Annotated in this window: 109 protein-coding genes and 1 pseudogene (1 of these 110 only partly in view); 57 read left to right on the top strand and 53 right to left on the bottom strand. The window is 71.4% G+C overall.

The genetic code is table 11. The features are described from left to right. Positions 1-38: the 5' portion of a TerC family protein gene (locus ACZ7CD_RS32910; RefSeq protein ID WP_470380441.1), read on the bottom strand. The gene continues 967 nt to the left of window position 1, outside the view; 38 of the gene's 1005 nt are visible here — the first part of the coding sequence; it begins with the start codon at positions 36-38; its stop codon lies off the left edge, out of view. A gap of 69 nt (positions 39-107) precedes the next feature. On the opposite strand from ACZ7CD_RS32910, the gene mmuM reads away from it, so the two are divergent. Both mmuM and ACZ7CD_RS32900 read left to right on the top strand, forming a co-directional pair. Continuing rightward, complete coding sequence (gene mmuM / locus ACZ7CD_RS32905; protein WP_470370483.1) at positions 108-989, top strand: homocysteine S-methyltransferase; 882 nt, start codon at positions 108-110, stop codon at positions 987-989. Between the two features lie 198 nt (positions 990-1187). Continuing rightward, a complete protein-coding gene (locus ACZ7CD_RS32900) occupies positions 1188-2300 on the top strand; it encodes a hypothetical protein (protein ID WP_360389209.1) in 1113 nt (370 codons plus the stop codon). Positions 2301-2367: 67 nt separating this feature from the next. On the opposite strand, the gene ACZ7CD_RS32895 is transcribed toward ACZ7CD_RS32900, so the two are convergent. The 3 genes from ACZ7CD_RS32895 to ACZ7CD_RS32885 form a co-directional block, all read right to left on the bottom strand. Continuing rightward, complete coding sequence (locus ACZ7CD_RS32895) at positions 2368-3210, bottom strand: peptidoglycan DD-metalloendopeptidase family protein (RefSeq protein ID WP_360389206.1); 843 nt, start codon at positions 3208-3210, stop codon at positions 2368-2370. 61 nt (positions 3211-3271) lie between these two features. Beyond that, positions 3272-4105 carry a peptidoglycan-binding protein gene (locus ACZ7CD_RS32890; protein ID WP_360389203.1) on the bottom strand — a complete coding sequence of 278 codons (834 nt, stop codon included), beginning with the start codon at positions 4103-4105 and terminating at the stop codon, positions 3272-3274. 336 nt (positions 4106-4441) lie between these two features. Then, positions 4442-5029 carry a cysteine hydrolase family protein gene (locus ACZ7CD_RS32885; RefSeq protein WP_360389200.1) on the bottom strand — a complete coding sequence of 196 codons (588 nt, stop codon included), beginning with the start codon at positions 5027-5029 and terminating at the stop codon, positions 4442-4444. Between the two features lie 158 nt (positions 5030-5187). Between ACZ7CD_RS32885 and ACZ7CD_RS32880 the strand changes: the two genes are divergently transcribed. Then, positions 5188-7065 (top strand): FAD/NAD(P)-binding protein, encoded by a 1878-nt coding sequence (locus ACZ7CD_RS32880; RefSeq protein ID WP_470373705.1) that lies wholly within the window; start codon positions 5188-5190, stop codon positions 7063-7065. Between the two features lie 14 nt (positions 7066-7079). Beyond that, positions 7080-7457 (top strand): cupin domain-containing protein, encoded by a 378-nt coding sequence (locus ACZ7CD_RS32875; RefSeq protein ID WP_470370485.1) that lies wholly within the window; start codon positions 7080-7082, stop codon positions 7455-7457. A 32-nt stretch (positions 7458-7489) separates the two neighbouring features. On the opposite strand, the gene ACZ7CD_RS32870 is transcribed toward ACZ7CD_RS32875, so the two are convergent. The 3 genes from ACZ7CD_RS32870 to leuC are packed head-to-tail and all read right to left on the bottom strand — an operon-like array spanning position 7490 to position 10398. Continuing rightward, the gene (locus tag ACZ7CD_RS32870; protein WP_360389193.1) at positions 7490-8380 is read right to left on the bottom strand and encodes a LysR family transcriptional regulator; all 891 of its coding nucleotides are present in this window, start codon (positions 8378-8380) and stop codon (positions 7490-7492) included. Then, positions 8377-8973, bottom strand: a complete 597-nt coding sequence (gene leuD / locus ACZ7CD_RS32865) for a 3-isopropylmalate dehydratase small subunit (RefSeq protein WP_360389191.1) — start codon at positions 8971-8973, stop codon at positions 8377-8379. The genes ACZ7CD_RS32870 and leuD overlap by 4 nt, the downstream gene beginning before the upstream one ends. Positions 8974-9003: 30 nt before the next feature. Then, complete coding sequence (leuC, locus tag ACZ7CD_RS32860; RefSeq protein WP_470380440.1) at positions 9004-10398, bottom strand: 3-isopropylmalate dehydratase large subunit; 1395 nt, start codon at positions 10396-10398, stop codon at positions 9004-9006. Between the two features lie 256 nt (positions 10399-10654). On the opposite strand from leuC, the gene ACZ7CD_RS32855 reads away from it, so the two are divergent. The 3 genes from ACZ7CD_RS32855 to leuA all read left to right on the top strand — a co-directional run bounded on the left by ACZ7CD_RS32855 (position 10655) and on the right by leuA (position 14642). After that, positions 10655-11659, top strand: coding sequence for a TauD/TfdA family dioxygenase (locus ACZ7CD_RS32855; protein ID WP_360389186.1), 1005 nt, complete (start codon positions 10655-10657; stop codon positions 11657-11659). A gap of 146 nt (positions 11660-11805) precedes the next feature. Beyond that, positions 11806-12984: a pyridoxal phosphate-dependent aminotransferase gene (locus tag ACZ7CD_RS32850; protein WP_470380439.1), complete on the top strand. Its 1179-nt coding sequence runs from the start codon at positions 11806-11808 to the stop codon at positions 12982-12984. Further along, the gene (gene leuA / locus ACZ7CD_RS32845; RefSeq protein WP_458431873.1) at positions 12981-14642 is read left to right on the top strand and encodes a 2-isopropylmalate synthase; all 1662 of its coding nucleotides are present in this window, start codon (positions 12981-12983) and stop codon (positions 14640-14642) included. The genes ACZ7CD_RS32850 and leuA overlap by 4 nt, the downstream gene beginning before the upstream one ends. Positions 14643-14667: 25 nt before the next feature. On the opposite strand, the gene ACZ7CD_RS32840 is transcribed toward leuA, so the two are convergent. Further along, the gene (locus ACZ7CD_RS32840) at positions 14668-15318 is read right to left on the bottom strand and encodes a response regulator transcription factor (protein WP_360389178.1); all 651 of its coding nucleotides are present in this window, start codon (positions 15316-15318) and stop codon (positions 14668-14670) included. A 155-nt stretch (positions 15319-15473) separates the two neighbouring features. Continuing rightward, entirely contained in the window at positions 15474-16289 is an 816-nt protein-coding gene (locus ACZ7CD_RS32835) for an ArsR/SmtB family transcription factor (RefSeq protein ID WP_458431874.1), read from the bottom strand. Between the two features lie 64 nt (positions 16290-16353). Here ACZ7CD_RS32835 and ACZ7CD_RS32830 point away from each other — a divergent pair, with 64 nt between their 5' ends. The 6 genes from ACZ7CD_RS32830 (at position 16354) to ACZ7CD_RS32805 (ending at position 22816) form a co-directional block, all read left to right on the top strand. Beyond that, a complete protein-coding gene (locus ACZ7CD_RS32830; RefSeq protein WP_470380438.1) occupies positions 16354-17781 on the top strand; it encodes an MFS transporter in 1428 nt (475 codons plus the stop codon). A gap of 37 nt (positions 17782-17818) precedes the next feature. Continuing rightward, positions 17819-18817: a type I glyceraldehyde-3-phosphate dehydrogenase gene (gene gap / locus ACZ7CD_RS32825; RefSeq protein ID WP_360389169.1), complete on the top strand. Its 999-nt coding sequence runs from the start codon at positions 17819-17821 to the stop codon at positions 18815-18817. 102 nt (positions 18818-18919) lie between these two features. Then, a complete protein-coding gene (locus ACZ7CD_RS32820; RefSeq protein ID WP_470370490.1) occupies positions 18920-19681 on the top strand; it encodes a putative protein N(5)-glutamine methyltransferase in 762 nt (253 codons plus the stop codon). A gap of 27 nt (positions 19682-19708) precedes the next feature. Continuing rightward, a complete protein-coding gene (locus tag ACZ7CD_RS32815; RefSeq protein WP_470380437.1) occupies positions 19709-20983 on the top strand; it encodes a lanthionine synthetase LanC family protein in 1275 nt (424 codons plus the stop codon). An 88-nt stretch (positions 20984-21071) separates the two neighbouring features. Continuing rightward, the gene (locus ACZ7CD_RS32810) at positions 21072-22046 is read left to right on the top strand and encodes an ATP-binding cassette domain-containing protein (RefSeq protein WP_360389160.1); all 975 of its coding nucleotides are present in this window, start codon (positions 21072-21074) and stop codon (positions 22044-22046) included. Then, positions 22043-22816, top strand: a complete 774-nt coding sequence (locus ACZ7CD_RS32805; RefSeq protein WP_360389157.1) for an ABC transporter permease — start codon at positions 22043-22045, stop codon at positions 22814-22816. The genes ACZ7CD_RS32810 and ACZ7CD_RS32805 overlap by 4 nt, the downstream gene beginning before the upstream one ends. Before the next feature lie 20 nt (positions 22817-22836). Here ACZ7CD_RS32805 and ACZ7CD_RS32800 read toward each other — a convergent pair whose 3' ends face one another. From ACZ7CD_RS32800 to ACZ7CD_RS32780, 5 genes are all read right to left on the bottom strand, one after another. Next, on the bottom strand, positions 22837-25863 hold the full coding sequence (locus ACZ7CD_RS32800; protein ID WP_470380436.1) for an AfsR/SARP family transcriptional regulator: 3027 nt from the start codon (positions 25861-25863) through the stop codon (positions 22837-22839). A gap of 61 nt (positions 25864-25924) precedes the next feature. Then, entirely contained in the window at positions 25925-26788 is an 864-nt protein-coding gene (locus ACZ7CD_RS32795) for a phosphotransferase family protein (protein ID WP_470380435.1), read from the bottom strand. Positions 26789-26798: 10 nt separating this feature from the next. Continuing rightward, entirely contained in the window at positions 26799-27191 is a 393-nt protein-coding gene (locus tag ACZ7CD_RS32790; protein WP_360389149.1) for an MmpS family transport accessory protein, read from the bottom strand. Between the two features lie 103 nt (positions 27192-27294). Beyond that, positions 27295-29112, bottom strand: coding sequence for a ricin-type beta-trefoil lectin domain protein (locus tag ACZ7CD_RS32785; protein WP_470380434.1), 1818 nt, complete (start codon positions 29110-29112; stop codon positions 27295-27297). A 36-nt stretch (positions 29113-29148) separates the two neighbouring features. Next, positions 29149-31020, bottom strand: a complete 1872-nt coding sequence (locus ACZ7CD_RS32780) for a discoidin domain-containing protein (protein ID WP_470380433.1) — start codon at positions 31018-31020, stop codon at positions 29149-29151. Between the two features lie 110 nt (positions 31021-31130). On the opposite strand from ACZ7CD_RS32780, the gene ACZ7CD_RS32775 reads away from it, so the two are divergent. After that, the gene (locus tag ACZ7CD_RS32775; protein ID WP_470380432.1) at positions 31131-32147 is read left to right on the top strand and encodes a LacI family DNA-binding transcriptional regulator; all 1017 of its coding nucleotides are present in this window, start codon (positions 31131-31133) and stop codon (positions 32145-32147) included. Here ACZ7CD_RS32775 and ACZ7CD_RS32770 read toward each other — a convergent pair. Continuing rightward, positions 32119-32559 carry a hypothetical protein gene (locus ACZ7CD_RS32770; RefSeq protein WP_360389138.1) on the bottom strand — a complete coding sequence of 147 codons (441 nt, stop codon included), beginning with the start codon at positions 32557-32559 and terminating at the stop codon, positions 32119-32121. The two genes, ACZ7CD_RS32775 and ACZ7CD_RS32770, sit on opposite strands and share 29 nt — an antisense overlap. A gap of 66 nt (positions 32560-32625) precedes the next feature. Further along, positions 32626-33201: a cholesterol catabolism transcriptional regulator KstR gene (gene kstR / locus ACZ7CD_RS32765; RefSeq protein ID WP_360389854.1), complete on the bottom strand. Its 576-nt coding sequence runs from the start codon at positions 33199-33201 to the stop codon at positions 32626-32628. A gap of 160 nt (positions 33202-33361) precedes the next feature. On the opposite strand from kstR, the gene ACZ7CD_RS32760 reads away from it, so the two are divergent. From ACZ7CD_RS32760 to ACZ7CD_RS32735, 6 genes are read left to right on the top strand one after another with little or no spacing between them, the layout of a single operon-like run. Continuing rightward, complete coding sequence (locus ACZ7CD_RS32760; protein ID WP_470380431.1) at positions 33362-35257, top strand: acyl-CoA dehydrogenase family protein; 1896 nt, start codon at positions 33362-33364, stop codon at positions 35255-35257. Continuing rightward, positions 35257-36228 carry an acyl-CoA dehydrogenase family protein gene (locus ACZ7CD_RS32755; protein WP_470380430.1) on the top strand — a complete coding sequence of 324 codons (972 nt, stop codon included), beginning with the start codon at positions 35257-35259 and terminating at the stop codon, positions 36226-36228. Before ACZ7CD_RS32760 ends, ACZ7CD_RS32755 begins: the two co-directional genes overlap by 1 nt. Beyond that, positions 36218-37360: an acyl-CoA dehydrogenase family protein gene (locus ACZ7CD_RS32750; RefSeq protein WP_470380429.1), complete on the top strand. Its 1143-nt coding sequence runs from the start codon at positions 36218-36220 to the stop codon at positions 37358-37360. The genes ACZ7CD_RS32755 and ACZ7CD_RS32750 overlap by 11 nt, the downstream gene beginning before the upstream one ends. Continuing rightward, positions 37357-38244, top strand: coding sequence for a bifunctional MaoC family dehydratase N-terminal/OB-fold nucleic acid binding domain-containing protein (locus ACZ7CD_RS32745; RefSeq protein ID WP_470380428.1), 888 nt, complete (start codon positions 37357-37359; stop codon positions 38242-38244). Before ACZ7CD_RS32750 ends, ACZ7CD_RS32745 begins: the two co-directional genes overlap by 4 nt. Then, positions 38231-38614, top strand: a complete 384-nt coding sequence (locus ACZ7CD_RS32740; protein ID WP_458431887.1) for a hotdog family protein — start codon at positions 38231-38233, stop codon at positions 38612-38614. The genes ACZ7CD_RS32745 and ACZ7CD_RS32740 overlap by 14 nt, the downstream gene beginning before the upstream one ends. Continuing rightward, complete coding sequence (locus tag ACZ7CD_RS32735) at positions 38611-39750, top strand: lipid-transfer protein (protein WP_470380427.1); 1140 nt, start codon at positions 38611-38613, stop codon at positions 39748-39750. Before ACZ7CD_RS32740 ends, ACZ7CD_RS32735 begins: the two co-directional genes overlap by 4 nt. Positions 39751-39770: 20 nt before the next feature. Here the strand turns inward: ACZ7CD_RS32735 and ACZ7CD_RS32730 are convergent, their stop codons facing one another. Genes ACZ7CD_RS32730 through ACZ7CD_RS32710 form a run of 5 tightly spaced genes read right to left on the bottom strand, consistent with a single transcriptional unit; the run spans position 39771 to position 44504 of the window. Next, positions 39771-40598 (bottom strand): MaoC/PaaZ C-terminal domain-containing protein, encoded by an 828-nt coding sequence (locus ACZ7CD_RS32730; RefSeq protein WP_470370499.1) that lies wholly within the window; start codon positions 40596-40598, stop codon positions 39771-39773. A gap of 10 nt (positions 40599-40608) precedes the next feature. Next, positions 40609-41571 (bottom strand): 2Fe-2S iron-sulfur cluster-binding protein, encoded by a 963-nt coding sequence (locus ACZ7CD_RS32725; RefSeq protein ID WP_470370500.1) that lies wholly within the window; start codon positions 41569-41571, stop codon positions 40609-40611. Continuing rightward, positions 41564-41800: a hypothetical protein gene (locus ACZ7CD_RS32720; RefSeq protein WP_470370501.1), complete on the bottom strand. Its 237-nt coding sequence runs from the start codon at positions 41798-41800 to the stop codon at positions 41564-41566. Before ACZ7CD_RS32720 ends, ACZ7CD_RS32725 begins: the two co-directional genes overlap by 8 nt. After that, positions 41797-42927 carry a Rieske 2Fe-2S domain-containing protein gene (locus ACZ7CD_RS32715; RefSeq protein WP_470380426.1) on the bottom strand — a complete coding sequence of 377 codons (1131 nt, stop codon included), beginning with the start codon at positions 42925-42927 and terminating at the stop codon, positions 41797-41799. Before ACZ7CD_RS32715 ends, ACZ7CD_RS32720 begins: the two co-directional genes overlap by 4 nt. Then, positions 42927-44504, bottom strand: a complete 1578-nt coding sequence (locus ACZ7CD_RS32710; RefSeq protein ID WP_470370503.1) for an FAD-dependent oxidoreductase — start codon at positions 44502-44504, stop codon at positions 42927-42929. The genes ACZ7CD_RS32715 and ACZ7CD_RS32710 overlap by 1 nt, the downstream gene beginning before the upstream one ends. Positions 44505-44617: 113 nt before the next feature. Between ACZ7CD_RS32710 and ACZ7CD_RS32705 the strand changes: the two genes are divergently transcribed. The 8 genes and pseudogenes from ACZ7CD_RS32705 to hsaB all read left to right on the top strand — a co-directional run bounded on the left by ACZ7CD_RS32705 (position 44618) and on the right by hsaB (position 52157). Beyond that, positions 44618-46096 (top strand): FAD-binding protein, encoded by a 1479-nt coding sequence (locus ACZ7CD_RS32705; protein WP_470380425.1) that lies wholly within the window; start codon positions 44618-44620, stop codon positions 46094-46096. Between the two features lie 2 nt (positions 46097-46098). Then, positions 46099-46860: a 2-keto-4-pentenoate hydratase gene (locus ACZ7CD_RS32700; protein ID WP_458434386.1), complete on the top strand. Its 762-nt coding sequence runs from the start codon at positions 46099-46101 to the stop codon at positions 46858-46860. Positions 46861-46869: 9 nt separating this feature from the next. Continuing rightward, complete coding sequence (locus ACZ7CD_RS32695; RefSeq protein ID WP_470380424.1) at positions 46870-47748, top strand: acetaldehyde dehydrogenase (acetylating); 879 nt, start codon at positions 46870-46872, stop codon at positions 47746-47748. After that, complete coding sequence (gene dmpG, locus ACZ7CD_RS32690) at positions 47714-48724, top strand: 4-hydroxy-2-oxovalerate aldolase (RefSeq protein WP_470380423.1); 1011 nt, start codon at positions 47714-47716, stop codon at positions 48722-48724. The genes ACZ7CD_RS32695 and dmpG overlap by 35 nt, the downstream gene beginning before the upstream one ends. Continuing rightward, positions 48721-49887: a 3-hydroxy-9,10-secoandrosta-1,3,5(10)-triene-9,17-dione monooxygenase oxygenase subunit gene (gene hsaA / locus ACZ7CD_RS32685; protein ID WP_360389099.1), complete on the top strand. Its 1167-nt coding sequence runs from the start codon at positions 48721-48723 to the stop codon at positions 49885-49887. Before dmpG ends, hsaA begins: the two co-directional genes overlap by 4 nt. A gap of 1 nt (position 49888) precedes the next feature. After that, positions 49889-50722 (top strand): annotated as a pseudogene (gene hsaD, locus ACZ7CD_RS32680) (4,5:9,10-diseco-3-hydroxy-5,9,17-trioxoandrosta-1(10),2-diene-4-oate hydrolase); the annotation flags it as partial. After that, the gene (gene hsaC, locus ACZ7CD_RS32675; protein ID WP_458431896.1) at positions 50722-51624 is read left to right on the top strand and encodes an iron-dependent extradiol dioxygenase HsaC; all 903 of its coding nucleotides are present in this window, start codon (positions 50722-50724) and stop codon (positions 51622-51624) included. The pseudogene hsaD and the gene hsaC, both read left to right, overlap by 1 nt. Next, complete coding sequence (gene hsaB, locus ACZ7CD_RS32670) at positions 51588-52157, top strand: 3-hydroxy-9,10-secoandrosta-1,3,5(10)-triene-9,17-dione monooxygenase reductase subunit (protein ID WP_360389093.1); 570 nt, start codon at positions 51588-51590, stop codon at positions 52155-52157. Before hsaC ends, hsaB begins: the two co-directional genes overlap by 37 nt. Here hsaB and ACZ7CD_RS32665 read toward each other — a convergent pair. Continuing rightward, positions 52143-52949 carry a class I SAM-dependent methyltransferase gene (locus tag ACZ7CD_RS32665; RefSeq protein ID WP_470380422.1) on the bottom strand — a complete coding sequence of 269 codons (807 nt, stop codon included), beginning with the start codon at positions 52947-52949 and terminating at the stop codon, positions 52143-52145. The genes hsaB and ACZ7CD_RS32665 overlap by 15 nt on opposite strands. A gap of 42 nt (positions 52950-52991) precedes the next feature. On the opposite strand from ACZ7CD_RS32665, the gene ACZ7CD_RS32660 reads away from it, so the two are divergent. Continuing rightward, positions 52992-53384, top strand: coding sequence for a helix-turn-helix domain-containing protein (locus tag ACZ7CD_RS32660; protein WP_360389086.1), 393 nt, complete (start codon positions 52992-52994; stop codon positions 53382-53384). On the opposite strand, the gene ACZ7CD_RS32655 is transcribed toward ACZ7CD_RS32660, so the two are convergent. The 5 genes from ACZ7CD_RS32655 to ACZ7CD_RS32635 are packed head-to-tail and all read right to left on the bottom strand — an operon-like array spanning position 53266 to position 58517. Continuing rightward, positions 53266-54336, bottom strand: a complete 1071-nt coding sequence (locus ACZ7CD_RS32655) for an acyl-CoA dehydrogenase family protein (RefSeq protein WP_470373731.1) — start codon at positions 54334-54336, stop codon at positions 53266-53268. The genes ACZ7CD_RS32660 and ACZ7CD_RS32655 overlap by 119 nt on opposite strands. After that, complete coding sequence (locus ACZ7CD_RS32650; protein WP_470380421.1) at positions 54333-55133, bottom strand: acyl-CoA dehydrogenase family protein; 801 nt, start codon at positions 55131-55133, stop codon at positions 54333-54335. Before ACZ7CD_RS32650 ends, ACZ7CD_RS32655 begins: the two co-directional genes overlap by 4 nt. Continuing rightward, positions 55130-56221: an acyl-CoA dehydrogenase family protein gene (locus ACZ7CD_RS32645; RefSeq protein WP_470370511.1), complete on the bottom strand. Its 1092-nt coding sequence runs from the start codon at positions 56219-56221 to the stop codon at positions 55130-55132. The genes ACZ7CD_RS32650 and ACZ7CD_RS32645 overlap by 4 nt, the downstream gene beginning before the upstream one ends. Continuing rightward, positions 56221-57051 carry an enoyl-CoA hydratase gene (locus tag ACZ7CD_RS32640; protein WP_470380420.1) on the bottom strand — a complete coding sequence of 277 codons (831 nt, stop codon included), beginning with the start codon at positions 57049-57051 and terminating at the stop codon, positions 56221-56223. The genes ACZ7CD_RS32645 and ACZ7CD_RS32640 overlap by 1 nt, the downstream gene beginning before the upstream one ends. Next, positions 57048-58517 (bottom strand): FadD3 family acyl-CoA ligase, encoded by a 1470-nt coding sequence (locus ACZ7CD_RS32635; RefSeq protein ID WP_470380419.1) that lies wholly within the window; start codon positions 58515-58517, stop codon positions 57048-57050. The genes ACZ7CD_RS32640 and ACZ7CD_RS32635 overlap by 4 nt, the downstream gene beginning before the upstream one ends. A 42-nt stretch (positions 58518-58559) precedes the next feature. Here ACZ7CD_RS32635 and ACZ7CD_RS32630 point away from each other — a divergent pair, with 42 nt between their 5' ends. Genes ACZ7CD_RS32630 through ACZ7CD_RS32615 form a run of 4 tightly spaced genes read left to right on the top strand, consistent with a single transcriptional unit; the run spans position 58560 to position 62139 of the window. After that, positions 58560-59645, top strand: a complete 1086-nt coding sequence (locus ACZ7CD_RS32630) for an acyl-CoA dehydrogenase family protein (RefSeq protein ID WP_470380418.1) — start codon at positions 58560-58562, stop codon at positions 59643-59645. After that, the gene (locus ACZ7CD_RS32625; protein ID WP_470380417.1) at positions 59642-60385 is read left to right on the top strand and encodes an SDR family oxidoreductase; all 744 of its coding nucleotides are present in this window, start codon (positions 59642-59644) and stop codon (positions 60383-60385) included. Before ACZ7CD_RS32630 ends, ACZ7CD_RS32625 begins: the two co-directional genes overlap by 4 nt. 14 nt (positions 60386-60399) lie before the next feature. Beyond that, positions 60400-60993, top strand: a complete 594-nt coding sequence (locus ACZ7CD_RS32620; RefSeq protein WP_360389064.1) for a TetR/AcrR family transcriptional regulator — start codon at positions 60400-60402, stop codon at positions 60991-60993. A 12-nt stretch (positions 60994-61005) separates the two neighbouring features. Further along, the gene (locus tag ACZ7CD_RS32615) at positions 61006-62139 is read left to right on the top strand and encodes an acetyl-CoA C-acetyltransferase (protein WP_470380416.1); all 1134 of its coding nucleotides are present in this window, start codon (positions 61006-61008) and stop codon (positions 62137-62139) included. Here the strand turns inward: ACZ7CD_RS32615 and ACZ7CD_RS32610 are convergent. The 4 genes from ACZ7CD_RS32610 to ACZ7CD_RS32595 are packed head-to-tail and all read right to left on the bottom strand — an operon-like array spanning position 62120 to position 65415. Then, positions 62120-63172: an NAD(P)H-dependent flavin oxidoreductase gene (locus tag ACZ7CD_RS32610; protein ID WP_470380415.1), complete on the bottom strand. Its 1053-nt coding sequence runs from the start codon at positions 63170-63172 to the stop codon at positions 62120-62122. The two genes, ACZ7CD_RS32615 and ACZ7CD_RS32610, sit on opposite strands and share 20 nt — an antisense overlap. Next, positions 63169-63879, bottom strand: coding sequence for a CoA-transferase subunit beta (locus ACZ7CD_RS32605; RefSeq protein WP_470380414.1), 711 nt, complete (start codon positions 63877-63879; stop codon positions 63169-63171). The genes ACZ7CD_RS32610 and ACZ7CD_RS32605 overlap by 4 nt, the downstream gene beginning before the upstream one ends. Further along, positions 63876-64673: a CoA transferase subunit A gene (locus tag ACZ7CD_RS32600; RefSeq protein ID WP_470380413.1), complete on the bottom strand. Its 798-nt coding sequence runs from the start codon at positions 64671-64673 to the stop codon at positions 63876-63878. The genes ACZ7CD_RS32605 and ACZ7CD_RS32600 overlap by 4 nt, the downstream gene beginning before the upstream one ends. After that, positions 64648-65415: an enoyl-CoA hydratase family protein gene (locus tag ACZ7CD_RS32595; protein WP_458431908.1), complete on the bottom strand. Its 768-nt coding sequence runs from the start codon at positions 65413-65415 to the stop codon at positions 64648-64650. The genes ACZ7CD_RS32600 and ACZ7CD_RS32595 overlap by 26 nt, the downstream gene beginning before the upstream one ends. 70 nt (positions 65416-65485) lie before the next feature. On the opposite strand from ACZ7CD_RS32595, the gene ACZ7CD_RS32590 reads away from it, so the two are divergent. From ACZ7CD_RS32590 to ACZ7CD_RS32570, 5 genes are read left to right on the top strand one after another with little or no spacing between them, the layout of a single operon-like run. After that, the gene (locus tag ACZ7CD_RS32590; protein ID WP_470380412.1) at positions 65486-66247 is read left to right on the top strand and encodes an SDR family oxidoreductase; all 762 of its coding nucleotides are present in this window, start codon (positions 65486-65488) and stop codon (positions 66245-66247) included. Next, complete coding sequence (locus ACZ7CD_RS32585; RefSeq protein ID WP_470380411.1) at positions 66244-67107, top strand: SDR family oxidoreductase; 864 nt, start codon at positions 66244-66246, stop codon at positions 67105-67107. Before ACZ7CD_RS32590 ends, ACZ7CD_RS32585 begins: the two co-directional genes overlap by 4 nt. 44 nt (positions 67108-67151) lie before the next feature. Beyond that, entirely contained in the window at positions 67152-67655 is a 504-nt protein-coding gene (locus ACZ7CD_RS32580; RefSeq protein WP_470370520.1) for a hypothetical protein, read from the top strand. Continuing rightward, entirely contained in the window at positions 67634-67837 is a 204-nt protein-coding gene (locus tag ACZ7CD_RS32575) for a DddA-like double-stranded DNA deaminase toxin (protein WP_470370521.1), read from the top strand. Before ACZ7CD_RS32580 ends, ACZ7CD_RS32575 begins: the two co-directional genes overlap by 22 nt. Then, positions 67834-68319 (top strand): Imm1 family immunity protein, encoded by a 486-nt coding sequence (locus tag ACZ7CD_RS32570; protein WP_470370522.1) that lies wholly within the window; start codon positions 67834-67836, stop codon positions 68317-68319. The genes ACZ7CD_RS32575 and ACZ7CD_RS32570 overlap by 4 nt, the downstream gene beginning before the upstream one ends. A 15-nt stretch (positions 68320-68334) precedes the next feature. Here the strand turns inward: ACZ7CD_RS32570 and ACZ7CD_RS32565 are convergent, their stop codons facing one another. Beyond that, on the bottom strand, positions 68335-69561 hold the full coding sequence (locus ACZ7CD_RS32565; protein WP_470370523.1) for a cytochrome P450: 1227 nt from the start codon (positions 69559-69561) through the stop codon (positions 68335-68337). A 128-nt stretch (positions 69562-69689) separates the two neighbouring features. Between ACZ7CD_RS32565 and ACZ7CD_RS32560 the strand changes: the two genes are divergently transcribed. From ACZ7CD_RS32560 to ACZ7CD_RS32550, 3 genes are read left to right on the top strand one after another with little or no spacing between them, the layout of a single operon-like run. Further along, positions 69690-70817, top strand: coding sequence for a steroid 3-ketoacyl-CoA thiolase (locus ACZ7CD_RS32560; RefSeq protein WP_470380410.1), 1128 nt, complete (start codon positions 69690-69692; stop codon positions 70815-70817). A 10-nt stretch (positions 70818-70827) separates the two neighbouring features. Beyond that, a complete protein-coding gene (locus tag ACZ7CD_RS32555; protein ID WP_470380409.1) occupies positions 70828-71649 on the top strand; it encodes an SCO6745 family protein in 822 nt (273 codons plus the stop codon). After that, positions 71646-72518, top strand: coding sequence for a fructosamine kinase family protein (locus tag ACZ7CD_RS32550; protein ID WP_470380408.1), 873 nt, complete (start codon positions 71646-71648; stop codon positions 72516-72518). The genes ACZ7CD_RS32555 and ACZ7CD_RS32550 overlap by 4 nt, the downstream gene beginning before the upstream one ends. Here the strand turns inward: ACZ7CD_RS32550 and ACZ7CD_RS32545 are convergent. Genes ACZ7CD_RS32545 through ACZ7CD_RS32525 form a run of 5 tightly spaced genes read right to left on the bottom strand, consistent with a single transcriptional unit; the run spans position 72496 to position 76948 of the window. Beyond that, positions 72496-72942 carry a nuclear transport factor 2 family protein gene (locus ACZ7CD_RS32545; RefSeq protein ID WP_470380407.1) on the bottom strand — a complete coding sequence of 149 codons (447 nt, stop codon included), beginning with the start codon at positions 72940-72942 and terminating at the stop codon, positions 72496-72498. The two genes, ACZ7CD_RS32550 and ACZ7CD_RS32545, sit on opposite strands and share 23 nt — an antisense overlap. Beyond that, positions 72939-73799 carry a TIGR03619 family F420-dependent LLM class oxidoreductase gene (locus ACZ7CD_RS32540; protein ID WP_470380406.1) on the bottom strand — a complete coding sequence of 287 codons (861 nt, stop codon included), beginning with the start codon at positions 73797-73799 and terminating at the stop codon, positions 72939-72941. The genes ACZ7CD_RS32545 and ACZ7CD_RS32540 overlap by 4 nt, the downstream gene beginning before the upstream one ends. After that, complete coding sequence (locus ACZ7CD_RS32535) at positions 73796-74941, bottom strand: thiolase domain-containing protein (RefSeq protein WP_360389024.1); 1146 nt, start codon at positions 74939-74941, stop codon at positions 73796-73798. The genes ACZ7CD_RS32540 and ACZ7CD_RS32535 overlap by 4 nt, the downstream gene beginning before the upstream one ends. After that, on the bottom strand, positions 74942-75994 hold the full coding sequence (locus tag ACZ7CD_RS32530) for a thiolase domain-containing protein (protein WP_470380405.1): 1053 nt from the start codon (positions 75992-75994) through the stop codon (positions 74942-74944). Positions 75995-76003: 9 nt separating this feature from the next. Continuing rightward, complete coding sequence (locus ACZ7CD_RS32525) at positions 76004-76948, bottom strand: Zn-ribbon domain-containing OB-fold protein (RefSeq protein WP_470380404.1); 945 nt, start codon at positions 76946-76948, stop codon at positions 76004-76006. Between the two features lie 45 nt (positions 76949-76993). Between ACZ7CD_RS32525 and ACZ7CD_RS32520 the strand changes: the two genes are divergently transcribed. Genes ACZ7CD_RS32520 through kstD form a run of 4 tightly spaced genes read left to right on the top strand, consistent with a single transcriptional unit; the run spans position 76994 to position 81707 of the window. Continuing rightward, entirely contained in the window at positions 76994-78022 is a 1029-nt protein-coding gene (locus ACZ7CD_RS32520; RefSeq protein ID WP_360389015.1) for an LLM class F420-dependent oxidoreductase, read from the top strand. Positions 78023-78047: 25 nt separating this feature from the next. Further along, complete coding sequence (locus ACZ7CD_RS32515; protein WP_470380403.1) at positions 78048-79556, top strand: acyl-CoA synthetase; 1509 nt, start codon at positions 78048-78050, stop codon at positions 79554-79556. Next, positions 79549-80004, top strand: coding sequence for a pyridoxamine 5'-phosphate oxidase family protein (locus tag ACZ7CD_RS32510; RefSeq protein ID WP_470370529.1), 456 nt, complete (start codon positions 79549-79551; stop codon positions 80002-80004). The genes ACZ7CD_RS32515 and ACZ7CD_RS32510 overlap by 8 nt, the downstream gene beginning before the upstream one ends. Then, entirely contained in the window at positions 80001-81707 is a 1707-nt protein-coding gene (gene kstD, locus ACZ7CD_RS32505) for a 3-oxosteroid 1-dehydrogenase (RefSeq protein WP_470380402.1), read from the top strand. The genes ACZ7CD_RS32510 and kstD overlap by 4 nt, the downstream gene beginning before the upstream one ends. A gap of 82 nt (positions 81708-81789) precedes the next feature. Here the strand turns inward: kstD and ACZ7CD_RS32500 are convergent, their stop codons facing one another. Beyond that, entirely contained in the window at positions 81790-82578 is a 789-nt protein-coding gene (locus ACZ7CD_RS32500; protein ID WP_470380401.1) for a crotonase/enoyl-CoA hydratase family protein, read from the bottom strand. Positions 82579-82653: 75 nt separating this feature from the next. On the opposite strand from ACZ7CD_RS32500, the gene ACZ7CD_RS32495 reads away from it, so the two are divergent. Both ACZ7CD_RS32495 and ACZ7CD_RS32490 read left to right on the top strand, forming a co-directional pair. After that, positions 82654-84240, top strand: a complete 1587-nt coding sequence (locus tag ACZ7CD_RS32495) for an acyl-CoA synthetase (protein ID WP_470380400.1) — start codon at positions 82654-82656, stop codon at positions 84238-84240. Beyond that, entirely contained in the window at positions 84221-85312 is a 1092-nt protein-coding gene (locus ACZ7CD_RS32490) for an NAD(P)H-dependent flavin oxidoreductase (protein ID WP_458431928.1), read from the top strand. The genes ACZ7CD_RS32495 and ACZ7CD_RS32490 overlap by 20 nt, the downstream gene beginning before the upstream one ends. Positions 85313-85331: 19 nt before the next feature. Here ACZ7CD_RS32490 and ACZ7CD_RS32485 read toward each other — a convergent pair whose 3' ends face one another. Continuing rightward, a complete protein-coding gene (locus ACZ7CD_RS32485) occupies positions 85332-86231 on the bottom strand; it encodes an acyl-CoA dehydrogenase family protein (protein WP_470380399.1) in 900 nt (299 codons plus the stop codon). Beyond that, positions 86216-87400: an acyl-CoA dehydrogenase family protein gene (locus ACZ7CD_RS32480; RefSeq protein ID WP_470380398.1), complete on the bottom strand. Its 1185-nt coding sequence runs from the start codon at positions 87398-87400 to the stop codon at positions 86216-86218. The genes ACZ7CD_RS32485 and ACZ7CD_RS32480 overlap by 16 nt, the downstream gene beginning before the upstream one ends. Before the next feature lie 45 nt (positions 87401-87445). Here ACZ7CD_RS32480 and ACZ7CD_RS32475 point away from each other — a divergent pair, with 45 nt between their 5' ends. From ACZ7CD_RS32475 to ACZ7CD_RS32455, 5 genes are all read left to right on the top strand, one after another. Next, positions 87446-87637: a ferredoxin gene (locus tag ACZ7CD_RS32475; protein ID WP_458431930.1), complete on the top strand. Its 192-nt coding sequence runs from the start codon at positions 87446-87448 to the stop codon at positions 87635-87637. Between the two features lie 78 nt (positions 87638-87715). After that, the gene (locus tag ACZ7CD_RS32470) at positions 87716-88801 is read left to right on the top strand and encodes a Zn-dependent alcohol dehydrogenase (RefSeq protein WP_360388988.1); all 1086 of its coding nucleotides are present in this window, start codon (positions 87716-87718) and stop codon (positions 88799-88801) included. A 9-nt stretch (positions 88802-88810) separates the two neighbouring features. Further along, positions 88811-89656, top strand: a complete 846-nt coding sequence (locus tag ACZ7CD_RS32465) for an SDR family NAD(P)-dependent oxidoreductase (RefSeq protein WP_470380397.1) — start codon at positions 88811-88813, stop codon at positions 89654-89656. An 8-nt stretch (positions 89657-89664) separates the two neighbouring features. Continuing rightward, the gene (locus ACZ7CD_RS32460; RefSeq protein WP_458431933.1) at positions 89665-91170 is read left to right on the top strand and encodes an aldehyde dehydrogenase family protein; all 1506 of its coding nucleotides are present in this window, start codon (positions 89665-89667) and stop codon (positions 91168-91170) included. Beyond that, positions 91170-91916 (top strand): glucose 1-dehydrogenase, encoded by a 747-nt coding sequence (locus ACZ7CD_RS32455; protein WP_470380396.1) that lies wholly within the window; start codon positions 91170-91172, stop codon positions 91914-91916. Before ACZ7CD_RS32460 ends, ACZ7CD_RS32455 begins: the two co-directional genes overlap by 1 nt. A gap of 178 nt (positions 91917-92094) precedes the next feature. Here ACZ7CD_RS32455 and ACZ7CD_RS32450 read toward each other — a convergent pair whose 3' ends face one another. From ACZ7CD_RS32450 to ACZ7CD_RS32415, 8 genes are all read right to left on the bottom strand, one after another. After that, positions 92095-93921 carry a cation:proton antiporter gene (locus tag ACZ7CD_RS32450; RefSeq protein WP_470380395.1) on the bottom strand — a complete coding sequence of 609 codons (1827 nt, stop codon included), beginning with the start codon at positions 93919-93921 and terminating at the stop codon, positions 92095-92097. A gap of 627 nt (positions 93922-94548) precedes the next feature. After that, positions 94549-94980 carry a universal stress protein gene (locus tag ACZ7CD_RS32445; protein ID WP_470380394.1) on the bottom strand — a complete coding sequence of 144 codons (432 nt, stop codon included), beginning with the start codon at positions 94978-94980 and terminating at the stop codon, positions 94549-94551. Beyond that, positions 94981-96234, bottom strand: coding sequence for an SLC13 family permease (locus ACZ7CD_RS32440; protein WP_470380443.1), 1254 nt, complete (start codon positions 96232-96234; stop codon positions 94981-94983). 106 nt (positions 96235-96340) lie between these two features. Next, positions 96341-99175 carry a glycoside hydrolase family 2 TIM barrel-domain containing protein gene (locus ACZ7CD_RS32435; RefSeq protein WP_470380393.1) on the bottom strand — a complete coding sequence of 945 codons (2835 nt, stop codon included), beginning with the start codon at positions 99173-99175 and terminating at the stop codon, positions 96341-96343. Positions 99176-99325: 150 nt separating this feature from the next. Beyond that, the gene (locus ACZ7CD_RS32430) at positions 99326-99712 is read right to left on the bottom strand and encodes a substrate-binding domain-containing protein (protein ID WP_470380392.1); all 387 of its coding nucleotides are present in this window, start codon (positions 99710-99712) and stop codon (positions 99326-99328) included. Beyond that, positions 99678-99881, bottom strand: coding sequence for a LacI family DNA-binding transcriptional regulator (locus tag ACZ7CD_RS32425; RefSeq protein WP_470373761.1), 204 nt, complete (start codon positions 99879-99881; stop codon positions 99678-99680). The genes ACZ7CD_RS32430 and ACZ7CD_RS32425 overlap by 35 nt, the downstream gene beginning before the upstream one ends. 23 nt (positions 99882-99904) lie before the next feature. Then, on the bottom strand, positions 99905-100822 hold the full coding sequence (locus ACZ7CD_RS32420) for a DUF6891 domain-containing protein (RefSeq protein ID WP_360388959.1): 918 nt from the start codon (positions 100820-100822) through the stop codon (positions 99905-99907). Positions 100823-100845: 23 nt separating this feature from the next. Further along, positions 100846-101703, bottom strand: coding sequence for a LysR family transcriptional regulator (locus tag ACZ7CD_RS32415; RefSeq protein WP_360388956.1), 858 nt, complete (start codon positions 101701-101703; stop codon positions 100846-100848). Positions 101704-101781: 78 nt separating this feature from the next. On the opposite strand from ACZ7CD_RS32415, the gene ACZ7CD_RS32410 reads away from it, so the two are divergent. Genes ACZ7CD_RS32410 through ACZ7CD_RS32400 form a run of 3 tightly spaced genes read left to right on the top strand, consistent with a single transcriptional unit; the run spans position 101782 to position 104928 of the window. Beyond that, complete coding sequence (locus tag ACZ7CD_RS32410) at positions 101782-103011, top strand: aspartate aminotransferase family protein (RefSeq protein ID WP_360388953.1); 1230 nt, start codon at positions 101782-101784, stop codon at positions 103009-103011. Positions 103012-103021: 10 nt separating this feature from the next. Further along, on the top strand, positions 103022-104167 hold the full coding sequence (locus tag ACZ7CD_RS32405; RefSeq protein ID WP_360388950.1) for an acyl-CoA dehydrogenase family protein: 1146 nt from the start codon (positions 103022-103024) through the stop codon (positions 104165-104167). Next, entirely contained in the window at positions 104164-104928 is a 765-nt protein-coding gene (locus tag ACZ7CD_RS32400) for an HTD2 family dehydratase (protein WP_360388948.1), read from the top strand. The genes ACZ7CD_RS32405 and ACZ7CD_RS32400 overlap by 4 nt, the downstream gene beginning before the upstream one ends. Before the next feature lie 12 nt (positions 104929-104940). Here ACZ7CD_RS32400 and ACZ7CD_RS32395 read toward each other — a convergent pair whose 3' ends face one another. From ACZ7CD_RS32395 to ACZ7CD_RS32385, 3 genes are read right to left on the bottom strand one after another with little or no spacing between them, the layout of a single operon-like run. Next, positions 104941-106443 (bottom strand): tripartite tricarboxylate transporter permease, encoded by a 1503-nt coding sequence (locus tag ACZ7CD_RS32395; protein ID WP_470380391.1) that lies wholly within the window; start codon positions 106441-106443, stop codon positions 104941-104943. Beyond that, entirely contained in the window at positions 106436-106930 is a 495-nt protein-coding gene (locus ACZ7CD_RS32390) for a tripartite tricarboxylate transporter TctB family protein (RefSeq protein ID WP_360388943.1), read from the bottom strand. Before ACZ7CD_RS32390 ends, ACZ7CD_RS32395 begins: the two co-directional genes overlap by 8 nt. Continuing rightward, a complete protein-coding gene (locus ACZ7CD_RS32385) occupies positions 106927-107901 on the bottom strand; it encodes a Bug family tripartite tricarboxylate transporter substrate binding protein (protein WP_360388941.1) in 975 nt (324 codons plus the stop codon). The genes ACZ7CD_RS32390 and ACZ7CD_RS32385 overlap by 4 nt, the downstream gene beginning before the upstream one ends. Before the next feature lie 143 nt (positions 107902-108044). Between ACZ7CD_RS32385 and ACZ7CD_RS32380 the strand changes: the two genes are divergently transcribed. Together ACZ7CD_RS32380 and ACZ7CD_RS32375 are read left to right on the top strand one after the other, a co-directional pair. Next, positions 108045-109616: a sensor histidine kinase gene (locus ACZ7CD_RS32380; RefSeq protein WP_360388938.1), complete on the top strand. Its 1572-nt coding sequence runs from the start codon at positions 108045-108047 to the stop codon at positions 109614-109616. Further along, on the top strand, positions 109613-110284 hold the full coding sequence (locus ACZ7CD_RS32375; protein ID WP_458431945.1) for a response regulator: 672 nt from the start codon (positions 109613-109615) through the stop codon (positions 110282-110284). The genes ACZ7CD_RS32380 and ACZ7CD_RS32375 overlap by 4 nt, the downstream gene beginning before the upstream one ends. A 37-nt stretch (positions 110285-110321) precedes the next feature. Here the strand turns inward: ACZ7CD_RS32375 and ACZ7CD_RS32370 are convergent, their stop codons facing one another. Both ACZ7CD_RS32370 and ACZ7CD_RS32365 read right to left on the bottom strand, forming a co-directional pair. Continuing rightward, positions 110322-111425: an RES family NAD+ phosphorylase gene (locus tag ACZ7CD_RS32370; protein ID WP_360388932.1), complete on the bottom strand. Its 1104-nt coding sequence runs from the start codon at positions 111423-111425 to the stop codon at positions 110322-110324. Positions 111426-111428: 3 nt separating this feature from the next. Next, positions 111429-112061, bottom strand: a complete 633-nt coding sequence (locus ACZ7CD_RS32365) for a hypothetical protein (protein WP_360388930.1) — start codon at positions 112059-112061, stop codon at positions 111429-111431. Positions 112062-112132: the final 71 nt, after the last annotated feature.

Raw genomic sequence — 112132 nt, 5'->3', positions numbered from 1 at the left:
ATCGTGACCGCCCACGTCAGTCCGCTGATCTCAAGCACAGGTGCCCTCTCCTCTGGTGGTCGATTTGTCTGAATTGGACGTTACCGGATCGTGCGTATCCTCGGCTGGTGGACTTGGTGAACGTGCTCACGAACAGGGTCGTCGTGCTCGACGGCGGGCTGTCGACCGCGCTGGAGCAGGCCGGTCACGACCTGTCCGACGAGCTCTGGACGGCCCGTCTGCTGCTCTCCGACCCCGACGCGGTCAGGGCGGCGCACGCCGGCTACCTCCGCGCGGGCGCGGACGTCGTGATCACCTCCAGCTACCAGGCCTCGTTCGAGGGGTTCGCCCGCCGCAGTCTGACCGATGAGCAGACCGTCGGCTTGATGAAGGCCAGCGTGTCGATCGCCCGATCCGCCGCGTCCGAAGTGGACGGCCCCCGCTGGGTCGCCGCGTCGGTGGGCCCGTACGGCGCGGTGCTGGCCGACGGCTCGGAGTACCGCGGCCGCTACGGCAGGACCACCGACGAGCTGGAACGGTTCCACCGCCGCCGCATCGAGGTGCTCGCCGACGCCGGACCCGACCTGCTCGCGGTCGAGACGATCCCGGACGCGCAGGAGGCGGAGGCGGTCCTGCGGGTGGTCGCGGGCAGCGGCGTGCCGGCGTGGCTGTCCTACAGCGTGCGCGACGGGAAGACGTGCGCGGGCCAGTCGCTGGAGGAAGCGTTCGGCCTGGTCAAGGGCATCGACGAGGTCGTGGCCGTGGGCCTCAACTGCTCAGCGCCCGAGGAGGTCGCCGGAGCCGTCGCCACCGCCCGCGCGGTGACCGGGCTGCCGGTCGTGGTCTACCCGAACACCGGCGAGCAGTGGAACTCCGCCGCACGCGCGTGGTCCGGCGGCGTGGAGTCGTTCGCGGTGACGGAGTGGGCCGAACGGGGCGCACGCCTCATCGGCGGCTGCTGCCGCGTCGGCCCGGCGGGCATCGCCGAGATCGCCCGCGCTCTCCGCTGAAACCGCATCAACGGGCATGGGCGGTCGTGTAGGGAAAATGTAGACCTGCTCGGAAAGCTGATGAGCGTTGTGCGAGCAAATCAGTGAAGTGACCTTCGGTATCTGGTTGCGGGAAACGGAATGGCAATGCGTTCTCCTGTTGTCTCATTCTGTTGCCCGCGGTGACACGAACACCAGAGATGGGATGGTTCAGCCGTCATGCAGAAGGACCAACGAAAAGGCCTGCTCCGCAGGACGTGGCGCATCACGGGCGGGACCGCGAAATCTTCGCCGCGGTTCGTCCAGCGGGTTTTCTCCCTCCTCGTGATCGCGCTGCTGGCCGCCGCGACCCCCGCCGCGGTCCCCGCCGCCGCGGCCGGTGAGCTTCCCGGCGGGCGGGCCAACTTCGTGGTGTCAACCGGAAGCCTCACCACCGGCTCGACCGCCAACTGGTTCCGGCTGGGCACCTACGCGTTCGACGCGGCCACCGGGAAGGTGTCAGCGAGCATGTACGTGTGGGAGCAGACGAAGCCCACTCAGCGGACCGGTATCGGGGTCACACCGGACTCGTCGTGCTCGTCCACCGATCCGAAGGCGACCGACAAGGTCCGCCCGTGCGAGATCATGACGGCGGGTGGGTTCACCGGCGCTCCTGACGACGTCCGGCAGGGCACCTACGTGCTGGGCACCCAAGATGGCAAGCAGACCGTCACGATCACCTGGTCGCCGACCTGGACGGACAAGTGGTCAGTGGACACCCAGCAGGCGCTGGCGCGGTTGAACTTCGTGAGTTCCACGCGGGTCAACAGCGGTTATGGCTACGGCAGCAACGCGGCGCTGACCGACCGTCGTGCGATGTCGAGCGTGCAATCGCACCAGGGTGGTCTCCGTTATGTCGGAAAGGGCTGGACGGCTGGTACGGCGAGCGATGTGACCAGTTCGTTCGCGGTCGGCTCCTTCACCGCCTGCACGACGGTGACCTGGTGCCTGACCTATTTCCAGCCTTCGTCGACGAAGGTGTGCCAGGCGGCCGGTGGCTGCCCGCATTACGGCGGCGGCACCCCGGCGAACGTCAGCTCCCTGCAGTACTACCTCGGCCGGGTGAACTCAGGCGACCGCCGCGACGCGCTGTGGCACTGGTGCACTTGCCTGGCGATGGAACGCGACGAGCCGTGCTACACCGGTAATTCGCACGTGAAGCCGTTGTTGCAGATCCTCGACGACAGCGGCACGTTCCGCGGCTGGGTGGGCGTCGAGGGCTCCTTCTCGACCAACGGCGTGCGCAACAGCGACATGCTCGCCGTCTTCGTCCAAGCCGACTGGGTCGCTTGACCGGTGCCCGGGGGGTCTCGGACGAGTGCCCCGACCGCAGCGGCCGGGGCACTCGGTCATCCGTTCGTCACGGGCAGTTCGTGCTGCGCGCGAGGTCGCGCGTGCCCCAGTAGGTCGGGTTGCCGTCCCGGAACGTCACCCGCTGCACGGAGCCGTTGAGCTTCTGCTCGTAGTGCAGGTGCGGGCCGGTGGAACCACCGGTGTTGCCGACCCGGCCGATCATCGTCTTCTCGGACACCGACTGGCCGACGGACACGTCCTGCGAGCTGAGGTGCGCGTACAGGGTCTGCCAGCCGCCCGCGTGGTCGATCACGATGTAGCGCCCGTAGGAGGTGCTGCCCAGGTTCGCGACCTTCGACACCGTGCCCGGCGCGGACGAGTAGACCTTGTAGCCGTTGTCCTCGGGGTAGTGGTTGAAGTCGACGGCGTTGGCCGGGCTGTGGCCGGAGCGGGTGCTCGCCGCCCAGGTCTCCCCGCAGGGGAACGGCAGCCAGAAGCGGCCGGTCGTGCCGGGGTTGAACTGGTGCGAGGCGTTGTTGTTCTTCAGCGTCGAGTTCAGGTTGGTCTTCGCGCCGGACGCGAAGTCCTGGGTGGCGCCGGCGTAGCCGGAGTTGAAGTACACCCGGACCGTGCCGCCGGTGCGGTTCCACACCGACGCGGCGTTGTTCTTGACGCACAGCCCCTGCCCGGCGCCCGCGCTCTTGAAGTCGTAGCAGGAGGGCTGGGTGGAGCCGTAGTCGGAGATCGACCCCGCGAAGTCGGAGACCGAGCCCGCGTGGTCGCTGTTGTAGAAGTAGCAGAACTCGCCGCTGTCGCAGACGCCGTCCCTGGCCGCCGCGGCCGCCGGGGTCACCGTCAACGCGGTGAGGCTCGCGGCGGCGAGCACCGCGGCAGCCGCGGCGAGGGCCATTCGTGTCCATGTCCGTGGTCTGGGCATGTGCTTCCTCACTGGTGCGGGGATTCTCGAGCGGTCAGGCGGCGCGGAGGTACTGCTCCCACGTCACCTTCGTCACCTGGGGCCCGTCGTCCTGGCCGTTGCCGGCCAGCCCGTCGCGCCCGAGGTAGTACTGGCCGACCTGTTTCTGCGCGGGTGTCGACAGGTCGGTGTCGTTCACCGCGATGCCGTGGACGTGCAGCGGCCAGTTGCCCTGGCTCGGTCGCCGCAGCCACGCCGCGAACCCCACCCGCCGCAGCGCCGTCACGAGCGCGGTGCGCTGCGCCGAGGTCAACGCCTCGGCGTCCAGGTCGACGGCGCCACCTCCGTCGTGCGTGCCGGCGGAGGTGGGGTCCTCGCCGGGGGAGTAGGAGCCCTGTTCCACGACGAGCGGAACTCCGCAGAGCCGCTGCGCCTCCCGCAGCATCGCGACCGTGCGCGCGTTGAACGGGAAGCCCTGGAACGTGGTGCGCGCGCCCGGCGTGAGGGTGCGGGTGAGGGTGAACCGCCCGTTGGCGAGCGCGGTGAGCGATGCCCGGCCGGGAAACCCGTTGGCGGCGGCGCCCGCGTACCCGAGCGACTCCTGCCACCGCCCGTAGGCGGTGCGGGTGACCGTGCCGAAGTGCCCGTCGACGTACTGCGCGGCGAGCAGCCCCTCGGCGACGAGCGCCTGCTCGACGAGCCGCACGCTCGCCCCGGCACCCGGCGTGAGCCCGGTGTCGGGCTTGACGGGGTCGCACTGCGCGGCCAGGACCACGAGCTCCATGTCCGCGGTCCCCGCGGCGGCCGCCACCCCGGGGACCAGCACACCCCCTGCGGCGATCCCGCCCAGAACGGCCAGGAACCCACGACGTCCAAGACGATCCGACATGCCGGACATCCTCGGCCAGGCACATATAAAACCGATATATTTTCGACCGGCCCCCGGTTCGATCAAGCCGTTCACCTGGAACGATGCCGGTCGCGCGGGGTTGGCAGACCGCTCGTGCGGGGACCGGGGACGTCTGCGGACTTGTGCACGGCGAACCGACAGCGGCCGTCGGATCGGTGGTGCCAGACCTCGCCCTCACCGGAGCCTTCCGGCCAGATGAACATCCGGCCGCCGAGCCCAGGCAGGGTGCGGTCGGCGAGGCCACCGGCGTGGGTCACTCCCGAAGTCGGTCACGGGGTGTGCGAACCGGGGGCACCCACGCCGTCTGCGACCCGTTCACCTGGGCGGCAGTGCCTCGTCCACCGTGGTCACGGTGCCGGTTCGGGCGATCAGTCGCAGCGCCGCCTCGTGCAGGTCGGAGGTGGCGGAGGCGGTGGCGTCCGCCAGCACCTGCACGGCGTAGTCGCGGTCGTGGGCATCTCGTGCTGTGGCCAGCACGACCAGATCGGTGGAGACGCCGGTGAGCAGCAACGTGTTCACGCCTCGCGTGCGCAGCACCAGGTCCAGCTCCGTGCCGAAGAAAGGGCTGATGCGCCTTTTGACGACCACGGCGTCGCCTTCGGCGGGTTTCACGGCGTCGTGCACTTCGGTCGCCCAGGTACCGATGACCAGCTTTCCCGCGTCCTTCGCTTCGGCGAAGACCGGGGAGTTCGACGGCCATTCCGAGAAGTCGGGGGAGAATCCCACCACCACGTAGATGACCGGGATGTTCTCCGCTCGTGCGCGGGCTATCGCGGTGGCGGCCCGTTCGAGCACGCCCCGGCTGGCGACCTGCTGCTCGTAGCCGTGGGAGGCGTACTGGCCGTCGGGGTGCACGATGTCGTTCAGCAGATCGAGCACGAGAAGTGCCGGTGAACTGGTCATGCCGCTCAACTTATTCGCGTGCCGGACACCGGCGGGAAATCTGTCGGCGCATCTTGCATGAGCGAACCAGATGGCTGCATGAACGAGTTCTTCTTCCCGGTGCCCGCCTGCCGGTCATAGCTTTCTCGGCGGTTGCAGGACTCGGGGAAGGTGTGTCCATGGAGGCGTTCGGACCGCTTCGGATCGCCGTGGTCGGCAGCGGGCCCCGCGGGCTCGCGGTGCTGGAACGGCTCGTCGCCAGGATGAACGAGCAGGCGCCGGCGGTGCCGGTCACGGTGTACCTGGTGGACGCGGTCGAGGTCGGCTGCGGCCGCATCTGGCAGTCGGGACAGCCCGAGTGGTTCCTCATGAACACCCCCTGCGGTGAGGTGACCATGTTCTCCGGGCCTCCGGACGAGGGGCGTGCGCGGCCGGGTGCGGGGCCGTCGCTCGCCGAGTGGTGGAGTGCGCATGCCCCGGGGTTCGAGGGACGTACGGGCTATGCGCCGAGGGCCTTGCACGGCAAGTACATGCGGTGGGTCACGGACGTGATCGAGGCTTCGCTGCCGCCCACGGTGCGCTTGCACCGGGTGACGGCGGCGGTCGAGGACCTGGAGCCCACGTCGCTCGGGTACCGCCTCGACCTGTCCACCGGCGATCACCTGCTGGTCGACAAGGTCGTGCTGACGACCGGGCACCCGAGGCTCCACCAGGTGGGGATGTTCCGCGAGTTCGAGGAGTTCGCCGCCACACGACCGGACCTGCGCTACTTCGCCGCCGACTCCGCGGTCACGATGCCGCTCGACACCATCCCCGACGGCTCCGCGGTGGGGCTGCTCGGGCTCGGGCTCACCTTCTACGACCTCATGCTCGCCCTGACGGTCGGCAGGGGTGGGCGGTTCGTCGAGGAAGGCGACGGTCTGCGGTACCTGGCCAGCGGCCGGGAACCGCTGCTGGCCGGCGGTTCGCGCAGCGGGATCGCCCTGTCCGCGCGCGGCATCAACCAGAAGCCCGCGACGCTCAAGTTCCGGCCGACGCTCTTCACCACCGAGAACGTCTGTCGCGGCCGGGTGTTCGGCGAGATCGACTTCGGTGCGCACGTGCTGCCGTGGATCCTCGGCGAGATCGAGTACGTCTACTACCTGACCGAGGTGCGCGAAACCCTCGGAGCCGAGGCGGCCGCGGAGTTCACGGCGGCCGTCGTGGCGGCGACCGGCGCGCGACCGCCGGACATCAGGCCGATCGCCCTCGCTCAGGGCCTCGGGCACCTGACGCCGTTCGACTTCGAGGGCCTGGCCCGTCCGTTCGCGGGCCGGACCTTCGCGTCGCGGGCCGAGTTCGAACGTGCGCTGGACGACCACGTCCGCGCCGACATCGAGCACGCCGTGCGCGGCAACTACGCCTCGCCGCTGAAGGCCGCGCTGGACGTGCTGCGCGACACGCGCTGGGTGGTGCGCGAGATCACCGACTTCGGCGGGCTCACGCCGGACACGCACCGCGACTTCCTCACCTGGTTCTCGCCGCGCAGCTCGCTGCTGGCGGCCGGCCCGCCGCTGGTGCGGATCAGGCAGGCGGAAGCGCTGCGCAAGGCCGGAATCCTGAGGTTGGTCGGGCCCGACGCGGAGTTCTCGGTGGACCGCGGGCGGAACGCGTTCGTGCTGTCCTCGCCCGCCGTCGCCGGATCGAGGGTCGAGGTGCGGACGCTGATCGACGCCCGCATCGCCAATCCCAACGTGTACCTGGACAGCTCGCCGCTGACGCGGGCACTCGTGCGCCGCGGAATCTGGAACGGCTTCACCAACGGCAAGGGCGACAACGCGTTCCACACCGGTGGCGTCGCGGTCACGCGCAGCCCGTTCCACCCGCTGGACCGCCACGGCAGGCCCGACACCGATCTCTACGTGCTGGGCGTGCCGGCCGAGCACACCCGCTGGTTCACGTTCGTCGGCAGCGGCAGGCCCGGACCGTGGAACGAGTTCACCAAGGACGCGGACGCGATCGCCCGGCACGCGCTGACCGCCGTCCACGCCATGACATCACCGGTTCCGGCCGGCTGACGAGGAGGAACACCATGACCGACACCCAGCTCCGATCGGTCCGCGTCCTGCGGGACGTCCTGTCCGCCGGTCTCGACGCCGTGCAGTGGACCCGCTGGGAACAACCAGGTCGCGCCGGGGTGGAGATCCACCCGCTGTTCACCACCGGCGATCCCCAGAACGCCACGGCCTTTCTCACGAGGATGGAGCCGGGCGCTCACGGGGACCTGCACGAACACCTCGGCTACGAGCTGATGTTCGTGCTGCAGGGCGAACTCGTCAACGACAACGGCGACCGCTACGGAGTCGGTGACCTGATCGTCGAGGAGCCCGGCAGCGTGCACCAGGTGACCAGCGTCGCCGGCTGCACGGTGCTCGGGGTGCGCACCGCTGCAACCCGGCCGCTGGGCTGACCGGACGCGTGAACCGGTCGGTGCGGACCGGTTCACGCGCTCAGCGGCTCGTCCACGGCTCGCCGGGCGAGCTCGCGGACGAGCCGCACGAACGCCGAGACCGCCGGAGTGCTCCTCGCGGTCTCCCGGACGCCGAGCGCGACCGTCCTCGTCAGCGCCGGCGTCAGCGGGACGACCGCCACCCCGGACATCCCGCCGGGCAGCAACGACATCGGCAGCACCGTCGGTCCGACGCCGGCGGAGACCATGGCGAGCAGTGCGTGCAGGTCGCGGATGCGGTACGCCACAGCGGGTTCTGCGCCCTCCGCCAGCAGGACCGCTCGCAGCAGGGGTTCCACCCCGCCGACCGGTAGCACCAGGGGCTCGCCCGCCAGCTGGCCGGCCCGCACCGCGGTCTGCCCGCAGAGGCGGTGCCCCGCGGGCAGCACCGCGCACAGCTCGTCCCGCCACAACGGGGTCGTGACCAGGTCCGGTTTCGGCAACGTCACCACGCCGACGTCCACGGCACCGGACCGCAACCACGCCGCGATCTGCTGGTCGGTGCCCTCGCGCAGCACGATCTCCCCTGAGGGGAACCGGGTGCGGAACTCCTCCAGGAGCACGGGCAGCAGTCTGCCGGCGAAGGTCTGGCTGGTGGCGAACCGCACGGTCCCGCGCAGTCCCGTGACGACCGCCGAGGCGGTCAGCCGGATCTGTTCGGCGTGCGTCACGATGGCCCTGGCGTGGACGACCACGTCGCGTCCGGCATCGGTCAGCCGCACGCCCGCGCGACCGCGCAGCACCAGCTCGCACCGGAGGTCCGACTCCAGTCCCGCGATCGCGTGGCTGACGGCGGACTGCGAGACGCCCAACGCCTTGGCGGCCTTGGTGAAGCTGCCTTCGTCGGCGACCGCGACGAAGGCAGCGCACTGGGTGAACCTCACCGCGTGCCCCCGGTGACGGGCAGCGTGGGGCGGCGGTTCGCTTCGTAGGTCTCGATGTCGCCGGCGTGCGTCAGCGTGGCGCCGATCAAGTCGGTGCCGGTGAGCAGCCGCTCCCTGGCACGCGCGTCGACGCTGAACGACTCGGCCAGCGGTCCGCACCGCACCTCGAGCCGTTCCAGGTCGACGGTGACGGGCACCGCGGGATCGGTTTCCACGGCCTGCCACAGCCGCTCGACCACCGCGGCCGGCAGCACGACCGGGAGCAGGCCGTTGAGCAGCGCGTTGCCGCGGAAGATGTCACCGAACCGCGGGGCGATCACCGCACGGAAGCCGTAGTCGAGCAACGCCCACACGGCGTACTCACGTGACGATCCCGTGCCGAAGTCGTTGCCCGCGACCAGGATCGTCGATCCCCGGTGGACGGGCCGGTTGAGCACGAACCCGGGATCCTCCCGCCAGTCGGCGAACAGCGAGTCGGCGTGACCGGTGCGCTCGGAGAGCGTGAGGAAGCGGACGGGGATGATCTGGTCGGTGTCCACGTCGCTGCGCCGCAACGGAACCGCGGTTCCGGTGTGGACGGTGAACTGCTGCACGGGTGCGCTCCTGGAGGCGTGGGAAGGCGGTCAGAGGTCGGCGGGGGCGGCGATCCGGCCGCGCACGGCCGTGGCGGCGGCAACGGGCGGCGACACGATGTGCGTGCGCGATCCCTTGCCCTGCCTGCCCTCGTAGTTGCGGTTGTTGGTGGACGCCGCCCGCTGACCCGGTCGCAGGCGGTCCTCGTTCAGCGCCGCGCACATCGAACACCCTGCTGCCGCACGGAAGTCCGCGCCGGCCGCGGCGAACACCTCGTCCAGCCCCTCCTCGCAGGCCTGGCGGCGGACCGCGGCCGAGCCGGGCACGATGATCATCTCCACGGAGTCGGCGACGCGCCGTCCCCGCAGCACCTCCGCGGCCGCGCGCAGGTCCTCGATCCGGCTGTTCGTGCACGAGCCGATGAACACCGCGTCCACCGCCACGTCCCGCAACGCCGTGCCCGGCTTGAGATCCATGTACTCCAGCGCCCGCTCGGCCGCTGCCTGCTCCTGCGCGCCGGCGAACTCGTGCGGATGCGGCACGTGCGCGTCGATCGGCACGCTCTGGCCGGGGTTCGTGCCCCAGGAGACGTGCGGGCGCAGCGAGCTCGCGTCCAGCACGACCTCCTTGTCGAACACCGCGTCGGCGTCGGTGCACAGCGTGCGCCAGTGGGCGACCTCGGCGTCGAAGTCGGCCGGCATGCCGGGACGGAGCCGCAGGTAGTCGAACGTCGTCTGGTCCGGCGCGACCATTCCGGCGCGCGCACCGGCCTCCACCGCCATGTTGCACAACGTCATCCGTCCCTCCATCGACAGCGCCCGCACGGCCTCGCCGCGGAACTCCACGAGGTGGCCCTGTGCCCCGGCCGTGCCGATCCTGGCGATCAGCGCGAGCACCAGGTCCTTCGCCGTGCACCCGAAGGGCAGCTGTCCGGTGATGGTGACGGCCATGTCCCGAGGCCGTGACATCGGCAGCGTCTGCGTGGCCAGCACGTGTTCCACCTGGCTCGTCCCGATGCCGAACGCCAGCGCGCCGAACGCGCCCTGCGTGGTGGTGTGCGAGTCGCAGCACACGATCGTCATGCCCGGCCGGGAGAGTCCCAGCTCCGGCCCGATCACGTGCACGATGCCCTGCTGTTCGCTTCCCAGGCGGTGCAACGGGATCCCGAACTCGGCGCAGTTGGCCCGCATGAGCTCGGCCTGCCTGCGCGCGGCAGGGTCGAGAATTCCGCGCGTCAGGGACGTCGTCGGCGTGTTGTGGTCCTCCGTGCCCACGGTCAGGTCGGGGCGGCGCACCGTGCGGCCCGCCGCCCTCAGCCCGTCGAACGCCTGCGGTGTGTTCACCTCGTGCAGCAGGTGGAGGTCGATGTAGAGCAGGTCCTCGCCCGACGAGTCACTGCGCACCACGTGTCCGGCCCAGATCTTCTGCGCCATCGTCGTACCCATGCGATTTCCCCCGCGCATCCGGTGTGTCGATTCACGTCGAGGCAACCACACGACCTTCGCGAGCAGCAAGACAATGCACCGAAGGGGAATCCGGCTCCACCGGCGGACTAGGCGGTGTACCTCGTTTCCACCGGACTCCACCTCCTGCACCTAAGGCAAGACGCGGAGGATCCCGATTCCTCCGGCGGCCGATGACTCGCCCGTCCCCGGTGGCGAAGCTTGTTCTCAGGATCTCCGCCAGAGCAGGGAAGGAACCATGAAGCCGATCCACATCTTCACCGACGAGCAGTACGAGGAGCTCTACCGCGCTCTCGGCGACGTCGACAAGAACCCCTACGACGACTACGAGGCGTTCTCGCAGGCCGTGGCCGACCTGGTGGACAGGGGCGACGTGCCGGCGTTCTTCCTCGAGGTCTGCGCCCGGATCCGCGCGGACCGGGAGAGCGGGACCGTCGACGCGCACGTCCTGCGCAACGTCCCGATCGACGCGGAACTGCCGGACCTCGGCAACGAGGACCCGGTGTCGGTCAAGCACGCCGAGAAGAAGACGTTCATCGGGGAGACGCTGCTGGAGCTGTTCGGCAAGCTCATGGGCAACCCGCTGCTGGCCTACGCCCGAAACCGCGGGGACTTCTTCACCGACGTGGTCGCGTTCGACAAGTACAGCGGAAAGCTCACCGGCTACAGCGACAGCGAGCTCTACTTCCACAACGACCGCACGGCGCACGAGGTCCGCGCCGACTACATCGCGTTGCTCGGCATGCGCTGCCCGGAGGGCGAGCTGATCTACACCGGTTTCATCGACGGCCGGGAGATGCTCGTCCACCTCGGCGAGCAGGAGCAGCGACTCCTCCGCGAACCGTTCTACATCACGCCGTTCGACGTGTTCTCCAAGGACAAGAACGCGAGCCTGACCGACTCCGGAGCGCACCCGATCCTCGAGAACGACCACAGCTTCCGCTACCTCGACACCGCGACCACGACCGCGCCGGGCAGCCCGGTGGAGGCCAAGGACGCGCTGATCGCCATGAAGAACGCGCTGGCGAAGGCGAGCAAGGTCCGGCACCGCATCCTGGAGCGCGACCTCTTCGTCCTGTCCAACCAGGACGGTCTGCACAGCCGCGAGAAGATCGAGATCAACGACCCGGCGCAGGCCCGCAAGCGGTGGCTGCTCAAGACCTACGCGTTCCGCGACGACGCCGCGGCGGACCGCCACGGCGACAAGTGGCTGGACGGCGTGCGAGGACGGGTCGCGGACTAGGGCCTGTGTCGAAGTCCATGTTCGCGATAGCCGGGCCTGAGGCGGCCCCAGGAACCACCTCAGGCGCGACTCTCATCGAACGGGACCCCGACACAGGCCCTAGGTCTGGTCACCCCTGCAACGCGGACACGGTGGAAGGAAGAGTCATGCCCAGGGTGGCGACGCGGTTCGACCACATCCAGAAATCAGCGACCTACGCGGTGCTCGACCTCGTGCGCGAGCTCCGCGCACAGGGCGCCGACGTGCTCGACCTCGGCGGAGGGGAGCCGGACTTCGACACCCCGGAGCACATCTCGGACGCGGCCGTGTCCGCGCTGCGCGAGGGGTTCACGCACTACACGCCCAGCCGGGGGACACCGGAGCTGCTGGAGGCCATCGCCGAGAAGCTCGCCAAGGACAACGACCTGCTGGTGGACCCGATGCGGGACGTCGTCGTCACACCGTCGGCCAAGCACGCGCTGTCCAGTGCGGTGCTGACCGTCGCAGGACCCGGTGACGAGCTGATCGTCCCGACACCGAGCTGGGTCAGCTACGCGGCGATGGCGCACCTCGCGGGGGCCCGTCCCGTGCCGGCGCCGTTGAGCGCGCGGGACGGGTTCCGGCTCACCGCCGGCGCACTGGAACAGGCGCTGACCAGGAGGACGAGGGCGGTGCTGGTCAACACCCCCAACAACCCGACCGGCCGGCTGCTCGACGCCGACGAGCTGACCACCCTCGTCCGGTTCGCGCAGGAGCACGACCTCGTCATCATCTCCGACGAGATCTACGAGAAGATCACCTACGCCGACCGCCCGCACCTGAGCCCGGCCGCGCTGCCCGGTGGCGCCGAGCGGACGCTCACCGTCAACGGGTTCTCCAAGGGGTACGCGATGACCGGCTGGCGGCTGGGGTACGTGGCCGGTCCGACCGAGATCATCGCCGAGCTGCTCAAGGTGCAGCAGCACACCGTCGGCTGCGCGAGCTCGTTCGCCCAGCGCGGCGCGGTCGTGGCGCTGACCGGGCCCCAGGAACCGATCACGGCGATGACCACCGAGTACGCCGCACGGCGCGACCTGCTCGTGGCCGGCCTCAACGGTCTGCCCGGGGTGACGTGCGCGGTGCCGGACGGTGCGCTGTACGTGTTCCCCGACATCCGCGGGACCGGCCGCGGCGACTCGGCGCGGTTCACCGAGTGGCTCCTGCGCGAGGCGGGTGTCGCGGTGACGCCGGGGTCGGCGTTCGGAGAGGGCGGCGAAGGCCACGTCCGGCTGTCGTTCGCCACGTCCCGCGAGGTGCTGGCCGACGCCGTCGGCCGGATCGGCACCGCGCTCGGGGCAGACCGATGACCCGCCCCGCCACCGCGTCCGGGGAGACCCCGATCGCGGCACACCGCACGCCGCAGCGCCCGTCCGGAATGCCCTTCCGCCGCTACGTCCCCGCCCAGCGGGTTGACCTGCCCGGCAGGACCTGGCCGAACCGGACCATCACGGCCGCGCCCCGGTGGCTGTCCACCGACCTGAGGGACGGCAACCAGGCCCTGATCGACCCGATGGCGCCCGGACGCAAACGTGCGTTGTTCGACCTGCTGGTCAGCATGGGCTACAAGGAGATCGAGGTCGGCTTCCCGGCGGCGTCGCAGGCCGAGTTCGACTTCGTCCGGTCGATCATCACCGACCGGCTGGTCCCCGCCGACGTGACGATCTCGGTGCTGACCCAGGCCAGGGACGACCTCATCGAACGCACCCTGCAGTCGCTGCGGGGCGCGCCGAAGGCCACGGTGCACCTGTACAACGCCACGGCCCCGCTGTTCCGGCGGGTCGTGTTCCGCGCGGACCGCGAACAGGTCAAGGACATCGCCGTCTCCGGTACCAGGACCGTCCTCAAGCACGCGGACCAGATCCTCGACGACGGGATCGCGCTCGGGTTCGAGTACTCGCCGGAGATCTTCACCGACACCGAGCTCGACTTCGCGCTCGAGGTCTGCGAGGCGGTGATGGACGTCTGGCAGCCGGAACGCGACCGGGAGATCATCCTCAACCTGCCCGCCACCGTGGAGCGGTCGACGCCGAACGTCTACGCGGACCGGATCGAGTGGATGTCGCGCAACCTGTCACGCCGCGAGTCGGTGTGCCTGTCCGCGCACCCGCACAACGACAGGGGCACCGCGGTCGCCGCCGCCGAGCTCGCGATCATGGCCGGCGCGGACCGCGTCGAGGGCTGTCTGTTCGGCCAGGGCGAGCGCACGGGCAACGTCGACCTGGTGACGCTGGGGCTGAACCTGTTCGCGCAGGGCGTCGACCCGATGATCGACTTCTCGGACATCGACGAGGTGAGGCGGGTCTACACCTACTGCAACCAGATGACGGTGCCCGAACGCCACCCGTACGCGGGCGACCTGGTGTTCACGTCGTTCTCCGGGTCGCACCAGGACGCGATCAAGAAGGGCTTCGAGGCGCAACGCGCGAACGCCGCGCTCACGGGCGTACCGGCCGAGCACGGCCCGTGGGAGATGCCCTACCTGCCGATCGACCCGCACGACGTCGGACGCACCTACCAGGAGGTGGTCCGGGTCAACAGCCAGTCGGGCAAGGGCGGTGTGGCCTTCCTGATGAAGGAGCACCACGGGTTCGACCTGCCCAGGCGGATGCAGATCGACTTCTCGGCCGTGGTCCAGGCCAGGACCGACGCGGTGGGCGGAGAGGTCACGCCCGAGCTGATCCGCGAGCTGTTCGACCGGGAGTACGGGCTGGGGCTCGATCCCGCCGTCGTCCTCGGTGTGCCGGACGTGACCGGTCAGGCCGAAGCGCTCGCCGCACTCGCGGCACGCGGCCGGCCCTGCCGCGTGCTGGACAGGGTCGAGCACGCGATGGGAGCACGCACGGCCGTCTACCTGGAGGTGTCGCTGGGCGACTCGGTGCACTGGGGTGCCGGCGTCGCGGAACACGCTGACCACGCCGCGCTCTCGGCGCTGGCCAGCGCCGTCGCCCGGTACGGTCGCCGATGACCGCACCCGGTGCGGAGCGGGCGGGTCACGCGGTCCGCGAGTTCCGCGCCGGGTGGTACGGCCTCGTGCTGTTGCGGATCAGGAGAACGGCTTCGAGCCGGTTGCGCGCTCCCAGCTTGGGCAGCGCGTGGGAGACGTGGCTCTTGATCGTCGCCGGGGAGACGCCCAGCGACCGCGCCGCCTCGACGGTGCTCATCCCGTCGGCCAGGAGGCTGAGGACCTCGTGTTCCCGGTCGGTGAGGCCGGCGTTGGGCTGCTGGAGCAGGACGGGCGGCGCGACACCCATCGGCCCGCGGTGTGCGGCCAGCTCCGGTGAGAACAGCAGATAGCCACCCGCCACCGCGTGCACGGCGTCGGTGAGGCCCCCCATTTCCGTGTCTTTCACGACGCATCCGGTGGCGCCGATCGACAACGCCCATTCGACCGATTGCCGGTCGACCCTCGAGACCAGGAGAAGAATCCGAATTCCACGTGAGGAGAGTTCGAGGACCGTCCGCTCGACGTCCTCACGCGAATACACCGACATGACGACGACGGTCTTTTCGGTCAATCGCGGCCAGTGCGACACCGGAACCAGGCTGTCCACGCTTCCGATCAGCTTCATCCGGTTGCAGCAGGTCCTGAGCCTGGCGGCGAGCACGTGCCGGGAGATGGGATCGTGATCGGCCAGCAGCACGGAGCACGTGGATGAATCGGATAAGACGTCGGTTCTCGTGTACAATTCAGACACTTCTCGATTCCCCCCGCGAAGGTTTTCCCCACCACTGCCCGAATCGATTCTGAAGTTACCACGGGTAGCACTTCGAGTGCTCTCCGGAACCGAAGTGTGAGCTACCGCACAAGAGTGCGCTCGGGCTGGTCGGGCAATTCTGCGGGCACCATCTCGAAAGGCCGTCCGAAAGTCCGGGAAAGACCGCTGGCGCCCGCCTTGGTGAGGTGCACGACCCGCGGGCTCACGCCGTGCCGAACCCATTCGAGGGTGAACAGCCTGTGTGCGATGGCCGCTCCGAGGGCCCCCGACAGGTGGTGGCGTTCCTCGCTCCAGTCCACGCAGTAGCGGACCAGTGGTCGCCGCCGAGCGTGTTCCCGCACGTCGATCCCCAGTGTCTGCAACGTGTCCGCGCCCTCGTCGGTGAGCTCGTACCGGTGGTCGCGGCCGTAGGAGGCCGCGCGGTCGTGTGCCGCGGTGGCCGGGTGGTGCGTGCCGTCCGCGCCGTCCACGCCGACGAGGACCTTCGTCTCCAGCAGGACGCCCATGAGGTGGACGCCGAGCTGGCCGGCGAGGTGGTCGTAGCAGGTGCGCGACCTGCGCAGAGCGTCCGCGCGGACGCTCTGCTTGAGCGACCTGACCCGCAGCGGCGGTGCGATCACCGCGAGTGCCTCCAACGCCTCGGCGACCTCGGCGCGGGCCAGCCGGTAGCGGCGGTTGCGGCCGTCGCGGTGGGAGGTGACCAGACCCGCGTCGACGAGCTTCGCCAGGTGGGCGCTCGCCGTGGGGCCGCTGACACCCGCTTCGTCGGCCAGCACGGTCGCGGTGATCGCCCTGCCGTCGCACAGCGCCTTGAGGATCCGCGCACGAGAACCGTCCGCGATGAGCGCCGCCGCTCGCGCGATGTCAGGGTCGGACTTCGTGTCTTCGGAGTGCACACCTCGACGGTACGACATCGATACTTAGACGGGCGACGAAGTGTTTTCGTCACAGACTGGCCGCATGAGCATCCGCGTCCCGCAGCGCACGGAGCCGCCCGCGCTGGCACTGCCCCCACTCATCGCGCTGAGCCTCGGCTACTTCCTCGTGATGCTGGACGTCACCGTGGTCACCGTCGCGGTGCCGGACCTCCAGCGGTCGTTGCAGGCGGGCCCGTCGGCGTTGCAGTGGGCGGTCGACGGCTACAGCGTCGTCTTCGCCGCGTTGCTGCTCCTCGGTGGCGGCCTCGGGGACCGGCTGGGCCACCGGAGGATCTTCCTCGTGGGTCTCGCCGGGTTCACCGCGGCGTCGGTGGTCTGCGCCCTCGCGGCGTCACCGGGCGCGCTGATCGCGGGAAGGCTCCTGCAGGGAGCGGGTGCCGCGCTGCTCGTGCCGACCTCGCTCGCCCTGCTCGCCGCCGCCTACCCCGACCGCGCCGTCCGGGCCCGCGCGCTCGGCTTCTGGGCCGGTGTCGCCGGGGTGGCGTTCGCCGCGGGACCGGTGCTGGGCGGCCTGCTCGTGTCGGGCCTGAGCTGGCGCGCGGTGTTCTGGCTCAACGTCCCGGTGGCCGCGCTGGCGGTCGTGCTGACCCTGCGGCACGTGCCGTCCCCCGCGACCTCCGGCACCGCCCGGCGGATGGACGTCCTCGGCCAGGTGCTCGCCGTCATCGGCCTCACGGGCATCGCCGGAGCCCTCAACGAGGCGAGCACGTCCGGCTGGACGTCCACCGTCGTCGTGGTCTCCTTCGTCATCGGCGCCGCGGCCGTCGTGGCGTTCGTGCTCACCGAATGGCGTCTCGACCGCAACGACGCCTCACCGCTGCTGCCGCCGTCGTTGTTCGCCGACGGCGGTTTCGCCGCTACGGCAGCGATCGGGGTGCTGCTGAACCTCGGCTACTACGGCATGTTGTTCGTCTCCACGCTGTACTTCCAGCAGCAGCGGGGCTACGACGCCATGACCACCGGCCTCATGCTGCTGCCCACGGTCTGCATGGCGCTGGTCGCCGGTCCTGTCTCGGGGAGGCTCACCGCCCGCTACGGGCCCTACAAACCCATGGCCGCCGCGATGCTGCTCGGCTCCGCGGGGTTCCTCGGCTGGCTCGTCGCCGGGCCCGACACCCCGTACGTCGCGCTGCTGTTCGCCTTGGTGGCGACCGGTCTGGCCACACCGTCCACGGTGCCCGCCGCCACCGCCGCGATCATCGAGTCCGCGCCGAGCGAGAAGGCCGGTGTCGCCTCGGCGGTCTTCAACGTGTCCCGCCAGATCGGCAACGCCGTCGGTGTCGCCCTGTTCGGCACGCTGACCGTCGCCTCGGCGAGCATGTACGACGGCCTGCACACCTCGGCGTTGATCGCCTCGGTGGCGTTCTTCACCGGCGCGGCGCTCGCACTGCTCGCCGGTCGGCGCCGGTCCGTCCGCACCTCCACGGCGCCGGCGACCGCGCGCCCCTGATTCCTCTCCGCACCAGTGAACTCGAAGGGACAGTCGCTTGACTCGCATCGCCATCAACGGGTTCGGCCGAATCGGGCGCAACGTGCTGCGCGCCTTGCTGGAACGCGACAGCGTCCTCGAGGTGGTGGCCGTCAACGACCTGACCGAACCCGCCGCCCTGGCGCGGCTGCTGAAGTTCGACACCACCTCCGGCCGTCTCGGACGGCCGGTGGAGGTCGACGGTGACACCCTCGTCGTCGGCGACCGCCGGATCCAGGTCCTCGCCGAACGGGACCCGGCACAGCTGCCGTGGAAGGAGCTGGCCGTCGACATCGCGCTGGAGTCGACCGGCCGCTTCACCGCGGCGAAGGCCGCCACCGCCCACGTCGACGCCGGTGCCCGCAAGGTCCTGGTCAGCGCGCCCTCGGAAGGCGCGGACATCACCCTCGCCTACGGCGTGAACAGCGACCTGTACGACCCGGAGTCGCACGTGATCGTGTCGAACGCCTCGTGCACCACCAACGCCCTGGCACCGCTCGCCGCCGTCCTGGACGACCTCGCCGGCATCGAACACGGCTTCATGACCACCGTGCACGCCTACACCCAGGAGCAGAACCTCCAGGACGGCCCGCACCGCGACGCCCGCCGTGCCCGCGCCGCGGCCGTCAACATCGCACCGACCACCACGGGCGCGGCCAAGGCGATCGGACTGGTCCTGCCGAACCTGGACGGCAAGCTGTCCGGCGACGCGATCCGCGTTCCCGTCCCGGTGGGCTCGATCGTGGAGCTGAACACCACGGTGACCCGCGACGTCACCCGGGACGACGTGCTCGCCGCCTACCGAGCCGCGGCCGAGGGCGACCTCGCCGGAGTCCTCGAATACTCCGAGGACGACCTCGTGTCGTCCGACATCACCGGCAACCCGGCCTCCTCGATCTTCGACTCGAAACTGACCCGCGTCGACGGCCGTCACGTCAAGGTGGTCGCCTGGTACGACAACGAATGGGGCTTCTCCCACCGCGTGGTCGACACGCTGGAGCTGCTCGCTCGTCGATGAGGTGGGACGGACGTCGTGGAGCGGCTGACCGCGCCAGGGGACGGCCGCGTGGAACAGGTGTGAGCGGGCTGTCCCGCGCGGCCCTTTGGTAGAAATGCGGCCATGATCGATGTGGTCGCGACGCTGCGTGCGGCGGGGTGCGTGTTCGCGGAGGACGAGGCGCGCCTGCTGCTCGACGCCGCCGCCACGCCCGCCGAGCTGGACGGGCTGGTGCGCCGCCGGGTGGCGGGCGAGCCACTGGAGGTGATCGTCGGCTGGGCCGAGTTCCGGGGCCACCGGGTGCTGGTCGACGCCGGGGTGTTCGTACCGCGGCAGCGGTCGGTGTTCCTGGTCGAGAACGCCGTGGCGCTGGCCGGGCCAGGAGCGGTGGTGCTCGACCTGTGCTGCGGCGCCGGGGCGCTGGGGCTGGCGGTCGCCGCCGAGGTCGAGGGCGCGCAGCTGCACGCGGCCGACATCGAGCCCGCGGCCGTCGCCTGCGCCCGCCGCAACCTCGCCGGGCGGGGCCGGGTCTACGAGGGTGATCTGTTCGACCCGGTGCCGGAGACTTTGCGCGGCACGGTGGACGTCCTCGTGGTGAACGCGCCGTACGTGCCGACCGACGAGATCGCGCTGATGCCTCCCGAGGCCCGCGACCACGAGCCGCTGGTCGCCCTGGACGGCGGTTCCGACGGCGTGGACGTGCACCGGCGGGTCGCCGCCGCCGCACCGGGGTGGCTGGCGCCCGGTGGTCACCTGCTGATCGAGACCAGCGAGCACCAGGCACCGCTCACCGCCGCGGCGATGACCGAGCACGGGCTGGTGGCGCGCGTGACGACGTCGGACGATTACTACTGCACGGTGGTGATCGGGACAAAGCCCGTGTGAGAGCGGCGGAGGTGTGATCATCGTGTGATGAGCGAGACCTACCTCGGCACCGCCGAGGCCGCTTGGCGGTGGGTGCTGGACCAGGTCCGGTACGACGAGGGCACCGCGGCCGTCCCGCCGTCGCCGGGCGCCGAGGCCGACCCGGACCACCGCGACGGCATGTACGACGGCGTCGGCGGACTGGCGCTGACCCTGGCGGAGGTCAGGGCCGTGCGGGCGTGGACGGCGGAGGAGCAGCGGCTGGCCGACGCGATTCGCGCCCAGGTCACCGCGGGCATCGCGACGAGCGCGGACTGCAGCCTGTTCCACGGCCTGGTCAGCACGATCGGCACGCTGACCGCACTGGGCGAGCCGGCCCCGGACGCCGCCGTGGCGCGGCTGCTGGCGCTCGTCACGCCGGACGGCTGGCCGCAGACCGCCATCGGGCCGCCGCGCTACCTCGACGGCGCACGGGTCAGCGACGTCGTGCTCGGCACCGCCGGGGTGCTGCTCGGCGCGGTGTGGGCGCGGCGGCACGGCGCGGAGGCGGACGAGCTGGCCGAGGTCGCGGCCGGAATCCTGCTGGCCGAACGCGAGGAGGTGCCGTCCGGGCTGAACTGGCGCATGGTGCCGCCGCGGTTCTCCCCGGTCGAACGGCAGATGCCGAACTTCTCCCACGGGCTGGCGGGCGTGGCGACGGCGCTGGCACTGGCCGGGGCCGAGCTCGGCCGGCCGGAGTGGGTCGCTGCCGCCCTCGACGGTGCCCGGCACCTCGTGGCGCTCGCCGACCTCACCGGCGGCGGGTTCCGGGTGCCGCTGCGGATCCCGCGGCTCGGCGACGACTTCGAGGAGTACAGCTACGGCTGGTGCCACGGACCGGCCGGGACGGCGTTGCTGTGGAACGCCCTGGAGCACGCCGGGGTGTCCGAGGTGGCCGGTCGGACGACCGCGGAGCTGCGGCGGCGGTGCACGCGCACCGTGCGCACCTGCGGGTTGCCCGAACGGCTGCGGCCCGGCTTCTGGGACAACGACGGGCGGTGCTGCGGCACGGCGGGCGTGGGGGCGCTGCTGCTCGACGCGGGGGAGCGGGACTTCGCGCTGCACCTCGCCGACGTGCTGGTCGACCGCGCGGTGCCGGACGGGGGCGGCGTCTGCTGGCGGTTCACCGAGCACCGCGCGCAGGAGCCGCTGCTGCCGCCCGGCGTCGGCTGGATGCAGGGCGCGGCCGGGATCGCCGGGTTCCTGTTCCAGGCGGGCCGGGGCGGCACCGCCGTGCCCGGCATGACCAACTGGTGGGCCCTCACCGGCCCTCACCGGCCCTGACCAGCCCTGACAGTCGCTGACAGCTCGTTACCAGCGCGCTGACAGCGCGCGGGCGCACAGTTGCTCCCGACACAGGGAGGAACGCGAGATGTCACTGGCGATCAGGGCAGAGGGCCTGGTCAAGCACTACGGGGAGACCAAAGCCCTCGACGGGGTGGACCTGGAGGTGCCGGAGGGGAAGGTCGTGGGCGTGCTCGGGCCGAACGGCGCGGGCAAGACCACGGCGGTGCGGGTGCTGGCCACGTTGCTGCGCCCGGACGCGGGACACGCCACGGTCGGCGGGCACGACGTGCTGAAGGACCCGGTGGCGGTGCGCAGGCTGATCGGGCTGACCGGGCAGTACGCGTCGGTGGACGAGGACCTCTCCGGCACGGAGAACCTGGTCCTGCTGGCGAGGCTGATGGACTACTCCCGAGCGGGGGCACGGGCGCGGGCGGCCGAGCTGCTGGAGCAGTTCGAGCTCACCGGCGCGGCGGGACGGGCCGCCAAGACGTACTCGGGTGGCATGCGCCGGCGGCTCGACCTGGCGGCGAGCCTGGTCGGCGACCCGGCGGTGCTGTACCTCGACGAGCCGACCACCGGCCTGGACCCGCACGCGCGCAACGAGGTGTGGGCGGTCGTGCGGCGGCTCGTCGCGAACGGCACGACGGTGCTGCTGACGACGCAGTACCTGGAGGAGGCCGACCAGCTGGCGGACACGATCACGGTGTTCGACCACGGCCGGGTGGTCGCGGAGGGACGTCCGGACGAGCTGAAGCGCCGAGTCGGCAGCCAGACGCTGCAGGTGCGGCCGACGTCGGTGCACGACCTCGACGTGGTGCAGCGAATCCTCGGCGACCTGACCGGCACGCGGCCGTCGCGCGACGACGACACCGGGCTGCTCACCGCGCCGGTCGACGACCCGGTGCTGCTGTCGACGCTGGTCCGCAAGCTCGACGAGGCCGGCATCACCGCGGACGAGCTGGCGCTGCGGCTGCCGTCGCTCGACGAGGTGTTCCTGGCGCTGACCGGCAAGAAGACCGACGCCGCCGGCACCGCCGCGCCGGAAGGGAGCCTGGTGTGAGCACGATCGCGTTCGACAAGGGCGTGCGCCACGGGTTCTCCCTGGCGTGGCGGGGGATTCTCAAGATCCGCAAGAACCCGGAGCAGCTGATGGACGTGACGCTCGCGCCCATCATCTTCCTGCTGATGTTCACCTACCTGTTCGGCGGAGCGCTGGCCGGCAGCACCGACGCGTACCTGCAGGTGCTCGTGCCGGGCATCATGGTGATGAACCTGTTGCAGGGCAGCATGACCGCGGGCGTGCAGCTCAACACCGACGCGTCCAAGGGCGTGTTCGACCGGTTCCGCGCCATGCCGATCGCGCGGTCCGCGCCGCTGATCGGCGCGGTGCTGGCCGACGTCGTGCGGTACGTCGTGTGCGTCGTGGTGCTGCTGGTGGTCGCCACGATCATGGGCTACCGGGTGCAGACCGGCCCGGTGGAGCTGCTGGTCGCGGTGGCGCTGGGCATCCTGTTCGCCCTGTGCTTCTGCTGGGCGTCGGTGTTCGTCGGCATGCTGCTCAAGACGCCGCAGGCCGTGCAGGGCATGATGTTCGTGCTGATCATGCCGTTGACGTTCGGCAGCAACGTGTTCGTCGGCACCGCCACGATGCCGGGCTGGCTCAAGGCGTGGGCCGACATCAGCCCGGTGACGCTGATGGCCGACGCGCTGCGCGGGCTGCTCAACGGCGGGCCGATCGCGGGGCCGCTGACCGGGTCGCTGATCTGGATGGTCGGCGTGGTGGCGGTGTTCTTCCCCGCGGCGATGTGGGCCTACCGCAGGCGGGTCTGAGCGGAGGAGGGGCGGGCCGCTCAGCCGGGCAGGCCCGCCTCCTTGCGGATCTCCCGCAGCGCGTCGTCCTTCGGCACCCGCGCCGCGTCCGGTTCCCCGAGCTCGGCGATCAGGCCCCGCACGCCGGGGTCGCCGAGGTCGAGGCCGCCGCGGAGGAGCTTCACGAGCGCGAGCAGCCGCAGCGCCACGTCGCCTGCGCCCTGGCCGTGCCGCACCTGGGCGAGGATCTCGGTGACCGCGGCGAGGTCGGGCATGTCGCTGCGCGCCGACGTCGTCTCCACCGCCACCGCGACGCCCTGCTCGGCGTCGGCGAAGCGGTGCTCGGCCAGCGCGATGCGGGCCTCCAGCATCGCCGACCACTCCTCGCCGAACGCGCCGAGCGCCGCCGCGGTGCCGCGCACGCGGAAGCTCTCGGCCAGCTCGCGGGCCTCGGTGACGGCACCGCACCGCAACCGGATCTCCGCCTTGGCGTAGAGGATCATCGCGGACATCTGCTCGTTGCCAGTCTCCTGCACGAACCGCTCGGCCTCGGCGAGCTGCCGCTGGGCCGCGCCGAGGTCGCCCAGGCGCGCGTACTCGACGGCGAGCCGCCAGTGCTGCTGCACGGCGTCCTCCGTGGACCGCAGCTCCTGCGCCAGTGCGAGACCCCGTTCGTACAACGCGATCGCGCCGAGGTTGTCGCCGGTCTGGGAGACGAACGCGGCCTTCATCCCGAGCGACATCGCCGTGCCCCACCGGTCGCCGGTGGCGCTGAACAGCTCGTAGGCCCGCTCGCGGGCGGCCGCCGCGCCGTGCAGGTCGCCGTCGTCGACCAGCAGGAAGCTGCGCGCCCACTCCGCGCCCGCCCGTGCCCACGGGTCGGAGCTGCCCGCCGCCCGCTGGACCTCCCGGTGCGCGAGGTCCTTGTTCTTGCTGACGAACGCGAGCATCGGCAGGGCGATCGCCAGCGCGGGGAACCTCTCGATGGACTCGGCGCGCACGCAGTCCTCGATGACCGCCGCCGTCTCCGCCGCGTCCGGCACCCCCGGCATCACCTGCATCATCAGCCGCATCGCGGTCAGCGCCGCCCGGACGTCGGCGGGCAGCCGGTCGCCGAACGCGAGCACGTCGTCCACCGCCGTGTCCGCCCGCTTGCTGTCGCCCTTCACCATCCAGTACCAGAAGACCGCGGTGAGCAGGCCCGCGGCCGCGTCGGCGTCCTGGTCCTCGACCGCCCCGCGCAACGCGGCCACGATGTTGTCGTGCTCGGCCTCGTAGCCGGCGATGACCTCCAGCTGCCGGGCGGTGCGGGTGAGCGGCTCCCAGTCCTCAGTCAGCCTCCGGTAGTGGTCGCGGAACCGGGCGACCACCTCGGCGGTCTCGCCGGACGCGGCGAGCTGCTCGGCCGCGTACACCCGGATCGTCTCCAGCATCCGGTAGCGCGGCTCGTCGTGGTCGAGCACGTCCACGATGGACTTCTCGACCAGCGACGTGAGCACGTACAGGTCGTGCCGGCAGATCTGCTCGATCGCGGCGAGGTCGGCGCCTGCGGGGAACACCGACAGCCGCCGCGCCAGCTCCCGTTCCTGCTCGGTCAGCAGGTCCCAGCTCCACTCGACGACCGCGCGCAGCGTCCGCTGGCGGGGGAGCGCGGTGCGGCTGCCGGAGGTGAGCAGCCGGAACCGGTCGTCGAGCCGCTGGGTGATCTGGTGCACGGTCATCGACCGCAGTCGTGCGGCGGCCAGCTCCAGCGCGAGCGGCATGCCGTCGAGGCGGCGGCAGATCTGCGCGACGGCGTCCGCGGTGGACTCGTCGAGCCGGAAGCCCGGCTTCACCGCGATCGCCCGGTCCAGGAAGAGCCGCACCGAGCCGTACCCGGAGAGGTCGGCGCGGCCGTCCGGCACGGCGAGCGGTCCCACCGGGCACAGCGACTCGCCCTCGATGGCCAGCGGTTCGCGGCTGGTGGCGAGCACCCGCGCGGACGGCACGAGCCGCAGCAGCCGGCCGGTGAACTCGGCGGCCGCCTCGACCAGGTGCTCGCAGTTGTCGAGCACCAGCAGCGACTCACCCGCCGCGAGCGCCTCGGCGATGCGGTCCATGCCGTCGCTGCCCCTGCGCAACGGGTCGCCGGTGGTGAAGTTCGGGTCGAACGCGCTGAGCACCGCGCCGACCAGGTCGTCGGCCGCCCGCACGCCGGCCAGCGGCAGGAACCAGACCCGGCCCCTGGCGTGCAGCCGGTGCCGCACCGCCGCCTCGGTCGCGAGCCGCGTCTTGCCCGCACCGCCGGGCCCGACCAGCGTGACGAGCCGCGCCCGGTCGAGCTGGTCGCCGACGCGGCGCAGCTCCTCGTCCCGTCCCACGAAGCTGGTGAGCCGCACCGGCAACCGGTCGGCGACCGGCTTGGGCGCGAGCTCGCCCCGCAACGCGGCGAGGTGCACGTCCCGCAGCTCCCGCGACGGGTCGACACCGAGCTCGTCGGCGAGCGTGCGGCGCACGTCCTCGTAGACCTGCAACGCCTCGGACTGCCGCTGGTCGGCGCACAGCGCCCTGATCAGCAGCCCGGCGAGCCGCTCGCGCAACGGGTACCGCTCGTGCAGCGCGGCGAGCTTCGCGACGTCCAGCTCACCGCGGTCGAACCGGTCCTCCTCCGCGCTCAGCCGCGCCTCGTCCAGCTCGGCCGCCGCGATCCGCGCGAACGGCGCCTCCCGCACGTCCGCCAGCGCCTCGCCCCGCCACAGCCCGAGCGCCTCGTCGAGCCGCCCGGCCGCGCGCAGCCGTTCGAACCGGACGACGTCCACGTCCTCCGCCGCGACCGCGAGCCGGTACCCACCGGGCTCCAGCGCCACGTCCGGGCAGACCTTCCGCAGCCGCGAGACCAGCGACTGCAGCGCGTTCGTGGCGTCCGCGGGCGGCTGCTCACCCCACAGGTCGTCGATGAGCGTGGCCGGCGAGACCGGCCGGCCGGGGTCGAGCGCCAGCCGGGCGAGGAGCATCCTGACCCTGGCACCACCGATGTCGACCGGTGTGCCGTCGTCCTCCTCGACCCTAAGCGGTCCCAGCAACGCCACGCGCACACGTCAAGCTTCCCAGATCCGCTCCGCGCGCCGGGGCGGGCCGATCTTGCCGGTGCTACCCGAGCTCGCGGACGGCCGCGTCGAGCGCTTCGGCGATCACGCGCTCGAACCCGTCGTCGGTGCTGCCGCGCGGGACCCGTTCGGTGAGCATGATCGCGTAGAGGTACGCCCGGTAGGCCGCGAGGCGCACGTGCTCGCTGTCGGTCAGCGCCCGCCCGTACCCCTTCAGGAAGCTCTCGCCGACGGTCCCGAACAGCGCCGGCGACACGAGGTCGGCCACCGGGTCACCCCAGAACGCGCGTTCGCCGTCCACGATCCCGGTCAGCCCGCGGTCGACGAGCACGTTGCCGTCCCAGAGGTCGAAGTGCACCAGCACCGGTGTCCGCACCTCGTCGAACAGCCGCCGGTCGACCGGGATGCGGGGCAACGCGACGCCGTAGCGCTCCGCGTCGGCCTGCACGGCCTCGACCATGGCGGTGAACGCCTGCGACCACGTCTCGTGCAGCCCGAGCTGCGGGTAGCCGAACCCCGGTCCCTCGATCGTGTGCAACGCCCGCGCGGCCGCACCGAGCTGTTCCTGAACGGCATCGCGGTCCACACCGGACCGTCCGAACAGGGGAGTCCCTTCGAGCTTCGTCGTCACCAGCACGTCGCCGTCGACGTGGGAGCGCGAGAAGTCGGTCCGCACGACCTGCGGCACCGGCGCGACCCGCGCCCCGAGCGCGCAGAACAGCGCCTCGGTGCGCACCAGGTCCCGCTCGTAGGTCAACCCCGGCTGCTCACCCGGACTGATCTTGACCACGAGCTCGCCCTCGGCCGCCGTGACGAGGAAGACCCGGTTGTAGGTGCCGCCGCCGAGCGCCTCGACGCGGTGGACGGTGGTTTGTGTGATCTGCTCTATTACTTCAGTGTTGACCAAAACCAATGCCTCATCTGTCGGTCACCTTCGTGCAGGTCACCGCCTGTCCGGGAGCAGCAGTGGCGCTCGCCCACACCCGTTCGCCGTCGAGCAGGATGCGGCACGTCAACGCCTCGTTCCCGGACGGCGTGGCGGTCACCTCCGCCTTCTGCCCCGAGTTGATCACAACGTCCGTCGTCCACGGAACCACCCCGGTGGCGTCGACGGTCCGCGGTGCGTCCCGTTTGCGGGTGTCGGGGTTCTCGGTGTAGCGGAGGGCGACGGGCGCGGACCCCGGCCCGGTCACCTCGTAGGTGACGGACCAGGCCTTGCCGGTGATCTCCGACCAGCCGAAGTAGCGGATCGCGACCACGAACCCCGCGCCGACGAGGACGAGGGCCGCGACCACTGCGAGCGTCTTCACGGCTTCCCACGGTATGGGGTGCGGCGTTCGGCGGCATCGTTCGGTGGGCTGAACGGCCGTCATCCCGCGGTGTCAGGCGGGGGATGACGGCCGTCGGAGCGTCCTAGGCCGGAACGGTCCAGCGCTGGTTGGCCCCTCCCGTGCAGGTCCAGATCTGCAGCTTCGCGCCGTTGGCGGTGTTGTTGCCGGTGACGTCGAGGCACTTGTTGCTGCCGGCGTTCACGAGGGTGTCGCCGGAGGCGGTCCACCGCTGGTTGGGTCCGCCGAAGCAGTCCCACAGCTGGACGGGGGCGCCGTCGGCGGTGGAGTTGCCGGTGACGTCGAGGCACTTGCCGAGGCCGCGGACGGTGCCGTCGGTGGCGAGGGTCCAGGTCTGGTTGGGGCCGGGGGAGCAGGTCCACAGCTGGGGCTGGTTGCCGTTGGCGGTGGAGCCGTCGGTGACGTCGAGGCACTTGCCGCCCAGGCCGGTGACGGGGCCGGTGCGGGTGCCGGGTTGGCCGGGGTCGAGGGTGCCGGGCCAGGTGAAGGTGGCCATGGCGCCGGCGGGGAGGCGGTAGCCGAAGGTCTGGCCGCCGTAGGAGACCTGGAAGTTCTGGTCGGCGCCGGTGTTGAGGGCGACCAGGGCGATGGAGCCGTCGGGGTTGCGGAAGGCGACGTTCTGGATGCCGCCGTCGCCGTAGCCGGTGGAGTCGATGCGGACGGCGCCGGGTTTGACGAACTTGGCGAGGTGGCCGAGGACGTAGTACTCGGCGTTGTAGGTGGTGGTGGAGCCGTTGGTGGTCACGACGCCGGTGCAGTTGGTGCAGCTGCCGATGACGGGGCCGTTGTTCTGGTCGAGTGCCATGTTCCAGAGGGCGACGGTGCGGGCGTGGTTGCGGGTGGCGCCGATGGCGAGGTTGGTGCCTTGCCAGCGCAGGGTGTCGCGGAAGGTGGCGGCGTCGGTGGCGGAGCGGGTGCCGGAGCACTCGGTGAAGAAGATGTCCTTGCCGGGTTGGTTGTTCTTGACGACGGACTGGCCGCCGGGGTTGCCGCCGTAGCAGTGCCAGGCGGAGCCGATGACGTTGGTGCCGGCGCCGTTGTTGACGGTTTGGGGGTAGGTGGTGTCGTCCCAGTTGTGGTCGTAGCCGAGCAGGCGGGTCTGTTGGCCGGCTGCGCGCAGTTTGGGGGCGAGGGTGTTGATGACGGTGACCTGTTGCTGGGCGGACATGCGCATGCCGGGGTAGCCGGGGGGTTCGAAGTTGGGTTCGTTCTGGACGCTGAGGTAGTCGATCGGTACGCCTGCTGCCCGGTAGGCCTGGGTGAACTTGACGAGGTAGTCGGCGTAGGTGCTGATCTGGCTGTCGTTGAGGGAGCCCTGGATGAGGCTGTTGTTGTTCTTCATCCACGCGGGGGCGCTCCACGGTGTGGCCATGGTGCTGATCTGCGGGTTGAGTGCTTTGGCCTGGCGCAGGAGCGGGAGGACGTAGGCGTTGTCGCGTGCGGTGGAGAACCGGGACAGCGTCGGGTCGGGTGCGCCGTCGTCGTAGGTGTAGAAGCTGCGGGAGAAGTCGGAGGCGCCGATCGGCTGGCGCAGGAAGCTCAGGCCGATGCCGGTGTTCGGGTGGAACAGGTTGGTCATGATCTCGTCGCGGCGTGGTGAGTTCCAGATGTTCCACGCGGCCGAGTCGGTGAAGGAGGCTCCGAACCCGATCATGGACTGGTGAGTGGAGTTGGGGTTGACGGTGATGACCGGTCCGCTGCCGCCGTTGCCGAATGCGACTCCTGCTTGCTGGCGCAGGAGGTTGGAGCGGTCGGCGGTGGTCAGCCAGACGTTGGCGGTGGTGGCTGCTGTTGCCGGGGTGGCGAGGTGGGTGCCTGCCGTGACGGCCAGGACGGCGGAGATCAGTGCGGCGCTGTGCCAGCGGTGTTTTTCTCGGGACATGAGCGCTCCTTGCAGGGGTTCGGGCGCTGGTGGGTGTTATCGGTAGAGCCGGATGTCGGCGATGCTCCACCAGTTGTTCGCGGTGCCGGTGGAGGTGATCCGCAGGAATCGGGCGTTCCCGCGGACGTCGATGTTCGTCAGCTGGCCGGTGCTCTGTCCTTTTGCGACGGTGTGCCAGGTGGTGCCGTCGCGGCTCACGTCCAGTTGCCAGGTGCGGGCGTGGTCGCCGAGGTTGGCGCCGCTGTCGACGGCGACGCGGCGGAAGTCGCGGTTGCGGCCGAGGTCGATCTGCAGGTACTGGCCGGGTGCCTGGGTGGTTTCGGTGGTCCAGCGGGTGGAGGCGTCGTCGTCGACGGCGAGTGCGGCGTTCTCGCCGGTGGAGGAGGTGGCGGTGGCGCCGGTGAGGGGGACGGGGTCGTGGTTGCCGCGGAGTCGGTGGTGTGCGGGCCAGGTGAACGTGGCCAGTGCGCCGCCGGGCAGGGTGTACTCGAAGGTGCGGTCGCCGGTGTTGACGGCGAAGGTGCGGGGGTCGTCGTTCTGGTTGTGCACGACCAGTGCGGTGGAGCCGTCGGGGTTGCGGAAGGCGGTGTCCATGATCTGGCCGTTCCAGCCGGTGGTGCCGAAGGAGGTGCTGGCGATGCGGCGGGCGCCGGGGCGGACGAACTTCGCGAGGTGGCCGATCGTGTAGTACTCGGCGTCGGTGGTCACGGTGCCGTCGGGGTGTGCGGTGACCAGGGCGGTGCAGGTGGTGCAGCCGCCGTTGTGGGGGCCGCCGGTGCTGTCGAGGGCGATGTTCCAGGTGACGGCGCTGCGGGCCCAGTTGCGGGTGGTGCCGAGGACGACGTTGCGGGCGTGCCAGCGCAGCGTGTCGCTGAAGACCTTGGCGGGTGGGTCGGTGGCGTTCTTGGAGCCGGAGCACTCGGTGAACCAGATGCCCTTGTGCGGGAAGGCGTTGTGCAGTGCGGTCTGGGCGCTGGGGTCGCCGTAGTAGCAGTGGTAGGCGGTGCCGGCGACCCACCTGGCGGCTTTGGCGCGCAGAACCTGGTGGGGGTAGTCGGCTTCGGCGGTGCCGTCGTTGGGGTGGGTGGCCCAGTTGTGGTCGAAGGCGAGGATCTTCGTGCGGGGGCTGGCGGCCCGCAGTTGTGGTCCGAGGGCTTCGATGACCTTGAGCTGGTCGGCGACGGGCATGTCGGTGCCGGGGTAGGCGTCCGGTGTGCGGTTCTGCGGTTCGTTCTGCACGGAGAGGAAGTCGATCGGCACGCCGGCGCGGGTGTAGGCCTGGACGAACTTGACCAGGTAGCGGGCGTAGGCGTCGTGGATGCGCGGGTCGTCCTTGAGGCGGCCGCCGATGAGCGAGTCGCCGGTCTTCATCCACGCGGGCGGGCTCCAGGGCGTGGCCATGACCTTGAGCTGTGGGTTGAGGCGTTTCGCCTCGCGCAGCAAGGGGAGGATCTTCGCTTCGTCGTGGCGGATGGTGAAGTGCCGGAGGGGGAAGTCGGTCTGCCCGGGCGGTACGTCGTCGTAGGTGTGGTGCTCGGGGGCGGCGGTGAAGTCGGAGGAGCCGATGGGCTGGCGCAGGAAGCTGATGCCGATGCCGGTGTGGGGGTCGAAGAGCTTGCGCATGGTGTCCGCGCGCAGGGCGGGGGTGAGGCCGTGGAGGACTTCGGCGCTGGAGTCGGTGATGGACGCGCCGAAGCCGTCGACCGCTTGGTGGTCGCGGCCGGGGTCGACCACGATCGTCGGGTGGTCCGACGGCGTGGTGCCGAATGCGACGCGGGGGCGTTCGTGCAGGAGTTCGGCGCGGTCCGGGGTGGTGACCCAGACGCGTGCTTCCGGCGTGCTGGAGGCTTCCGCCGTGGGTGCGGCGGTGAGGCCGAGGACCAGGGCCATGATCGCGGTAGTTCTCATCGCCGTCCTTGTAACAGAGGTTCATCACTGTGAAACAAAGTCTTTCCAGGATGAAACACCCCGGCGTGGTGACGGTCAATGGCCTGCCCCAGTTCCGGTACAGTGACCAGGTGGAACGTGCTTCCGGTTCGATGAAACAACGGGCCAGTCTCCGGGCCATCGCCGCCGAGACCGGTGTCTCGGTCGCGACCGTCTCGCGGGTGCTCAACGACCACGTCAACGTCGCCCCGCGCACCCGTGACCTGGTGTTGCAGGCCCTTGAACGGCGCGACCAGCCGCCGGGGCAGCGGACGGTGTACGTGCGGTGCCCGTACGTCCTCACGGACTACTTCGGCCTGATCGTCTCGTCGGTCGCGGAGACGCTGAAGCTGCACGGTGTGCGCCTGCTGCTCGACGCGGGGGAGTCGGCGCAGCACAGCGAGGCGGTGCGCGGCCTGCCCGGTCAGCAGGACGTCAACGGCGCGATCCTCATCCTGCCGCCGGAGGAGGGTGACGAGCTGGTGGCGTTGGCGCAGGCCGGTTTCCCGTTCGTCGTCGTCGACCCGCGCACGCCACCGCCGCCGGACATCGCCTCGGTGTCGGCCGCGCACTCCGCCGGTGCCCGCGCGGTCGCGGACCACCTGATCGCGCTGGGGCACCGCGACATCGCGGTGATCGCGGGCCCGTCGGAGTGGCTGGCCGGTGACGCGCGGCTGGCCGGGCACCGCTCCGCGCTGGCCCAGGCGGGGGTGCTGCTGAGCGCGGACCGGGTGCGGTGCATCGAACCCACGACCGCCGAGGGCCGTCGTGCGGCGCTGGACCTGCTGGCGGCGGACCCGCGGCCGAGTGCCGTCGTGTGCTTCAACGACAAGGTCGCGGTCGGCACGATGCAGGCCGCGCGGTCACTCGGGCTGCGGGTGCCCGAGGACCTGTCGGTGGCGGGCTTCGACGACATCGACCTGAGCGAGGCGACCGATCCGCCGCTGACGACCGTGCGGCAGCCGTTGCAGGAGATGGGCAGCATCGCCGTCACGCAGCTCATGCGGATGCTCGACGGTCACCGGCCCGAGGCGTTGCACATCGAGCTCGCGACCTCGTTGGTGGTGCGCGGGTCGACCGCTAGTGCACAACGCCCCACACGCGCGTGACCGGGTCGACGAGCACTGGCAGCTGCTGCTCGCCGTCGTAGCGGTGGCACCAGTGGCCGACCTCGAACCCGCCGCCGGGCACCGGGACCCACAGCGTCAGCAGGTGTGAGGTGCTCTCCCCGTCGTCGTGCGCCTCGCTGCCCAGGACGTCGGCGAGCACCGTCGTGCCCGTGGCGCGCAACGCCGTGGTCTGCTTGGCGTCCTCCGCCGCCGACGACCAGATCGCCATCATGATCAGGGCGATGAGCACCACGCCCAGCTCGGTCAGCGCGATGCCCCACCACGGCAGGTCGGACAGGGCGACCACGACGCCGATCGCCGCGATGCCGACGAGCGAGGCGCCGGCGATCACGCGCTGGGCGGTGGCCGAACCGCGGCTGGTGAGGACGACTTCGGCGGGGTTAGTGGTCACCGGCTGATCTTAGGTGCGCATCCCGTCCCTGTTCGGGGGTTGTGAGCTCTTGGCCGGCCGCACGGGTCAGGCCAGCAGCAGCCGCACGGTCAGCTCCAGCCGGTTCGCCACGTCGGTGGCCGTGGCCCGCCGGGTCACCCACGCGACGAGGTTCGACAGCCACACGTCGCTGATCACCCGCGCGATGGCCTTCTGCTCCTCCGTCGGTTCCTCGTCGGTCATCGCGCGCGTGAACATCGTCTCCATCAGCAGCGCGACGCGGTCGATCTCGGCACCGGCCGAGGCGTCGGCGAAGGTGAAGGCGCGGGTCATGGCCTCGGTCAGGTGCGGGTTGCGCTGCAGGCCGCGGGTGATGCGGCCGAGCACGAACAGCACGCGGTCGTAGGCGGTGTCGCCGGGGACGGCGGCGCGGTCCATCTTCTCCTGCGCGCGTTCGAGCTCGACGGCGAGGCTGGAGACGAGGAGGTGGATCTTCGAGGGGAAGTAGCGGTAGAGGGTGCCGAGTGCGACGTCCGCCCGGTCGGCCACCGCCCGCATCTGGACGGCGTCGAACCCGCCCTTGGACGCCAGCGCGATGGTCGCGTCGACGATCCTCTTGCGCCGCTCGCGCTGGGCGGCCGAGCTCAGCTCCTCGCCCGCCATCAGGGCGTCCGCGCGCGACTTCGAAGGTGACACGGAGATGGTCCTCCTGGAACGTGTTGCAGCAGCCTCCACATCGTACCGGAGTGGGTTTCCCGGCCATGATCTCTTGCCGGAATTAGAACACGTTCTATAAAGTTCCTCATGTATTGGAGGAGGCCGCATGCCGATCGCCACGACCGACGAGCACCGGGCACTCAGGAACAGCGTCAGCGCGGCCCGCGGGACGTGGGAGGACCTGGTCCGCGTCGGGTTCTTCGACGTGCTGCGCGACGGCGGCACGACCCTCGACCTCGCGGTGATGCTCGAGCAGGCCGCCGAGCACCTCGTACCGGGCCCGCTGCTGCCCACGGCACTGGCCTGCGCCCTCGTCCCGGACTTCGACGGGATCGCCGGGTTCGGGTTCGGCACCGGGCACGTCCTGGGCGCCACCGAGGCCACCCACCTGCTCGTCAAGGACCAGGACTGGATGTTCGTCCCCGCCGGGCACACGACCGTCACCGCGCTGGACGCCGTCGACCTGACCCGGTCACTCGGGGCGGTCACCGTCCACACACCGGGCGAGACGATCGCCGACCCGACGGACCTCGCCGTCACGCTCATGGCCGCCGAAGCGAGCGGCATCGCCCAGTGGTGCCTGCGGACCGCGGTCGAGCACGCGCGCCGCCGCGAGCAGTTCGGCCGGGCCATCGGGTCCTTCCAGGCCGTGAAGCACCTGTGCGTGGAGATGCTGTGCCGGGCGGAACAGGCCGCGAGCGTCGCGTGGGACGCGGCACGGGCGGCCGGCCACGCCGAACACCCGTTCGCGGCGGCGGTCGCGGCGGCCGTGGCGTTCGACGCGGCGGTGCGCAACGCCAAGGACTGCATCCAGGTGCTCGGCGGCATCGGGTTCACCTGGGAGCACGACGCCCACCGCTACCTGCGGCGTGCCCTGGCGCTGCAACAGCTCGCGGGCGGCCGGGAGCGGTGGCGCAGGACGACGGCCGAGCTCGCGCTGCGCGGTGCGCGGCGGCACCACACCGTCGAGGTCGAGGGCGACCCGGAGGTGCGCCGGTTCGCCGCGGAGGTCGCCGCCCTCGAACCGGACGAGCAGCGGGCACGGCTGGCGGACAGCGGATACCTCGTCCCGCACTGGCCACGGCCCTACGGCCAGGACGCCGGCCCCGCGCGGCAGCTCGTGATCGACGACGCGCTCGCCACGGCCGGGGTGCGCAGACCGGACCTGGTCATCGGGGCCTGGGCCGCGCCGGCGATCCTGCGCCACGGCACCCCGCAGCAGCAGGAGCGGTTCGTGTGGCCGACCCTGCGCGGCGAGCTGACCTGGTGCCAGCTGTTCAGCGAACCCGAGGCCGGTTCGGACCTGGCGTCGTTGCGCACCAGGGCGCGCAGGGTCGAGGGCGGGTGGCGGCTGACCGGCCAGAAGGTCTGGACGTCGCTCGCCCACCAGGCCGACTGGGCGATCTGCCTGGCCCGCACCGACAGCGACGTCCCCAAGCACAAGGGCATCACCTACTTCCTCGTCGACATGCGGTCCGCGGGCATCGACGTGCGGCCACTGCGGGAGATCACCGGCGAGGCCCGGTTCAACGAGGTCTTCCTCGACGACGTCCTCGTGCCCGACGACTGCGTGGTCGGCGCGGTGAACGACGGCTGGCGCCTGGCCCGCACCACCCTGGCCGACGAACGCGTCGCCCTGGGCCGCGGCTCGTCACTCGGCGAGGCACTGGAACAGGTTCTGGCCACCGGCCCCGCACCGTCGGAACGGCTCGGCGAACTGGTCGCCCGGGGGCTCGCCGTGTCGCTGCTCGACCTGCGCGCCGGACTGCGCCGCCTTGACGGACAGGAACCGGGCGCGGAGTCCAGCGTGCGCAAGCTCGTCGGCGTGCGGCACCGGCAGGACGTCGCCGAGTTCGCCGTGGAGCTGGACGGCGGGCTGGTGCACGGCGACGCCGTCCACGAGTTCCTGCTGACCCGCTGCCTGAGCATCGCGGGCGGCACCACCCAGGTCCTGATGAACCTCGCGGGCGAACGGGTCCTCGGCCTACCCAGGGAGAGTTGATGGACTTCGCCCTCGACGACACCCAGCAGGAGATCGTGCGCCTCGCCGCCGACGTGCTGGGCCGGGAGAGCACGACGCCCTGGAAAGCCCTGGGGGAGGCCGGGTTGCTGGCCCTCGCCGTTCCGCAACGGCTCGGTGGCCACGGCCTCGGCGTGCTGGAGACGGCACTGCTGCTCACCGAGGTCGGCCGCAGCGCCGCGGACGTGCCGGCGTTCGCCACCCTCGCCCTGGGCGTCCTGCCGATCGCCCGGCACGGCACCCCGCACCAGCAGGACGAACTGCTCCCCCTGGTCACCGAACAGCACGCCGTCTTCACCGCCGCACTCAGCGAACCCTCCACCCCGCTGCCGGCCACGCCGTCCACCAGGGCCAACCCCGACGGCACCGGGCTGACCGGCCTCAAGGTCCACGTCCCGCGCGCCGCCGAGGCCGGCAGAATCCTCGTCAGCGCCCTGCTGGGCGACCGGCCGGGCACCCTGGTCGTCGACCCCGCCCAACCCGGGGTGTCCACAACGGACAGCACCGTCCGGTTCGACAACGCCCACGGTGACCCGCTCGACGGTGACCTCACGAAGTACGCGCTGGCCGGCGCCTGCGCGGTCGGCGACGGTGTGCTGGCCGGAGCCCTCGACCTCACCGTCACGCACGTCGGCACCCGCCACCAGTTCGGCGCACCGCTGTCGACCTTCCAGGCCGTCGCGGGCCAGGTCGCCGACGTCCACATCGCCGCCCGCACCCTGCACCTCGCCACCCTCACCGCCTGCTGGAGCCTCGACGACGCCGACCTCGCCATCGCCGCCCACTGGCTCGCCGCGGAAGCGCTCCCGGCCGTGCACACGTGCCACCACCTGCACGGCGGCCTGGGACTCGACATCACCTACCCGATGCACAGGTACTACGGCCTGGCCAAGGAGCTGACGAGGTTCGTCGGCGGAGCGGAGCACCGGTTGGGGCAGATCGATGTTCATTGACCTCACGAGCGACCAGCGCAGGCTGCGCGACGAGCTGCGCGAGTACTTCTCCGGCGTCATGACCGAGCAGCAACGCGAAGCCGTGCTCACCGAACGGCACGGCACCGCCTACCGCGACCTGGTGCGCCGCCTCGGCGCCGACGGGTGGCTCGGCGTCGGCTGGCCCACCGAGTACGGCGGCCGCGGCTTCGGCCAGGTCGAGCAGCAGATCTTCGTCAACGAGGCCGCACGCGCCGACGTGCCGCTGCCGTACGTGACGCTGCAGACCGTCGGCCCGACCCTGCAGCGCTACGGAACCCAGGAGCAGAAGGACCTCTTCCTCCCGCGCATCCTCAAGGGCGAGCTGCACTTCGCCATCGGCTACACCGAACCCGAGGCCGGCACGGACCTCGCGGCGCTCACGACCAGGGCCGTCCGGCAGGGCGACCACTACGTCGTCAACGGCCAGAAGGTCTTCACCACCGGCGGCCACGACGCCGACCACGTGTGGCTCGCGGTCCGCACCGGAGCACCCGAGGACCGCCACCGGGGCATCACCATCCTGATCGCCGACACGACCGACCCCGGCTACTCGTGGACTCCGATCATCACCTGCGACGGCGCGCACCACGTCAACGCCACCTACTACAGCGACGTCACGGTGCCCGTCGGCCTGCGCGTGGGCGAGGAGAACAAGGGCTGGCGGCTGATCACCACCCAGCTCAACCACGAACGCGTCATGCTCGGCCCGTCCGGCCGCATCGGCGCCCAGTTCGACCGCGTGCACGAGTGGGCGCGCGAGCACGACCTGCTCGGCCTGCCGGACGTGCGCAGGGCGCTGGCCGAGGTCAAGGCCGTGCACCGGGTCAACGAACTGCTCAACTGGCAGGTCGCCGCCCGGGAGGTGGAGGTCGCCGACGCCTCCGCCACCAAGGTCTTCGCCGCCGACCGCACCCAGCGCGTCGGCCGCCTGCTGGAGGAGGTCGTGAGCCGCCACGGCGATCCCACCGAACCGGGCACCGCGCAGCTCGTGCGCTGGCTGGACGTCCAGGCCCGGCGCAACCTCGTGCTCACCTTCGGCGGTGGCGTCAACGAGGTGCAGAAAGAGCTGATCGCGTCCCTCGGGCTCGGACTGCCGAGGGTGGTGCGATGACCGACGTCGAGAAGGCAGCGGCCGAGATCGCCGGCCGGGGCGAGTCCGCACCGCGCCTGGCCCGCGACCCGGTGAACCTGCCGATGATCCGCACCTGGCTGGAGGCCATCGGCGACACCCACCCCGGCTACACCGAGGTCGCGCCACCGGCGATGGTGCAGGTGTGGACGATGGCCGGGCTGCACGGCCAACGCGCGCTGGACGACCCGCTCGGCGCGATGATGCGGGTCCTCGACGAGGCCGGGTTCACCTCGGTCGTCGCCACCGACAGCGACCAGACCTACCACCGCTACCTCAGGGTCGGCGAACAGCTCGCGGTCACCACCCTGCTGGAGGACGTGACCGGCCCGAAGAGGACCGCACTCGGCGAGGGCTGGTTCGTCACCACCCGCAGCACCTGGTACGTCGGTGACGAGCCGGTCGCCGAGATGCGGTTCCGCGTCCTGAAGTTCCGCCCAGCCGAGAAACCCGCTGCCCCGGCGCAGACGCAGAAGGCGCCGGCGATCCGGCCCTCGGTCAACCGCGACACCGAGTACTTCTGGAACGGCACCAAACAGGGCGAGCTGCGCATCCAGCGCTGCGGCGGCTGCGGGCTGCTGCGGCACCCACCCGGCCCGATGTGCCCGGAATGCGGTGCCACCACACCGAAGTACCTGGTCTCGGACGGCCGCGGCGTGGTCTACAGCTACGTCGTGCACCACCACCCGCAGGTGCCCGGCAAGCGGACGCCGTTCGTGATCGCGCTGGTCGAGCTGGACGAGGGCGTGCGGATGCTGGGCGAGCTCGACGGCGAGCCGCGCGTCGGGCTGCCCGTCGAGGTCGTGTTCACCGAGGTCGACGACGACCTGACGATGTTCGGCTGGAGGCCCCGTGCGGACCGGTGACCCCCTGCCCGAGTGGCACGTCGAGGCCACGCCCACGTTCGTGATCAGCACCGCGCTCGCGACCCGCGACTTCCAGGACGTGCACCACGACCGCGACCTCGCCGTCCGGCGCGGCGCGAAGGACATCTTCATCAACATCCTCACCACCACCGGCCTGGTCCAGCGCTACGTCACCGGCTGGGCGGGCACCGGGGCGCTGGTCCGGCAGATCGACATCCGGCTCGGCGCACCCTGCTACGCCTACGACACGCTCAAGTTCTTCGGCCAGGTGGTCGAACGCCACGACAACGACGTGGTGGTCGAGGTCGTCGGCCGCACCGGCCACGGCGACCACGTCACCGGCACGGTCAGGATCGAGGTGCCCGCGTGAACGCCGCGATCGCCGGCATCGGCGCGACCGAGTTCTCCAAGGACTCCGGCCGCACCGAACTGCAGCTCGCCGCCGAGGCCACCAGGGCCGCACTCGCCGACGCCGGACTCGAACCGTCCGATGTGGACGGCCTGGTCAGCTTCACCATGGACACCAACGCCGAGATCGCCGTCGCCCGCGAGCTCGGCATCCCGGAGCTGACGTTCTTCAGCCGCGTCCACTACGGCGGCGGCGCGGCCTGCGCGACCGTCCAGCAGGCCGCCATGGCGGTCGAGACCGGGATGGCGCAGGTCGTCGTGTGCTACCGGGCGTTCAACGAACGTTCCGGGCACCGGTTCGGCCAGGTCCAGGCCGCGGCGGCGGCGAACGTCGACAACAGCTGGTCCTACCCGATGGGCCTGGGCACCCCGGCCGCGATGGTCGCCATGTTCGCCCGCCGGTACATGCACTCCTACGGTGCCACGAGCGAGGACTTCGGCCGGGTCGCCGTCGTGGACCGCAAACACGCCGCCACCAACCCCCACGCGTGGTTCCACAACCGCCCGATCACCCTCGACGACCACCAGTCCTCGCGCTGGATCGCCGAACCGCTGCGGCTGCTCGACTGCTGCCAGGAAAGCGACGGGGGAGTGGCGCTCGTCGTCACCTCCGCCGCGCGCGCTCGCGACTTGAGGAACACGCCCGTGCTGGTCAAGGCCGCCGCCCAGGGCAGCGGCACCGACCAGTTCACGATGACCAGCTACTACCGCGACGACCTGACCGGCCTGCCGGAGCTGGGCGTGGTGGCGCGGCAGCTGTGGCAGCGGTCGGGCATCGGGCCGTCCGATGTGGACGTGGCCGTGCTCTACGACCACTTCACCCCGTTCGTCCTCGTGCAGCTGGAGGAGCTCGGGTTCTGCGGCAAGGGCGAGGCGAAGGACCTCGTGGCCTCCGGCGCGTTGGAGCTCGACGGCTCGCTACCGCTCAACCCGCACGGCGGCCAGCTCGGCGAGGCCTACCTGCACGGCATGAACGGCATCGCCGAGGCCGTCCGGCAGGTCCGCGGCACCGCCGTGAACCAGGTCGCGAGAGCGGCCCACGTCCTGGTCACCGCCGGCACCGGCGTTCCCACCAGCGGCCTGCTCCTGGGCCCCTGACCCCCCTTGCAGAAGCCGGGTCAACGGCTCAGCAGCACCGCGTCGGCGAGAACGGGACGGTCCGCGGAAGAGGTGGTCAGCACCAGGCGGGAGCCGTCCCGCCACACCGACGTCCGCAACGTCTCACCGGGGAACACCACGCCCGCGAACCTCGCCCCGAACGACACCACCTGCTCCGGCCCGTCCAAGAACGCGTCGACCACCGCCTTGCACACCACGCCGTAGGTGCACAGGCCGTGCAGGATCGGCCGGTCGAACCCGGCCGCACGGGCGAACCCGGGATCGGCGTGCAACGGGTTGCGGTCCCCGCACAACCGGTACAGGTGGGCCTGCTGCGGCAACGTCGGCGTCTCGATCACCGCGTCGGGTTCGCGGCCGGGCAGCTCGACCCGGTTCGACGGCCCGCGCTCACCACCGAAACCGCCCTCGCCGCGGGCGAAGATGCTCGACCGGGTCGTGTAGAGCACCGTTCCGTCCGGTGCCACGGCGGTCGACTCCTGCACGATCACCGCCGCCGTGCCCTTGTCCCACACGTCGGTGATCCGCGTCCGCAGCACCGCCTGGCCCTCGGCGGGGATCGGCCCGTGCGCGGTGATCTCCTGCGTGCCGTGCAAGACGCGCGCCAGGTCGACGTCCACACCGGGGAACGACACCACCGGCGGCGCGGTCTCGTGGAACCGCGGCGCCACCACCCCGAACGTCGGCAGGACCGCCAGCCCCTCCTCGTAGACGTACCGCAGCTCGGTCGCACCCAGCGCCAGGTGGTAGAGCAGCACGTCCGACGACGTCCAGGAGAACTTCAGCTCGGGCAGTTCCGCCCCCACCGCAACAGCCGGATCGATCGGCATCGCACGCCCTTCACTCGTAGGTGATCGTCACCGCGTCGGTGACCGGAACCGACTGGCACGCCAGGACGATCCCGTCGGCGATGTCGCCGGAGTCGAGCACGTCGTTGCCGAGCATCTTGACCTCGCCGGAGACCAACCGGCACGCGCACGCGCCGCACGCACCCTCCCGGCACGAGAACGGCGCGTCCAACCCCTTCTCCAGCAACAGGTCCAGCAGCTTCATCCGGGCCGGCCAGGCGAAGCGGTGGGTCTCCCCGTCCAGCGACACCTCGACCTGCGCGTCCGGCCGGTCGTCCACCACCGGCACGGACTCGGCGAACGGATCACCCGACAGCGACACGAACTTCTCGACGTGCACCACCGGAACGTCGTGCAACGCCGTGCGGGCCGCCTCCATGAACGGTGCCGGCCCGCACACGAACGCCTCGTCGCACGGACGCACGAACGCCCGCAGCCCGTGCGGCAGCCCCTGCACCGACTCCAGCCAGTGCACCACCGCCAACCGCTCCGGGAACTCCCGCGACAACCGGTCCAGCTCGCGGGCGAAGATCACCGACTCCGCGTCCCGGTTGGCGTAGAACAGGAACACCGACCCGGTCCCGCCGGACAGCACCGCCCGGATGATCGACATCACCGGCGTGATCCCGCTGCCCGCCGCGAACGCCAGCACCGAGGAGTCCAGCGACCGCGGCGTGAACACCCCGGCCGGTGCCAGCACGTCCAGCTCCATCCCGGTGCGCAGCTCGGAGCACATCCACACCGACCCGCACCCGTCCGGCGTGCGCTTGACCGTGATCTTCAACGGTTCACCGGGTGCGCTCGACAGCGAGTAGCACCGCGCCACCTCACCCGCCCGCACGGTCAGGAACTGACCCGGCCTGGGCTCGAAAGACGCCCCCGACAGCACGAACGACCGCGCGTCGTGCGTCTCCTCGATGACCGACTCGACGCGCAACCGGTGCACCTCAGCCATCGGCGACCTCCACCGTCCCGTCGCGCACGGCCTTCTCGATGCCGTCGCGCAACCGCAGGCACGTGCGCACCAACGGCGCCCGCGGTCCCAGCTCCGGGCACGCGCTGGTGTCGGCGAGCCACTGCACGCTGGTGTGCCGGGGGCTGTTCTTCTTCACCAGCACCCGGTTCCCGCAGTCGCACGTCACCGGCACCATGCCGCCGGACAGGAACTCGTCGCGCTCGCTCATGAGCTCGTCGGCTGCCGGCGGGCGAGGTTCTCGGCGACCTCCCTCTCCCACACCTCGACCGCCCTGCTCGTGTCGACCTCGAACTCGAACCGCCGCACCATGTCGTCGGTGACGTCCTCGACGTCCACGTAGAACTGCTCGTACCAGCGCCGCAGCTGGTAGACCGGCCCGTCCTCCTCGCACAGCAGCGGGTTGTCGACCCGCGTCTTGTTCTGCCAGATCTCCACGTCCTGCAGGAACCCCGCGCCGATGCCGCGCGCGAACTTGCGGGCGATCTTGTCCGCGTGCTCGTCCGACACACCCGGCAGCTTCTTCACGATCGCGCCCCACTGCAGCCGGAACGAGTTCGGCGTGATCGGGTAGTGGCAGTTGATCAGCACCGTCTCGATCTCGATGCCCCTGTAGTCGTTCCACAGGTAGTCGATCATGTACGACGGCCCGTAGTACGAGGCCTCCGAGCGCACCGCGACCTCACCGGTGTAGTTCGACGCCATCGCCACGTCCGGCCGCCCGCGCGTGGTCAGGTACTGCGAGGCGATGTGGCCCTCCATCACGTTCTTGAAGTACGTCGGGAACGCGAAGTGGATGTAGAAGAAGTGGGCCATGTCGACGACGTTGTCGATGATCTCGCGGCAGTTCGCGTTCTCGATCACGACCGAGTCCCACGTCCAGTTGCTCCACTCACCGCTGAACGCCTGCTCGATCCGCGGGATCGTCACGTGCTCGGGCGGCGGGTTGCCCTGCGGGTCGTTCCACACGAACAGCTGCCTGTTCTCCTCCAGCGTGGTCCACGACCGGGTGCGGGCCCGCAGCGGAACCCGCTTGGCGTAGGGGATCTCGACGCACCGGCCGTTGCCCGCCCAGCGCCAGTCGTGGAACGGGCACGCGATGGTGCTGCCCTTCACCGTGCCCCGGGTGAGGTCACCGCCCATGTGCCGGCAGTACCCGTCGAGCACGTTGAGCGTGCCGTCCTCGCCCTGGAACACCACGAGCTTCGTGCCGAACGCCTCGACGGCGTGCGGCTGCCCGTCGCGGAAGGTGTCGGCCAGGCCCAGGCAGTGCCAGCCGCGCGCGAACCGCGCGGGAGGCGCGCCGGTGTCGATCGAACGCACGGAGTCCTGCGTCATCACATGCCTCCACGGTGGTCTTGGCTGGAGATGTCGAGTCCGGCCAGGTACCCGAAGGTCATCGCCGGTCCGAGGGTGGCGCCCGCGCCCGCGTAGGTGTGACCCATGACCGACGCGCTCGCGTTGCCCGCCGCGTACAGGCCGTCGATCACCGAACCGTCCTCGCGCAGCACCCGCGCGTGCGCGTCGGTGCGCAGCCCGCCCTTGGTGCCCAGGTCGCCGGGGACGATCCTGGCCGCGTGGAACGGCGGCGTGAGCAGCGGCGCGAGGCACGGGTTCGGGTGGACGCGCGGGTCGCCGTAGTAGCGGTCGTAGGCGCTGTCACCGCAGCCGAAGTCGGGGTCGGTGCCGTTGAAGGTGTTGAACCGCGTGACCGTGTCGGCGAGGCCGGGGAGTCCCGCTTTCGCACCCAGCTCGTCGAGGCTGGGGGCATTGAGCACGACCTCGTCCCACCGCCGGGGCAACGGCCGGCGGGGCGGGAAGCCCGCGAACGGGTAGCGGTTGCGGTAGGTCTGGTCGAACACCAGCCAGGTCGTCCCGGTCATCGCCTTGACCACGTCGATGTAGGGCGCCGCCTCGTTGACGAAGCGCCGGCCGGACCCGTCGACCAGCACACACCCCGGCAGCGCGCGTTCGGCGAGCAGGAAGAACGGCCCGCGCGGCAACGGGACCGCCGGCCCCCACCAGGCGTCGTCCATCAGACCCACGGCCGCGCCCGCGCGCAGCCCGGCCTCGATGCCGTCACCGGTGTTGGCCCGCGCGCCGACCGTCCACTCGGTACCGATGTCCTGGTGCTGCTTGCGCAGCTGCTCGTTGTGCTCGAACCCACCGGAGGTGAGCACGACGTGCGGAGCCTGAATCAGCTCGTCGCCCACGCGGATGCCGGCGACCCGGCCGTTCTCGAAGTGCAGGTCGGTCAGCGCGGTGTTGAGCCTGACCTCGACGTCCAACGCCGTCAGGCCCGCACGCAGCCCGGCGGCCAGCGCCTGGCCCATCGCGAGCCTCCGGCCCGGTGTGAACCGCTGCGCGACCAGTTTGGCCGCGGTGAGCACCCCGCGCGGGTGGCGGGCGGCCAGGGTGAGCCACCGGTAGTCGACCTGGGTGATCACGATTCCGGCCGGGGTCGGCACGTACGGCGGTTCGAGGTGCTCCAGCTCGGCGCCGAGGACGTCCGCCCTCATCGGCACCGGCTCGACCGACCGCCCGCGCGGACGGCCGCCGGGTGCCTCCGGGTAGTAGTCGGGATAGCCGCGCACCCAGCGGAACCGCAACGGCGTGTGCGCGCACACGAACCCGAGCATCGCGGGACCGGCGTCGAGGAACGCCTCCCGCAGCTCGGCCGGCACGTCACCGGCGATGTGCGCGAGGTAGGCGGAGGCGTCCTCGGGCGTGTCCCGCACACCGGCCTCGGCGAGGACGGGGTTGTTCGGCACCCAGATGCCGCCGCCGGACCGGGCGGTCGAGCCGCCGAAGCGCGCCGCCTTCTCGACGACCAGGGTGCGCAGTCCCCGGTGGGCCGTGCACAGGGCGGTGGTCATGCCCGCCGCGCCGCTGCCGACGACGATCACGTCGTACATCCGCACCTCCGGAGTCGAGACTAGAACAGGTTATAGTTCTGGGGCGGTTTGGCGCTATGGTGTAGGAGTTCCAGGCGGTTCGGATCACCAAGAACGTGTTCCGGGAGGGTTGCGTGGAGGTCACCGCTGACGTGGTCGTCGCCGGCTTCGGCGCCGCCGGTGCGTGCGCCGCGCTCGAAGCCGCGGCCTCCGGTGCGTCCGTGGTGGTGCTGGACCGGTTCGCCGGCGGTGGCGCGACGGCGTTGTCCGGCGGGGTCGTCTACGCCGGTGGTGGCACGCGCCAGCAGGTCGAGGCCGGGGTCGCCGACACGCCCGAGTCGATGCACGCCTACCTCAGGCACGAGGTCCGCGACGCGGTGTCGGACGAGACGCTGCGCCGGTTCTGCCAGGACAGCGCGAAGATGCTGGCCTGGCTGGAGGACCAGGGCGTGCCGTTCGGCGCGCGGCTGTGCCCGTTCAAGACCTCCTACCCGACCGACGACTACCACCTCTACTTCTCCGGCAGCGAGACCGCCTGGCCCGACCCGGTGCCGCGCGGGCACCGGACCAGGGCGAAGGGCACGTCCGGGAGCGTCTTCTTCGCCCGGCTCGCCGAGGCCACCCGGCGCGCGGGGGTGCGGGTGATGACCCAGACGCGGGCCGTGGAGCTCGTCGTGGCCGACCGGGTGACCGGCGTGCGGTGCCGGACGCTGACCGGCCTGCCCCGAGCGCTGCACCGGGCGTTGTCGAGGGCCGCGGCCAAGCCGTGGCTCTACCTCCCACCGCTCGGGCGCGCACTGCACCGGGTCGCGGCGGCCGTGGAACGCCGGTTCGGCCGTGAGCTGACGGTGCACGCCCGGCGCGGCGTCGTCATCGCCGCCGGCGGGTTCATCGCGAACCGGGCGATGCTGCGCGACCACGCACCGGCCCACCGCGGCGGTCTCGCCCTGGGCACCCCCGGTGACGACGGCAGCGGCATCCGGCTCGGCACCGCCGCCGGTGGCACGACCGACCGGCTGGACAAGATCTCGGTGTGGCGGTTCGTCACGCCGCCCAGCGCGTTGCAACGCGGCATCCTCGTCGACATCGACGGTCAGCCGTTCGGCGACGCCACCCGCTACGGCGCGGCGATCGGCGACGAGATCATCCGGCGCGACGGCAAGGCGTGGCTGCTCGTCGACGACGACACGCTGAGCGTCGCCAAGGCCCAGGTCGGCACGCAGACCGCGCGCTTCCAGCGCTTCCAGGCCCGCTACCTGCTCTCCCGCGGCCTCGTCACCGCGCCGACGATCGAGGCCGCCGCCGAGAAGGCGGGCATCAGGGCACCGCAGGTCGAACCGTTCGGGCGGCCACCGTACTCGCTGATCGACGTCTCGGTGCGGTTCGACTCCTTCCGGCACGGCTTCGGTTACCCCTGCCCGATGCTCACCCTCGGCGGCTTGGTCGTCGACGAGCAGACCGGTGCGGTGCAGGGGGTGCGCGGCCTGTACGCGGCGGGCCGATCCGCGGTCGGGGTGTGCTCGGAGTCGTACGTCAGCGGCCTCGCGCTCGCCGACTGCGTCTTCTCCGGCCGGCGCGCCGGCCACCACGTGGCGAAGGAGGACCGGTGCTGACGATGGAGAAGAGGGCGGCGGCCGCACAGCTGCTGCGCACCGCCGAACGCGAGCGCGTGCCGATCACACCGCTGGTGGAGCTGTACCCGGACATCGACGTGGTCGACGCCTACGAGATCCAGCTGCTCAACGTGCGGCACCGCAACCGCGACGTCATCGGCCACAAGGTCGGCCTGTCGTCGCCGGCGATGCAGCAGATGATGGGCGTGGACGAACCCGACTACGGGCACCTGCTCGACGACATGCAGCTGCACGGCACCGCGGACGCCTCGGCGTACCTGTACCCGCGGGTCGAGGTGGAGATCGCGTTCCTGCTCGGCCACGACCTGCCCGGCGAGGGCTGCACGGTCGCGGACGTGCTCGCCGCCACCGAGTTCGTGGCACCCGCGATCGAGCTGATCGACAGCCGCATCGCCGACTGGCGGATCACGCTCCCCGACACCATCGCCGACAACGCCTCCTCCGCGGCGTTCGTCCTGGGCGGCGAACGCGTGCGGCCGTCCGATGTGGACATCCGCGGCGTCGAGGCGACCCTGGCGCGCAACGGGGAGCCGGTTGCCCAAGGCCGTGGTGACGCGGTGCTGGGTGATCCGGCGATCGCGGTGGCGTGGCTCGCGCAGAAAGTGGCCACGTTCGGCGTGCGGCTGCTGGCCGGCGACATCGTGCTGCCCGGCTCGTGCACGCGGGCGTTCGACGCGAAACCGGGAGACGAGTTCCGCGCCGAGTTCGCCGGACTCGGTTCTGTCGACCTGAAGTTCGAGTGAGGTGAACGGGTGAAGGCGGCCATCGTCGGGTCCGGCAACATCGGCACCGACCTGCTCTACAAGCTCCTGCGCTCACCGACGCTGGAACCCCGCTGGATGGTGGGCGTCGACCCGTCCAGCGAGGGCCTGCGGCGAGCGCGCGAGGCGGGTCTGGAGGCCACGGCCGAGGGCGTGGACTGGTTGCTGCGCCAGGACGAGCTGCCCGACGTCGTGTTCGAGGCGACCTCGGCCGCGGTGCACCGGGCCAACGCCCCGCGCTACGCCGAGGCCGGCATCCGGGCCGTCGACCTGACCCCCGCCGCGGTCGGCCCGTACGTGGTGCCGCCGGTCAACCTGCGCGAACACCTCGGCGCACCGAACGTCAACCTGATCACCTGCGGCGGCCAGGCCACGATCCCGGTGGTGCACGCCGTGTCACGGGTCGTGCCGGTCGAGTACGCGGAGATCGTCGCCAGCGTCGCGTCGGTGTCCGCCGGACCGGGCACACGCGCGAACATCGACGAGTTCACCCGCACCACCAGCCGCGGCATCGAGACGATCGGCGGCGCCGGCCGCGGCAAGGCGATCATCGTGCTCAACCCGGCCGACCCGCCGATGATCATGCGCGACACCGTCTTCTGCTCGATCCCCGAGGACGCCGACCCGGACCCGATCACCGACTCGATCACCCGGATGGAGACCGACCTCCGCGCGTACGTCCCGGGGTTCCGGCTGCTGCGCGAGCCGCAGTACGACCCCGGCCGCGTCGCGATCTTCGTCGAGGTCGCGGGAGCGGGCGACTTCCTGCCGCCCTACGCCGGGAACCTCGACATCATGACGGCCGCCGCGACCAAGGTGGGGGAGGAGATCGCCGATGCAGTTGCGGCTGACCGACACGTCTCTGCGTGACGGCTCGCACCACAAGCGCCACCGGTTCACCGTCGACGACGTGCGCTCGATCGTCGGCGCGCTCGACGACGCCGGGGTGCCGGTCATCGAGGTCACCCACGGCGACGGGCTGGGCGGGTCGTCGTTCACCTACGGCTTCAGCCGCACACCGGAGCAGGAGCTGATCAAGACCGCGGTGGCCACGGCCCGGCAGGCCAGGATCGCCGTGCTGATGCTGCCGGGCGTCGGCGTCAAGGACGACATCCTGGTGTCGCAGGACAACGGCGCGTCGATCGTGCGGATCGCCACGCACTGCACCGAGGCCGACGTGTCGGTGCAGCACTTCCAGCTCGCCCGCGAACGCGGGCTGGAGACCGTCGGGTTCCTGATGATGGCGCACTCGCGGCCACCGGAGGCGTTGGCACGTCAAGCGAGGATCATGGCCGACGCCGGGTGCCAGTGCGTCTACGTGGTGGACTCGGCCGGCGCGCTGGTGCTGGAGCAGGTGTCCGACCGGGTGGCCGCGCTGGTGGCGGAGCTGGGGGACGACGCGCAGGTCGGGTTCCACGGGCACGAGAACCTCGGGCTGAGCGTCGCGAACTCGGTCGCCGCGGCACGGGCGGGCGCGAAGCAGATCGACGGCAGCGTGCGCGGGTTCGGCGCGGGAGCGGGCAACACGCCGCTGGAGGCGTTCGTCGGCGTCTGCGACAAGCTCGGGTTCACCACCGGCGTCGACTTCTTCAAGATCGTCGACGCGGCCGAGGACGTCGTGCGGCCGGTGATGCCCGAGGAGTGCCTGCTCGACCGGATGGCGCTGATGATGGGGTACGCGGGCGTCTACTCCAGCTTCCTCAAGCACGCCTACACCCAGGCGGAGCGCTACGGCGTGTCCGGCGCGGAGCTGCTCGTGCGCGCCGGTCGGCGCGAGCTCGTGGGTGGCCAGGAGGACCAGCTGATCGACATCGCACTGGAGCTGAGCAGGGAGGAGGCCCGATGAGCGAGGAGATCCTCGGCAAGGTGCGGGAGCTGCTGCCCGCGCTGCGCGAGCGCGCGGCGGAGGCCGAACAGCTGCGCAGGGTGCCGCCGGAGTCGGTGAAGGCGTTGCAGGAGACCGGGTTCTTCCGGATGCTGCAACCCGTGCGCTGCGGCGGGTTCGAGACGCACCCGGTCGCGTTCTACACCGCGGTCAAGATGATCGCGAGCGCCTGCGGGTCCACGGGCTGGGTCTCGTCCGTGCTGGGCGTGCACCCGTGGCACGTCGGGCTGTTCGACGTGAAGGCGCAGGACGAGGTGTTCGGCGAGGACCAGGACACCCGCATCTCCTCCTCCTACGCACCGACCGGCAGGGCGACCGCCGTGGAGGGCGGGTTCCGGTTCAGCGGCAGGTGGAGCTTCTCCTCCGGCTGCGACCACGCCACGTGGGTGCTGCTCGGCGGACTGGTGATGAACGACGAGGGAAAGCCCGTCGACTTCCGCACGTTCCTGCTGCCGATCGCCGACTACACGATCAACGACGTGTGGGACACGGTCGGCCTGCGCGGCACGGGCAGCAACGACATCGTGGTGTCCGACGTGTTCGTGCCCGAGCACCGCACGCTGAGCATGGCGCACACCGCGCGGTGCCAGTGCCCCGGCCAGGAGGTCAACCCCGGACCGTTGTTCCGCATGCCGTACGGGACGATCCACCCGTACGCGATCACCGCGCCGATGATCGGCATGGCGGCCGGCGCGTACGAGCTGCACGTCAACGCCACGCGCGAGCGCGTCCGTGCCGCCTACCTGGGCGAGAAGGCCGTCGACGACCCGTTCGCGCAGGTCCGGATCGCCACGGCGGCCAACGACATCGACACCGCGTGGTGGCAGCTCGAGAAGGACGTCGACGACGAGTGGGAGCACGCCGTCGCCGGCACGAGGATTCCGGTCGAGCTGCGCCTGCGGGCGCGCAGGGACCAGGTGCTGGGCAGCGCGCGGGCCCTCTCCGCGATCGACCGGCTCTTCGAGAGCGCGGGCGGCAAGGCGATCAACGCGAACCTGCCGTTGCCCCGGTTCTGGCGTGACGCCCACGCCGCACGGGTGCACGCGGCCAACGACCCGGAGCGCTCGCTGGTGATGTTCGGCAAGAACGAGCTCGGCATCCCAGTCCGCGACGGCCTGTTCTGACCGCAACGGGAAGCTGCAGAGGAGAGACATGGTTCGGTTGCACTACCACGAGGCCGGCGCCGACCACGCCGAGACGCTGGTGCTGCTGCACGGCGGCGGGCCGGGTGCGTCGGCGCTGAGCAACTTCGACCGCACCATCCCGGTGCTCGCCAAGTCGTTCCGGGTGCTGGCGGTGGACCAGCCGGGGTTCGGTGAGTCGGAGAAGCCGACCGAGCACGGCCAGTACTTCACCCACGCCGCCGAGGCGCTGCGCGGGCTGCTCGACGACCTCGGGGTGGAGAAGGCACATCTCCTCGGCAACTCACTCGGCGGCGGCACGGCCGTGCGGTTCGCACTGGACCACCCGCAACGCGCCGGACGGCTGGTCCTGATGGGACCGGGTGGCCTGTCGCTCAACGTCTTCGCACCCGACCCGACCGAGGGCGTGCGCAAGCTCAGCGCGTTCGCCAAGGACCCGACGCGGGAGCGGATCGAGGAGTTCCTGCGGATCATGGTGTTCGACCAGTCGCTGATCACCGACGAGCTGATCGACGAACGGTTCGCCGCCGCGTCCCGGCCGGAGTCGCTGAAAGCCATGGTCGCGATGGGGAAGTCGTTCTCCGGACCGGACTTCGAGCAGGGCATGCTCTGGCGCGAGGCCCACAGGCTGCGCCAACGGGTGCTGCTCGTGTGGGGCCGCGAGGACCGGGTCAACCCGCTCGACGGCGCCCTTGTCGCGTTGAAGCTGATCCCACGCGCACAGCTGCACGTGTTCGGCGGGTGCGGGCACTGGGCGCAGCTGGAGAAGTTCGACGAGTTCAACCGGCTCGCGGCAGACTTCCTCTTGGAGACGTGATGGGCATCCGATCGCTGGGCTACCTGCGGATCGAGGCCACCGACATCGGCCGGTGGCGCGAGTTCGGGTTGAAGGTGCTCGGGCTCGTGGAGGGCAAGGGCTCGACCGAGGGCGCGCTGTACTTCCGGATGGACGACTTCCCGGCCCGGCTGGTGATCGTGCCCGGTGCGGCCGACCGGCTGCTCGCCTCCGGCTGGGAGGTCGCGACCGAGGCCGAGCTGGACGAGGTCGCGAAACGCCTGGCGTCCGCGGGCGTCGCGGTCGTCGAGGGCACGGCCGACGAGCTCGCCGAACGCCGGGTCACCGGGATGGTCAAGTTCGAGGACCCGTCCGGCAACACGCTGGAGGTGTTCCACGGCGCCGCCCTGGAGCACCGGCGGGTGGTGTCCCCGTACGGGCACCGGTTCGTCACCGAGGACCAGGGCCTCGGCCACGTCGTGCTGTCCACCTCGGACGACGAGGCCGCGCTGCACTTCTACCGCGACGTGCTCGGGTTCCGGCTGCGCGACTCGATGCGGCTGCCCCCGCAGTTCGTCGGCAGGCCCGCCGACGGGCCACCGGCGTGGCTGCGGTTCTTCGGCTGCAACCCGCGCCACCACAGCCTCGCGTTCCTGCCGATGCCCACCCCGTCCGGGATCGTGCACCTGATGATCGAGGTGGAGAGCACCGACGACGTCGGGCTGACGCTGGACCGGGCGTTGCGGCGCAAGGTGCCGATGTCGGCGACGCTCGGCCGGCACGTCAACGACCTGATGCTGTCGTTCTACCTGAAGACACCCGGCGGGTTCGACGTCGAGTTCGGCTGCGAGGGACGGCAGGTGTCCGATGAGGACTGGATCGCGCGAGAGAGCACGGCGGTGAGCCTGTGGGGTCACGACTTCAGCGTGGGGCACCGGGGATAGCGCGCTTCCGGTCGGTCCTGGGGCACTTCTGCACCGGCGTGACCGTGGTGACGGGCATGTCCGCGACCGGCCCGGTGGGGTTCGCCTGCCAGTCGTTCGCGGCGTTGTCGCTGGACCCGCCGCTCGTGCTGTTCTGCCCGCAGCGCACGTCGGGCAGCTGGGCGGCGATGTCCCCGGCCGGGGCGTTCTGCGTGAACGTGCTCGCCGAGGACCAGCGGGAGCTGTCGGCGGTGTTCGGCCGGGCAGGGGCGGACAAGTTCGCCGGCGTCGCGTGGTCCCCGTCGGGCACCGGTGCTCCGGTGCTCGGCGGGGCGCTCACGTGGGTCGACTGCCGGGTCACGACCGTGCACGAGGCCGGCGACCACTACGTCGTGATCGGCGAGGTCGTCGAGCTCGGACCGCAACGCGACGCACGACCGCTGCTGTTCTACCGCGGCCGGTACGCCGCGCAGGCCGATCTCGACCCGCGCGGCCGGTCCGGCGAGGTGCTCGACACCCTCCTGACCTGGCAGCGCCAGTCAGAGTGGAGCTGACGCCGTGACCCGCCAGGTCGCCGTCGGGAAGCTGACCTCGCCGTCGTGCACGAACTCGTCGAACGCGCCGCGCACCCGGTCGAGAACCCGGTCGCGGTCCTGCTCGGGTGCCTCCCGCAGGGCGCGGCTGACCGGGCCCATGTTCGTCAGGTACGGCAGCAGCACCTCCTCGGGCAGCCGGGCGGTGCGGTCGATCGGCGTGACCTCGACGTCCGCCCAGCCGTCGAGGACCTCGCGGACCCGCGCCGGATCGGCGAGCGAGAACGGCCCCGGCCCGTCCAGGTCACGCGCGGGCATGCCGGGCAGGATCTCCCTCGCCACGCGGTCGCCGGTGAGCATGAACGGGTTCTCCTCCTGCGCCCGCCACGTGATGAAGCACAGCTCACCACCCGGTTCGACGGCCGTGCGCAGGTTCGTGAACGCCGCGCCGGGGTCGGCGAAGAACATCACGCCGAACCGCGACACGACCAGGTCGAACCGCTGCTCGAACACGTGCGTCTGCGCGTCGGCCAGCAGGAACTCCGCCTGCCCGTGCTCCCGCGCCGCCGCGACCATCGACTCGGCGATGTCGACCCCGACGCACTCCGCACCGGTGGCCGCGGCGACCGCCCGCGTCACCCCGCCGGTGCCGCACCCGACGTCGAGCACCCTCCTGCGCGGCCGCTCCGCCGCCTTCTCGACCAGCAGTTCCTCGAACGGCCGCAGGATCTGGCCCACGGTGTCCTGCACCCGCGCCCAGCCCTGCCCCGACGTGTTCCACAGCGCCGCCTGCTCGGCGTTGACCTCTGCCATGCTCCTACCGTCCTACTTCAAGTCGACTTGAGGTCAAGTGTCGTGGACGAGATCGCCATCGGCGAGGTGGTGCGCCGCTCCGGCGTGCCCGCCTCCACCCTGCGCTACTACGAGGAGCGCGGCCTGATCGCCTCGACCGGCCGTCGCGGCCTGACCCGCGTGTTCCCGGCGTCGGTGCTCGGGCAGCTCGCGCTGATCGCCGTGTGCCGCAACGTCGGGTTCTCGCTCGACGAGATCGCCCGGATGCTGGCCCGCGACGTGTCGAACCTCGACCGGGCGATGCTGTCGGGCAAGGCCGACGAGCTGGACGCGATGATCACCCGGATGACGGTGATGCGCGACCGGCTCCGCCACGCCGCCGCCTGCCCCGCTCCCAGCCACGCGGAGTGCCCCGCGTTCCAGCGGATGCTGCGCGAAGCCGGCCCAGGCGCGTGAGGTGCTGCTGCGGGCTGCCGAACAGCTGCGCGCTGCCGTGCGCCCGCTTGAAGTACAGGTGCGCGTCGTGCTCCCAGGTGATCGCGATGCCGCCGTGCAGCTGGATCATCTCGGCGGCGACCTTCTGGAACGCCTCCGAGCAGTAGACCTTCGCGACCGCGGCCGAGACCTCGTCGGACGCCGCCTCCGCCGCCGACCGGGCGGTCTCGACGAGGACGTGCAGGTCGGCCATCCGGTGCTTGAGCGCCTGGAACGAGCCGATCGGCTTGCCGAACTGGACGCGGGTCCTGGTGTGCTCGACGGTGAGCTCCAGCGCCCGTTGCGCCGCACCGACCTGCTCCGCGGCCAACGCCGCGTACGCGACGTCCTGCACACGCGGGTCCCACGGCCCGAGCCGCGCGCCTTCGGCATCGGCGAGGTGGACGGCCGCGAGCCGCCGGGTCGGGTCCATCGCCGGGGTGTGCCGCCGGGTCACGCGCGGCTGGCAGGGATCGACCTCGTAGAGCGAAGTGCCGTTGACGACCAGCAGCACCTCTGCGAGGTCACCGTCCACGACGTGGTTCGCCGTCCCGGTCAGGTCGCGGATCTCCGCTTCCCACGGCCACACGAGCGCCGCGACCGCCCCGCCGGCGATGCGCGGCAGCAACCGGGCGCACGCCTTGGCGTTGCCGGTGGCCAGCAGTGCCTGGCTCGCCAGCGTCGAGGACAGCAGCGGCGCCGGGGTCAGCGTGCGCCCGAGCTCCGCCAGCACCACGTGCGTCTCGGCGAGCCCCGCCCCGGCCCCGCCGTAGTCCTCGGGCACGGCGAGCCCCGCGACGCCGACCTCCCCGCACAGCTTCGCCCACAACGCCGTGTCGTACCCGGCCGGTTCCTCGATCGCCGACCGCACATCGGAGTGCTTGGCCAGCAACGCGCGCACGGAGTCCCGCAACGCGACCTGTTCCGGTGTCACAACGCCTCCAGCACGCGGTTCCGGTGGAACGACAGGCTGCCCCACGCGGTGCGCAGGGCCCGGGTCCGCATCAGGAACCGGCTCAGCTCGTACTCGGCGGTGTAGCCGATCGCGCCGTGCACCTGCAACGCGGTCCGTGCCGCCCGCCAGGCCGCCTCGGAGGTGGCGACCTTGGCGGCCGACACGTCCCGCGGGGCCATCGTGACCGCCGCGCCGAACACCAGCGGCCGGGCCAGCTCCAGTCCGATGAGGACGTCCGCGAGGTGGTGCTTGACCGCCTGGAACGACCCGATCGGCCTGCCGAACTGGACGCGGGTCTTGGCGTGCGCGGTCGTGAGCTCGAGCATCGCACGGCCCAGGCCCAGCAGCTGGGCCGAGCACGCCAGGACGCCGAGGTCGAACGCACGAGCGGCGGGGACGTCGGTGGCGACCACCGGGCCGCCCGTCACCTCGACGAGCGTCCGCGCCGGGTCGACGGACGCATGGGTGGTCACGGGCGTGGCCTCGCGCAGGGTGGTGCCCTCGACCAGGTGGTACCGCTCCGCCTCGACGGCGTGCGGCACGTGCGGCGGGAACGCCACCGAACCACCGATCCCGAGCGCCGGTCCCACCGCGTACGTCTCCACCACCGGCCCGTCCACCGCGTGGTGGCCCAGCTCCTCGAACACCACCACCAGGTCCACCGGGTCCGAGACGTCCCCGACCCCCACCGCCGCCAGGTCCCGCCGCCCCTGCGCCAGGAACCCGTGCAGCACCGCCCCGAAGTCGGCCTGCTCGGCCGAGAGCGCGAACCTCATCGCGGCAGCCCCAAGATCCGTTCGGCGACCACGTTGCGCTGCACCTCGTTGGTGCCCGCGTAGATCGGACCGGACAGCGAGAACACCCACCCGTCCCGCCAGTCCGGCGCCACCTCGCCGAGCAGGTCCAGCGCCGTCTCGTGGATCGCGACGTCCAACTCCGACCAGAACACCTTCGTCACGCTCACCTGCGGCCCCGACGGCGGGGCCTCCACCGCGCCGAACGTGTGCAGCCGGTACGCCTGCGCCCCGATCCACGCGTCCACCACCCGGTCGCGCACCGCCGGGTCCGGCCGTTCCCGGTACAGCTGGACCAACCGCGCCGCCGCCGCGACGAACCGCCCCGGACTGCGCAACGTCAGCCCGCGTTCGCTGCTCGCCGTGTTCATCGCGACCCGCCACCCGTCGCCGGGCTCGCCGATCACGTCCTCGTCGGGCACGAACACGTCGTCCAGGAAGACCTCCGCGAACCCCGGCTCACCGCCGAGCTGCCGGATCGGCCGCACGGTGACCCCGGGCGCGCGCAACGAGAACATCAGGTACGTCAGCCCGCGATGACGGCCCTCGGGACCGGTGCGGAACAGGCCGAACGCCCGGTCCGCGAACGCCGCCCGCGAGCTCCACGTCTTCTGCCCGCGCACCGACCAGCCGCCGTCACAACGCACCGCCGTGCTGCGCAACGACGCCAGGTCGCTGCCGGACTCCGGTTCCGACCACGCCTGCGCCCACACCTCGTCCGCGCGGGCCATCGCGGGCAGCAGCCGCTCGCGCTGCTCGTCGGTGCCGAACGCGAACAGCGTCGGCGCCAGCAGGAAGATCCCGTTCTGCGACACCCGGCCCGGCGCGCCCGCGGCGTGGTACTCCTCCTCGAACACCAGCCACTGCACCAGCGACGCGTCCCGGCCGCCGAACTCCGCCGGCCACGACACCACCGACAACCGCTCGGCGGCCAGCTCCCGTTCCCACGCCCGGTGCTCCTCGAACCCGGCCGCGGTGTCCATGGAGGACAACGGCCGGACGTGCGAGCGCAACCACGACCGCACCTCGTCGCGGAACTCGGTCGTCGCGTCGTCCAGGTCGAGGTCCATCAGCCCGACGCCTCCTTCATCGACCGCGCGTCCATCCCCGCCAGGGCGTCCGCGCCGACCTCGGCGTTGTGCGCGTGCGCGAAGTGGTGCAGCCCGAACACCGAGTCCATGCCGGCGCGCATCCCCATCAGGTCCTCCGACTGGTTCACCGCCCGTTTCGCGAGCGCCAGGCCGAACTGCGGCATCGCCGAGATCCGCCCGGCCAACGCGAAAGCCGCTTCTTCCAGCTCCGCGCGCGGCACGACCCGTGACACCATGCCCCACTCGTAGGCGCGTGCGGCGGAGAAGCGGTCACCCGTGAACAGCACCTCCTTCGCCGCCCGCGGCCCCAGCACCCACGGGTGCGCGAAGTACTCGACGCCGGGAATTCCCATCCGCACCACCGGGTCGGCGAAGAACGCGTCCTCGGCGGCCACGACCAGGTCGCACACCCACGTCAGCATCAGCCCGCCCGCGACGCACGCCCCCTGCACCATCGCGATCATCGGCTTCGGGATCTCCCGCCACCGCCGGCACATGCCCAGGTAGACCTCCATCTCCCGCGCGTACCTGAGGTCACCGCCGGGACGGCCGACGTGGTCCCACCACATCACCGCGCGTCGCTCGAACGACCGGTCCACGTCCCGGCCGGGCGAGCCGATGTCGTGGCCCGCGGAGAAGTGGTCACCGGCACCGGCCAGCACGATGACCTTGACCTCGGCGTCGTCCACCGCGCGCGTGAAGGCCTCGTCCAACGCGTAGGTCATCGCCGAGTTCTGCGCGTTGCGGTACTCCGGCCGGTTCATGGTCACGACGGCGACCGCGCCCCGCCGCTCGTACGAGACAGTCACGCGTTCTCCTTGCGCAGTAGGCTCTTCAGGACCTTGCCGCCGGCGTTGCGGGGGAGTGCGGGCACGAACTCGACCGCACGCGGCACCTTGTAGTTCGCGAGCAGCGACCGGCAGTGCTCGACCACCGCCGGCTCGGTGAGCGACCGGCCGGGTGCGGTCACCACGAACGCCTTCCCGACCTCGCCGAGCCGCCCGTCGGGCATGCCCACGACCGCCGACTCGGCCACCCCCGGCAACCGGGCCAGCGCCTGCTCGACCTCGGCCGGGTAGACGTTGAACCCGCCGCAGATGTACATGTCCTTCAGCCGGTCCGTGATCGACAGGTACCCGCGCGAGTCGACGCGCCCCACGTCGCCGGTGTGCAGCCAGCCGCCGGCGTCGACCGCCAGCGCCGTCGCCTCCTCGTCGTCCAGGTACCCGAGCATCACGTTCGGCCCGCGCAGCAGCACCTCGTCCCGCTCGCCCAGCCGCAGTTCGAACCCGGCCACCGGCGCCCCGCACGTGGTCGCCACGGTCTGCGGCGAGTCGTCCGGCCGGCACATCGTCGCCACCACGGCCTCGGTCAGCCCGTAGGCCGTCAGCACGGTCTCGAACAGCTCCCGCATCCGTTCGACCAGCACCACGGGTACCACCGCGGCCCCGGTCACGGCGAGCCGCAGCGACGACAGGTCGAACGACGACCGCTCGGGGTGGTCGAGCACCGACTGGAAGATCGTCGGAGCCCCCGGCAGCACGGTGATCCGCTCCCGTTCGACCAGCCGCATCGTCTCGACGACGTCGAACACCGGTTGCGGCACGATCGTCGCGCCGGTCAGCAGGCAGGCGAGGATTCCGGCCTTGTACCCGAAGGTGTGGAAGAAGGGGTTGACGACCAGGTACCGGTCACCCGCCGACAGCGACCCGCAGTCCGCCCACGCCCGCGCGACCCCGAGCGACTGCCGGTGCGCGCTCATCGCGCCCTTGCTGCGTCCGGTCGTGCCCGACGTGAACATGATGTCGCAGACCTGGTCGGGCTCGATCGCAGGCAGCTCCACCGCAGCGCCCGGCCACTCGAACGGCAGTCGCACCACCACGTCCGGCAGCGGCGACCCCGTCAACTCGGCCAGCCGGTCCCGCCCCAGGAACGACCCCTCGACGACGAACGCGCGCACCTTGCCGCGCACCAGCACGTCCAGCGTCTCGGCAGCGGTGAACCGGGTGTTGATCGGCACCAGCGCCGCGCCCGCGCACAACGCCCCCAGCGCCGCCACGACCCAGCGGTGGCTGTTCGGCGCGCACAACGCCACCCGGTCGCCCGGCCGCACACCCATCCCCGCGAGCGAGCGCGCTGCGACGTCAACCGCCGAACGAAGCTCGGTGAAGGTGAGCCGGACTTTCCCGTCCACCAACGCTTCCGCTTTACCGTGCAGTGCCGCCGCCCGGTCGAGCACCGCTGAAACCGTGTGCCTGCTTGGATCGATCGCCATCGCGCCTCCAAAGCAAGTGCTTGGTAGGTTAGAGTATGGCGCATGGAGCACTTCCGGCGCGAGGTGCGGGAATGGTTGTCCGCCAACCTCGTCGGCGAGTTCGCCGAACTGCGCGGCCTGGGCGGGCCGGGTCGTGAGCACGAGGCGTTCGAGCAGCGGTTGAGGTGGGACCGGCACCTGGCGGCCCACGGGTGGACGGCGCTCAGCTGGCCCGGCGAGCGCACGATCGACGAACAGGTCGTGTTCCACGAGGAGTACGCGAGGGCGAACGCGCCGGCGCGGGTGAACGTCGTCGGCGAGGGCCTGCTGGGTCCGACGCTGTGCGCGTTCGGCACACCGGAGCAGCAGCGGCGGTTCCTGCCGAAGATCCGCGCGGTGGAGGAGCTGTGGTGCCAGGGCTACTCCGAACCCGGCGCCGGCTCCGACCTCGCGTCGGTCAGCACGCGGGCCGAGCTCGTGAACGGCCGGTGGGTGGTCACCGGCCAGAAGGTCTGGACCTCGCTCGCGCACGTCGCCGACTGGTGCTTCGTGCTCGCGCGGACCGAACCGGGCTCGCGGCGCCACCACGGCCTGTCGTACCTGCTCGTGCCGATGGACCAGCCCGGCGTAGAGGTCCGCCCGATCCGCCAGCTCACCGGCACCTCGGAGTTCAACGAGGTGTTCTTCAACGGCGCCGTGACCGCCGGGGAGAACGTCGTCGGTGAACCCGGTGAGGGCTGGAAGATCGCGATGGCGACCCTCGGGTTCGAACGCGGTGTCGCGATGCTCGGCCACCAGGTCGCGTTCCGGCGCGAGCTGGACGAGCTGATCGCGCAGGCACCCGGTGAGCCGGTGCTGCAGGACCGGCTCACCAGGGCGTGGGTCGACCTGCACGTCATGCGCTCGCACACGCTGCGGACCCTCGGCGACGAACCCGGCCCCGAGGCGTCGGTGCTGAAGCTGTTCTGGTCCGGCTGGCACAGGAGGCTCGGAGAGCTCGCCATGGACGTCCTCGGCCCGGCCTCGATGCTCGACGGCAACCCGCACCAGGCGCTGTTCCTGTTCAGCCGCGCGGAGACGATCTACGGCGGCTCCGACGAGGTCCAGCGCGAGATCATCGCCCACCGCGTGCTGGGACTGCCCCGGTGAAGGGCCACGACCTGCTCGCGAGCAAGGTCGTCGTGGTCACCGCGGCGGCCGGCACGGGCATCGGCTCGGCCACCGCGCGCCGGTGCCTGGAAGAGGGCGCGACCGTCGTGATCAGCGACTGGCACGAGCGCCGGCTCAGGGAAACCCACGAGTCGCTCGGCGCCCACCACGCGGTCCCGTGCGACGTCACGAACGAGGACCAGGTGCGGGCGCTGGTCGACCAGACCGTCGAGCGGTTCGGCCGGATCGACGTCATGGTCAACAACGCCGGCCTTGGCGGCGAGAGGTCGGTCGTGGACATGACCGACGACGAGTGGTCGCGCGTGCTGGACGTGACGCTGAACGGCACCTTCCGCTGCACGAGGGCGGCGTTGCGCCGAATGGTCGCCCAACGAAGCGGTGTCGTCGTCAACAACGCGAGTGTGATCGGCTGGCGGGCGCAGAGGGGTCAAGCCCATTACGCCGCAGCGAAAGCGGGTGTGATGGCGTTGACGCGGTGCGCCGCGATGGACGTGGCCGAGCACGGCATCCGGGTGAACGCGGTCGCTCCGAGCTTGGCCGCGCACCCGTTCCTGAGCAAGGTCACCAGTGAGGAGTTGCTGACGGAGCTCGCGTCCAGGGAGGCGTTCGGGCGCGCCGCCGAGCCGTGGGAGGTCGCGAATGTGATCGTGTTCCTCGCGAGCGACTACTCGGCCTACCTGACGGGCGAGGTCGTCTCGGTGAGCAGTCAGCACCCGTGAGAGAGGAACGAACGATGAGTGGGCGGCGCCAGGAGCTGCTCGCGTTGGCGGCGAGGATGTTCGCCGAACGCGGGTACGGGCAGACGACGGTGCGCGACATCGCGGACGCGGCGGGCATCCTGTCCGGCAGTCTCTACCACCACTTCGACTCGAAGGAGTCGATGGTGGACGAGATCCTGCGGTCGTTCCTCGACGAGCTGTTCACCCGCTACCGCGAGGTCGTCGACGCGGGACTCGGGCCGAAGCAGACGCTGAAGGCGCTGGTCGTGGCGTCGTTCGAGGCGATCGACACCCGGCACGCCGAGGTCGCGATCTACCAGAACGAGTCGAAGCACCTGGCCGGCCTGGAGCGGTTCTCGTACGTGGACGACCGCAGCGTCGAGTTCCGCAAGCTGTGGACCGTGCTGCTGGAGGACGGCATCCGGGCCGGGGTGTTCCGCGCCGACCTCGACGTGGACCTGGCCTACCGCTTCATCCGCGACACCGTGTGGGTGGCCGTGCGCTGGTACCGGCCCGACGGCGAGCTGTCCGCGGAGACCGTCGCCGAGGAGTACCTGGCGATCTTGCTCGACGGAATTGCAACAGGGCGCCGGAGGGCGAAGACGTAGAGGAGGGCCCTCGTGGCCGAGGCGTACATCATCGAAGCTGTGCGGACCCCGGCGGGACGGCGCGGCGGCGTGCTGAGCCACGTGCACCCGGCCGATCTCGGCGCGCACGTGATCACCGCGCTGCTCAACCGGGTCGACGTCGACCCGACCGACGTGGACGACGTGGTGTTCGGCTGCGTCGACACGGTCGGGCCGCAGGCGGGGGACATCGCGCGCACGGCATGGCTCGCGGCCGGGTTCCCCGAGCAGGTGCCGGGGGTGACGGTCGACCGGCAGTGCGGTTCCAGCCAGCAGGCCGTGCACTTCGCGGCGCAGGCGGTGATGAGCGGGACGGCCGACTTCGTGGTCGCGGGCGGCGTGCAGAACATGTCGCAGGTGCCGATCGGGTCGGCCATGACGGTCAACCCGCACGCCGGCTGCCAGGGCTGGCAGCACCGCTACGGCGACGAGGAGGTCAACCAGTTCCGCTCGGCCGACCTGATCGCGGTGCGGTGGGACCTGTCGCGCCGGGAGATGGAGGAGTTCGCGCTGCGGAGCCACCTGCGGGCGTTGACGGCGATCAAGGAGGGCCGGTTCGACCGGGAGATCGCACCGGTCGACGGGGTGGTGCACGACGAGTGCCCGCGACCGGACACGAGCGTGGAGAAGATGGCGGCGCTCGAGCCGCTGCGGCCCGACGGGCGGACGACGGCGGCGTTGTCGAGCCAGATCTCCGACGGTGCCTCGGCGGTGCTGGTGGCGTCGGAACGGGCCGTGCGCGAACGCCGGTTGACCCCGCGGGCCCGCGTGCACCACCTGTCGGCGCGCGGGTCCGACCCGGTCTACATGTTGACCGCGCCGATCAGGGCGACGAGGTACGCGCTGGAACGGACCGGAATGTCCATTGCGGACATCGACCTGTTCGAGGTCAACGAGGCGTTCGCGTCGGTGCCGCTGGCATGGGCCAAGGAGCTGGGCGTCGACCTGGCGAAGGTCAACGTCAACGGGGGAGCGCTCGCGCTGGGCCACCCGATCGGCGCGACCGGCACGAAGCTGTTCACGACGTTGCTGCACGAGCTGGAGCGCACCGGCGGCCGGTTCGGGTTGCAGACGATGTGCGAGGGCGGCGGTCAGGCGAACGTGACGATCATCGAACGACTCGGGTGAGGTTGCCGATGATCTCCTCGGCGTCGGTGACGATGCCGGAGATCAGCTCGGCGCAGGTCGGCAGGTCGTCGAGCAGCCCGACGACCTGACCGGCCGCGAGCACGCCCGCGCCGGTCCGGCCCTCGACGAGACCGGCGCGCAGCAGCATCGGCGTGTTCGCGGCCATGACGACCTGGGACCAGGTGAGGTCCCTGCTGTGCTTCAGCGCGAGGCCGTCGCGGAGCATCGCGCGCCAGGACAGGCCGGTGTGGGAGCGGAGCCTGGCCGCGTTGGTCAGCGCTCTGACCAGGCTGCTGACGCGGCCGGACCGTTCGAGGTGGTCGACGAGGTCGGTGCGCAGGACGCGGTGGGGCAGGCCGTCGACGCGGGTGGTGACGACCGTGCCGCCCAGGTCCCGGTGCAGGTAGGCCTGCTTGACGGCGTCCGGCACGGTGCTTTCCCGCGTGAGCAGGAACCGGGTGCCCATGGCGATGCCCGCCGCGCCGTACGCGAGGGCGGCGGCGAGGCCCCGGCCGTCGAAGAAGCCACCGGCGGCGACCACCGGGATGTCGACGGCGTCCAGGACGCTGGGCAGCAGCAACGTCGTGGCGACGCCGCCGGTGTGCCCGCCGCCCTCCCCGCCCTGCACGACCACGGCGTGCGCACCCCACCGCGCGACCTTCTCGGCGTGCCGGGCCGCGCCGACCGACGGGATGACGACCGTGCCGGCGTCGGCGAGCTTGGCGATCATGTCGGGTTTCGGGGCGAGCGCGAAGGAGGCGACCCTCACCCGTTCGCGGATCAGCAGGTCGACGCGTTCGCCCGCGTCGTGCGCGTCGGCGCGGAGGTTGACGCCGAACGGTTGCGCGGTGCGGGCGCGGGTCTCCTTGATGGCGGCTTCGAGCTCGGTGCACGTCATGGTCGCCGAGGCGAGGATGCCGAGGCCGCCCGCTTCGGCCGTGGCGGACACCAGCCGCGGTCCGGCGACCCAGCCCATCCCGGTCTGCACGACCGGGTGTCGCACACCGACGAGCTCGGTCAGCGCGGTCTTCACCGGACCTCCCTCTCCCGCTCGGCGTCCGGGTCGAGCCGGGTGCGGATCAGCTCCAGCTCCTCGCCGGTGGGCAGGCGGGTCTCGGTGACGTCGCCGGCGGTGAGCGGGAACGACGTCTGCTGCTGCACCTCGTCCACGGAGGCGCCGGGGTGCACGGAGACCAGCCGCATCGAGCGGTCCGGGGTGGCGAAGTCGAGCACGGCGAGGTTCGTGACCACCCGGTGGACGTCGTGGAACGGGCCGACCGCGCGGTCGTAGCCCACGCCGGAGACCACGTCGACCTTGTCGACGAACACCCGGGTGCTGTGCTTGGGCACCCAGTAGCTGGTGCGGTGGTTGATCGTGTTGCCGGGTGCGCCGCGGAACCCGAGCAGCTGCCGCGTGGGCCTGGCGTGGTCGCCGATCGCGGAGATGTTCTGGTTGCCGAACCGGTCGACCTGGTTCGCGCCCATCACGACGTGCCGGCGGCCGTGCGCGACGACGTCGAACACCTTCCGGTACGGCAGCCATCCCTCCACAGTGGACTCCGGTGTGAGCAGGAACGCCTCGCCGTCGCTCAGCAGCAGGTCCGGTTCGGTGGTGAGCCGCGCGAGGCGGGCACCGAGCGAGGCGATGAGGCCCATCGGGCTGGCGAGCACCTCCCCGGCACCGGCGAACAGGTCGGCGCAGGCCACGACGCAGACCTCGGCACGCGTGACGTCGCTCATCCCAGGAACCTCCGGTAGAAGTCCGGCCACTGCTCGGGGTTGGCCGCTGCGGCGGCGTACTCGCGTTGCGCGGCCTCGTCACGGGGGTAGTCGGGCACGCAGCTCGTGAACCCCGCGCCGCCCGGTGCCTCGACGACGCCGTCGACCATCATCCGGTTGAGCAGCAGGGTCTGCGGTGCTCCGTCGAACCGCTCGACGATCCGCTCGCACGAGACGTACCGGCGGTCGGCGGCCAGGCAGAACAGGTCGTCGAAGTACGGGTCCGGCCCGAGGTACTGGGCGTTGCCGTGCCGGTCCGCGCGGTTGAGGTGCACGAGCGCCACGTCCAGCTTGATGGCGGGCATGGCGACGAGCTCCTCGCCGTCGTCGTAGGGGGAGCGGACCGTGCGGATCTCGGGCGCGCACCTGAGCACGTCCGACCCCAGCCCGGCGCGGATCGGCAGGAACGGCAACCGGTGCGCTGCCGCCCTGAGCCCGACCTGGAACATGCCCTCGTCCAGCTCCAGCACCGCGATCGCACCGGTCTCGCGCGCCCGTTTGAACCACGGGTCGTAGGCGATGGTGTCGAGCGAGACGAACCCGTAGACCAGTTTGCGGACCTTGCCGGCCGCGCACAGCAGACCGACGTCCGGGCCGCCGTAGGAGACGATCGTCAGGTCCTTGGCCGGTGTTGTGAGGAGCGCCTTGACCAGGGCCATCGGTTTGCGCCGCGAGCCCCAGCCGCCGATGCCGACGGTCATCCCGTCCTCGATCCCGCCGACGACCTCGTCAGCCGTCATTCGCTTGTCGCGCATGGTTCCCGTCCACGAAGGCCTGCCGGGCGCGGTCGGACGCGCCGGTGAGGTTCAGCTCGAAGGTGAAGCCCTGCTCGAAGCGGTAGCTCGTGTGCACCCGCTGCGGGTCGATGCCGTTGATCGCCTCCTTGGCCCTGCGGATCACCGCGGTGTCCTTCCGCGCGATCTCCCGCGCCAGCTCGCGAGCGGCGCCGCCGAGTGCGTCTCCGGGTACCACCCGGTACACGCTGCCGTGGTGGTGCAGCTGGGCGGCGGTGACGTTGGACGCCGTGTAGTAGAGCGCGCGCATGAGGTGCTGCGGCACGAGCCGGGCCAGGTGCGTCGCCGCACCGAGCGCACCCCGGTCGACCTCGGGCAGGCCGAAGTAGGCGTCGTCGGAGGCGATGACGACGTCCGCGTTGCCCACCAGCCCGACCCCGCCGCCGAGGCAGAACCCGTGCACCGCCGCGATGACCGGCACCGCGCACTCGTACACCGCCCCGAACGCCTTGGCGCAGCCCCGGTTCGCCGCGACCAGCGCGTCGTACCCCGGCGTCCGCTGCATCTCCTTGAGGTCGACCCCGGCGCAGAACCCGCGGTTCTCGGCCCGCAGGACCACCACCCGCGCGTCCTCGTCCTCGCCCGCGGACGTGATCGTCTCGGCCAGCTCGAACCACCCGCGCGCCGGCAGTGCGTTGACCGGGGGGAAGTCGATGGTCACTTCGACGACGCCGCTTTCGGTGTGGCTGCTGGATATCCCCATCGCGCCGCCTTCCAAACCAAGCGATTGCTTGGTAACTTAGCAGTGCCGGAGCGACCGGGGTAGGTGCGGAGTGGAACTCGACCTCGACGGATCAGTGGTCCTGGTGACGGGCGGCGTGCAGGGTGTCGGCGCCGGCATCACCCGCGCGTTCCTGGCGGCCGGTGCCGTGGTGGTGACCTGCGCCCGCCGTCCCGCCGAGGTACCGGGCGCGTCTTTTGTCCCGTGCGACGTCCGGGACGCAGACCAGGTCGCCGCGCTGGTGTCCTCGATCGTCGCGCGGCACGGCCGGCTGGACGCGGTGGTGAACAACGCGGGCGGTGCGCCGTTCGCCCTCGCGGACCAGGCCTCGCCGCGGTTCCACGAAAAGGTCGTCGAGCTGAACCTCCTGGCGCCGCTGCTGGTGTCGCAGGCCGCGTACGCCGTGATGCGCGACCAGGAGGGTGGCGGCTCGATCGTGATGGTCAGCAGCATCAGCGGCCGCCGTCCCTCTCCCGGCACCGCGGCTTACGGTGCCGCCAAGGCCGGTCTGGAGAACCTGACCGCCTCGCTTGCCGTCGAATGGGCGCCACGGGTCCGTGTGAACGCTCTGGCCGTGGGTCTCGTACGCACCGAACAGTCCCACCTGCACTATGGCGATGAAGCCGGTATCGCGGCGGTCGCGCGCACCGTGCCGTTGGGCCGTCTCGCGTCACCGGACGAGGTCGGCGCGTGTGCCGTGTTCCTCGCTTCACCGCTTGCTTCTTACGTCACGGGCGCGACCCTGCCGGTGCACGGCGGGGGAGAGGTGCCCGCCTTCCTGGCCGCCGCCCAGACCGACGGGGGTTCGTCATGACGTTGTGCGAGGACCGGGTCGTGGTCGTCACGGGTGCGGGCCGCGGCATCGGCCGCGCGCACGCCTTGGCGTTCGCCGAAGCCGGTGCGCGGGTCGTGGTGAACGACCTGTCGGCTGAGGTGGCCGGCGAGGTGGCGGCTCAGATCGGTCCGCGGGCGGTGGTGAACACCGACGACGTGGGCACCTGGGCGGGCGCTCGCCGGGTGGTCGAGGCGGCTGTGGACGCGTTCGGCGGCGTGGACGTGCTCGTGAACAACGCGGGCGTCGTGCGCGACCGCATGATCGTGAGCTGCGCCGAGGACGAGTGGGACGAGGTCGTCCGCGTGCACCTCAAGGGCCACTTCGCACCCCTGCACCACGCGGCGGCGCACTGGCGCGCCGTGGCGAAGGCCGGCGGCACGGTGTCCGGCCGGGTGATCAACACGTCCTCGGGCGCGGGCCTGTTCGGCAGCGTCGGCCAAGCGAACTACTCGGCCGCCAAGGCGGGCATCGCGGCGCTGACCCTGGTGGCGGCGGCGGAACTGGCCCGCTACGGGGTCACGGTGAACTCGATCGCCCCCGCCGCCCGCACCCGCATGACCGAGCACGTGTTCGACACGATGGCCGCGCCGGACCACGGCTTCGACGCGATGGCACCGGAGAACGTGTCACCGCTGGTGGTGTGGCTGGGCAGCGCGGAGTCCGGTGACGTCACCGGGAAGATGTTCGAGGTCGACGGCGGGCGGATCTGCCTGGTCGACGGGTGGCAGCGGGGGCGGGAGGCCGACAAGGGGGAGCGGTGGGCGCCGGAGGAGCTCGGGCCGGTGGTGCGCGACCTGGTGGCCGGCCACCGGCCGGTGCCGGTGTACGGCGCTCGGTGAGGTCGACGACCAGCGGGGGCCGTTGATCGGTGCCACCATGGTGCGTGGCGTCGTTCGAGGAGGTCGCCGCCGAGCTGGCACAGGTGGCTGACGTGGCGCGGAAGGTGATCGCCGCTGTGCGCGAGGCCGGCAAGGCGGCGCAGGAGGCCGTGGACCTGGTCGCGGCAGCCACGCGCGGAGCACGACACCTCGAAGGAGAGGCCGACCAGGTCGTGCGGTGCTGGACCGAGGTCGTCACGGCCACCGGGCAGTTGGCCCAGGTCCTCGCGGCTGCCTGTCAGGCGGTCGACCGGCTCCATCGGAGCTTTTCCGGCCGCGCTCCCGCTACGGCGGAGTCAGCCCAGCCGGCCACGTGGGCCGGTCGGCAGCGCACCCAGCTGCCTGCCCATGTCACGAGCGGTGTCTACCGCGACGAGGACGGCCACAGCGATCTGGTCCAGAGCGGAGGCGAACCAACGGTGAGGACCGGGAGATCGCACGGCACCTGGTGGCGATCGGCCGAGTCCGGCCCCGGACGTTCCTCGCTGTGGCGCAGCACGTCGAGATGAAGGTGGGCTGGCGCATGCGCGCGTCTGGTGTGCAAGCTGCGGAAGTGGTCGTCAACAACCGGCTGTGCGAAGGCCGCCTGTCCTGCTTCGAACTGCTGCCGCACGTGCTGCTGCCAGGTCAAACGCTGGTCGTCCATGATCCGGTAAGGTCGTACACGTTCCACGGGAGGGGCACTCGGTGAGCTACACGCTTGACGTCTGGTACTACCGCGAGGACGACCGCAGCGGTCCGGGGAACACCCCGGTCACGATCACCTCCAGCGCTGAGCTGGAGGACGTGCTGACCCACGTCCTGAACCACCCGCAGCCGCACCCGGCGCAGATCGTCGCCCGTGAACGCCCCGTGGTCGGCCCGCACGACGAGCCGGACACCCTGATCAAGCTGGCCGTCGCACCGCTGGAACAGGTGGGCGCCCTGCTGTTCCTGGGGCCCGAGTCCTGGGTGCCACCCGTCGATGGCGACACCTCCACCGGTGTGTACGCGACCCGCGCCGAAGCGCCCGTTCCCGGCGCCCCGACGCTCTACGTCGACACCGACACCAAGACGCCGTTCCCGACCGACGCGGCCCTGCCCGTCCCGCACCTGCTCGCCGCCCTGGAGGAGTTCCGCCAGACCGGCGAGCGCCCGACGTGCGTGGAGTGGCAGGAGACCCAGGTCTCCTGACCGGCGGCTCCGGCCTCAGCTGTACTCGACCTGGAACTCCTTGATCCCGTTCAACCACCCCGACCGCAGCCGCCGCGGTGCCCCGGCCTCCCGGATGTCCGGCATGTGGTCCGCGATGGCGTTGAAGATCAGGTCGATCTCCAGCCGCGCCAGGTTGGCCCCGATGCAGAAGTGGGCGCCGTTGCCGCCGAACCCCAGGTGCGGGTTGGGGTCGCGGGTGATGTCGAACCGCTCCGGGTGGTCGAAGACCTCCTCGTCGAAGTTCGCGGACGAGTAGAACAGGCCGACCCGCTGGCCCTTCTTGATCTCCACGCCGCTGAGCGAGGTGTCCTGGGTCGCGGTGCGCTGGAACACGACCACCGGCGTGGCGTAGCGGACGATCTCGTCGGCGGCGGTGGCCGGGCGTTCGGCCTTGAAGAGCTCCCACTGGTCGGGGTGGTCGAAGAACGCCTTCATGCCGTGCGTGATGGCGTTGCGGGTGGTCTCGTTGCCGGCGACGGCCAGCAGCAGCACGAAGAAGCCGAACTCCTCCGACTTGAGGCCCGCACCGTCCACATCGGCCTGGACGAGCTTCGTGACGATGTCCTCGCGCGGGCACGAACGGCGGTCCTCGGCCATGGTCCAGGAGTAGCCGAGCAGCTCGGTCGCGGCGGTCAGCGGGTCGTCGTCGATCTCCGGGTCGTCGTAGGAGATCATCTGGTTCGACCAGTCGAAGATCTTGCGGCGGTCCTCCTGCGGGACGCCGATCAGCTCCGCGATCGCCTGCAGGGGCAGTTCGCACGCGACGTCGGTGACGAAGTTGCCGGAGCCCTTCTCCTTCGCCTCGGTCACGATCTGCTCGGCCCTCGCGCTCAGGGCCGCGCGCAGACCGTTGATCGCCCTGGGCGTGAAGCCGCGGGAGATGATGCCGCGCTGTTTGGTGTGCACCGGCGGGTCCATGTTCAGCAGCAGGAGCCGCTGCATCTCGATGCGGTCGCGCGGCAGGTCGTCGGCGAACCGGATGATCGCGGTGTTCTCCCAGCTCGAGAAGAGCTCGCTGTTGCGCGACACCTCCTTGACGTCGGCGTGCTTCGACACGACCCAGAACCCGTCGTCGGCGAACCCGCCCTGACCGTGCGGGTGGGCGTTCCACCAGATCGGCGCGGTCTGCCTGAGCTCGGCGAACTCCTCGAACGGCAGGCGGGTCGCGTACATGTCGGGGTCGGTGAAGTCGAAGCCCTCCGGGATGCGCGGCTTGCTCACGAGCACCTCCTAGCTGTAACGCGTTCTAACCGATTCAAACACGGTTGTAGCTTGTGGTGAAGCCCCCATGCGGCCAAGCTGGTCAGCAAAAGGAACGTGTTCTAGTTCTTTGGCGAGGGGAGGCCCGCGTGGGGAGTCCGGTGATCGTGGGAGCGGTGCGCACGCCCATCGGCAAGCGTGACGGCTGGTTGTCCGGTCTGCACGCCGCCGAGCTCCTCGGTGCGGTACAGCGGGGTCTGCTCGACCGGACCGGAGTCGACCCGTCCGCTGTAGAACAGGTCATCGGCGGCACGGTCACCCAGGCGGGTGAACAGTCCAACAACATCACGCGCACGGCCTGGCTGCACGCCGGACTGCCGCGGACGACGGGCTGCGCCACCGTCGACTGCCAGTGCGGGTCGGCGCAGCAGTCCACCCACCTGGTCGCCGGCCTGGTCGCCACCGGCGCGATCGACGTGGGCATCGCCTGCGGGGTCGAGGCGATGAGCCGGGTGCCGCTGCGGGCCAACATCGGCGACTCCGGGATGCCGCGGCCCGAGTCGTGGAGCATCGACCTGCCCGACCAGTTCGTGGCGGCCGAACGGGTGGCCGCCCGCCGCGGCATCGGGCGCGAGGAGGTCGACCGGTTCGGCGTCGCCTCGCAGACCAAGGCCCGCCGGGCGTGGGCAGAGGGGCGGTTCGCCGCCGAGGTGGTGCCGGTCAAGGTCGGGCAGGAGCTCGTCGACACCGACCAGGGCCTGCGCGAGACCAGCCTCGAGAGGCTGGCGGCGTTGAAACCGGTGGTCCCCGGCGGCGTGCACACGGCGGGCACGTCCTCGCAGATCTCCGACGGCGCCAGCGCGGTGATGGTCGTCGACGAGGCCTGGGCGCAGGCCCACGGGCTGCGGCCGCGGGCCCGCATCGTCACGCAGTGCCTGGTCGGGTCGGACCCGTACTACCACCTGGACGGGCCGGTGGACGCCACGAACCGGCTGCTCGACCGCAGCGGCATGAAGATCGGCGACATCGACCTGTTCGAGGTCAACGAGGCGTTCGCGTCCGTCGTGCTGTCGTGGGCGGCGGTGCACCGGCCCACCCTCGACCGGGTCAACGTCAACGGCGGCGCCATCGCGCTCGGGCACCCCGTCGGCAGCACCGGCACCCGGCTGATCACCACGGCGTTGCACGAGCTGGAGCGCAGGGACGGCACGACGGCGTTGGTCACGATGTGCGCGGGTGGTGCGCTGGCGACCGGGACGATCATCGAACGGCTCTAGATTGGAGCGCATGGCCCGAACCGCCCGTCGCATGCACGAGCTCCTCGAACCGATCTGCCTCGTCACGTACATGGAGGACGAGGTTGGCGAGGAGTACGCCGCTCTCGGCCACCGCAACTACTGGAGCGGCTACTTCGCCAGCCGTGCCGCACCGCTGGGGCGCGTGCCGGCGGAGGTCGTGCACGCGGCGTTCTACAACTTCGGTCCCGGCGAGGCCGCGCGGCACATCCCGAGCGCGTGGGAGAAGATCCCGGCTGAGGAGTCCCTCGCCGCACGGGAACGCGGCAGCGTGGCCTCCCTGCGCCGGATCCTGGGCGACCTGGCCGGCGCGGAGGGCGTGCACCGGGCCGCCGACCTCACCACGAAGGCCGCCACGAGCGCGCCCACCGACGGCCGGGTCATGTACGCCGGGCTGCGCGCGCTGCCGATCCCGGCCGACCCGCTCACCCGGCTGTGGCACTCCGCGACCGTGCTGCGCGAGCACCGCGGCGACGGGCACGTCGCGGCCCTCGTCACCCACCGCGTCGGCGGCACGGAGGCGCACGTCATCAGTGCCACCGCGATGGGCGTCCACCCGCCCGAGTCGTTCGGCCGCATCCACCACCTGCCGCAGGAACGGCTGGCGGCGGTCATGGCGGGCCTGCGCGACCGGGGCCTCGTCGAGGACGGCCGGTTCACCGACGCCGGTCGCGCGCTGCAGCAGAGCATCGAGGCCCTCACCGACGAGCTCGCCGAGGCGCCCTACGAGGCCCTCACCCCGGACGAGCTCGACGAGCTGGTCACCGAGCTGGAACCGATCAGCGCGGTGCTCGCGGCTGCCGGGTCGCGGTGACCGCCCTGCTGCTCGACCGCCTCCACACCGCCGGACTGACCGACGTCACGGCCGTGGAACCGGTCGAGGGCGGCCTCGCGGCGGTCGCGGGCATCGCCGTCAGGGACCCGGACCCGCCGCTGTTCGTGAAGTCGTTCGCCGACGTGCCCGCGGCCGACCTGTTCGCGGCCGAGGCGGACGGGCTGCGGGCGCTGCGGGAACGCGGCGGGCTCACCACGCCCGAGGTCGTCCTCGTGACCCGCGACCTGCTGGCGCTGTCGGTGCTGCGCGAACGGCCGACCGAGGAAGCGTTCTGGGAGCAGCTCGCCCACGCGCTCGCCCGGCTGCACACCTCGACGGTGCACGACCGGTTCGGCTGGGAGCACGACAACTGGCTCGGCCGCTACCGGCAGGTCAACACCTGGACCGCCGACGGGCACGAGTTCTTCGCGCGGCACCGCCTGCTGCGCTGGCTGCCGGAGCGGCGGGTCAGGGCGGCGCTCGACGAACGCGACCGGCGCGCCCTGGAACGGCTCTGCGACCGGCTGCCCGAGCTGCTGCCGGCGAACCCGGCCTGCCTGACCCACGGCGACCTGTGGGCCCAGAACGTCCTGGCCACCGCGGACGGCCGGCCCGCGGTGATCGACCCGGCGGTGTCGTACACCTGGGCCGAGGTCGACCTGGCCCACCTGTGGTGCTCCCCGCACCCGCCGGAGGCGAAGCGGTTCTTCGCCGTCTACGCGGAGCTGACCGGCCTGGACGACGACTGGCGCAGCCGGATGCCGGTGGTCCAGCTGCGCCAGAGCCTCGCCCTCATCGCCATGTTCGACCACGGCTGGGGCGCCGCGGACCAGGTCCGCGCCCTGCTCAAGCCGTTCCGGGCTGGGTGAACGTGGCCATCGCGCGCTCGGTCTCCCAGAACGCGCGCATCGACCTGATCAACCCGTCCTCGCCGGCGTTGTAGACGAACACGCCCTCGGTGTCGACGCGCGCGCCACCGGGCAGGAACGCGGAGATCACGCCGACGTTCGCGCACTCCGATCCCGCCGCGAACGAGTCGTGCACCGTGAACTCGAACCGTTCGACGTCGGCGATGGCGAGGTCCCAGAACGCGGAGATGGCCTCCTTGCCGTGGTGGCCCTTGCCCTCCGCGTCGAACATCGACGGGCCGACCGGGTCCTCGACCACCGCGTCCTCGGCGAACAGCGCGAGCCACTCGTCCTTCGCCCCGCGCGTCACGGCGTCCATCGACCTCCACGACGCCACCCGCGCCGGGGTCTCCGCCTTCGAGGCGTTCCAGCTCACCGCGGTCATGAGAACTCCTCCAGCACCTCGTCGGCGAACCGCCGCAACCCGTCCTTCTTCGCCTCCACCGACCCGTCGAACCCGACGCCGTGGAACAGCCACGGCAGCACGATCACGTCGGTCACGCCGATCTCCTCCAGCTGCCGGTACCCGTCGAGCCCGAACCGGTCGACGCACACCGCCTGGACCTCGAACGGCCGCTCGAACGCCCCGAGGTCCCCGAGCTGCGCGATCACCGACCTCAGCTCCTCGAACCTGATCATCGCCGACGTCCAGCCGTCGCCGACGCGTGCGGCGCGCTTCAACGCCGCGGGGGAGTGGCCGCCGACGTAGAACGGCACGGGCGCGGTCGGTGCCGGCGACATCTGCAACCGGTCGAAGTCGAAGTAGTCGCCGTGGTACTCGACCATCCCACCGCCCAGCACCAGCTTGAGCACGTCGATCATCTCGTCGACCCGCGGTCCCCGGTTCTTGAAGGGCACGCCGCACCACTCGAACTCCTCCGGCGACCAGCCGAGCCCGAGACCGAGCCCGAACCGGTTGCCGGTCAGGTGCGCGACCGAACCGATCTGGCGGGCCAGCAGCAACGGGTTGCGCGAGCCGAGCTTCAGCACCTGCGTGTAGAAGCGGATGCGCGAGGTCACCGCGCCCATCGCCGCCGCGGCCACGAACGGGTCCACCCACGGCGTCTCGGCGTTCCACATCCGCGAGCCGTCCGGGGTGTACGGGTAGTCCGCGGACACCTCCTCCGAGAAGAACAGCGAGTCCGGCAGCGCGATCGAGGCGTACCCGCACTCCTCGGCGCACCGGGCCAGCTCGGTCAGCTGGTCGAGCGGGCTCATCGCGATGCCGACGGTGAACTTCATGCTGGCTTCTCCGATCCGACGACCCACATGGCGAAGAACTGCGACCCACCGCCGTACGCGTGCCCCAGCGCACGCCGCGCCCCGTCGACCTGGTGGTCGCCGGCCGTGCCCATGACCTGCATCGCGGCCTCGGCGAACCGCAGCAGCCCGGACGCGCCGATCGGGTTCGACGACAGCACGCCGCCGCTCGGGTTCACCGGCAGCCGCCCGCCGATCTCGGTCTCGCCGGCCTCGGTGAGCTTCCAGCCCTGCCCGGCCTCGGTGAAGCCCAGGTTCTCCAGCCACATCGGCTCGAACCAGGAGAACGGCACGTAGATCTCGGCCGCGTCCACTTCGGACAGCGGGTCGGTGATGCCTGCCTGCCGCCACAACGCCCGCGCCGCGTCCTGACCGGCCCGCGGGTTGACCTGGTCGCGCCCGGCGAACGTCGTGGGCTCGGTGCGCATCGCGGTGGCGTGGACCCAGGCCGCGCGCGACGACGTCGGCTCGGCGGAGATCACGACCGCGCAGGCGCCGTCCGAGGACGGGCACGTCTCGTCGTAGCGGATCGGGTCCCACAGCATCTGCGACGCCCGCACCGACTCGACCGTGATGCCGGGCTGCTTCAGGTGCGCGTACGGGTTCATGGCACCGTTGCGGCGGTCCTTGGCGGCGACCATCGCGCCGACGTGCTCGGGTGCGCCGGAACGGCGGATGTAGGAGCGCACGTGCGGCGCGAAGTACCCGCCAGCGCCCGCGTGCACCGGCATCGTGAACGGCGTCGGCACCGACAGCGCCCACATCGCGTTCGACTCCGACTGCTTCTCGAACGCCACGGCCAGCACGCGCTCGTGCACCCCGGCCTGGACCAGCGACGCGGCCACGTTCGCCGTGCTGCCGCCGACCGAGCCCGCGGTGTGCACGCGCAGCAGCGGTTTCCCGACCGCTCCCAGCGCGTCCGCGAGGAACAGCTCGGGCATCATCACGCCCTCGAACAGGTCCGGTGCCTTGCCGAGCACCACGGCGTCGATGTCCGGCCAGTCCACGCCGGCGTCGGCCATCGCGCGGTCGACCGCCTCGCGGCACAGGCCCGCCATCGACACGTCGAGCCGTTTCGCGGCGTGGTGCGTCTGGCCGGTGCCGACCACAGCTGCCGGTCGCATCTAGTCCCGCCCTTCCATCACACAGACCAGGTTCTGCTGCAGCAGCGGCCCGCTGGTGGCGTGCCCGAGCACCTTCGCGGCCGTGCCGTCGTGCACCCGGCGGGCCGCCTCGCCGATCCGCGACAGGCCCGCCGCGAACATCGGGTTGCCGGCGAGCACCCCGCCGGACGGGTTGACCGTGCTGTCGCCGAGCCCGAGCGCCTGGCTCAGCAGCAGCTCCTGGTGCGTGAACGGCGCGTGCAGCTCGGCGACCTCGACCCCGTCCGCACCGGCCGCCTTGCCCGCGGCCACCGCAGACGGGGACGCCGTGAGGTCGCGCGTGCCGAACGACGGCGAGTCGACCCGGTGCTCGAACCCGGTGATCCACGCCGGTCGCTCGCACAGTTCGCGTGCCCGGTCACCGGCGGCCAGCACGATCGTCGAGGCACCGTCGGTGATCGGCGCGCAGTCGTGCCGCCGCAACGGGTCCGCCACGTACGGCTCGTCGAGCAGGTCCTCCGGTGACACCGGTCCGGACAGCTGCGCCAGCGGGTTCGACATCGCCGCCGCACGCGACCGCGCGGCCACCTCGGCCATCGCGCGTTCGCTCCACAGGCCGTTCTCGATGCCCATCCGCGCCTGGATGCCCGCCAGACCCAGGGAGTCCGGCCACAGCGGCGTCACGACGTACGGGTCGAGCTGCATCGCCATGACCCGCCGCAGCTGTCCGGCCGACGACTTGCCGAACCCGTACACCAGGGCCGTGTCCACCTCACCGCACTGCAGCTTCACCCACGCCTCGTACAACGCCCACGCCGCGTCCATCTCGACGTGCGACTCCATGATCGGCGGGAACGCGCCGATGGCGTCCACGGCGGACACGAACGAGAACGCCCGCCCCGCCAGGTAGTCCGACGAGCCCGAGCACCAGAACCCGATGTCGGACTTCGTGAGGCCGAGCCCGCCGAGCACCTCGTGGAAGATCGGCACCAGCATCTCGACACCGTTGGTGGTGCCGTCGGTCTCGCGCACGCAGGGCGTCTGCGCGAAACCGACCACAGCGACGTCACGCATGCGGGCCCCTCACAGGTGCTGGGAGTAGGAGTCGAACGGCGCGTCCGGCTCACCGGAGGGCGTGAAGTGGTCGATGTTCTGCATCGTCGGGCCCCACTCCGCACGCGGCTTCCACACCGCCTCGACGCGCATGCCCATCCGCACGTCCTCGGGCGCGACGCCCAGGAGCAGGTGCAGGAACGGGATGTCCGCGCCGTCGAGCAGCACGTACGCCGAGACGTACGGCGGCGGGATGCGCTGGCCCAGGAAAGGCACGTTGACCACGCAGAACGTCGTGATCGTGCCGCGGTCGGACAGCTCGACCGGATCGGCTGTGGGCACACCGTCGGTCGGGCAGGCCGGCCGTGGCGGGAAGTACACCTTCTCGCACGCGGGGCAGCGTTGCGCGACCAGCCGCCCCTCCATGAGCCCGCGCAGGAACGGGTCCTCGGTCGGCGACGCGGTGTGCGTGTAGTGCAGGTGCACCGGGGTCGTGACCATGGTGACGTCGTCGGCCTCGACCGGCTCGTCGCCCGGTTCGCCGGACAGCTCGAAGCACTCGATGTCGGTGATCGCGCCGACCCGGTCGTCGCGCCAGCGCACCCGGACGCGGGCGCCGGTGGAGATCCGGTCGGGTGATCCCGCGTCAACGGCGTGCAGCATCGACGTGTCGGCGCCGTCGAGCTGGACCAGCGCCCACGCGAACGGGCGGTCCAGCGGCTGGCCTTCCAGCGGTTCGGGAATCCACGACCACCCGCGCACGACACCGGTCGAGGCCACGTCCACGAACTCGGTCAGCCGCTCGGCGGTCACCGGGTCGTACTCCAGCGGCGGCACGTGCACACGGCCGTCCGCGCCGCGGATGCCGGTGACCTTCCTGCGGCGGAGGTCGGAGAGGAAGCGGCCGAGCGTGGGTCCGGTCGAGCGCGTGTAGTCGAAGCCCACGTCCAGCGGAGCACTCAGGGGCCTAGGCACAGATCAAAGTGAAACAGGTTCTCGAAATGGTGGCAAGATGGCGGCATGAAGCTCGGTCTGCAGCTCGGCTACTGGGGCGCTGCGCCGCCCGCGAACGCCCCCGAACTCGTGGCGGCGGCGGAGGAGTGCGGGTTCGACGCGGTGTTCGCCGCGGAGGCCTGGGGCTCCGACGCCTTCACCCCGTTGGCGTGGTGGGGATCTGCCACCCGACGGGTCCGGCTCGGCACGTCGGTCGTGCAGATGTCCGCGCGCACACCGGCCGCGTGCGCGATGCACGCGTTGACGCTGGACCACCTGTCCGGCGGGCGGTTCGTCCTCGGGCTGGGCGTCTCCGGTCCTCAGGTAGTGGAGGGCTGGTACGGGCAGCCGTTCGCGAAACCCCTGGCCAGGACCAGGGAGTACCTGTCGGTGCTGCGGCAGGTGCTGGCCCGCGAGGCGCCGGTGACCAACGCCGGTCCGCACTACCCGTTGCCGTACCGGGGGCCGGGTGCGCTGGGGCTGGGCAAGCCGCTCAAGCCGATCACCCACCCGCTGCGCGCCGGCCTGCCGATCTGGCTGGGTGCCGAGGGGCCGAAGAACGTGGCGCTGGCAGCGGAGATCGCCGACGGGTGGCTCGCGATCTACTACGCGCCGCGCCTGGCCGGCATGTACGACGAATGGCTGGAGGAGGGACTGGCGAAAGCGGGGCGCACGCGGGCGGACTTCGAGGTCGCCGCCACCTGCCAGGTGGTCGTGACCGACGATCCCGTTGGCGTGCGCGGGTTCCTGAAGCCGTTCGTCGCCCTGTACATCGGCGGGATGGGTGCGCCCGGGATGAACTTCCACGCCGAGGTGTTCACCCGCATGGGATACGGCGAGGCCGTCGCCGACATCGGCAAGCTCTACCGGGCGGGACGCAAGGACGAGGCGGCGCAGGTGGTCCCGGACGAGCTGGTGCGGGAGATCAGCATCGTCGGCAGCGCCGAGGAGGTGCGCGCGGAGGTCGCCCGGTGGGAGGCCGCCGGGGTCACCCAGTTGCTCGTCGGCTGCCGCGACACCGACTCGATCAAGGCCGTCTCCGAGGCTTGTCAGTAGATGAAACACGTTCTACTTTGAGGGAGTGGCAGGACTCTGGAACACCGCGTCGGAGCAGCCGGACCTGACCGCGTTGGTCGACCCCGGCGGCCGTGGGACCACCTACCGGGAGCTGGCGGCGGAGGCGAACCGGTACGGCCGGGGGTTCCAGGCCCTGGGGCTGACACCCGGCGACAGCATCGTGCTGATGCTGCCCAACAGCGCCGAGCTCGTGGCGGTGTACTTCGCCGCCTACCAGACCGGTCTCTACGTCGTGATGGCGAACTGGCACCTGACCGGCGCCGAGGTGGCCTACCTCGTGCAGGACAGCGGTGCCAAGGCGTTCGTAGGTCATGAACGCTTCGCCGCCGCGGCGGTCGAAGCGGCGGCGGGTCTGCCGTCCGAAGCGAAGTTCGCGGTGGGCGAGATCGACGGCTTCCGGCCGTTGGGGAGTCTCGGCGAGGGCGAAGAGGGCCGGCCCGACGTTCGCACGACCGGGTCGCCGATGCTCTACACCTCCGGCACCACCGGGCGGCCCAAGGGCGTGCGCAGGCCGTTGACCGGCGCCGACCCGGACGTCGTACCCGGCTCGGCGCCGTGGTTCTTCGGCATCTTCGGCCTGCGGCCGTTCGACGGGCACGTGCACCTGTGCGGGTCGCCGCTCTACCACACGGCGGTGCTCAACTTCGTCGTCATCTCCATCCAGCTCGGGCACACCACCGTGCTGATGGACCACTGGGACCCCGAGGACATGCTGCGGCTGATCGAACGGCACAAGGTCACCCACAGCCACATGGTGCCGACCCAGTTCCACCGCCTGCTCGCGCTGCCCGACGAGGTGAAGGGCAGGTACGACCTGTCGTCGTTGCGCGCGATGATCCACGGCGCCGCGCCGTGCCCGGTCGAGGTCAAGCGCAGGATGCTCGACTGGTGGGGACCGGTCGTGATCGAGTACTACGCGGCGACCGAGGGCGGCGGCACGGTGATCAGCGCGCAGGAGTGGCTGCGCAAGCCCGGATCGGTCGGGCTGCCGTGGCCCACGTCGGAGATCAAGGTGCTCGACGAAGACGGGAACGAGCTGCCCGCCGGTGAGCGCGGCCTGGTCTACCTGCGGATGGGCGACGCGACGTTCGAGTACCACAAGGACGCCGAGAAGACCCGCGCTGCCCGCGTCGGCAAGCTGTTCACGTTGCAGGACGTCGGGTACCTCGACGAGGACGGCTACCTGTTCCTGTGCGACCGGAAGAACGACATGATCATCTCCGGCGGGGTCAACATCTACCCGGCCGAGGTCGAGGGCGAGCTGGTGTGCCACCCGAAGGTCGCCGACGTGGCCGTCTTCGGCATCCCGCACCCGGACTGGGGCGAGCAGGTCAAGGCGGTCGTGCAGCCGGTCGACGGCGTCGAACCCGGCCAGGAGCTGACCGACGAGCTGCTGGAGTTCGCCCGCACCCGGCTCGCGAAGTTCAAGCTGCCGCGCACGATCGAGTACCTGGCCGAGCTGCCGCGCGACCCGAACGGCAAGCTGTACAAGCGGAAACTGCGCGATGCGTGACCGCATCAGGATGACCCCGGCCGAGGTCGACGCGTTCCTCGCCGGGCAGAAGACGTTGGTCGTGGCGACCATCGGGCGCGACGGCCTGCCGCACCTGGCGCCGATGTGGTTCGCGTGGCTGGACGGCGAGATCGTGTTCTGCACCGACCGCAAGTCGCAGAAGGTCGTGAACCTGCGCCGCGACCCGCGGTGCAGCGTGCTCGCCGAGGCGGGGGAGACCTACGACCAGCTGCGCGGCGTGCACATGGAGGGCGTCACCGAGTTCACACCCGACCTCGGCCGCGTGGTCGACGCGGTGGTGGCGCGCAACTTCGGCGAGGTCGGCTCGTCCGACGCCGAGCGGGACGCCCTGCGCAAGGCCATGGCGCGGCGCGTGGCCGTGATCTTCCGTCCGACCAGGACGGCCAGCTGGGACCACCGGAAGCTGATGTCGGGAGTGACCCCATGACCCTGAACCGCCGTCAGGTGCTCGCCGGAGCAGGCCTCGCGCTGGCCTCCGGCCTCGTGCACACCGGTACCGCCGAGGCGGACCTCGGTGAGTACGACGTGGTGGTGGTCGGGTCGGGCGCCGCCGGCATGACCGCCGCGCTGACCGCCGCCAAACGCGGGCTGAGCGTCGTGGTGGTGGAGAAGGCGCCGACGTTCGGTGGTTCCGCCGCACGCTCCGGCGCGGGCATCTGGATCCCGAACAACGAGGTGATCCTCGCCGCGGGCGTCCAGGACACCCCGGCGAAGGCCGCGCAGTACCTGTCGGCCGTGGTGGGCGACATCCCGCCGGCACGACAGCAGGCCTACCTGAGCGCCGGTCCGCGGATGATCTCGTTCGTGCTGCGCAACAGCCCGCTGCGGTTCCGGTACATGGACGGCTACAGCGACTACTACCCGGAGTACCCCGGCGGCATCGCGCGCGGTCGTTCCATCGAGCCGGACGTGTTCGACGGCACCCTCCTCGGCGCCGAGCTCGCGAACCTCAACCCGCCGTACCTCGCCGTGCCACCGGGCATGGTCATCTTCAGCGCCGACTACAAGTGGCTGGCGCTGGCCCTGGTGAACGCGAAGGGCGCCGCGGTGGCCGCCGCCGCGCTGGCCCGCGGTACCGCTGCCGCGCTGGCCGGGCAGAAGCCGTTGACCATGGGCCAGTCGCTGGCCGGTGCGTTGCGGCTGGGGCTGATGCAGGCCGGTGTGCCGGTGTGGCTGAACACGCCGTTGGTCGACCTGCACGTGGTCGGTGGTGCCGTGCGTGGCGTCGTGACCTCACGTGGACTCGTGCGCGCCCGTCGTGGCGTGATCATGGGTTCGGGCGGTTTCGAGCACAACGCGGCCATGCGCGCGCAGTACCAGCAACAGCCGATCGGCACCCAGTGGACCGTGGGCGCCAAGGAGAACACCGGCGACGGCCACCGCGCCGGCCAACGCCTCGGTGCCGCGTTCGACCTGATGGACGACGCCTGGTGGGGCCCCGCGATCCCGGTACCCGGCTCGCCGTACTTCTGCCTCGCCGAGCGCACGCTGCCGGGCGGGTTGATGATCAACCAGCTCGGGCAGCGGTTCGTCAACGAGGCCGCGCCCTACAGCGACGTCGTGCACGTCATGTACGACAAGAACCCGACGGCGCCGTGCATCCCGGCGTGGCTGGTGGTCGACCAGAACTACCGCAACCGCTACCTGTTCGCCGACGTCGCGCCCGCGCTGCCGTTGCCGGACGGCTGGTACCAGAACGGCGCGGTGGTGAGGAACTGGTCGCTGGACGGCCTGGCATCGGCGATCGGGGTGCCCGCGGCCGCGTTGAAGGCGACCGTGAGCCGGTTCAACAACCAGGCGTTCTCCGGCCGTGACACCGACTTCCACCGCGGCGACAGCGCCTACGACCACTACTACACCGACCCGGCGGTCATCCCGAACTCGTGCCTGGCACCGTTGTGGGCGCCACCGTTCTACGCGTTCAAGATCGTTCCTGGCGACCTCGGCACCAAGGGCGGCATGGTCACCGACGCGCGCGCTCGGGTGCTGCGGCCGGACGGCTCGGTGATCCCTGGCCTGTACGCGGCGGGCAACGTGAGCTCTGCGGTGATGGGCCGCAGCTACGCCGGTGCGGGTTCGACGATCGGCCCAGCCATGACGTTCGGCTACATCGCCGCAAACGACATCTAACCCCACCCCCTTGCTGTTCTGGCATCTGCAAGTACTACTTGCAGATGCCAGAGCAGCAAGGGGGCTTGCGAGGAGGTGAGCGTCAGCGGCCTTGGAAGTCCGGCTTCCGCTTCGCCGCGAACGCCCGCGGTCCCTCCTTGGCGTCCTCGCTGCGGAACACCTCCATGCCCAGCCGGGCGTCCACTGTGAACGCGTCGTTCTCGTGCATGCCCTCGGTCTCGCGGATGGTCCGCAGGATCGCCCTGATCGCCACCGGACCGTTCGCCGAGATCAGGTCGGCCAGCTCCATCGCCTTGGTCAACGCCTGGCCGTCCGGCATGACGTGACCGATCAGGCCGATCTCCTTGGCCTCCGGTGCCGTGATGTGCCGCCCGGTCAGCAGCAGGTCGGCCGCGACCGTGTACGGGATCTGCCGGGGCAGCCGGACCGCCGAACCGCCCAGTGGGAACAGGCCCCAGCGCGGTTCGGAGACGCCGAAGCGGGCGCTCTCTCCGGCCACTCGGATGTCCGTCGCCTGGAGGATCTCCGTTCCCCCCGCGATGGCCGGACCCTCCACAGCAGCGATGAGCGGTTTCGTCAACCGGCGACCCTTCAGCAGCGGTTCGATCACCGAGAAGTCGTACCCCGTGGTCTCGCCGGGGTGGTTCTGCGTCATCGCCTTGAGGTCCGCGCCCGCGCAGAACGCCCCGCCCGCGCCGGTCAGGACGCACACGCGCACGTCGGGATCGGTGTCCACGCGGTCCCACGCCTCGCGCATGATGGCCATCATCGGGCCGGACAACGCGTTGCGCGCCTCCGGCCGGTTCATCGTGACCACGAGGACGTGCCCGTTGCGCTCCACCAGGCAATGCGGCTCTGCAGTGGTCGTCATCCGGGGTGCCTCCTGGATCGAGTCTGACCGCACGGGGGATTGTCCAGAACAGTAACACGTTCTACTTTGCAGGACATGGCCCTCAACGTCGCAGACCTCGTTGAACACGCCGCCGACACCGTGCCCGACCGCACCGCGCTCATCTGCGGTGCCAAGCGGGTCACCTACGCCGAGCTCGAGGCGCGCGCCAACAAGCTGGCGCACCACCTGGCAAGCAACGGCGTGACAGCGGGTCAGCACGTCGGCCTGTACGCGCGCAACTCCATCGAGCTGGTCGAGGCGATGCTCGCGGTCTACAAGCTGCGGGCCGTCGCGATCAACGTGAACTACCGCTACACCAAGAACGAGTTGCAGTACCTGTTCGGTGAGGCGGACCTGGTCGCGCTGGTGCACGAGCGCCGCTACTCACCGCTCGTGGCCGAGGTCGACGCGCCGGAGCTCAGGGTCGTGATCGACGACGAGTCCTCTGAGGACTTCGGCGGCACCGAGTACGAGGCCGCGCTGGCCGCCCAGTCCGGCGACCGGGACTTCGGCCCGCGCAGCGCCGACGACCTCTACATCCTCTACACCGGCGGCACGACCGGCATGCCCAAGGGCGTGATGTGGCGGCACGAGGACGTGTGGCGCACGCTCGGCGGCGGCATCGACTTCGTGACCGGCGAGCGCGTCACCGACGAGTGGCAGCAGGCCAACTCCGGCAAGGACTACGGGCTGGTGCGGCTGTGCCTGCCGCCGCTGATCCACGGTGCCGCGCAGTGGGCCGTGCTCGGCGCGTTGTTCGGCGGCAGCACCGTCGTGCTGGTGCCGAAGTTCGACCCGGCCGAGGTCTGGCGGGTGATCGGCAGGGAGAAGGTGCAGGTCGCCGTGATCACCGGCGACGCCATGGGCCGGCCGCTGATCGAGGAGTTCCAGCGCGGCGAGTACGACGGGTCGTCGTTGTTCATCATCAACAGCAGCGCCGCGCTCTTCTCCTACACCGTGAAGAAGCAGTACCACGAGCTGCTGCCGCACACGACGCTGCTGGAGTCGATCGGGTCGAGCGAGACCGGGTCCACCGGCATCGGCGCGGTCCCCAGGGAGATGGTGAAGACCGACGGCACGAAGGTGAAGCTGAACGAGGACACCATCGTCGTCGACGAGAACGGCACCAGGCTCGAACCGGAACCCGGTGTCGTCGGCAAGCTCGCCCGCGGCGGCCACATCCCGCTGGGCTACTACAAGGACCCCGAGAAGACCGCGAAGATGTTCATCGAGGTCGACGGCAAGCGCTACACGGTTCCCGGTGACTTCGCCCGGTTCGAAGCCGACGGCGACATCACGTTGCTGGGCCGCGGCAACACGTGCGTGAACACCGGCGGCGAGAAGGTGTTCCCCGAAGAGGTCGAAGGGGTGCTGAAGTCGCACCCCGGCGTGTTCGACGCGCTCGTGATCGGCATCCCCGACGACCTGCTCGGCCAACGGGTCGGCGCGCTGGTCCAGCCGCGTGACGGCGCCACCCCGACACTGTCCGAACTGGACGCTCACGTCCGCGAGACGCTGGCCGGCTACAAGGTGCCGCGCTCGCTCTGGCTGGTCGACGAGATCGGCCGCACCCCCAGCGGCAAACCCGACTACCAGTGGGCCCGGCGCCACGTGGAGGAGCATGCGCACCAACCTGTGTGACACGTTCGGCATCGAACACCCGGTCTTCGGCTTCACACCGTCCGAGCACGTGGCCGCCGCGATCAGCCGCGCCGGTGGTCTCGGCGTGCTGGGCTGCGTGCGGTTCAACGACGCCGAGGACCTCGACCGCGCGCTGACGTGGATGGACCAGAACACCGACGGCAAACCGTACGGCGTCGACATCGTGATGCCCGCCAAGGTGCCGACCGAGGGCACGCAGGTCGACCTGGACAAGCTCATCCCGCAGGGCCACCGGGACTTCGTGGACCGCACCCTGCTCTCCCTCGGCGTGCCACCGCTCCCCGAGGGCGCCGGCGGCGAGGGCGTGCTCGGCTGGCTGCACTCGGTGGCCCGGTCGCACGTGGACGTGGCGCTGGAGCACCCCGTCCGGCTCGTCGCCAACGCGCTGGGCTCCCCGCCGGTGGACGTGATCGAACGCGTGCACGCCGCCGGTGTCCCGGTCGCCGCCCTCGCGGGCAAGGCCGAACACGCCCGCAGGCACGTCGAGAACGGCGTGGACGTCGTGGTGGCGCAAGGCTACGAGGCCGGCGGGCACACCGGCGAGGTCGCCACGATGGTGCTCGTGCCGGAGGTCGTGGACGCCGTGGACGTCCCGGTGCTGGCCGCGGGAGGCATCGGCTCCGGCCGGCAAGCCGCCGCCGCGCTGGCGCTGGGCGCCTCCGGCGTGTGGATGGGCTCCTGCTGGCTCACGACCGCCGAGTACGCGCTGGGCAACTCCTCCACGCAGGAGGCGTTGCTGGCGGCCGGGTCCGGTGACACCGTGCGGACCCGGATCTACACCGGCAAACCCGCGCGGCTGCTCAGGACGCGCTGGACCGAGGCGTGGGCGTCGGCCCACGCACCCGACCCGTTGCCCATGCCGTTGCAGAACATCCTGGTCAGCGAGGCGCACCAGCGGATCGCGCGGTCCTCGGACCCGTCGGTGGTGTCGATGCCGGTCGGGCAGGTCGTGGGGCGGATGAACGAGGTGCGGCCGGTCGCCGAGGTGATCGCCGACCTGCTCGCCGAGTTCGAGGACACGGTGAAGCGGCTGGGCGAGCTCGCGCGGTGAGCGGGTCGGGGCCTGCCGGTCACATGGCCGCGCTGAGCCTGAGGAGCTGGGCGGTCGCCCCGCCCAGCTCGAACTCGGCGCGCTTGGCCGCCGTGAAGTACCGGTGCACCCCGTGGCCCATGTCGATGCCCGTCCCGCCGTGGACGTGCACGGCGGTGTGCGCCACCCGGTGACCGGCGTCCGCGGCCCAGAACTTGGCGGTCGCCACCTCGGCCTCGGCGGGCAAGCCCTCCGCCAGCCGCCAGGCAGCCTGCCACAACGTCAGCCGGATCGCGGAGACGTCGACGTAGGCGTCGGCCAGGCGTTGGGCCACCGCCTGGAAGGCCCCGATCGGCCGCCCGAACTGCACCCGCGTGCGGGCGTGCTCGGCGGTGAGCTCCAGCGCGCGTTCGGTGACGCCGAGCTGGTAGGCGCACAACCCGAGCGCGTAGCGGGTGGTGAGCCAGCCGGGGGTGACGCCCTCGACCGGCTCGCCGCCGCCGGTGAACGCGAACGTGCCCGCCTCCGACCCGTCGAGGAGCACCTGCGGTGCGATGTCGAGGTCCGCAGCCTGCACGAGGAACACCTCGTCGCCCGACGCCACCAGGAACGCCTCGGCCGATGTCGCGAACGGCACCGCGGTCTTCGCGCCCGCGGAGTCCTCGGCGAGCGCCACCGACAGCACGGTCGCGGGGTCCACGCGCCGGCCGGACAGGGCCAGGGCGGTCTGCGCGAGCGTCGCCGGCAGGTACGGGACGGCGGCGACCGCGCGCCCCAGCTCGACCAGCACCGCGCAGTGCTCCAGCACGCCGAGCTCGGCCGGGTCCTCCGGCACCACGCCCGCCTTCACGAGGTCGGCCCACGGTGCGCCGGAGGACTCGACGATCTCGCGGGTCAGCGCGGCCAGCTCCCGTTGCGCCTCGGTCAGCGTGAAGTCCACGTCTCCTCCTGCCGAGGTACGGCGGGCAGCCCGAGGCCGGCCCGCGCGATGATGTCGCGCTGGATCTCGTTGGTGCCGCCGCCGAACGTCAGGATCAGTGCGGAGCGGTGCATGCGCTCGACCCGGCCGTGCAGCAGGGCGCCAGGGGAGCCCGCACGGACGATCCCGCCGGCCCCCAGCACCTCCATCAGCAACCGGTAGCCCTCGGTCGCGAACTCGGTGCCGAACACCTTGGTGGCGGAGGCCTCCGCGGGTGAGGGCGCCTCATCGCCGCCGGACGCGAGCTTCCAGTTGATGAGCTTGAGGTACTCGGTCTTGGCGTGCACGCGCGCGAGGTGCAGCCGGACCCACTCCTGCCGGTCGGCACCGGTTTCCCGCGCCCACTGGCGGACCTCGCGCAGCGCGGTCTGCAACGGAGCGGCCGAGCAGAGCGCGACGCGTTCGTGGTTGAGCTGGTTGGTGATGAGCTTCCAGCCCTGGTGCTCGGTGCCGATGAGGTTCGCGGCGGGCACGCGCACGTCGTCGTAGAAGGTCGCGCTGGTGGTGGGGCCGGACATCGTGGGCACCGGTGTCCAGGAGAAGCCCTCGGACGCCGTCGGCACGATGATGATGCTCAGGCCCCGGTGCCGTTCGGACCCCTGGTCGGTGCGGCACGCGAGCCACACGTAGTCGGCGTACTGGACGAGGCTGGTCCACATCTTCTGGCCGGTGACCACGTAGTCGTCGCCGTCGCGGACGGCCCGCGTGCGCAGTGCCGCCAGGTCGGTGCCCGCCTCCGGCTCGCTGTAGCCGATCGCGAAGTGGATCTCACCGCCGGCGATCCTCGGCAGGTAGAACGCCTTCTGCTCCTCGGTGCCGTACGCCATGATCGTCGGTCCGATGGAGTTCAGCGTCAGGAACGGCACCGGCGCGCCCGCCGCGGAGGCCTCGTCGAGGAAGACCAGCTGCTCGATCATGGGGCGGTCGCGGCCGCCGTACTCCCGCGGCCAGCCGATGGTGAGCCAGCCGTCCTTCCCCATCTGGCGGACGGTGTCCTTGTACACCTCGGCGTCGCCGTAGTCACCGCCGGAGCTCAGCGCGGCCCTGCGCTCCGGTGTCATGAGCGCCGCGAAGTACGCCCGCAGCTCGTCGCGCAGGCTCTCCTGCTCGGGCGTGAAACCGATGCGCATGCCCGCTACTCTAGAACAAGTTCTATTTTCTGTCAGGAGGCCGCGATGAAGGTCGACGTCGACCCGTCGCTGTGCGAGGCGCACGGCGTGTGCACGACAATCCTGCCCGAGGTATTCGATCTCGACGATGACGAAGTTCTGCAGATCCGGCCCGGTGTCGTGACGTCGGCGGAGGAGCCGGTGGCCGAGCGGGCGGTGGCGTCGTGCCCCAAGAGTGCGCTCCGGCTCTCACGCTGATGGACCTTGTCACGAACAGGAACAGATTCTAGTGTGCGACGGGTACCTCGGCCGTGAGCTCAGCGAGGAGTGATACCGGTGAAGGCTGCCGTGCTCAACCAGGTCGGCGACGACAAGCTCGAGCTCCGCGACGACGTGACCACCACCGCGCCGGGGCCGCAGGAAGTCCGCATCAGGATCAAGGCGTGCGGGGTGTGCCACAGCGACCTGTCCGCCATGGACGGAACGCTGCCGGCCCTCGTGCCGGGGGTGGTCGGGCACGAGGGCGCGGGGGAGGTCGTCGAGATCGGCAGCGCCGTGACGTCGCTCGCGGTGGGCGACCACGTCGTGATCACGTTCGTGCCGCCGTGCGGGAAGTGCGCGCAATGCGTGAGCTCCCAACCACATCTGTGCCTCGTCCACACGCTCTCCGCGTTCACGTCACCGCGGTTCGTGGTGGGTGGGAACCCGGCGTTCGGGTACGCGGGGCTCGGTGCGTTCGCCGAGGAGATGGTGGTGCCGGCGGACGCGGCGCTGAAGATCGACGACGACATCCCGTTCGACGTCGCCGCGCTGCTGTCGTGCGGCATCCTGACCGGCGTCGGCGCGGTGCTCAACACCGCGAGAGTCGAACCGGGCGCGAGCGTCGCGGTGATCGGCTGCGGTGGCGTCGGCATCGCGGTGATCCAGGGCGCGCGGCTCGCCGCAGCCGCCAAGATCGTCGCCGTCGACCCGGTGACGGAGAAGCACGAGGTGGCACAACACTTCGGTGCGACGCACGCGACGACACCGGACGGCATCGCCGAGCTGAACAACCAGCTGAACACGGGCATGGGCTTCGACTACGTCTTCGACGTGGTGGGGCTGCCGGCGACGATCCGCCAGGCGTGGGACCTGACCCGGCGTGGCGGCCACACGGTGGTCGTGGGCGCGGGCAAGGCCGACGCGATGGTGTCGTTCAGCGCGCAGGAGCTGTTCCTGCACGACAAGACGCTGCACGGGTCGTTCTACGGGACGGCCAACTTCCGGCGGGACGTGCCGCGCATGCTGGCGCTGTGGCGGCAGGGGCGGCTCGACCTGGAGGGCATGATCAGCAAGCGGATCCGGTTCGAGGACCTCAACGAGGGCCTGCAGGCGTTGCGCGGCGGCGGATCGCTGATCCGGCAGGTAGTGCTGTTCGACTAGGAGTCTCTTGTGGACCTTGCGGGGAAGGTCGCCGTCGTCACGGGCGCCGGTGCCGGGCTGGGCAGGGCAGAAGCGCTCGCGTTGGCCGGGGCCGGCGCGTCGGTGGTGCTGAACGACCTGCCGGGAGCGGCCGACGCGGTCGTGGCCGAGGTCGAGGAGCGCGGCGCGAAGTGCGCGGTGGTCGAGGGCGACGTGGGGGAGCGCGACACCGCCGACGCCCTGGTGGCCGCGGCGGTGGAGCTCGGCGGGCTGCACGTCGTGGTGAACAACGCGGGCGTGCTGCGCGACCGGATGCTCGTCAACATGTCCGACGAGGACTGGGACCTCGTGGTCCGCGTGCACCTGCGCGGCCACTTCCTGTTGTCGCGCAACGCGGTCGCACTGTGGCGGCAGCAGTCGAAGGCTTCGGGCGGACCGGTGTACGCGCGGATCGTCAACACCTCCTCCGAGGCGTTCCTGCTCGGGTCGGAGGGCCAGGCGAACTACGCGGCGGCCAAGGCGGGGATCACCGCGCTGACCGTCGCGACCGCCCGCGGCACCGGCCGGTACGGCGTGCGCGCCAACGCCATCTGCCCTCGTGCGCGCACCGGCATGACCGCGCACGTCTTCGGTGACGCGCCCAGCGGCGCCGACCCGCTGGACCCCGTGCACGTCGCGCGGTTCGTGGCGTACCTGGCCTCGCCCGTGGCCGCGGAGATCAGCGGGCAGGTGTTCGTGGTGCACGGCGGGATGGTCGCCCTGATGGCGCCCCCGGCCGTGGAACAGCGCTTCGACGCGCTGGAGGACGTCGCGGGGTACTTCGCCGCGCGCGATCCGCAGAGGACTTTCTCCTGTACCGAAACGCTCGCCCTGTAGGAGGAGCTGTGACGCTCACCGTGCAACCGCACCGCGAGACGCTGGGGTTGAAGGACGGCCGGCTCTTCGTGGGAGGTCAGTTCCGCGACGCGGAGGAGACCTGGACGCACCGCCACCCCGCGACCGGCGAGGAGATCGGCCGGTTCGCCGTCGCCACGCCGGGGGACGTCGACGACGCGGTGCTGGCCGCGCGCAAGGCGTTCGACGACGGCGTGTGGTCGCGTGCTCGGGTGCAGGAACGCGTCCGGGTGCTGCTGCGGTACGCGAATCTGTTGCGGGAGAACGCCGACGAGCTGCGCGGGCTGCAGGCGTTGGACAACGGGGTGCCGCTGTCGTTCGGGCAGATCTACGCGACCTCGGTGGGGATCGCGGCGGACATCTTCGAGCACCACGCGGGCTGGATCGACAAGGCCGGCGGCCAGACCCTGCCGCCGTACCAGGGCGGTGACCACCTGGCGATGACGTTCCGCGAGCCGGTCGGCGTGGTCGCGGCGATCCTGCCGTGGAACGCGCCGTTCGTGCTCTTCGCGCAGAAGCTCGCGCCCGCGCTCGCCGCCGGCTGCACGGTCGTGGTGAAGCCGTCGGAGTTCGCGTCGTTCTGCGTGATCCGGATGGTGGAGCTGCTGACCGAGGCCGGGCTGCCCGACGGAGTGGTCAACCTGGTCACCGGACCGGGCGAGCCGACCGGGCAGGCGCTGATCGCGCACCCGCTGGTGGACAAGATCAGCTTCACCGGGTCGCGGGCGGTCGGCCGCAAGATCGTCGAGGCGTCGGCGGGGACGATGAAGCGGGTGTCGTTGGAGCTGGGCGGCAAGAGCCCGGCACTGGTGTTCGCCGACGCGCCGAACGTGGGCCTCGCCGCGATGACGTGCATGGGCATGGTCACCATGGGGTTGTCGGGGCAGGCGTGCGTGGCCCACACCCGTGCGCTGGTCGCGCGCGAGGTGCAGGAGGAGTTCGTCACGATGGCCACGATGATGGCCGGGGCCGTGACGTTCGGCGACCCGTTCGACCCGGCGGTGCTGGCGAGCCCGTTGATCAACGAGCGGCAGCTGGAGCGCGTGCTCGGCTACATCGACCGCGGCCAGGAGGAAGGCGCCCGGCTGGTCACCGGTGGCACCCGGCTGGACGGCGAGTTCGCGTCCGGCAACTTCGTGGCGCCGACGATCTTCGCGGACGTCTCCAACGACATGGCGGTGGCGCGCGACGAGATCTTCGGGCCGGTGCTGACCGTGGTGCCGTTCGACGACGAGGACGAGGCGGTCCGGCTGGCCAACGACACCGACTACGGGCTCGGTGCCGGCATCTACACCAACGACGTGAAGCGGGCGTTCCGGGTCGCGAAGTCGTTGCGCGCCGGGATGATCGGCGTCAACGGGTTCCAGCTGGAGCCGCACGTGCCGTTCGGCGGGTACAAGCAGTCCGGGCTCGGCCGTGAGGGCGGGCAGAGCGCCTACGAGGCCTACACCGAGCTCAAGACCGTGATGATGCCGCTGACCGACGAGCTGATGTGATGCGGCTGTCCGGCAAGGTCGCCCTGATCACCGGCGCGGCCCGCGGCCAGGGTGCGGCAGCGGCCAGCCGGTTCGTCGCCGAGGGCGCGTCGGTGCTGCTGACCGACGTGCTCGACGAACCGGGCAAGGAGCTGGCCGCGTCGCTCGGTGCGCCCTACTTCCACCTGGACGTGTCGTCGGAGGACGACTGGGCGGCGGCGGTGTCGGCGGCGGGCGAGCTGGGGGAGATCTCCGTGCTGGTGAACAACGCGGGCGTGCTGCACTTCTCGCCGCTCGCGGACACCACCCTGGCCGACTACCAGCGGGTCGTCTCGATCAACCAGGTCGGGACGTTCCTCGGGATGCGCGCCGTCGTGCCGTCGATGAAGCGAGCCGGCGGCGGGTCCATCGTGAACGTGTCGTCGGTCGAGGGGCTCGCCGGAATGCCGATGCTGACCGCGTACACGGCGTCGAAGTTCGCGATCCGCGGCATGACGAAGGTGGCGGCGCTGGAGCTGGGGGAGCACGGGATCCGGGTGAACTCGGTGCACCCCGGCGCGATCGACACGCCCATGGTCAGCACGGCGCTGGGCCGCGAGATCGACGTGTCGCCGATCGGCAGGCGGCTGGCGCTGCGGCGGATCGGGCATCCGGAGGACGTGGCGAACGTCGTGCTGTTCCTGGCCAGCGACGAGAGCGCGTACTGCACCGGCGGGGAGTTCGCGGTGGACGGTGGAGCGACGGCGACGCACGCCCTGGGTCGCTGACCTGGGCTTCCGAAATTGTCAGACCTCGTCGCTACCGTTGTCGGTGCACGGTCGGAACGAGGGGTGCGTCAGTCCCCGAGCGCTGGTCGTGTCCTCGTCGTCGGGGGTGGATGCCCCGGTCGTGCTCGTCGCGGCCGGGCCCCGGTGCCGATCCGGTCCGCGCCGCTGCCGGGCGGCGTCAGGCGGTGAAGCGAGCGGCTTGGCCGTCGATGAAGTTCTGCGCGCGTTCGAGGGTGTGCGAGCTGTACGTCCCTCCTGCGCGGGCATCGAGCAGGGCGTTCTGCTGGGCGTCCAGGAGGAGGCGTTGAAGTTCCCCCTGCTGGTGCAGGGGGCTGTCCGGATCGTGGTCCGCGGTCAGCATCTTGTCGAGGATCTCCGCCAGGGCGAGACCTCGTGCCCGAGCCTGCTCCAGCACCGCCTCGTCGAACGGCATGCCGTTCTGGCGTTCGAGCGCGGTGTTCTCCAGCACGGCCTGGGTCGCGGTCATCAACTCGGCGGCGAGGCGGGCGTACTCGCGGCGCTCGTGCTCCTCGTCGTTGCCGCGGATGCCGAGCAGCCGGATGAGCGCGGGCAGGGTGCCGCCCTGCAGGAGCAGCGTGACGATCGCGACGGTGAACGCGATCAGCACGAGCTCCGCGCGGTGGGGCACGTCGGTGGGCAGCGACTGGGCGGCGGCGAGCGTGACGACGCCGCGCATGCCCGACCACGCGAGCACCGCACCGCCACGCCAGCCGAGCCCTTCGCTGGCGAAGAACGTGGCGTCCGCGTGCTTGCGCTGCAACGCCCTGGTGGCGCGCTCGTAGCGCCTGCCGGGTTGCGGGCCGTGCTCGGAGATCCGGTCGAGCACCGCCTCGATCCGCCCGGTGAGCCGGTCGGCACGGCGCTGCTGGCGGCGCAGCAACGCGATCAGCGGCACCACGAACACCACCCGCAGGACGATCAGCAGCGCCGTCGCCAGCAGGCCGAGGGTGAACGCGGCCCACACGCTCTCACCCGATGCCCGCACGTCGCTGACGACCGCCGTGATCTCGAACCCCATCAGGAGGAAGACACCGTTCTCCAGCAACAACTGAATGGTGCGCCAGTTGGTGCGCTCGGAGATCCGGTCGTGCGCGGTGAACCGCTTCGCGCTCTGATGACCGGTGATCAGCCCCGCCGTCACGACGGCGATCACGCCGGACGCGTGCAGCTCCTCTGCCGGGATGAAGGCGAGGAACGGCACGACGAACGAGATCGCGGTCGTCAGCACCGGCTGCCCCTGGATCCGCGACCGGGCCCAGACCGACACCACCCCGACCACCGCACCCACGACCACGCCGATGAGGACCGCCCGCCCGAAGTCGCCGAGCGCTCCCCAGAAGCTGACCGTGCCCGCGATCGCCGCCACGGCCGTGCGCAACAGCACGAGCGCCGTCGCGTCGTTGACCAGCCCCTCACCCTCCAAGATGGTGACGAGCCGCGGCGGCAACCCCAGCCGCTTGCCGATCGACGTGGCCGCCACCGCGTCCGGCGGGCTGATCACCGCACCGAGCGCGACCGCGGCCGGAAACCCGATCTCGGGCAACAACCACCAGATCAGCAACCCGGTGCCGAACGCCGACCCGACGACCAGCAACACCGACAACGCGCCGATCGCGCGGAAGTTGCGCCGGAAGTCCATCACCGGCACGTTCACCGCCGCCGAGTAGAGGATCGGCGGCAGCACCACCACGAGGATCCACTCGGGCTCCACGACCACGTGCGGCGCACCGGGCACCTGGCTGCACACCATCCCGACCACCACGAGCAGCACCGGCGCCGCCACCCCGACCCGCGGCGCGACGTACGACACCACGACGATGATCAGCACCGCGACGACGGCGAGCAACGCCAGCTCCTGCATGATCGTCAGTCTGGCCGCCCACGCCGCGTCCGGCCACGCGAGCCGCACTGCGGCGCGGCTCGGCAACCGGCACGCCCGCTCCACTGCGCCCCGGCGGGGCGTCGGCCGATTCGCGGCCGCCACGCCCGCTCGCGCCCCGCGCTCTGACGAGCCGCCGGCCGGTTCGCAGCCCAAGCGTCCACTCTGGCCTGGCGTCCGCCGGCACGCGCGCCCGCGTCCCACCGAGCCCTGGTGGGCGTCGGCCGGTTCACGACCGCAGCGTCCCTCCCAGCCCGGCGTCTGCCGGCACGTCCACTCGCACCCCACCGCGCCTGGCAGACCGCTGGCCGGTCCGCAGCCGCAGCCTCCCCCCATCCGGCGTCCGCCACCACGACCCGCTCACCCCAGCCGCCGCGCTCGCCTCACCGAGTCAGGCCGGGCCGATGGCCCGTTCGCAACCGCGGCGTCCACTCCGGCCCAGCGCCCGCCGGCACGTCCACTCGCACCCCACCGCGTCCTGACGGGTCGCTGGCCCGTTCGCAACCGCAGCGTCCACCCCCGCCCGCTGTCCGCCGACACGACCGCCCGCACCTCACCGCGCCCGACGGACCGCTGCCCGGTCCGCAGCCGCAACGTCCACTCAGGCCCGGCGTCCGCCGCCGCGCCGCTCGCCTCACCGCGTCGGGCCGCTGACCCGTTCGCAACCGTGGCGTCCACCCCCGCCCGGCACCCGTCGCCACGCCCCGCTCACCCCAGCCGCCGTGCCCGCTCTCACCCCGCCCACACCAGCAGCACCGGGCAGGGTGCGTGGTCCACGACGTACCGGCTCGCCGGCCCGAGGCTCTTCGGCCCCGGATGCCCGTGGTCCCCGTCCCGCGCCACGACCAGCAGCTGCGCCCCCTCCGCCGCCGCGACGACCTCCCGCTCGACCCGGCCCGACCGCTCCAGCCGGGTGCACGGCCGACCAAGTCGCGAAGCAGCCGCAGCGAGCAGGTCCGAGCCTGAGGTCGATGCGAGCGACTCCAGGGTCGTGCCGGGGTCGAGGCCGCGGCGGCCGAGGAGGCCGGCGAACGCGCCGTGGGCCGCGTGCGGCACGTCGTGACCGCTGACGTGCAGGAGGGTGATGTCGGCGTTCGGGTAGGCCTTCGCCGCGTCGACGCACGCGGGCCAGGTGCCCTCGACGACCCAGACCAGGACGGCCACTCAGCCTCCGATCAGCAGCAGGGAACCCCACAGTGCCACCACCGCGGCGACCAGGCTCGCCGGTACGGTCAGCAGGCCGAGCCTGGTGAACTCGCCGAGGTCCACGTCGTGGTCGTGCTGGTGGACGATCCGCCGCCACAGCAGCGTCGCCAGCGAGCCCGCGTACGTCAGGTTCGGGCCGATGTTCACCCCGAGCAGCACCGCCAGCACACCGCCGGGACCGGTGGCGGCCACCAGCGGCAGCAGCACCAGGACCGCGGGCAGGTTGTTGATCAGGTTCGCCAGCACCGCCGCCAGCGCGGCGATCGCGAGCAGGGCCACCAGGCCGTTCCCGTCGGGGATGACGCGGGCCAGCGCGGCGCCGAGACCGTTGTCCACGACCGCCTTCACGATGATCCCGAGCGCCAGCACGAACGCCAGGAACGGCAGCGACACCGAGGCCACGACCTTGCGGACCGTCGTCCGCCGCCGCGCCAGCGCCCGGACCGCCAGCACCGCGGCACCCGCCGTCGCCGCCCAGGCCGGGTCCACGCCGACCGCCGAGGTCACCACGAAACCGGCGAGCGTGGCCACGACCGTCGCCAGCGCGAACACCGGCATCTCGGGCGCCTCCTCGTGCCGCGGTTCGGCGCTGGTGGCGAGCTCGTGCGCGAAGAACCGCCGGAACACCAGGTACTCGGCCAGCACCGCCACCACCCACGGGCCCGCCATCAGCCCGGCGAACCGCGTGAACGACAGGCCGCTCGCCGTGAACGCCAGCAGGTTCGTCAGGTTCGACACCGGCAGCAACGTCGAGGCCGTGTTCGACAGATGCGTGCACGCGTAGACCGGCGCCTTGGGCCGCACCCCGGCCCGTGCCGCCGTCGCGAACACCACCGGGGTCAGCAGCACGACCGTCGCATCGAGACTCAGCACCGCCGTGATCACCGACGCGAGCCCGAACACCCCGGCCAGCAACCGCTGCGGCCGTCCCGCCGCCCACCGCCCCAGCCAGGCACCGCAGGCCCGGAACAGACCCTCGTCCGCGCACAGCTGCGCCAGCACCAGCACCGCCGCCAGGAACCACACGACCGGCGCCAGCCGCACCACCTCGTCCCACGCGTGCGGCAGCCCGATCGCCCCGGTCAGCACCGCGACCGCCGCCGCGGGCACCGCCACCACCGCCTCGGGCAGTCCACGGGGGCGCACCACCGCGCACACCAGCACCAGCACGAGCAGGACGACCGACACGCCCTCCGCCAGCCACCCGCTCAACACCCGGCACTCCCGTCTCGCACCCGTTCGCCGCAATCGAACCACGCGCGAACGGGCCGCCGCCGGACGAGCGCCCGTGGCCTTGACCACGGGCGCGAGGACCGGGTCAGGAGGCCGTGAACGTCAGCGTGAAGCTCGTCTTCTCCGCGTGCAGCCGGTGCCGGGGGAGGACACCGGGCCCGCACGACGCCGTTCCCAGGCCGTGCTGCGCCACGTCGAGGTTCAGGTGCACCCGGTCCCGTGCCCGCAGGTCGGTGGTGTGCGTGGCCGCGTCGAGGTCCTCGGACGTCCACCGGCGCGCGGCGAAGTCGAACACCGGCTCGCCCTCCACCCGCACCCGGCGCACGCCGTCGCTCAGCTCCAGCCACCGGGCGTCGGCGCGGTTGCCGTTCTCCTGCGGGAACACGTACGGCGTCTGCAGACCGTCCACGGTGGACGCGAACCGCCCGACCCGCACCGCCTGCCGGCTGTCGGCGTAGGCCTCGCCGGGCCCGCGGCCGAACCACGACACGGCGTCCAGCGCCCCCGGCAGCGCCAGCCGCAGCCCGAGCCGGGGCAGCGTGCACGGCCACTCGCCGTCCGGTTCCACGTCCACCCGCAGCCGCAGCCGGTCGCCCTCGGCGGTCCACCGGTAGTCGGCGCGCATCCCGAACCCCCACGCGGGCGGCGCCACCCGCGTCCGCACGGTGATCGAGTGCTCCGCTACCTCCACGGCGGCCACCCGGTGCTGCACCCGGTGCAACCCGGCCGCGCGCCACGCCCGCTCGTCGGAGGCCTGGTCGCCGCCGCGGTCGTTGTCGGTCGGCGCCCGCCACAGGTCGAGGCGGGGGCCGTCCAGCTGCAGCGGGCCGAGCCGGGTCAGCAGGCCGGTGACCGGGGAGAACACGCCGGGACCGAGCCGCAGGACCCCGCCGCTCCGCACGACCGCGGCAGGCACGTCGCCACCGGCCGCCTCTCGACCGCGCGCACCGACGACCGCGACCTGCCCCACCGCCACCACGTGCCCGGCCGCTGCCCACCGCGTGCCCGCCGCCAGCACGGCCCGCACGGTCAGCCACCCCTCGCCAGCGACGTCCGGCAGCTCCGGCAACGGCACCTCGGCGTCCTGCCCCGGCCCGGTCGCCGGCACCGCCAGCACCCCGGACGCCACCGCGCCCCCGTCGTCCTCGTACACCCACTCGAACCGCAGGTGCTCCAGCGACACGAGGTCGTAGCGGTTCACCACCCGCACACCGCCGTCGGCACCGGCCGAGATCCGCACCGGCGCGAACACCGCAGCGAACTCCATCAGCCCCGGCGAGGGCACCCGGTCGGGGAACACGAGCCCGTCGATGACGAAGTTCCCGTCGTGCAGCGGTTCGCCGAAGTCGCCGCCGTAGGAGAACCGCCCGTCACCGGCGATCCCGTGGTCGATCCACTCCCAGACGAACCCGCCCTGCACGTGCGGGTACCGCTCGAACAGCTCCCGGTACTCCAGCATCCCGCCCGGCCCGTTGCCCATGGCGTGCGCGAACTCGCACAGCACGAACGGCAGCGCCCGGCGGCGTTCGTTCGCGTCCTCGCGCCGCCCGATCTGCTCGACCTCGGCGTGCGAGGCGTACATGCGGCTGTGGACGTCCACGTACTCGCAGTCGAGGTCGCCCTCGTAGTGCACCGGCCGGGACGGGTCGCGGTCACGGGTCCAGGCCGCCATCGCCGCCAGGTTCTGGCCCGTGTGCGACTCGTTGCCGAGCGACCACAGCACGATCGACGGGTGGTTCTTGTCCCGCTCGACCATGCGCCGCATCCGGTCCAGGTAGGACTCGAGCCACACCGGGTCGGCGCTCGGGTTCCCGGACCAGCCGAGCTCGGTGAACCCGTGCGTCTCCAGGTCGCACTCGTCGACCACCCACAGCCCGTACTCGTCGCACAGCGACAGGAAGAACGGGTCGGGCGGGTAGTGGCTCGTGCGGACGGCGTTGACGTTGTGGCGCTTCATCAGCTCGACATCCGCCACCGAGAACGCGTGCGGCACCGCACGGCCCAGCGCCGGGTGGTGCTCGTGCCGGTTCACGCCGCGGAACTCGATCCGCGACCCGTTGACCGTCAGCACCCCGTCGACGATCGCGACCGTGCGGAACCCGATTCGCACCGGCACCCGTTCCGCGGCGGTGTGCACGACACCGTCGTACAACCGCGGCTGCTCGGCGCTCCACGGTTCCACCGCGACCGCCGCGCTCTCACCGGCGGGCAGGTCGTGCACGTCCAGCTCCGGCACGGTGACCAGCAGCCCGTCACCCTCCACCGACAGCGTGCCCAGTCCCGTGAGGTGGTCGTAGGAGGCGTTGAGCCGGTAGTCCGCGACGCCGCCGCGCGGGCGGGACAGCAGCGCGACGCCGCGGAAGATGCCGGACAGCCACCACATGTCCTGGTCCTCCAGGTAGCTGCCGGAGGACCACTGGTGCACCCGCACGACGAGGACGTTGCGGTGCGGGCGGAGCACCGCGCTCACGTCGAACTCCGCCGGCAGCCGGCTGCCGCGCGTCACGCCCAGCTCGACGCCGTTGAGCCACACCCGCCCGCACGAGTCGACGCCGTCGAACCGCAGCACCGCCGGCTCGTCCGGCCAGAACACCGGCAGGTCGAACACGAGCCGGTGGTCGCCGGTCGGGTTCTCCGACGGCACGCGCGGCGGGTCGACGGGGAACGGGTACCGGACGTTCGTGTACGCGGGCGACCCGTGCCCCTGCAGCTGCCAGTGACCGGGAACGGTGATCGTGTCCCAGGAGCTGTCGTCGAAGTCCTCCGCGGCCACGTCGTCGGACAGCACGGCGGTGGGGGACAGGCGGAACCGCCACGCCCCGTCGAGCGGCAGTGCGGCCGCGTCGGAGGAGAAGTGCGCGCGCGGGGGCAGCGCGCCGTGGCCGGGACGGGGGTCTTCGAGGTAGGTCGGCTGAGACATGTGTTCCTTAGCCCTCGACAGCGCCTGCGGCGATGTTGCGGATGAGATCACGTGCGCTGATCGAGGAACATGACCACCAGCGGCACGACCGCCACTGGAGGACGGGTGTTCCACGTCGTGACGAATATCCGTGAGCGCTCCCGTGAGCGTTCACGGATTGGTGCGAAGGATGAGCGCCGCCGTCACGACCAGCTCGGCACCCGACAGCGATTGCCCGCCGGCCAGCAGCAGGGCGGCCTGCTCGACGACGGTGCCGAGCTGCAACCCGTCGAACCCGACCACGGCGAGGTCGTCCGGCACCTTCAGACCGCGCCTGCGGGCGGACCGCAGCGCGCCGACCGCGATGGTGTCGTTGAACGCGAACACCGCGGTGACACCGGGATGCCGGTCCAGCAGCGCGGTGAGGGCCTCGGCGCCGCCGTCGACGGACTGTTGTGCGGCCGTGACGGCACGCGAGTCGAGCCCGTGCGTGGCCATCGCCGCGCAGAACCACGCGTGCCGGTCACCGGGGTCGGCGCGGTTGGCGTGGTCGAGCATGCCGACGTGCCGGTGCCGGCCGCGACGAGGTGGTCGACAGCGGCGTCGCGTCGAGGACGCGCCGTTTGGTGGCGCTGTCGATCTCGCCCTTGTCGTTGAGCGCGCGCGACACGGTCTGCCGCGACACGCCCGCGGCGCTCGCGACGTCGTTGATCGTTGCGCGCTTCATGACGACCGAGTGTGCCGCCCGTCCTAGCCGACCAGGCGGCGGCGCCAGTCCAGCGCGGTGACGGAGATGGCCCGGCCGGGGTCGCCGTTCCACTCGGTGCGCAGACCGGCCGCCTCGACCGCGGCGACGATCTCCGCGCCGACCGCGGCGGTGGTCTCGGCCGTGCCGTCGAAGCCGCCGTAGTACAGCGCCAGCCCGTGGCCGGCCGCGGCGGCGTCCGTGGACTGGGCGTGGAAGTAGACGAACCCGCGGGCGCCCGGAGCGGCCTCGTCGCCGATCTCGGCGTTGCCGCAGGTGCGGCAGCAGGTGAAGTTCTCGCGGGCGGTGATGCCCGCCTCGTCGAGCGCGGCGAACGCGCGGGTGAGCCGTTCCGGGTCGGTCTCGCCCTCCCAGGTCGCCTGTTCCTCGACCCGTTCCTGCCACAGCCGGTCGGCCAGTGCCCGCGCCTGCTCGGGTGAGACGGGCCTGCGGTCCTTCGTGGCCAGGTGGTCCTCAGCGAGCTCGGCCAGGTCCGCGCGGGAGGCGTAGCCGCCGGCCAGCACCTCGCGGACGCGCTGCTCCAGCGACGTGCGCTCCTCCTCGGTGAGGTCGAGCGACGGCACCTGCGCCGCGGGCGGCAGGTCCAGCGGCGACCAGGCCAGGCCGCGGTCCCAGCCGCTCTCCCGGCGGGCCCAGCCGACGAGGGTCGCGGCCACGGCGTCCGGCTCGCCGGCGGTCGCCGTGAAGTGCCGGTCCGCGGCGCCGTCGCGGTGCTCCACGGAGTAGTCGCCGCCGTTCTGGTGCCAGACCTGGGCGAACACCCCGGGCAGGTCGGGCACCCGCTGCACGACGAGGAACCGGTCACCGGCGCCGCCGATCCGGTGGACCAGCCCGGCCAGCTCCTGCTCGGACACGCGGACGTGCCGTTCACCGTTCTCCACCTGCACCGTGATCTCCAGCATGCGCAGACTCTGGCACACGCCTCTCAGCCCGCCGCGGAGGCCAGCGCGTCGAGCACGGTCGTGATCGGGGCGCGCGAACCCCGCCGCACGGCCGCCGTGATCCGGCGGGTCACCGGCAGCTCGCGCGCCACCACGTCGAAGCGCGGGTGGACGGCCAGCGCGGGCAGCAGCGCGACCGCCAGCCCGGCCTCGACGTGCTGCAACGTCAGCACGTAGTTGCTGAAGCGGGCCACCACCCGCGGCTCGAACCCGGCCTGCCGGCACAGCCGCGTGGCCAGGTTCGCCATGTACGAGCCGGGCACGTCGAACACCCACCGCTCGTCCTTGCACGCCTTCAGGTCCGTCGCCGGGTGACCGGGCGGGGTCAGCAGCACCACCGGGTCCTCGCCGAGCGGCACGACGTCGACGTCCGGCGGCACCGGCAGCTCCACGAAGTCGGTGGTCGTGATGATCACGTCGACCTCGCCGGCCAGCAGCGCGGGCATGCTCGCGTGCGGTTCCAGCTCGACCAGCTGCACGTCCAGGTGCGGGTGGTCCAGCTGCCCGATCGCGGGCACGGCCAGCGTGTGGATCGAGCTCTGGAACGCCCCGAGCCGCACCCGCCCGGACGGTTCGGCGTTGAGCCCGCGCAGCTCGGCCTCGACGGCGTCCATGTGGTCGAGGACCGCCCGCGCCCGCCGCGCCAGGATCAACCCGGCCGACGTGAGCCGCACCCGCCGCCCGGTGCGTTCCAGCAGCTGCGTGCGCGTCTCCGCCTCCAGCACCGCCAGCTGCTGCGACACGCTCGACGCACTCATGTTCGCGGCCTGCGCCACCGCGCGCACGGTGCCCAGCGCGTCCAGCTGGCTCAGCAGCTTCAGCCGCCACGGGTTCAACGTCATGCTGTGCAGTATTTCCGAACAGCGAGCGTGGGATTGCGAGATGGACCTGATGCTCGCGCGCTCGTAGCGTCCCGGTCCATGGAGACCTTCTGGGAGGACGTGGACCGCCACCTCGTGCGCTACGGCGGCACCTTCACGCGAGAGATCATCGACAGCGCCGCGGGCAGCTTCCTGTTCACCGAGGACGGCCGCCGCATCCTGGACTTCACCTCCGGTCAGATGAGCGCGATCCTCGGCCACTCGCACCCGCGGATCGTCGCGACCGTGCAGCGCCAGATCGCGAACCTCGACCACCTCTTCAGCGGCATGCTCAGCCGCCCGGTCGTCGACCTGGCCCGCCGGCTCGCCGGGACGCTGCCGGACCCGTTGCGGAAGGTGCAGCTGCTCACCACCGGTGCCGAGTCGAACGAGGCCGCGCTGCGCATGGCCAAGCTGGTCACCGGCAAGCACGAGGTCGTGGCCTTCGCCCGGTCCTGGCACGGCATGACCGCCGGTGCCGCGGCCGCCACCTACAGCGCGGGCCGCAAGGGCTACGGGCCGGTGGGCGGCAACTTCGCGATCCCGGTGCCGACCGCCGACTGGCAGGCGCAGCTCGACCTGGCGTTCGACCTGATCGACGCCCAGTCGGTGGGCTCGCTGGCCGCGTGCATCGTCGAGCCGGTCCTGAGCTCCGGCGGCATCATCGAACCGCCGCTGGGCTACTTCGCGGCCTTGCAGGCCAAGTGCCGCGAGCGCGGCATGCTGCTGATCTTCGACGAGGCGCAGACCGGCCTGTGCCGCACCGGCACCTGGTACGCGTTCGAACGCGACGGCGTGGTGCCCGACATCCTGACGCTGTCCAAGACCCTGGGCGCCGGCCTGCCGCTGGCCGCCGTGATCACCTCCGCCGAGATCGAGGAGGAGGCGCACGCCCGCGGCTACCTGTTCTTCACCACCCACGTCTCCGACCCGCTGGTCGCCGCCGTCGGCAACACGGTGCTGGACGTGCTGGTCGAGGAACAGCTGGACGAGCGGGTGGTGAAGCTCGGGGCGCACCTGCGCACCGGGCTGGACGACATCGCCGCGCGGCACGACCTGGTGACCGACGTGCGCGGACGCGGGTTGCTGGTCGGGGTGGAGATCGGGGACGAGTCGCTGCACGCGCCGATCACGCGGAGGTGCCTGGAGCTGGGGCTGCACATGAACATCGTGCAGACGCCCGGGATGGGCGGGGTGTTCCGGATCGCACCGGCGTTGACCACGACGGAGGAGGAGCTGGACCTCGGCTTGAGCATCCTCGACGAGGCGATCGGATCGACGACGGCCTAGGTTGGAGGGCATGGCGCTCACCGAGGACGAGACCGCGATCGTCGCACTGGCCGGCGAGTTCGTCGACCGCGAGGTGCGGCCGGTGGCACGGGAGCTCGACCACACCGACACCTACCCCGAGGCGCTCATCGACCAGATGAAGGAGATGGGCGTCTTCGGGCTGGCGGTGCCGGAACCGTGGGGGTCGGTGGCGGTGTCGGCCGAGTGCTACGCGATGGTGACCTCGGAGCTGGCCCGCGGGTGGATGTCGCTGGCCGGTGCGATGGGCGGGCACACGGTCGTCGCCAAGCTGCTGGTGGCGTTCGGCACCCGCGAGCAGCAGGACGCCTACCTGCCGCGGATGGCCACCGGTGAGCTGCGGGCGACGATGGCGCTGACCGAACCCGGCGGCGGCTCCGACCTCCAGGCCATCCGCACCACGGCGCGCAGGGACGGCGCGGACTACGTGGTCAACGGTTCCAAGACGTGGATCACCAACGCGCGCAGGTCGGGGCTGATCGCGTTGCTGTGCAAGACGGACCCGTCGGCGTCGCCGCCGCACAAGGGCGTGTCCGTGCTGCTGGTCGAGAAGGGGCCGGGGCTCACGGTGTCGCGCGACCTGCCCAAGCTCGGCTACAAGGGCGTGGAGAGCTGCGAGCTGTCCTTCGACGACTTCCGCGTGCCCGCGACCGCGGTCCTCGGCGGTGTGGAGGGCCAGGGGTTCGCGCAGATGATGCGCGGCCTTGAGATCGGGCGCATCCAGGTCGCGTGCCGGGCCCTCGGCGTCGCGCAGGCGGCGCTGGACGACTCGCTCAGGTACGCCCAGGAGCGCGAGAGCTTCGGCAAACCCATCTGGCAGCACCAGTCCATCGGCAACTACCTCGCGGACATGGCCACGAAGCTCGAAGCCGCCCGCCAGCTCACCCTGCACGCCGCCCGCCGGTACGACTCGGGGGAGCGCGCGGACCTGGAGGCCGGCATGGCGAAGCTGTTCGCCTCGGAGACCGCGATGGAGGTGGCGCTCACCGCCGTGCGCATCCACGGCGGCTACGGCTACTCCACGGAGTTCGACGTCGAGCGCTACTTCCGCGACGCACCGCTGATGATCGTCGGTGAGGGCACCAACGAGATCCAGCGGACCGTCATCGCCCGCCAGCTGGTGAAGAGGGCGAAGTGACCACCGACCTGCTGCTCCCCGACCCCGCGCACGCACTGGGCGCGCTGCTCGACGTGCCGGTGCCCGACCTCGCCGAGGAGGGCCTGCCGCTGCTGTGGCACTGGCTCTACCTGCTCGACCGCCCGGCGCAGGCCGACCTCGGGCCGGACGGGCACCCGTTCCGCAACACCGTCCCGGTCCCGCCACCCGGACGGCGCCGGATGTGGGCGGGTGGCCGCGTGCGCCGCTCGGGGCCGCTGCGCTGCGGCGAGACGGCCACGCGGGAGACGACCGTGCTGTCCACCGAGGACAAGCAGGGCCGGTCGGGGCCGTTGACGTTCGTCGTGGTGCGGCACCAGATCTGGCAACGCGGGGAGGTCGTGGTCGAGGAGGAGCAGGACCTCGTCTACCGCGAACCCGGAACGACCCCGGACTTCCCGGAGACACCGGAGGTGCCCGCCGCGGAGCACGAGTGGGCCGTCGACGTGACCCCGACGCTGCTGTTCCGGTTCTCCGCGCTGACCTACAACGCCCACCGCATCCACTACGACCGCGACTACGCGCGGGACGTGGAGGGGTATCCGGGCCTGCTGACGCACGGGCCGTTGCAGGCGCTCGCGATGGCCGAGGCGGGGAGGAGGGCGGGGCTCGCCGGTGACTTCGAGTACCGGCTCGTGGCCCCGTTGTTCGACCACCAGGGGATGGTGGTGACGCCGACGTCGGTGCGCGACCGGTACGGCCGGCGCACCGCGACCGGCGGGTTCACCGGAGCGCCCCGGTGAACCCGCCGGTCCTCAGACGGCGGTGAGCTCCGCGGTCCTGCGGCGCCGCAGCCGCAACACCACCGCCACCGCGAGCAGGACGGCCAGCACCGCGTAGCAGACGGCCGCGAACGGGCTCGCCACCAGCGCGGTCAGGTCGCCTTCGCTGATCTGGAGGGTCCGGCGCAGCTGCTCCTCCGCCAGCGGGCCGAGGATCATGCCGACCACCAGCGGTGCCACCGGGTAGCCATGGCGGCGCATGAAGAAGCCGACCACGCCGATCACCAGCAGCACGACCAGGTCGTCCACCACGAAGTTCACCGCGTAGGTGCCCAGCGCGGCGAACAGCAGGATGCCCGCGTACAGGTACGGGCGGGGGATCTGCAGCACCTTCACCCAGATCCTGACCAGCGGCAGGTTCAGCACGAGCAGCATCACGTTGCCGATGTACAGCGACGCGATCAGCGCCCACACCATCTCGCTGTTGTTCGTGAACAGCAGCGGTCCCGGCTGGATGCCGTAGCTCTGGAACGCCGCCACGATCACCGCGGCCGTCGCCGTCGTCGGCAGGCCCAGCGTCAGCAACGGCACCAGCACGCCCGCCGCGGCCGCGTTGTTCGCCGCCTCCGGACCCGCCACGCCCTCGATCGCGCCCTTGCCGAACTCCTCCGGCCGCGTGGAGAGCTTCTTCTCCGCCGCGTACGACAGGAACGTCGACACGTCCGCGCCACCGGCGGGCACGGTGCCGATCGGGAAGCCGATCACCGTGCCGCGCAGCCACGGCTTCCACGACCGCGACCAGAACTCGCGGGTGAACCACTTGCCGCCGACCGGAATGACCTCGATCGGGCCGTGCCGCAGCCGGGAGGCGACGTAGAACGCCTCGCCCACCGCGAACACGCCGACCGCCACCACGACCACGTCGACGCCGTCGGCCAGCGTCGGGATGCCCAGCGTGAACCGGGACTGCCCGGACAGCGTGTCCGTGCCGATCAGGCCGATGAACAACCCGAGCGCCAGCGACGCGAGACCGCGCACGGGGGAGGACCCGAGCAGCGCGGCGACCGTCGTGAACGCCACGACCATCAGCGCGAAGTAGTCGGCAGGGCCGAGGGTGACCGCGACGTCCGCGATCGTGGGGGCCAGCGCGGTCAGCAGGACGGTGGCGATGGTGCCCGCCACGAACGACCCGATCGCCGCCGTCGCGAGTGCCGCCGCGCCCTTGCCCGCGCGGGCCATCTTGTTGCCCTCCAGCGCGGTCACGATCGACGCGGACTCGCCGGGCGTGTTCAGCAGGATCGACGTGGTCGACCCGCCGTACATGCCGCCGTAGTAGATGCCCGCGAAGATGATCAGCGCGGCCGTCGGTTCGAGTGTGTAGGTCAGCGGCAGCAGCAACGCCACCGTCATCGCGGGTCCGATGCCCGGCAGCACGCCGACCGCGGTGCCGAGCGTGACGCCCAGCAGCGCGTAGAGCAGGTAGAGGGGCTGCGCGGCGGTCGCGAAACCGTCGATCAGCGCGGTGATGTCACCCATCGAGGAGGGGCACCCCCTCGAAGATCCCGGCGGGCAGCGACAGGCCCAGCCCGGACGCGAACACGACCTGCACCACCAGTGCCAGCACCACGGCGACGATCAGCGCGCGCCACCACACGGCACCCAGCGCCCAGGCGGCGCCGAAGAACAGCACGGTCGCGGCCACCGGCCACCCGGCGATGTCGATCAGCGCCAGGTGCGCCACCAGCACGACCACCAGCTTGGCCACCGTCGCCCAGTCGGTGCGGACGCCGGTGTCGACGTCCTCACCGTCCTCGGCCTGGCCGAGCTTGCCGCGTGCGGTGGCGATGATCGCCGCGATGCCGGTGACGACCAGCAACGCACCCACGGCGTAGGGGAAGGCACGCGGCCCGACGGAGGTGTCGGTGCCGCGCGAGGCGATCGTGGTCGCGTCGACCAGGACGAACGCCCCGATCGCCACGACCAGCCCGCCGAAGCCGTACTCCTCGGCCTTCTCCGCACTCACTTCGCGAGGCCCATCTCCTCGAGCGCGGGCTTGATCCGGCCGATCTCCTTGGTGAGGAACGTCGAGAACTCGTGACCGGTGAGGAACGTGTCCGTCCAGCCCTTCTTCTTGAGCTCCTCCTGCCACTGCGGGCTGTTGCGCATGTCGGTGACCAGCGTGATCAGCCGCTCCTTGGCCGCGGGCGAGATCGAGCCGGGCGCCACCACACCGCGCCAGTTGATCAGCTCGACGCCCTTGCCGACGCCCTTGAGCGTGGGCACGCTGCCGCCGAGGTCCGTGTGCTCCTTCGGACCGGACGTGCCGAGCGCGCGCAGCTTGCCCGCCTTGATCTGCTCGCGGTACTCGCCGATGCCGGAGATGCCCGCGTCGACCTTCTTGCCCAGCAGCGCGGCCAGCGACTCACCACCGCCGGAGTACGGGATGTAGTTGAGCTTGAGCGGGTCGATCTCCTTGGCGGCCAGCAGCATGGCCGCGAGCAGGTGGTCGGTGCCGCCCGCCGAACCGCCGGTGATCGAGACGCCCTTGCCCTTCTCGTTCACGGCGTTGAGCAGGTCGTCGATCGTCTTGTGCGGCGAGTCGGCCGGCACGACGACGACCTCGTCCTCCGCGGTGAGCCGCGCGATCGGGGTGGTGTCCTCCAAGCGGGTGTCGACGTTGTTGGTCTCCACCGCGCCGACCATCACCAGACCGGTGACCATCAGGTACTGCTCGGAGCGCTCGTTCGCGAGCTTCTTCAGCCCGACCGTGCCGCCCGCGCCGCCGACGTTGCTGACCTGGATCGATCTCACCAGGTTCGCGCCGTTCATGGCCGTCTGCATCGCGCGCGCCGTCTGGTCCCAGCCACCGCCGGGGTCGGCGGGCGCCATGATCTCCAGCTTGGCGAGCGCGTCGGAGCCGCTCTGCCCCTTCTGGCCGCACCCGGTGACCAACAATCCCGCTGCGGCCACCACCGCGACCCATTTCCTGCTCATCGTCCACACACCCGTTCCCTCGGCGACGTTGGGCGGGAACGCTAAGGAGGGGTGCGTTCACACGTAAGCAAACGGTCGTAAGACTCCTATTGGTCGTTTAGTTTGTGGCGCCGACCACAGCTCTTGCATTAGAAACGTCAGCCATGCGCAGCCGTCGCCGCGTCTCACTGGGCGTCTCCCTGCTGGTACTGCAGGTGGTCATCGTCCTGGTGACCACCTGCGCCGCCGGCCTGCTCGCGGCCAAGCTGCAGAGCGACCGCATCCGCGACTCCTACCAGGACCGGATGCTGGCCGTCGCCGAGAGCGTCGCCCGGCTGCCGACCGTGGTCGGCGCGTTCGGCAGCCCCGATCCGGCGGCGACCATCCAGCCGCTGGCCGAGCTGATCCGCACCGCCTCCGGCGTGACGTACGTGGTGGTCACGAACGACAGGGGCGTCCGCTACGCGCACCCCGACCCGCGCCGCATCGGCGAGCGCGTCTCCACCGACCCGTCCACGGCCCTGTCGGGCAACGTCTTCGTCGGCACCGAGACCGGCACCCTGGGCACCTCGCTGCGGGCGAAGGTCCCGATCCGCTCCGAGGACGGCAGGATCATCGGCATGGCCTCGGTCGGCATCCTGGAGAGCCAGCTGTCCGCCGACCTCGCGGAGGACCTGCCCGAGCTGATCGGCTGGCTCGCACTGGCCGCCCTGGTCGGCGTGCTGGGCGCCGCCCTGGTCACCCAGCTGGTGCGCCGCCGCACGTTCCGGCTCGAACCCGCCGAGATCGCCCAGCTGCTGGAGACCCGCGACGCGATGCTGCACGGCATCCGCGAGGGCGTCGTGGCCGTTGACGAACACGGCCGCCTCGCGCTGGTCAACGACGAGGCCATGCGCCTGCTCGGCCTGGGCGCCGACCCCACCGGCCGCCCCGCCGACGAGGTGCTCGACTCCGGCGTCCTCGACCTCGCCCGCGGCGACGACGTCTCCGACCGCCTCGTCCTCGCGGGCGAACGGGTCCTGGTCGCCAACCGGATGACCGCGAAGACCGCGGGCCGTGCCGTCGGCGTGGTCCTCACCCTGCGCGACCGCACCGAGCTGCACGACGCCCTGCGCCAGCTCGACGGCCAGCGCACCGTCACCGAGGTGCTCCGCGCGCAGGCCCACGAGTTCTCCAACCACCTGCACGTCATCGGCGGCCTCGTGGAGCTCGACCGCCGCGACGACGCCGTCGCCTACATCGAACGCGTCGGCGGCGCCGGCTCGCTCACCTCCGACATCGTCACCGGCGCGGGCGCAGACCCCGCGCTGGCGGCGTTGCTGCTCGCGAAGTCCTCCACGGCCCACGAACGCGGCGTGGCCCTGCGCCTGGACGCCACCTCGTCGGTCGACGTCCGCGCCGGCGACGACGCGCTGACCGTGCTCGGCAACCTCCTCGACAACGCCGTCGACGCCGTGGACACCGGCGGCACCGTCCGGGTGCTGGTCCGGTCGTCCGACGCCGGTGTGCGGGTCGTGGTCGACGACGACGGCCCCGGCATCGCCGAACCCGACCGCAACCGCGTCTTCGACCTCGGTGTCAGCTCCAAGGCGGTGGCCGGCGCGCACGGCAGGGGCATCGGCCTCGCACTGGTCTCCCGCGTGGTCACCCGCCGCAACGGCAGGGTCGACGTCACGGACTCTTCGCTCGGCGGCGCGTCGTTCGACGTGTGGCTACCGGAAACGGGGAACAGATGACCGTCCGTACGCTCGTGGTCGACGACGACTTCGCCGTCGCCGCCATCCACCGCGAGTTCCTCACGGCCCTGCCCGAGTTCGAGGTGGTCGGCGAGGCCCACGGCGGCGGCGAGGCCCTGCGCGCGGTCGAGGTGCTGCGCCCGGACCTGGTGCTGCTCGACATCCACCTCCCCGACATCTCCGGCCTGGAGGTGCTGGCCCGCCTGCGCGCCCGTTCCGGCCCGCCGGTGGACGTCATCGCGGTGACGGCCGCCCGCGAGCTGGAGACCGTGCGCCAGGCGATGTCCCGCGGCGTCGACCACTACCTCGTGAAGCCGTTCACCCGCACGGCGTTCCTCGACCGCATGCAGCAGTACGCGGTGCGCCGCACCGAGGTGCAGCGCCTCGGCCAGTGGCTCGACCAGGACGAGGTCGACCAGCTGCTGCAACACCGCCCGCGCTCGGCCGGTGTGCCGAAGGGCCTGTCCGCACTGACCCTGAAGCTGGTCATCGCCGCGTTGCGCGACTGCGAGAGCGACCTGTCGGCGCAGGAGGTCGGCGAACGGGCCGGGTTGTCGCGGGTGAGCGCGCGGCGGTACCTGGAACACCTGGTGAGCATCGGCAAGGCCGAGGTGCAGCCGCGGTACGGAATGGCGAACCGGCCTTCACACGGTTACCGCCTGACCTGAGGAAATTGCGGTGCCGCGGCGAAGCCGGATGATTCCGCTAATCGTGCAGCAACCGGTCGACCAGCAGCTTCACGTCGGGTTCGCCGAAACCGCGCGGGAGTTGCACGTACTGCGCCGCGGCGAGGTGCTCCAGCTCGGGCGGAAGTGTCGCGGCTGTGAGCTTCAACCGGGCGCCGAGCAGCACCGGAACCACCGGTACACCGCTCTCGTGCGCCAGGACGAGCTCTCTGCGCACCCAGTCGGCGGGGTTCTCCAGCAACGGCACGCCGTTCTCGTCGGCCTCGTTCTCCCAGCGGCGCCCGATCACCGCGAGGACCGTCTCGCAGTGGCGCACGTTGTCCTCCAGGGCGGTGGCGAAGTCCGGTGTGCCGGGCCGGATCGAGCGCACGTCCCGGAAGACCGCCTTCTCACCGAGCCGGCGGCTGAGCTCCCGGTGCAGCAGCTCCGGCGCCTCCTGGCCGTCGCCGGTGCGGTAGTTGATGAAGAACCGCGGCCAGGGCGCCGGCTCCTCCACCTGCACCCGGTAGGGGCTCAGCAGGTCGCGCAGCCAGGGGAGCTCGGCGTCGTCGTCCAGGACGTGCCGGACACCGGTCGGCACGGGCGCGGCGCAGCGGTCGTCGAAGAGCACCAGGGTGTCGCGGGGCATGTCCGCGATGGACTGCCAGAGGATGCCGTCCGCCCACGGGACCTGGTCGTGCAGCCACGTCGCCCACTCCCTGGTGAACGGGAAGTGCTCCGGAGGACCGGTGACGAGCCGGCTGTCCTGGTGCACCTCGGCGAGGTCGTGGGCGCTGTACAGCCGGACCAGGGCCAGGTCGCGGGAGGTGCGCACCTCGGTCAGCACCTGACCGGCCAGCGCGGCCCGCGGCAGCACCCGTTCGGTGCCCGGCGTCAGCGCGAACTCGCGCAGGAACCGCTCCGCGACGGTCGTCTCCGGCGCCGCCGACAGGCACAGCGTGCGGTAGCCGCAGGCAGCGGTCGCGTCGAACCGGCCACCACCGGCGAACAGGCTGGTCTGCGGCCGGTCGAACAGCAGCGGGTCGTGGGCAGCGGCGTGCACCCGGTGCAGCACCGTGCCGACGGGAACGGTCGCGCGTGACGGCGTGCCGGTGAGGGTCGCGGGAGGCGCGTGGTGGATCACGGTTCAGCCCTCCACCACGGCCGCGGCGGCGGCCACGAGCCGGTCGTCGGGGGTGCGGCCGAGCAACCGGACCGGCCGGTCGCGCAGCCAGGCGTTCGCGCTGAACCACCAGTCGGCGGCACCCCAGGGGTCCTGCTGGGCCTGCAGCAACAGGTTGATCCGCAGCACCACGTCGAGCGGTTCACCCGCGGCGTCGAACTGGAACGTCGGCACGGAGGCGCTGCCGTCGTCGCGGTGCAGCTTGATCACCCCCGCCACGTCCGGGTTGTGACCGCGTTCGCGCAGGTCGGCCGCCGACTCCCACTCGTTGGTCAGAATCCGCTCCCTGGCGCTGCGCGGCCGTCCGCCGAGCCTGACGTCGTCGGAGAGGTGGACCAGCGCGAGGTCGAGGTCGGCCAGCTCGGCGCTGCTCGCGTACCGGACGCCGGCGTCGGCGAAGATCCGGTCGTCGTGCGGCAGCAGGTCGCCGAGCAGCTTCGTCACCTCGTGCGCGGCCGCCGCCCGTTCCACCGGGGTGACCGCGCCGCGCATCTTGTCGACCAGTGAGCGCAACCGCGTGCGCCCGTCGTGCCCGAGCAGGTCGTTGACCCGAGCCCAGTCCTCGACGAGCGCGTAGATGAGGTGCTGCACCGCCACGCGACCACTCCGAATCCGTAGGCCGACAATTCTTGCCGTAAAAGTCGCTGCGGAAGTGGACAAAAAGAGGT

This window comes from Lentzea sp. NPDC036949 (assembly GCF_055608075.1).
This window is presented reverse-complemented; position numbering and strand designations above follow the sequence as displayed.

Excerpts from the sequence above, each read along its gene's own strand:
- ACZ7CD_RS32900 (WP_360389209.1), top strand. The coding sequence starts at position 1,188 with ATGCAGAAGGACCAACGAAAAGGCCTGCTCCGCAGGACGTGGCGCATC.
- ACZ7CD_RS32895 (WP_360389206.1), bottom strand. The coding sequence starts at position 3,210 with ATGGCCCTCGCCGCGGCTGCCGCGGTGCTCGCCGCCGCGAGCCTCACC.
- ACZ7CD_RS32890 (WP_360389203.1), bottom strand. The coding sequence starts at position 4,105 with ATGTCGGATCGTCTTGGACGTCGTGGGTTCCTGGCCGTTCTGGGCGGG.
- ACZ7CD_RS32885 (WP_360389200.1), bottom strand. The coding sequence starts at position 5,029 with ATGACCAGTTCACCGGCACTTCTCGTGCTCGATCTGCTGAACGACATC.
- ACZ7CD_RS32880 (WP_470373705.1), top strand. The coding sequence starts at position 5,188 with ATGGAGGCGTTCGGACCGCTTCGGATCGCCGTGGTCGGCAGCGGGCCC.
- ACZ7CD_RS32875 (WP_470370485.1), top strand. The coding sequence starts at position 7,080 with ATGACCGACACCCAGCTCCGATCGGTCCGCGTCCTGCGGGACGTCCTG.
- leuC (WP_470380440.1), bottom strand. The coding sequence starts at position 10,398 with ATGGGTACGACGATGGCGCAGAAGATCTGGGCCGGACACGTGGTGCGC.
- ACZ7CD_RS32855 (WP_360389186.1), top strand. The coding sequence starts at position 10,655 with ATGAAGCCGATCCACATCTTCACCGACGAGCAGTACGAGGAGCTCTAC.
- ACZ7CD_RS32850 (WP_470380439.1), top strand. The coding sequence starts at position 11,806 with ATGCCCAGGGTGGCGACGCGGTTCGACCACATCCAGAAATCAGCGACC.
- leuA (WP_458431873.1), top strand. The coding sequence starts at position 12,981 with ATGACCCGCCCCGCCACCGCGTCCGGGGAGACCCCGATCGCGGCACAC.
- ACZ7CD_RS32830 (WP_470380438.1), top strand. The coding sequence starts at position 16,354 with ATGAGCATCCGCGTCCCGCAGCGCACGGAGCCGCCCGCGCTGGCACTG.
- ACZ7CD_RS32820 (WP_470370490.1), top strand. The coding sequence starts at position 18,920 with ATGATCGATGTGGTCGCGACGCTGCGTGCGGCGGGGTGCGTGTTCGCG.
- ACZ7CD_RS32815 (WP_470380437.1), top strand. The coding sequence starts at position 19,709 with ATGAGCGAGACCTACCTCGGCACCGCCGAGGCCGCTTGGCGGTGGGTG.
- ACZ7CD_RS32810 (WP_360389160.1), top strand. The coding sequence starts at position 21,072 with ATGTCACTGGCGATCAGGGCAGAGGGCCTGGTCAAGCACTACGGGGAG.
- ACZ7CD_RS32785 (WP_470380434.1), bottom strand. The coding sequence starts at position 29,112 with ATGTCCCGAGAAAAACACCGCTGGCACAGCGCCGCACTGATCTCCGCC.
- ACZ7CD_RS32780 (WP_470380433.1), bottom strand. The coding sequence starts at position 31,020 with ATGAGAACTACCGCGATCATGGCCCTGGTCCTCGGCCTCACCGCCGCA.
- kstR (WP_360389854.1), bottom strand. The coding sequence starts at position 33,201 with ATGGCGGGCGAGGAGCTGAGCTCGGCCGCCCAGCGCGAGCGGCGCAAG.
- ACZ7CD_RS32760 (WP_470380431.1), top strand. The coding sequence starts at position 33,362 with ATGCCGATCGCCACGACCGACGAGCACCGGGCACTCAGGAACAGCGTC.
- ACZ7CD_RS32755 (WP_470380430.1), top strand. The coding sequence starts at position 35,257 with ATGGACTTCGCCCTCGACGACACCCAGCAGGAGATCGTGCGCCTCGCC.
- ACZ7CD_RS32750 (WP_470380429.1), top strand. The coding sequence starts at position 36,218 with ATGTTCATTGACCTCACGAGCGACCAGCGCAGGCTGCGCGACGAGCTG.
- ACZ7CD_RS32745 (WP_470380428.1), top strand. The coding sequence starts at position 37,357 with ATGACCGACGTCGAGAAGGCAGCGGCCGAGATCGCCGGCCGGGGCGAG.
- ACZ7CD_RS32730 (WP_470370499.1), bottom strand. The coding sequence starts at position 40,598 with ATGCCGATCGATCCGGCTGTTGCGGTGGGGGCGGAACTGCCCGAGCTG.
- ACZ7CD_RS32725 (WP_470370500.1), bottom strand. The coding sequence starts at position 41,571 with ATGGCTGAGGTGCACCGGTTGCGCGTCGAGTCGGTCATCGAGGAGACG.
- ACZ7CD_RS32720 (WP_470370501.1), bottom strand. The coding sequence starts at position 41,800 with ATGAGCGAGCGCGACGAGTTCCTGTCCGGCGGCATGGTGCCGGTGACG.
- ACZ7CD_RS32715 (WP_470380426.1), bottom strand. The coding sequence starts at position 42,927 with ATGACGCAGGACTCCGTGCGTTCGATCGACACCGGCGCGCCTCCCGCG.
- ACZ7CD_RS32710 (WP_470370503.1), bottom strand. The coding sequence starts at position 44,504 with ATGTACGACGTGATCGTCGTCGGCAGCGGCGCGGCGGGCATGACCACC.
- ACZ7CD_RS32700 (WP_458434386.1), top strand. The coding sequence starts at position 46,099 with ATGGAGAAGAGGGCGGCGGCCGCACAGCTGCTGCGCACCGCCGAACGC.
- dmpG (WP_470380423.1), top strand. The coding sequence starts at position 47,714 with ATGCAGTTGCGGCTGACCGACACGTCTCTGCGTGACGGCTCGCACCAC.
- hsaA (WP_360389099.1), top strand. The coding sequence starts at position 48,721 with ATGAGCGAGGAGATCCTCGGCAAGGTGCGGGAGCTGCTGCCCGCGCTG.
- hsaC (WP_458431896.1), top strand. The coding sequence starts at position 50,722 with ATGGGCATCCGATCGCTGGGCTACCTGCGGATCGAGGCCACCGACATC.
- ACZ7CD_RS32665 (WP_470380422.1), bottom strand. The coding sequence starts at position 52,949 with ATGGCAGAGGTCAACGCCGAGCAGGCGGCGCTGTGGAACACGTCGGGG.
- ACZ7CD_RS32650 (WP_470380421.1), bottom strand. The coding sequence starts at position 55,133 with ATGAGGTTCGCGCTCTCGGCCGAGCAGGCCGACTTCGGGGCGGTGCTG.
- ACZ7CD_RS32645 (WP_470370511.1), bottom strand. The coding sequence starts at position 56,221 with ATGGACCTCGACCTGGACGACGCGACGACCGAGTTCCGCGACGAGGTG.
- ACZ7CD_RS32635 (WP_470380419.1), bottom strand. The coding sequence starts at position 58,517 with ATGGCGATCGATCCAAGCAGGCACACGGTTTCAGCGGTGCTCGACCGG.
- ACZ7CD_RS32630 (WP_470380418.1), top strand. The coding sequence starts at position 58,560 with ATGGAGCACTTCCGGCGCGAGGTGCGGGAATGGTTGTCCGCCAACCTC.
- ACZ7CD_RS32620 (WP_360389064.1), top strand. The coding sequence starts at position 60,400 with ATGAGTGGGCGGCGCCAGGAGCTGCTCGCGTTGGCGGCGAGGATGTTC.
- ACZ7CD_RS32605 (WP_470380414.1), bottom strand. The coding sequence starts at position 63,879 with ATGAGCGACGTCACGCGTGCCGAGGTCTGCGTCGTGGCCTGCGCCGAC.
- ACZ7CD_RS32600 (WP_470380413.1), bottom strand. The coding sequence starts at position 64,673 with ATGCGCGACAAGCGAATGACGGCTGACGAGGTCGTCGGCGGGATCGAG.
- ACZ7CD_RS32595 (WP_458431908.1), bottom strand. The coding sequence starts at position 65,415 with ATGGGGATATCCAGCAGCCACACCGAAAGCGGCGTCGTCGAAGTGACC.
- ACZ7CD_RS32585 (WP_470380411.1), top strand. The coding sequence starts at position 66,244 with ATGACGTTGTGCGAGGACCGGGTCGTGGTCGTCACGGGTGCGGGCCGC.
- ACZ7CD_RS32555 (WP_470380409.1), top strand. The coding sequence starts at position 70,828 with ATGGCCCGAACCGCCCGTCGCATGCACGAGCTCCTCGAACCGATCTGC.
- ACZ7CD_RS32545 (WP_470380407.1), bottom strand. The coding sequence starts at position 72,942 with ATGACCGCGGTGAGCTGGAACGCCTCGAAGGCGGAGACCCCGGCGCGG.
- ACZ7CD_RS32540 (WP_470380406.1), bottom strand. The coding sequence starts at position 73,799 with ATGAAGTTCACCGTCGGCATCGCGATGAGCCCGCTCGACCAGCTGACC.
- ACZ7CD_RS32535 (WP_360389024.1), bottom strand. The coding sequence starts at position 74,941 with ATGCGACCGGCAGCTGTGGTCGGCACCGGCCAGACGCACCACGCCGCG.
- ACZ7CD_RS32530 (WP_470380405.1), bottom strand. The coding sequence starts at position 75,994 with ATGCGTGACGTCGCTGTGGTCGGTTTCGCGCAGACGCCCTGCGTGCGC.
- ACZ7CD_RS32520 (WP_360389015.1), top strand. The coding sequence starts at position 76,994 with ATGAAGCTCGGTCTGCAGCTCGGCTACTGGGGCGCTGCGCCGCCCGCG.
- ACZ7CD_RS32510 (WP_470370529.1), top strand. The coding sequence starts at position 79,549 with ATGCGTGACCGCATCAGGATGACCCCGGCCGAGGTCGACGCGTTCCTC.
- kstD (WP_470380402.1), top strand. The coding sequence starts at position 80,001 with ATGACCCTGAACCGCCGTCAGGTGCTCGCCGGAGCAGGCCTCGCGCTG.
- ACZ7CD_RS32500 (WP_470380401.1), bottom strand. The coding sequence starts at position 82,578 with ATGACGACCACTGCAGAGCCGCATTGCCTGGTGGAGCGCAACGGGCAC.
- ACZ7CD_RS32495 (WP_470380400.1), top strand. The coding sequence starts at position 82,654 with ATGGCCCTCAACGTCGCAGACCTCGTTGAACACGCCGCCGACACCGTG.
- ACZ7CD_RS32490 (WP_458431928.1), top strand. The coding sequence starts at position 84,221 with ATGCGCACCAACCTGTGTGACACGTTCGGCATCGAACACCCGGTCTTC.
- ACZ7CD_RS32480 (WP_470380398.1), bottom strand. The coding sequence starts at position 87,400 with ATGCGCATCGGTTTCACGCCCGAGCAGGAGAGCCTGCGCGACGAGCTG.
- ACZ7CD_RS32475 (WP_458431930.1), top strand. The coding sequence starts at position 87,446 with ATGAAGGTCGACGTCGACCCGTCGCTGTGCGAGGCGCACGGCGTGTGC.
- ACZ7CD_RS32455 (WP_470380396.1), top strand. The coding sequence starts at position 91,170 with ATGCGGCTGTCCGGCAAGGTCGCCCTGATCACCGGCGCGGCCCGCGGC.
- ACZ7CD_RS32435 (WP_470380393.1), bottom strand. The coding sequence starts at position 99,175 with ATGTCTCAGCCGACCTACCTCGAAGACCCCCGTCCCGGCCACGGCGCG.
- ACZ7CD_RS32430 (WP_470380392.1), bottom strand. The coding sequence starts at position 99,712 with ATGCTCGACCACGCCAACCGCGCCGACCCCGGTGACCGGCACGCGTGG.
- ACZ7CD_RS32425 (WP_470373761.1), bottom strand. The coding sequence starts at position 99,881 with ATGAAGCGCGCAACGATCAACGACGTCGCGAGCGCCGCGGGCGTGTCG.
- ACZ7CD_RS32420 (WP_360388959.1), bottom strand. The coding sequence starts at position 100,822 with ATGCTGGAGATCACGGTGCAGGTGGAGAACGGTGAACGGCACGTCCGC.
- ACZ7CD_RS32415 (WP_360388956.1), bottom strand. The coding sequence starts at position 101,703 with ATGACGTTGAACCCGTGGCGGCTGAAGCTGCTGAGCCAGCTGGACGCG.
- ACZ7CD_RS32410 (WP_360388953.1), top strand. The coding sequence starts at position 101,782 with ATGGAGACCTTCTGGGAGGACGTGGACCGCCACCTCGTGCGCTACGGC.
- ACZ7CD_RS32405 (WP_360388950.1), top strand. The coding sequence starts at position 103,022 with ATGGCGCTCACCGAGGACGAGACCGCGATCGTCGCACTGGCCGGCGAG.
- ACZ7CD_RS32395 (WP_470380391.1), bottom strand. The coding sequence starts at position 106,443 with ATGGGTGACATCACCGCGCTGATCGACGGTTTCGCGACCGCCGCGCAG.
- ACZ7CD_RS32385 (WP_360388941.1), bottom strand. The coding sequence starts at position 107,901 with ATGAGCAGGAAATGGGTCGCGGTGGTGGCCGCAGCGGGATTGTTGGTC.
- ACZ7CD_RS32380 (WP_360388938.1), top strand. The coding sequence starts at position 108,045 with ATGCGCAGCCGTCGCCGCGTCTCACTGGGCGTCTCCCTGCTGGTACTG.
- ACZ7CD_RS32375 (WP_458431945.1), top strand. The coding sequence starts at position 109,613 with ATGACCGTCCGTACGCTCGTGGTCGACGACGACTTCGCCGTCGCCGCC.